A 115,022-nucleotide genomic window follows, 5' to 3' on the forward strand; every position below is an offset into this window, starting at 1 on the left:
CATCAACGGCCTGAGCAAGGTGGCGCCGAAGGCCTAGCCTCCGCGGGTGCTGCATCGGCGGCCCGGCGGGACGGACATTCGTCCCGCCGGGCCGCCGATGTGTGCGCGACGCCCCGTCAATGCCCTGCCCGCCGGGGACAATTCGGGCACTGAGTGCGATTCCGGCCGTGGGTGCGACGGAGGGCCGCTGCCCCCGAGCGGCAGCGGCCCTTTCCGTGTCGTGTTCTGTGTCCTGATGTGTCCCGGTGTCAGAGCACCCGCACCGCGCCGGTCGGCGGGTCGTAGGAGAGCGGCTTCTCCACGACGCCGGTCGAGGGGTTCTGCGCGCCGACGAACATGCCGTCACCGACGTACAGCGCCACGTGGTACGCGCTGCCCGCGCTGCCCCAGTACAGGATGTCGCCGGGCTGCAGGTTGCTCAGCGAGACCTGGGTGCCGGCCGTCGACTGGTCCTGCGAGACGCGCGGCAGGCTGATGCCGACCTGCTTGAACGCGGTCTGCATGAGGCCGGAGCAGTCCCACGAGTTGGGGCCGGTGCCGCCGGAGACGTAGGCGTCGCCGATCTGTGCCTTCACGAAGGCGATGACCGCCGCGGCCGAACCGGTGGCCGTGGAGGAGCTCGTGGAGGCGCTGGAGCCCACGGAGGCGGACAGGGTGGTCCGCTCGGAGCTGCGGGACGCGGCGCGCTCCGCGGCGGCCTTACGGGCCTCCTCGGCCTTCTTCTTCGCCTCGGCCTTCTTCTTCGCCTCGGCGAGGTCCGCCTTGGCCTGCTTCGCGGCCTTTGCGGCGGCCGCGTCACGCTCGGCCTGCAGCTCGTAGTTCGCGGCCGCCTGCTGAGTGGCGTCCGCGGACTGGGCGACCTGGGCGGCCAGGTCGGCCGTCAGGGTGGGCAGTTGCAGGGTCTGAGTGGTCTCGGCTGCGTTCGCCGAGGCCGCACCCGCCGCCGCCATGCTGAGTACGCCACCGGCAACTCCGGCACGCACGGCGAGGTTCGTCGTCGCGCTGCGGCGGGGTTTCCGGTGGCTGCGTATGTGAGCGGTGTGGGACATGAGAACAACCGGTATCAGGGGCTCCTCCATACCTTCAAGAAACGTGTGGTGCGCCACAGTTGCTCAATGGACCCCCCAAATTCCTCGCCAGGGTTTCCTTATTGACGCCGTAACGGACATTGCGGACGCGACCCATCAAGCCCGTGATCACGCTCTTTCGCCAGTACGCCCGAATTGCCCCCGACCTACCATCGGTTGGGACAGTTGGCCAAGCCCGGTTCTCAGACGCCTCTCATGGATGTGGCGGAGGTCACGCAACGGTCACGGCAATGCGTGCGTCACGCGCGTAGATCACGAAGGGATTGCGCCGGGATCGCGAGGCGGACTCGCTCGTGAACGGATGCACGCGTTCACATCGCGCCGCAGACCTCACTCCGAGGTGTGAACCGGCTCCACTATCAAGGCGGTGGGTCCAGCACCAATTTGCATGCAGCGGAACTCTCTTGATATGGAGACGCCCCCTCCGAGCTGCGCCGACGAGCGAAAATGTCACCTCTGGTGATCACTCTGGCGCTTCGCGTACGAAGATCACCGCTCATCCGACTTCATGATCCTTCGTCAGGTGGTGGAGATCACAAAGGTTGTGCAATACCCCGTGTCGCAGATCACAGAGCGGCAGGCATAAGATGCGAGGCAGTCGGGCTTGTGACCTGCTTCACATGTTCTCGATCTTCGTTGGGACGAACGGAGGTTGGAGGGGCGTGGGAGGCCGGTGTGAGTCCGGCACCAACGCCAGCAGTCAGTGCCGACTGAGAGGAGCGAGGAGCGGTGAACGCGTATGCGCCCATCCTCGTACTGGGAGCCCTCGGGGCAGGCTTTGCGATCTTCTCCGTGGTCATGGCCACGCTGATCGGTCCGAAGCGGTACAACCGGGCCAAGCTCGAGGCCTACGAGTGCGGTATCGAGCCCACCCCCACGCCGGCCGGCGGCGGGCGTTTCCCCATCAAGTACTACCTGACGGCGATGCTCTTCATCGTCTTCGACATCGAGATCGTCTTCCTCTACCCCTGGGCCGTCACCTTCGACGCCCTGGGGATCTTCGGGCTCGTGGAGATGCTGCTCTTCGTGCTCACCGTCTTCGTCGCCTACGCGTACGTATGGCGGCGGGGCGGCCTGGAATGGGACTGAGGGGCCTTTAACGACATGGGACTCGAAGAAAAGCTGCCGAGCGGCTTCCTGCTGACCACCGTCGAGCAGGCCGCGGGCTGGGTGCGCAAGGCGTCCGTCTTCCCGGCGACCTTCGGCCTGGCCTGCTGCGCCATCGAGATGATGACCACCGGCGCCGGCCGCTACGACCTGGCGCGCTTCGGCATGGAGGTCTTCCGCGGCTCACCCCGCCAGGCGGACCTGATGATCGTCGCCGGCCGGGTCAGCCAGAAGATGGCGCCGGTGCTCAGGCAGGTCTACGACCAGATGCCGAACCCCAAGTGGGTGATCTCCATGGGGGTCTGCGCCTCCTCGGGCGGCATGTTCAACAACTACGCGATCGTCCAGGGCGTCGACCACATCGTCCCGGTCGACATCTATCTCCCGGGCTGCCCGCCACGGCCCGAGATGCTGATGGACGCCATCCTCAAGCTCCACCACAAGATCCAGACCTCCAAGCTCGGCGTGAACGCCGAGGAGGCGGCTCGCGAGGCGGAGGAGGCGGCGCTCAAGGCCCTGCCCACGATCGAGATGAAGGGGCTGCTGCGGTGAGCGACGCGAACGGTGCGAACGGGGCGTCGAACGGCGTGAACCCCGAGAAGGACCTCGGCGCCTCCAACCTCCCCGGCCAGCGGGGCGAGGGCGGTGAGGAGATCCGCGTCCAGCGCGGCATGTTCGGCGCCAACAACGGCGGCGACACCTCCGGCTACGGCGGCCTCGTCCGCTCGGTCCGCCTTCCGGGGCCGGCCGCCCGCCCCTACGGCGGCTGGTTCGACGAGGTCGCAGACGAGCTGGAGGGCGCGCTGGAGGAGCAGGGCCTGCTCCCGGACAACGCCATCGAGAAGACGGTCGTCGACCGCGGCGAACTCACCTTCCACATCGAGCGTGAGCACCTGCTGCGCGTCGCCCGCACCCTGCGCGACGACCCGGCCCTGCGTTTCGAGCTGTGCACCGGCGTCAGCGGTGTCCACTACCCGCACGACAAGGGCCGCGAGCTGCACGCCGTCTACCACCTGCGCTCGATCACCCACAACAGGCTCATCCGCCTCGAGGTCAGCGCCCCCGACAGCGACCCGAAGATCCCCTCGCTGGTGTCGGTGTACCCGACCAACGACTGGCACGAGCGTGAGACCTACGACTTCTTCGGGATCGTCTTCGACGGTCACCCGGCGCTGACGCGGATCATGATGCCGGACGACTGGCAGGGCCATCCGCAGCGCAAGGACTACCCCCTCGGCGGCATCCCCGTCGAGTACAAGGGCGCCCAGATCCCGGCTCCGGACCAGCGGAGGTCGTACTCGTGAGCACGCAGTCAGCATCGGCCCGCGAGACCACCGAGGGCACCGTGTACACGGTCACCGGTGGCGACTGGGACGAGGTCGTCCAGTCCGCGGCCCGCGCCGACGACGAGCGCATCGTCGTCAACATGGGGCCCCAGCACCCGTCCACCCACGGAGTGCTGCGCCTGATCCTGGAGATCGACGGTGAGACGGTCACCGAGGCCCGCTGCGGCATCGGCTACCTCCACACCGGCATCGAGAAGAACCTCGAGTTCCGCACGTGGACGCAGGGCACCACGTTCGTGACGCGCATGGACTACCTGACGTCCTTCTTCAACGAGACCGCCTACTGTCTCGCCGTCGAGAAGCTCCTCGGCATCGAGGACCAGATCTCCGAGCGCACCAAGATCATCCGGGTGCTCCTGATGGAGCTGAACCGGCTCTCCTCCCACCTGGTGTGCATCGCCACCGGCGGCATGGAGCTCGGCGCCACCACGATCATGATCTACGGATTCCGTGATCGTGAAATGATTCTCGACATCTACGAGCTCATCACGGGCCTGCGCATGAACCACGCGTACATCCGGCCCGGCGGACTCGCCCAGGACCTGCCGCCCGGCGCGGTGGACCACATCCGCGAGTTCGTGAAGAAGATGAAGAAGAACCTCCCGGAGTACGACAAGCTCGCCACCGGGAACCCCATCTTCAAGGCCCGTATGCAGGACGTCGGCTATCTGGACCTGGCCGGCTGCATGGCCCTCGGCGCGACGGGACCGATCCTGCGCTCCACCGGCCTGCCGCACGACCTGCGCAAGGCGCAGCCCTACTGCGACTACGAGACCTACGACTTCGAGATCCCGACCGCCGACACCTGCGACTCCTACGGACGCTTCCTGATCCGCCTGGAGGAGATGCGCCAGTCGCTGGGCATCATCGAGCAGTGCCTGGACCGGCTGCAGCCCGGCCCGGTCATGGTCGCCGACAAGAAGATCGCCTGGCCCGCCCAGCTCGCCCTGGGACCGGACGGGCTCGGCAACTCCCTCGACCACATCAAGAAGATCATGGGCACCTCCATGGAGGCCCTGATCCACCACTTCAAGCTGGTCACCGAGGGCTTCCGCGTCCCGCCGGGACAGGCCTACGCGGCCGTCGAGTCGCCCAAGGGCGAACTCGGGGTGCACGCCGTGTCCGACGGCGGCACCCGCCCCTACCGGGTCCACTTCCGGGACCCGTCCTTCACCAACCTGCAGGCCATGGCGGCGATGTGCGAAGGCGGCCAGGTCGCCGACGTCATCGTGGCCGTCGCGTCCATCGACCCCGTGATGGGAGGCGTCGACCGGTGACCACCAGTCCTTCGGAGCACGGCGTCAGCCTGGGCATGCCCGAACTGCCCGCGCCCGCCTACCCGGCCGACGTCCGTGAACGGCTCGAGAGGGACGCGCGCGAGATCATCGCCCGCTACCCCGACTCCCGCTCGGCCCTGCTGCCACTGCTGCACCTCGTGCAGTCGGAGGAGGGCCATGTCACGCGCACCGGGATGCAGTTCTGCGCGGACGTGCTGGAGCTGACCACGGCCGAGGTCACCGCCGTCGCGACCTTCTACACCATGTACCGGCGCAAGCCGAGCGGCGACTACCAGGTCGGCGTCTGCACCAACACGCTGTGCGCGGTGATGGGCGGCGACGCGATCTTCGAGGAGCTCCAGGAGCACCTCGGCGTCGGCAACGGCGAGACCACCGGCGACGGCAAGGTCACCCTGGAGCACATCGAGTGCAACGCGGCCTGCGACTTCGCGCCGGTGGTGATGGTCAACTGGGAGTTCTTCGACAACCAGACCCCGGCCAGCGCCAAGCGCCTCGTCGACGACCTGCGCGCCGGACGCGACGTCGAGCCCACGCGCGGGGCACGCCTTTGCACCTTCAAGGAGACCGCGCGGATCCTGGCCGGCTTCCCCGACGAGCGGCCCGGGGCCGTCGAGGAGAGCGGCAGTGCGGGACCGGCGTCGCTCGTGGGCCTCCGCCTGGCAAGGGGAGAGACCGCACCCGCGCGCGTGGTCCATCCGCGGGACGGCGGCCCGCACGACGAGCCGCAGGACAGGGAAGTGCACGAGCCGTCGCCGACCGAGCACCTCAGCTCGCACGACGCGCCGCAGGAGACGTCGGCCTCCGACCCAGCCCACCCGGCAGGGCCCGCCGCCGAGGAGGGGGAGTGATGACCTTGGCACCCGAACTGAAGGACACCAGCCCGGAGAAGCTGCTCGCACCCGTGTTGTCGGCCTTCTGGGACGAGGACAGGTCCTGGTCGCTGGACGTCTACAAGAGGCACGAGGGGTACGAGGGCCTGCGCAAGGCGCTGGCGATGTCGCCGGACGACCTGATCGCGTACGTCAAGGACTCCGGTCTGCGCGGCCGCGGCGGCGCGGGATTCCCGACGGGAATGAAATGGCAGTTCATTCCGCAGGGTGATGGAAAACCGCACTATCTAGTTGTCAACGCCGACGAGTCGGAGCCGGGAACCTGCAAGGACATCCCGCTCCTCTTCGCGAACCCGCACAGCCTCATCGAGGGCATCGTCATCGCGTGTTACGCCATCAGGTCTTCGCATGCCTTCATCTATCTGCGGGGTGAAGTCGTCCCCGTTCTGCGGCGGTTGCACGAGGCCGTGCGCGAGGCCTACGCGGCGGGCTACCTCGGCGAGAACATCCTGGGCAGCGGGCTGAACCTGGAACTCACCGTGCACGCCGGCGCCGGCGCGTACATCTGCGGTGAGGAGACCGCACTGCTCGACTCGCTCGAAGGCCGCCGGGGTCAACCGCGGCTCCGTCCCCCTTTCCCCGCCGTGGCGGGCCTCTACGCGTGCCCGACTGTTGTGAACAACGTCGAGTCGATCGCGTCGGTTCCCGCGATCGTCCATCGGGGCAAGGAATGGTTCCGGTCGATGGGCAGCGAGAAGTCCCCCGGCTTCACGCTGTACTCGCTCAGCGGCCATGTCGCGAGCCCCGGCCAGTACGAGGCCCCGCTCGGCATCACGCTGCGCCAGCTGCTGGAGATGAGCGGCGGCATGCGGCCGGGCCACCGGCTGAAGTTCTGGACGCCGGGCGGCTCCTCGACGCCGATGTTCACCGACGAGCACCTCGACGTGCCCCTCGACTACGAGGGCGTCGGCGCCGCCGGTTCCATGCTCGGCACCAAGGCTCTGCAGTGCTTCGACGAGACGACCTGCGTCGTCCGCGCCGTCACCCGCTGGACCGAGTTCTACGCCCACGAGTCCTGCGGCAAGTGCACGCCGTGCCGAGAAGGCACCTACTGGCTCGTGCAGTTGCTGCGTGACATCGAGGCCGGCAAGGGCGCCATGGACGACCTCGACAAGCTGAACGACATCGCCGACAACATCAACGGCAAGGCGTTCTGCGCCCTCGGCGACGGCGCCGCCTCGCCGATCTTCTCCTCGCTGAAGTACTTCCGCGAGGAGTACGAGCAGCACATCACCGGCCGGGGCTGCCCCTTCGACCCGGCCAAGTCGACGGCCTGGGCGGACCGCCCGGAGGTGAACGCATGACCGTGACCACCAGTGCTCCCTCCGGAGGGGGAGAGGCGGCGGTCCCGCCGGAGGACCTCGTCACGCTGACCATCGACGGCGCCGAGATCAGCGTGCCCAAGGGCACCCTGGTCATCCGGGCCGCCGAGCAGCTCGGCATCGAGATCCCCCGCTTCTGCGACCACCCCCTCCTCGACCCGGTCGGCGCCTGCCGGCAGTGCATCGTCGAGGTCGAGGGCCAGCGCAAGCCGATGGCGTCCTGCACCATCACGTGCACGGACGGCATGGTCGTCAAGACGCAGCTCACCTCGCCGGTCGCCGAGAAGTCCCAGCACGGTGTGATGGAGTTCCTCCTCATCAACCACCCGCTGGACTGCCCGGTCTGCGACAAGGGCGGCGAGTGCCCGCTGCAGAACCAGGCCATGTCGCACGGCCAGGCCGACTCCCGCTTCGACGGCAAGAAGCGGACGTACGAGAAGCCGGTCGCGATCTCCACACAGGTCCTGCTCGACCGCGAGCGGTGCGTGCTGTGCGCGCGCTGCACCCGCTTCTCCAACCAGGTCGCGGGCGATCCGATGATCGAGCTGCTGGAGCGGGGCGCGCTGCAGCAGGTCGGCACCGGTGAGGGCGACCCCTTCGAGTCGTACTTCTCCGGCAACACCATCCAGATCTGCCCGGTGGGCGCGCTCACCTCGGCGGCGTACCGATTCCGCTCCCGTCCCTTCGACCTGGTCTCCTCGCCGAGCGTGTGCGAGCACTGCTCCGGCGGCTGCGCGACCCGCACCGACCACCGGCGCGGCAAGGTCATGCGGCGCCTGGCGGCCAACGACCCCGAGGTCAACGAGGAGTGGATCTGCGACAAGGGCCGCTTCGCGTTCCGCTACGCACAGCAGCGCGACCGGCTCACCAACCCCTGGTGCGCAACGCCGAGGGCGACCTCGAACCGGCCTCCTGGCCGGAGGCGCTGCAGATCGCCGCTCAGGGCCTGCTCGCCTCGCGCGGCCGCACCGGCGTCCTGACCGGCGGCCGGCTCACCGTCGAGGAACGCCTACGCGTACAGCAAGTTCGCGCGCGTGGCGCTCGATACGAACGACATCGACTTCCGCGCGCGCGTGCACAGCGGCGAGGAGGCCGACTTCCTGGCGGCGGGTCGCCGGCCGGGGACGGGACCTCGACGGTACGGGTGTCACGTACACCTCCCTGGAGAAGGCGCCCGCCGTCCTGCTGGTCGGCTTCGAGGCCGAGGAGGAGGCGCCCTGCGTCCTTCCTGAGCTGCGCAAGGCTGCGCAAGCACGGGCAGAAGGTGTTCGCGCTGGCCACGCACGCGACGCGCGGCCTGGAGAAGGCGGGCGGCACGCCTGCTGCCGGCCGCCCCCAGCACCGAGACCGAGTGGCTCGACGCGCTCGCGAGCGGGGTCGGCCTGGAGGACGACGGCGCGAAGGCCGCCGAGGCGCTGCGCGCCGAGGGCGCCGGATCGTCGTCGGCGAGCGGCTCGCCGCAGTGGCGGGAGGTCTGACCGCCGCCGTACGCGCCTCCTCCGCCACCGGGGCCCAGCTGGTCTGGATCCCGCGGCGGGCCGGAGAGCGCGCGGCCGTGGAGGCCGGCGCGCTGCCGTCCCTGCTGCCGGGCGGCCGTCCGGCGACCGACCCACGCGCGCGTGCAGAGGTGGCCGCGGTCTGGGGGGGTCGCCGAACTCCCGCACCGCTACGGCCGCGACACCAGCCAGATCGTGGAGGCCGCCGCGAGCGGCGAACTGCAGGCCCTGGTGGTCGCGGGCGTCGAGATCGCCGACCTGCCAGACCCGGCACGCGCGCGTGAAGCACTTCACGAGGCCGGGTTCGTGGTGTCGCTGGAGCTGCGGCCCAGTGAGGTCAGCGAACACGCCAGCGTCGTCCTGCCGGTCGCCGCGGTCGCCGAGAAGGCCGGAACCTCCTCAACTGGGAGGGCAGGGTGCGCTTCTTCGACGCCGCGCTCAAGCCCGAGCAGATGACCCGCCGCCTCGCGCCGACCGACGCGCGTGTGCTGCAGATGCTGGCCGACGCCATGGACGTGCACCTGGGTCTGCCGGACCTGCGCACCGTGCGCTCCGAGATCGACCGGCTCGGTCCCTGGGACGGGCCGCGCGCCTCCGAACCTCTGGAGACCGGGGGCCAGTTGCCCAGGCCCGCGGCCGGGGAGGCCGTACTCGCCGGGCACCCGCCTCCTGCTCGACCGGGGCGTCCTGCAGGAGGGCGACGAGGCGCTCGCCGGCACCCGGCACGCCGCCCACGCGCGCGTGTCGGCCGCGACGGCGGCCGAGGTGGGCGTCAAGGACGGCGATCTCCTCGCCGTGACCGGACCCCGCGGGAGCCGTCGAACTCCCCCTGCAGACCGCGAGATGCCCGACCGGGTGGTCTGGCTCCCGCTGAACTCCGTCGGCGGGGGAGTCGCCTCCGACACCGGGGCGCTGCCCGGCGCCTCGTCCGCATCGGCCCGGCGACGACCGTCGGCGAGGCCCCGAAGGAGGTGGAGGGATGAGCCCGTACTTCGCCGCTGAAGACCTCTCGATGTTCGGCACCGACCCCTGGTGGCTGGTCGTCGTCAAGGCCGTCTTCTGCTTCGCCTTCCTGATGTGGACCGTGCTGTTCTCCATCGTCTGGGAGCGCAAGGTCGTCGCCTGGATGCAGCTGCGCATCGGCCCCCAACCGGCACGGCCCCTGGGGCATGCTCCAGTCGCTCGCCGACGGTGTGAAGCTGATGCTCAAGGAAGACCTCATCGTCAAGCGCGCCGACAAGGTGGTGTACGTCCTCGCGCCGATCGTCGCGGCCATCCCGGCCTTCATGGCGATCGCGGTGATCCCTTCGGGCCGGCCGACAACGAGGTCTCGATCTTCGGCACGCGGACCGCGATGCAGCTCACCGACCTGCCGATCGCGATGCTCTTCATCCTCGCGGTCGCCTCGGTCGGCATCTACGGCATCGTCCTGGCCGGCTGGAGCTCCGGATCGACCTACCCGCTCCTGGGCGGTCTGCGCTCCTGCGCGCAGATGATCTCGTACGAGATCGCCATGGGCGCGGCGTTCGCCTCCGTGTTCCTCTACTCCGGGTCGATGTCGACGTCGACGATCGTCGAGCAGCAGCACGACCGCTGGTACATCCTGCTGCTGCCGGTCTCCTTCATCCTCTACATCGTCACCATGGTGGGCGAGACCAACCGCGCCCCCTTCGACATGCCGGAGTCCGAGGGCGACCTGGTCGGCGGCTTCAACACCGAGTACTCGTCGATCAAGTTCGCGATGTTCATGCTCGCCGAGTACGTCAACATGGTGACGGCTCTCGGCCGTGTCGACCACGCTCTTCCTCGGCGGTTGGCGCGCCCCCTGGCCGATCAGCACCTTCTGGGAGGGCGCCAACCACGGCTGGTGGCCGCTGCTGTGGTTCACGATCAAGGTCCAGCTGCTGCTGTTCTTCTTCATCTGGCTGCGCGGCACCCTCCCGCGGGTGCGCTACGACCAGCTGATGAAGCTCGGCTGGAAGGTCCTCATCCCCGTCTCCGTGGTCTGGCTGATGCTGGTCGCGACGGTGCGGGCGCTGAGGAACGAGAACTACGACTTCGCCGACATCGCCCTCTACATCGGCGGCGCCGTCCTCGCTCTGCTCCTGCTGTCCTTCGTCGCCGACATGTTCCGCGAGAAGGCCAAGGCGAGCGAGCAGGAGGCCGCGGAGCCCGCCGGATTCGACCCGATGGCGGGCGGATTCCCCGTGCCGCCGCTGCCCGGACAGGAGCTCCCGCCGGTGCCGAGGCGCAGCTCGCGCCGAGAGCGGGAGCTGATTGTCAGTGGTGGGCCGGATACTCCCAGTGACGGATCTTCGGATGGAAAGGAGGCGTCCGATGGCTGAGGAGCCCAAGGAGACCAAGCCCGGTTTCATGAACCCCGTCGCCGGCTTCGGCGTGACCTTCAAGGCCATGTTCAAGAAGCGGCTGACCGAGCAGTACCCGGAGCAGCAGAAGACCACCGCTCCCCGTTTCCACGGACGGCACCAGCTCAACCGCCATCCGGACGGCCTGGAGAAGTGCGTCGGCTGCGAGCTGTGCGCCTGGGCCTGCCCGCCGACGCCATCTATGTGGAGGGCGCCGACAACACGGACGAGGAGCGCTACTCGCCGGGCGAGCGGTACGGCCGCGTCTACCAGATCAACTACGCCCGCTGCATCCTGTGCGGCCTGTGCATCGAGGCGTGCCCACGCGCGCGCTGACGATGACCAACGAGTTCGAGCTGGCCGACTCCAGCCGCGCCAACCTCATCTACACCAAGGAGCAGCTGCTCGCCGGCCTCGAAGAGGGCATGGTCGACTCCCCGCACGCGATCTACCCGGGGACGGACGAGCAGGACTACTACCGGGGCCTGGTCACCGAGGCCGCCCCCGGCACAGTCCAACAGACCGCCGTCTCCAAGGGCGAGGTCGTCCAGGAGGCCGCGTCGACCTTCGGCGAGGAAGAGCCCGCGTCGGAGAAGGTGATCGGCCGATGAGCGCGCAACTCGCCGCCTACTCCACCTCCACCGGAGAGGCCTTCCAGTTCTGGGTCCTCGGCACCGTCGCCGTGATCGGCGCCCTGTCCACCGTCTTCATGAAGAAGGCCGTGCACAGCGCGCTGTCACTCGCCGGCACCATGATCGTCCTGGCGGTCTTCTACCTCGCCAACGGCGCCTACTTCCTGGGCATCGTGCAGATCGTCGTCTACACCGGCGCGATCATGATGCTGTTCCTCTTCGTGGTGATGCTCGTCGGCGTGACGGCCGCGGACTCGCTGAAGGAGACGATCAAGGGCCAGCGCTGGCTGGCACTTCTCTGCGGAGTCGGCTTCGGGGTCCTGCTGTTCGCCGGGATCGGCAACGCCTCCCTGAAGGAGTTCAACGGCACCGGCCAGGCGAACGCCAACGGCAATGTGGAAGGCCTCGCGGCCCTCATCTTCACCAAGTACGTCTTCGCCTTCGAAATCACCGGCGCGCTGCTGATCACGGCGGCCGTCGGCGCGATGGTGCTCACGCACCGCGAGCGCACCGAGCGCGCCAAGACGCAGCGCGAGCTGTCCGAACAGCGCGTCCGCGAGGGCAAGCACGTACCGCCGCTCCCGGCGCCCGGCGTGTACGCCCGGCACAACGCGGTCGACATCGCGGGCCTGCTGCCCGACGGCACCCCGTCGGAGCTCACGGTCAGCAAGACCCTGCGCGATCGCGGCCAGATCCGCGACGTGTCGGCCGAGGCGCTCAACGACCTCAAGGCGCTGGAGCAGCGCGCGGAGGAACGCCTTGAGCGCACCGCGATCGAACCGGCCACCTTCAAGCGGGAGGAGGCGTCGAAGTGAACCCCGTCAACTACCTGTATCTCTCGGCCCTGTTGTTCACGATCGGCGCCACCGGCGTGCTGATCAGGCGCAACGCGATCGTCGTCTTCATGTGCATCGAGCTGATGCTGAACGCGTGCAACCTCGCGTTCGTCACCTTCTCCCGGATGCACGGCAACCTCGACGGCCAGATCATCGCGTTCTTCACGATGGTCGTCGCCGCCGCGGAGGTCGTGGTCGGACTCGCGATCATCGTGTCCCTGTTCCGCACCCGCCACTCGGCCTCGGTCGACGACGCCAGCCTGATGAAGCTCTGAGGGGTCGGAAAGAATCGTGGATAACCTGATTGCGCTGCTGGTGGCGGCGCCACTGCTCGGAGCGGCCGTACTGCTGTGCGGCGGCCGGCGGCTCGATGCCGTCGGCCACTGGATCGGCGTCCTGATGTCGACGGCCTCCTTCGTGTTCGGTGTGATCCTCTTCGCCGACCTGCTCGGCAAGGACGCCGAACACCGCACCCTGACCCAGCACCTGTTCAGCTGGATCCCGGTCGCGGGCTTCCAGGCGGACGTCACCTTCCGCCTCGACCAGCTGTCGATGACGTTCGTCCTGCTGATCACCGGCGTCGGATCGCTGATCCACCTGTACTCGGTCGGGTACATGGAGCACGACGAGCGCCGCCGCCGCTTCTTCGGCTACCTGAACCTGTTCCTCGCGGCGATGCTGCTGCTGGTCCTCGCCGACAACTACCTGCTGCTGTACGTCGGCTGGGAAGGCGTCGGTCTGGCCTCGTACCTGCTGATCGGCTTCTGGCAGCACAAGCCCAGCGCGGCGACGGCGGCGAAGAAGGCCTTCCTGGTCAACCGCGTCGGCGACATGGGCCTGTCCATCGCGATCATGCTGATGTTCACGACGTTCGGCACCTTCGCCTTCGGACCGGTCCTCGGTCACGCGACCGACGCCTCCGAGGGCAAGCTCACCGCCATCGCCCTGATGCTCCTGCTCGCCGCCTGCGGCAAGTCCGCCCAGGTGCCGCTGCAGTCCTGGCTCGGGGACGCGATGGAGGGCCCGACCCCGGTCTCGGCCCTCATCCACGCCGCGACGATGGTGACCGCGGGCGTCTACCTGATCGTCCGCTCCGGGGCGATCTTCAACGCCGCGCCCGACGCACAGCTCGTGGTCACCGTGGTCGGTGCCGTCACGCTCCTGTTCGGTGCGATCGTCGGTTGCGCGAAGGACGACATCAAGAAGGCGCTGGCCGGCTCGACCATGTCGCAGATCGGCTACATGGTCCTCGCCGCCGGTCTCGGTCCCATCGGCTACGTCTTCGCGATCATGCACCTGGTGACGCACGGCTTCTTCAAGGCCGGCCTCTTCCTCGGCGCAGGTTCGGTCATGCACGGCATGAACGACGAGGTCGACATGCGCAAGTACGGCGGCCTGCGGAAGTACATGCCGGTCACCTTCATCACCTTCGGCCTCGGCTACCTCGCGATCATCGGCTTCCCGGGCCTGTCCGGCTTCTTCTCCAAGGACAAGATCATCGAGGCGGCCTTCGCGAAGGGCGGCACCGAGGGCTGGATCCTGGGCGCGTGCGCCCTGGTGGGCGCGGCCATCACCGCGTTCTACATGACGCGCGTGATGCTGATGACCTTCTTCGGAGAGGAGCGCTGGAAGAACCGGCCCACCCGCTCCCCGGAGGCCCCGAGCGCGGAGCCCGCCGCCGAGCACCGGGGCGAGCACGCCGAGCCGCACCCGCACGAGTCCCCGAAGGTCATGACGATCCCCATGATCGTGCTGGCGATCGGCTCGGTCTTCGGCGGCGCGTTCTTCAGCATCGGCGACCGCTTCCTGCACTGGCTGGAGCCGGTCACCGGGCACAGCGAGGGCGACTCCCCGCTGAGCGCGGCGACCGTCACCGGCGCGACAATGGTCTGCCTGATCATCGGCGTCGGCATCGCCTACGCCATGTACGGCCGCCGCCCGGTGCCGTCCGTCGCCCCGCGCGGTTCGCTGCTCACCCGGGCCGCCCGGCGCGACCTGCTGCAGGACGACTTCAACCACGTCGTCCTGGTCCGCGGCGGCGAACACCTCACGCGCTCCCTGGTGTACGTCGACCACACCCTGGTCGACGGTGTCGTCAACGGCACGGCCGCCTCGGTCGGGGGCCTGTCCGGACGCATGCGCAAGCTGCAGAACGGCTTCGCGCGCTCCTACGCGGTCTCGATGTTCGGCGGTGCGGCGGTCCTCGTCGCCGCGACCCTGCTGATGAGGGCGGTCTGATACCGATGTCCTTTCCTCTGCTGACAGCGACGGCGGTGCTCCCCGCGATCGGGGCCATCGCCACGGCCGCCGTGCCGGCCGCGCAGCGCACCGCCGCGAAATGGCTGGCACTGCTCGTCTCGCTCGCCACACTCGCCCTCGCGATCACCGTCCTGGTCCGCTTCGACCCGGACGGCGGCCGCTACCAACTGACCGAGTCGCACGCCTGGATCGCGGACTTCGGAGTCCGCTACGAACTGGGCGTGGACGGCATCGCGGTGGCGCTGGTCGCGCTGACCGCCCTGCTGATCCCGTTCATCATCCTCGCGGGCTGGCACGACGCGGACCCGCTGGAGACCGGAAGCCGCCGCTGGCGGCCGACGCAGGGCTTCTTCGCCCTGATCCTGGCCGTCGAGGCGATGGTGATCATCTCCTTCGAGGCGACCGACGTCTTCCTCTTCTACATCTTCTTCGAAGCGATGCTGATCCCGATGTACTTCCTCATCGGCGGCTTCGGGGACCGTGCCCACGAGCACGGCGAGGAGGCGGCGTCCACGCAGCGGTCGTACGCGGCCGTGAAGTTCCTGCTGTACAACCTGGTCGGCGGGCTGATCATGCTGGCCGCGGTGATCGGTCTGTACGTGGTCGCCGGGAACTTCAGCCTCCAGGAGATCGCCCAGGCCCGCGCCAACGGCTCGCTGCACATGGCGACGAGCACCGAGCGCTGGCTGTTCCTCGGCTTCTTCTTCGCCTTTGCCGTCAAGGCGCCGCTGTGGCCGCTGCACACCTGGCTGCCCAACGCCATGCAGGAGTCCACCGCGCCGGTCGCCGTGCTCATCACGGCGGTAGTCGACAAGGTGGGCACCTTCGCGATGCTCCGCTTCTGCCTCCAGCTGTTCCCGGAGGCCAGCAAGTGGGCGACGCCGGTGATCCTCGTACTGGCCCTCATCAGCATCGTCTACGGCGCGCTGCTCGCGGTGGGCCAGCGGGACATCAAGCGGCTGGTGGCGTACGCGTCGATCTCGCACTTCGGCTTCATCATCATGGGCATCTTCGCGATGACCAGCCAGGGCCAGTCCGGCGCGACGCTCTACATGGTCAACCACGGGATCTCCACGGCCGCGTGGATGCTGCTCGCCGGGTTCCTCATCTCGCGCCGCGGCTCGCGGCTCATCGCCGACTACGGCGGTGTGCAGAAGGTCGCCCCGGTGCTCGCCGGCACATTCCTGATCGGCACGCTGGCCACGCTGTCCCTGCCGGGACTGGCGCCGTTCGTGAGCGAGTTCCTGGTCCTGGTCGGCACGTTCACGCGCTACCCGGCGATCGGCATCATCGGCACCTTCGGCATCGTTCTCGCCGCGCTGTACGCCCTCGTCCTCTACCAGCGGACGATGACGGGCCCGGTGAAGCCGGAGGTCTCCGCGATGCCCGACCTCAGGGTGCGCGAGCTCCTGGTGGTCGCCCCGTTGATCGTTCTGTTGATCTTCCTGGGCGTCTACCCGAAGCCGGTGACGGACATCGTCAACCCGGCCGTGAAGTCGACCCTGTCCGACGTACACAAGACGGACCCCAAGCCTGAGGTGGAGGCGGTGGCCAAGTGAGCGCAGCAGCCGTCCACAGCCTGTGGACAACGGCGGCGACCGCAGCCGAACCGATTTCGAAGATCAACGCACCGAAGATCGAATACGCGCAGTTGTCGCCCACCCTGATCGTCGTGGGCGCGGCGATCGTCGGGGTGCTCGTCGAGGCGTTCGTCCCGCGCAAGTCCCGCTACTACGCCCAGGTGTTCGTGTCCCTCGTCGCGCTCGTCGCCGCCTTCGCCGCGGTCGTCGCGCTCGCGTCGGACGGATACGGCACCACCAAGGCGCACATCGCGGCGATGGGCGCCATCGCGGTCGACGGGCCGTCCCTGTTCCTGCAGGGCACGATCCTGCTGTCCGGACTGGTCGGCCTGTTCACCTTCGCCGAGCGGCGCCTGGACCCGGCGGCGCACGGCAACCGGGTCGACTCCTTCGCCGCGCAGGCCGCGTCCGTGCCGGGCAGCGACAGCGAGAAGGCGGCCGTGAAGGCCGGGTTCACCACCACCGAGGTGTTCCCGCTGCTGCTCTTCGCGATCTCCGGAATGCTGGTCTTCCCGTCGGCCAACGACCTGCTGACCCTGTTCGTGGCCCTGGAGGTCTTCTCCCTCCCGCTCTACCTGATGTGCGCGCTGGCCCGCCGCAAGCGGCTCATGTCGCAGGAGGCCGCGGTCAAGTACTTCCTGCTCGGCGCGTTCGCCTCGGCGTTCACCCTGTTCGGCATCGCCATGCTGTACGGCTACGCCGGGTCGGTGTCGTACGCGCGGATCGCGCAGGTCGTCGACGGCACCGTCACGAACGTCGACCCGGCGCTCGCGGACACCATGGGCAACGACGCGCTGCTGCTGATCGGCGGCGCGATGATCCTCATGGGCCTGCTGTTCAAGGTCGGAGCCGTCCCGTTCCACATGTGGACGCCGGACGTCTACCAGGGCGCGCCGACCCCGGTCACCGGGTTCATGGCGGCGGCGACGAAGGTGGCGGCGTTCGGTGCGCTGCTGCGCCTGCTGTACGTCGTCCTGCCGGGCATGCGCTGGGACTGGCGGCCGGTCATGTGGGCCGTCGCGATCGTCACCATGCTGGGCGGTGCGATCGTCGCGATCACCCAGACCGACATCAAGCGGCTGCTGGCGTACTCGTCGATCGCGCACGCCGGGTTCATCCTCGCGGGTGTCATCGCCACGTCGAAGGACGGCGTGTCGTCCGTCCTCTTCTACCTGGGCGCGTACTCCTTCGTGACGATCGGCGCGTTCGCGGTGGTCACGCTGGTGCGCGACGCGGGCGGCGAGGCGACACACCTGTCCAAGTGGGCGGGGCTCGGCCGTCGTTCGCCGCTGGTGGCGGCCGTGTTCGCGGTGTTCCTGCTGGCCTTCGCCGGTATCCCGCTGACCTCCGGCTTCGCCGGTAAGTTCGCCGTGTTCAAGGCGGCGGCGGAGGGCGGGGCGGCGCCGCTGGTCGTGATCGGTGTGATCTCGTCCGCGGTGGCGGCCTTCTTCTACATCCGCGTGATCGTGCTGATGTTCTTCAGCGAGCCCAGGCCGGAGGGCCCGACGGTCGCCGTGCCGTCGCCGCTGACGATGACCGCGATCGGGCTCGGTGTGGTGGTCACGCTGGTGCTCGGTGTGGCGCCGCAGTACTTCCTGGACCTCGCGAGTCAGGCGAGCGTCTTCGTGCGCTGATCCGCACACCGCGTCACGGCGGGCCCCGGTTCCCGGAGAGGGAGCCGGGGCCCGCCCATGTGCGGGGCAGGCGCCAGCAGGCCACCTCGGGGTTGTACGCGGCGAACAGCCCGTTGTCATTGGGCTCGTAGAGCCAGGCGCGCAGCGTGAAGTAGCCGGAGAGCCGGCCCTTCTGGAGGGTCTCGCCGAACAGCTTCGGCGCGGTCCGGCCGGTGTTCTGGACGATCCACTCCACCGCGACCAGCCTGCGGCCTGCGTCGGCGCCGTCCATGCCGGTGATCTCGTCGGTGAACCTGTCCGCGTAGATCAGAGCCGCCGGTTTCCCCGGATCGAGTGAACCGACATTCGACAGGTTGACGTAGCGGTAGTCGGCGCCGCCCTCGGCGGCGGCGTCGCACCCGCCGACGGGGACGTACCGGCCGTCCTTGGCGAAGCCCTCGTGGGCGTAGCGGGCCGTCGCGACGTAGGTGTCGGCCACGCCGGTCCACACGGAGGGGGCGGGGTCGGGCGCGGCCTGTGCGGGAACGGCGGCCAGCGAGAAGGCAGCGGCCACCGCCACGGTGAGGGCGGCCTTGAGGGGCCGACGGGACATCACGCGGCTCCTTGGTCGGGGGACGCGCGGGCCACCCGTCCGGGGAGACGCGGCCCGCCCCCGTCCCGCCCGAGCAGCATGTCCCGGCCGGTACGGCGGTGTCACGCGACGCGGGCCATTGGGCTGAGCGCCGATCGCCCGGCGCCGGCCTGTGGACAACTCCGGCGCTGTCAGTCCGGGCCCCTATCGTGGAGGCAGTGGTCGAGGGACGACGCACGGGGGACGAGCGATGCACGGGATGGGCGGGACGGTTGTGACGACCGAGGCACACACGCCTGTGGCACACGGCGACAGCGAGGCACTGGCCACGCTCCACCGCGTCTTCGGGTACGACAGCTTCCGCGGCGAGCAGGAAGCGGTCATCGAGCACGTGGTGGCGGGCGGCGACGCCGTCGTCCTCATGCCCACCGGCGGCGGCAAGTCGCTGTGCTACCAGATTCCGTCCCTGGTCAGACCCGGCACGGGAATCGTGGTCTCCCCGCTCATCGCGCTGATGCAGGACCAGGTCGACGCGCTCCGGGCGCTGGGCGTGCGCGCCGGGTTCATGAACTCCACGCAGGACTTCGACGAGCGGCGGGTGGTCGAGGCCGAATTCCTGGCCGGCGAACTCGATCTGCTCTACCTCGCCCCCGAGCGGCTGCGGCTGGACGCCACCCTGGACCTGCTCTCCCGCGGCAAGATCGCCCTCTTCGCGATCGACGAGGCCCACTGCGTCTCCCAGTGGGGCCACGACTTCCGCCCGGACTATCTCGCCCTGTCCCTGCTCGGCGAGCGCTGGCCGGACGTACCGCGCGTCGCGCTCACGGCGACGGCCACCCGCGCCACGCACGAGGAGCTCACCCAGCGGCTGCACATGCCGACCGCCCGGCACTTCGTGGCCAGCTTCGACCGGCCCAACATCCAGTACCGGATCGTGCCGAAGGCCGACCCGAAGAAGCAGCTGCTGGCGTTCCTGCGCGAGGAGCACGCCGGCGACGCGGGCATCGTGTACTGCCTCTCCCGCAAGTCGGTGGAGGCGACGGCGGAGTTCCTGACCCGCAACGGCATCGAGGCGGTGCCCTACCACGCGGGCCTGGACGCGGGCACCCGCGCGGCGCACCAGTCCAGGTTCCTGCGCGAGGAAGGCCTGGTCGTGGTCGCGACCATCGCCTTCGGAATGGGCATCGACAAGCCGGACGTCCGCTTCGTCGCCCACCTCGACCTGCCCAAGTCGGTCGAGGGCTACTACCAGGAGACGGGCCGCGCCGGACGCGACGGCCTGCCCTCCACGGCCTGGATGGCCTACGGCCTCAACGACGTCATACAGCAGCGCAAGATGATCCAGTCGTCCGAGGGCGACGAGGCGTTCCGCCGCCGGGCCGCCGCCCACCTGGACGCGATGCTGGCGCTGTGCGAGAGCGCCCGGTGCCGGCGCGGCCAGCTCCTCGCCTACTTCGGGCAGGACCCGGATGCGGCGGACTGCGGCAACTGCGACACCTGCCTCACACCGCCCGAGACCTGGGACGGCACGGTCGCCGCGCAGAAGGTGCTGTCCACGGTGGTGCGGCTGCAGCGGGAGCGGGGGCAGAAGTTCGGCGCCGTGCAGATCGTCGACATCCTGCTGGGCAGGCGCACGGCCAAGGTCATCCAGTTCGACCACGACCAGCTCTCCGTGTTCGGCATCGGCGAGGACCTCACCGAGGGCGAGTGGCGCGGTGTCGTAAGGCAGTTGCTCGCGCAGGGGCTGCTCGCGGTCGAGGGCGACTACGGCACGCTCGTGCTCACCGAGGCGAGCGGGTCGGTGCTGCGGCGCGAGCGGGAGGTACCGCTGCGCAAGGAGCCGAAGAAGCCGGTGACCTCACGCTCGGCGTCCTCCGCGAAGGGCTCCAAGGCCAAGGCTGCCGCGGCCGAGCTTCCCGAGGCCCTCCAGCCGGCCTTCGAGGCGCTGCGCGCCTGGCGGGCCGAGCAGGCCAGGGAGCAGGGCGTCCCGGCCTACGTCATCTTCCACGACGCCACGCTCCGGGAGATCGCCACGGCCTGGCCGACCTCCGTGCAACAGCTGGGCGGCATCAGCGGCGTCGGCGAGAAGAAGCTGGTGACGTACGGCGAGGGGGTGCTGGCGGTGCTGGCCTCGCTGGGCGGGGCGCCCGGCGCGGCGCCCGCGGCGGACACCGGTCCGAGCGCCGAGGACGACTGGCCCGAGATGGAGGAGGAGCCGGAGCCGGACGACTGGATGTAGGGGCGGACCGGGCACGCCCGGGGCTGGATCCCGTCGCGCCGCGGGACGGCGGAACTCCGGCGCGCCCGGGGCGGCGGCCGCGAATGCGTTCCTGCCAGCCGAGGTGTGGTCCGCGCTGGGCCTCGCCCTGGTGCGGGGGCTGGTCACAGGGTTCCTCGGCGCGAGACCGGTGCAGCGCCGGGGACCGGCGGAACGGCCCGCCCTGGTCGGCGCAACTCCGGCCCGCCAGGGCGACGGCAGCCCGACGCGGGTCAGGCCAGCGCCGTCAGCCCGGGGCCGAAGACGATCAGCAGCGGCAGCAACGGCACCAGCGCGGCGACGGTCGCCGTGAGCGCCCGGTGGCGGCGGCCCAGCCTGCGCGGCGGCTGCAGCAGCCGGTCCACGCGCTCGCCGAGCAGACGGTGGCTGGAGGAGCAGGACAGTACGCCCCGGTGCTGGTTCAGCTCGATCAGCGCCAGCGCGGTCGTCAGGTGCCCGCACCGCCGTGACGCCGTGTCGTCGGCGGCCAGCTCGACCAGCCGGTGCGTCTGGTCGCAGAAGTGGGCGAACAACGGCACCCGGGGGAAACCCGTGGCCAGCGCCGTCGACAGATGCAGCAGCCAGTCGTGGTGGGCCCGCGCGTGGTCCTGCTCGTGCGTCAGTACGGCGTCTAGTTGGTGGTCGGTCAGCCGGTGCAGGGCGCCCGTCGTGACGACCAGCTGTGCCGGGTTGCCCGGCATCCACCAGGCGTCCGGATACTCGTCCTCCAGCACCAGCAGCGGACCGCGCGCCACCGCCTCCAGTCCGGCGGGCAGCTCCGGCGCCCGCTCGCGCAGATGCGCCCGGGTCACGCCGCGCCGCCGCCGCGCCTCGACGAACTCGCGGGTGAGCATCGCGGTGCTCCAGGCGGCCCCGCAGGCCAGCAGCAGGGTGAGGGCGGCTGCCCAGACGGGCGCGGCGGACAGGTCGTACGCCGCGGTCACCGCCGGCGGCGCGGGCGCGAAGAGCTGGGCGCGCACCGTGCCGAAGACGGCGGCCGCGCCCAGCGTCAGCGCCGTCAGGCAGCACAGCAGGACCGTGGCGACCAGGCACTGCCACACCCACAGGGCGACGACGGGCTCCCGCTCGGGCCAGGCCGCCCGCACCAGGGCGCGCGGCACCGGCACGGCGGCCGTCAGGGCGACGACGGTCAGCAGGAGCAGGCAGTAGGTCATGCCGCGGGCTCCGGTTCCTGATCGAAGGAAAGGGGCGAGGGCGGGGCGGCCGGCGCAGGGCCCGTCTGTCCGGTGGGCCCGGCGCACGAGTCGCCCGCCGCCAGTATGACGGCGAAGGGGGCGGGAGTCAGGAGACGCGGAAGACCCACTACGTCACGTGCATCCCCGGTCACGCGGCAACGACCGCCGGCCGGCTCCCTGCCCTCAACTCCCGCTCACCCCGCGACGATCCGCCCAGAGACCTCGCCGAGCCCCACCCGGACCCCGCTCGGCCCCGGCGCCCACGCCGAGAGCGTCACCACGTCCCCGTCCTCCAGGAACGTCCGCTTGCCCTCCGGAAGTTCCAGCGGGTCCCGTCCGTTCCAGGTCAGTTCCAGCAGGGACCCGCGCTGCCCGGCCTCCGGGCCGCTGACCGTGCCCGAGCCGTACAGGTCGCCGGTGCGCAGCGAGGCGCCGTTGACCGTCATCTGGGCCAGCTGCTGGGCGGCCGTCCAGTACATGGTGGAGAAGGGCGGCTCGGAGACGACGTGCCCGTTGACGGCGACGGAGATCCGCAGGTCGTATCCGCTGGGCTCCACCGCCGTACCGGAGGAGCCGGTGTCGTCGAGGTACGGCAGCAGCGCGTGCGTGCGCTCCGGCGGTGCCACGCGCGCGTGGTCGAGCGCGTCAAGGGGCGTGACCCACGCCGACACCGACGTGGCGAACGACTTGCCGAGGAACGGGCCGAGGGGGACGTACTCCCAGGCCTGGATGTCCCGCGCCGACCAGTCGTTGAGCAGGCACAGCCCGAAGACGTGCTCGGGGAACTCCGTGAGTCCAACGGACGTTCCCATGGCGGAGGGCACGCCCACCACGAAGCCCACCTCCGCCTCGATGTCGAGGCGGACCGACGGCCCGAAGACCGGCTCGGCGTCCCCCGGAGCCTTCCGCTGGCCGGAGGGCCGCACGACATCGGTGCCCGAGACGACCACCGTCCCCGACCGTCCGTGGTACCCGATCGGCAGGTGCTTCCAGTTCGGCGTCAGTGAGTCCGCCGCGTCCGGGCGGAAGATCTGGCCGACGTTCCGCGCGTGGTGCTCCGAGGAGTAGAAGTCGACGTAGTCCGCGACCTCGAAGGGGAGGTGGAGCGTCACCGACGACAGCGGGTGGAAGTGCTCGGCGATCGTCTCCCGGTGCACCGTCACCCACGCCGTCAGCGCACGGCGTACGTCCGACCAGGTGGTGCGCCCGGCGGACAGGAGCGCGTTCAGGGTCGGTTGCGCGAGCAGGGGCGCGTACGGCGAGCCGAGCGCCCGGGCGGCCGCGCCCGCGTCCAGGACATGGTCGCCGAGCCGGACGCCGACGGTCCGCTCGCCGTCGGCCGCGAGCGAGAACACGCCGTAGGGGAGGTTGTGCGGGCCGAAGGGGTCGCCCTCGGGGACATCGAAGGGGGGCATGGGGTGCTGCCTCACTCTCACCTGTGTCACGAGCCAAGAACCGCACACCGACGTGCGGTCGCGCCACACGTTACGGCCGAGTCGCCCGCCCTGGGCAGTGTCTAAAGAGTTTGCAATGTCCGAATTGGCCTTGTCGGAGCCCCCAATTCCGGCTTAGCGTCCTTTGGGGGACACGGACGGGGTGGGTCCGGTCCGTAGGGGGGACACGTGGGGGGACCCGTGGCCAGGAGCACGAGCAGTGTGCCTTTCGAGGCCGACCGCGCCGTGCCGGGCCTGATCGTCAAGTTCGGCGACTACCCGCTGCACCACGGCGGAGTGGGCGCGATCCGCAGCCTGGGGCGCCTCGGCGTGCCCATGTACGCGATCACCGAGGACCCCTACACGCCCGCCGCCTCCTCACGCTATCTGAAGAAGTCCTTCGTCTGGCCGACCACCGGCACGGAGGACCCCGCCCACCTGGTCGAAGGCCTGCTGCGGATCGGGCGCCGCATCGGCCGCCCCGCCGTCCTCCTCCCCACCGACGAGGAGGCCGCCGTCCTGATCGCGGAACACCAGGACGTGCTCGCGGGCCGCTTCCTCTTCCCGCGCGTGGACCCGGCCCTGCCACGCCGTCTCGCCAGCAAACAGGGCCTGCACGAACTGTGCGTGGAACACGGCATCGCGAGCCCGACGACCGCGTTCCCGCAGTCCTACGACGACATCGTCGCCTTCGCCGAGAAGGCCCGCTTCCCGGTGGTGGCCAAGAACCGCGAGGCGTTCCTGCGGCGCACCCGGCCGGCGGTCAACGGCACGACGAGGATCGCCACCCGGGAGGGCCTGCTGCGCCTGGCCCGCGACTGGGGCCAGCGCCCCGGCGTGATCCTGCAGGAGTACCTGCCCAGGGAGGACGCCGAGGACTGGATCGTGCACGCCTACTTCGACCGGAACTCCACACCGCTCGCCATGTTCACGGGTGTGAAGGTCCGCTCCTGGCCCCCGCACGCGGGCATGACGGCGAACGCGTACGTCGTCGACAACCCGGAACTCGCCGACATCGCCGCGCGTTTCATCAAAGAGATCGGCTTCAGCGGCGTCATCGACCTCGACCTGCGCTTCGACCGGCGCGACGGACAGTACAAGCTCCTCGACTTCAACCCCCGCATGGGCGCCCAGTTCCGGCTCTTCGAGAACGAGTCGGCGGTGGACGTCGTACGCGCCATGCACCTCGATCTGACCGGACGCCCCGTCCCGGAGGGGGAACAGCGGGCCGGCCACCGGTACATCGTGGAGAACATCGACCTGCCCGCCCTGCTCGCCTACCGCCGCAGCGGCTACACGACGCCGCACGCACCGGCGCGCGCGAGCGGGACGGAGCTGGCCTGGCTCGCGGGTGACGACCCGCTGCCGTTCCTCACGATGCTCGCGCGCTTCGTGCGGCCGGGCGCGAAGCACCTGTATCAGCTGTGGCGGACCAACCGCCGCGGCGGCACCACCAGTTCGAGCAGCTAGCCAGCGCGCCGGCTGTCCGAACCGGACACGAAGTGACGAAAGTGAACGTCCTGGGGAGGGACTTCGTGACTCAACCGGTTGCAGTCATCGGCGCCGGGCCCTTCGGCCTGTCGACCGCCGCCCATCTGCGCGCCCGGGGCATCCCGGTGCGCGTGTTCGGCGAGCCCATGGTCAGCTGGCGCGACCACATGCCCGCCGGAATGCTCCTGAAGTCGACGCCGGCCGCCTCCAGCTTCGACGCCCCGCAGCAGGGCCACACCCTTGCCGACTACTGCGAGGCCGCCGGCATCAGGCGGCTGGTGACGGACGAGGACATCATCCCCGTCGAGACCTTCATCGCCTACGGCGAGTGGTTCCAGCAGAAGCTGGTGCCCGAGCTGGAGCGGGTGCGGGTGGTCTCGGTGGACCGGCGCGACGGAGGCGGCTTCGAACTGAAGCTGGACTCGGGCGAGTTGTTCACCGCCCGCGCGGTCGTCGTGGCGACCGGGCTGTCCGGCCTGTCCTACCTGCCTGCGGAACTCGCCACGGCCGCCGCGGACGGCCCGGCCCCCACCGGCCCGGTCTCCCACAGTTCACAGCACCACGACCTCACGCGCTACTCCGGCAAGGACCTGATCGTCGTCGGCGCGGGCCAGTCCGCGCTGGAGACGGCGGCGCTGGCGGCCGAGGCGGGCGCGCAGGTACGGGTGGTCTCCCGCGGGCGCGGCAAGGTCGACTTCGGCGCACCGCCCTGGAAGCAGCCGAGGCTGCGCCCCGAGTCGCCCTTCGGCCGCGCCTGGTCCCTGTGGGCGTTCAGCTACTACCCGCAGCCCTACCGCTATCTGCCCGCCCGGACCCGCCACTACCTGGTCCGCAGCGTCCTCGGCCCGCTCGGAGCCTGGTGGCTGCGCGACCGCTTCGAGGGCAAGGTGCAGGTCAGCGAGGTCGAGCAGATCGTGCGCACGGAGGCGGACGGTGGCGGCCCGGTGCTGACGGTCCGCACGCTCGACGGCCGGACGGACACGCTGGCCGCCGACCACGTCATCGCGGCGACCGGCTACCGGGTGGACATCGCGGCCATGGACTTCCTCGGCCACGAACTGCGCACCCGTCTCGCCGTCAGCCGCGGCGCGCCCAGGCTGGGCGCCGGATACGTGTCCTCGGTACCGGGCCTGTACTTCACCGGCCTGCCGGCCGCGGCCTCGTACGGGCCGGTGATGCGGTTCGTGTGCGGTACGGAGTTCGCCTCGCCGCGGCTCGCCAAGCACCTTGCGGCGGCGCACGGTTGAGAGCGTGACGGACACGGTCGAAGGGGTCCGGCGCTGGCCGGGCCCCATGGCCCACGGTCACGGGAGGTGATCAAAATCCGGGGCCGGTACGGGAGTTGACGGTGTGACGCCGGTGAACGGGGCGGTCGTCCGGTTCGAGATGAGTCGGCGGTGCGTCCTGTCCGTATTCTCTGATCATGGCCGCACCCACCGCATATGCACTCATCGCCACCGACCTGGACGGCACCCTTCTGCGAGGCGACGACACGCTCTCCGACCGGTCTCTCGCCGCCCTCGCGCGCGTGGCGGAGTCCGGCGCCCGGCACCTCGTGGTGACCGGCCGCCCCGCCCCCAGGGTGCGGCCGCTCCTGGACGACCTGGGCAGCACGGGGCTCGCGGTGTGCGGGCAGGGCGCGCAGGTGTACGACGTCGGCGCGGACCGTCTGCTGTGGTCCGTCACGCTGGACCGGGAGCTGGCCGAGACGGCCCTCGGCAAGATCGAGGCCGAGGTGGGCGAGGTGTACGCGGCCGTCGACCAGGACGGCGTCGACGGGCTCACGCTCATCGAGCCCGGGTACCTGATGCCGCACCCGACCCTGCCCGCCGTACGCGTCGGCCGGCGCGACGACCTGTGGTGCGAGCCGATCAGCAAGGTGCTGCTGCGCCATCCCGACCTGTCCGACGACGAGTTGGCGGCGACGGCGCGGTCGGTGGTCGGTTCCCTGGCCACCGTCACCATGTCGGGGCCCGGGACCGTCGAACTCCAGCCATGCGGCATCACCAAGGCGACGGGCCTGGCGCTGGCCGCCGAACACCTCGGCCTGGGACCGCGGCAGACCCTCGCGTTCGGGGACATGCCCAACGACATCCCGATGTTCGACTGGGCCGCCCGGGGCATCGCCATGGCCAACGCCCATCCCGAACTGAAGGCGGTGGCCGACGAGGTCACCCTGTCGAACGAGGACGACGGCATCGCCGTCGTCCTCGAGCGGTTGTTCGCGCAGGCCTAGGCCCTGACGGACCTTCGGCTGTGCCGGCCTAGTAGGCGCCGTAGACGTTGTCGATGGAGCCGTAGCGCTGGTACGCGTAGTTGCAGGCGGCGGTGATGTTGGCGACCGGGTCGTAGGGGTCGTACGACGTGCCCGCGACGTGGTAGGCGGCGAACGTCGGGTCGATCACCTGCAGCAGGCCCTTGGAGGGGGTGCCGGCCAGGGCGTTGGAGTCCCAGTTGTTGATGGCGTAGGGGTTGCCCGAGGACTCGCGGATGACGTTGCGGTAGATGCCGTCGTAGGTGCCGGGGATGCCGTGCTGGGCCATGACCTGCAGGGACGCCCGGATCCAGCCGTCGAGGTTGTTGCTGTAGCCGAGCGAGGACGCGGTGACGACGCTGTCGGTCGCCGCGGAGGCGCTGGTCGCGCCGATGACCGGAAGGGCGAGCACGGCGGCGCCCGTTCCGACGACGGCGAGCTTGCGGACCAGGCGGGAGCGCTTGGTGAGGCGGTGGCGAGCGGTTGCGGGCATGGCGGGTTTCCTCTCCGTCGCCTGCGAGGTGAGCTGTCGGGTTCGGGCGGGAGTTGCCCGGCCGCGCCGCCCTACGGCGGCACGACTTCACCCCAAGCCGGTGAGGGCGTCCTTGGACGCCCGTCCGGCGGCTTACCTGGTTCCCCCGCTCCTGCCGTGCGTGTGAGTTGGTCGATGGTGGAGAACGGGCGGCGGCAGGATTAGGCGTCCGCCCGGCACGGCGGGAACGTATGCGAGAGCACATGTCCGGAACAAGTGGCGGAGTCACACATCGGGCCGCTTGACCTCGGTGTGGGGGCTTTGGGGTGCTTGATCCTTTGCGCTTGCCAAGCTTCAACTGGCTTTTCCGGGAAGGCGGATCGGCCGAATTCGCCCGGAATGTGGATCTTGGCGTCGCGTGAGCCAAGTCACGGGTGTCGACAAGCGCGTCAAATCGGGCAATGAGCCCAACTCATAGTCAATGGGCGGCTGATGGGAAGCTGCTCGCTCCGGGTTCCCTCTCGCTCCGGATGGCTCCGGTGCGTGTGTCGCGCGGGTCGCGCACCGGCCCCGGGTGGCCGCCATGTCCATGCCGTCCGGCCGGGCGTGCCGGAAGGGCAGTGCACTCGCGGGGCAAGTCAGGAAAAATGCATTGTTATGAGGTGATCAGAAACATACCGGGCGTGATCCCATACCGCCCCTGCTGGACGGGCGGGCGGCATGGGTGATCGAAAGGCGACCGGATACGCTGACTTGAGTGATGGCAGCGACCTATCGACAAACCGCGTAACCAGCCAGTAGACACCAGCAGACAGGAGACCCCTCGTGACCGTCGTCGGGCCGTTCGGGCTGAGCGTGCGGGACCAGGCTCTGGAAGCCGATGTCCAGGCCGGATTGGTGGCCGTCGAGGAGGGCCTGCTCGAAGCCACCAAGAGTGAGGTCCCCTTCATCACGGAGGCCGCCCAGCACCTGGTGAGGGCTGGTGGAAAGCGCTTCCGTCCCCTGCTGGTGATGCTCGCCGCCCAGTTCGGCGACCCGTACGCGCCCGGCGTGGTGCCGTCGGCCGTGGTGGTGGAGCTGACCCACCTCGCGACCCTCTACCACGACGACGTCATGGACGAGGCGGCCGTGCGCCGCGGGGTCGACAGCGCGAACACCCGCTGGGGCAACTCGGTGGCGGTCCTGACCGGCGACTTCCTGTTCGCGCGCGCCTCCCACATCCTGGCCGACCTCGGTCCGGAGGCGGTGCGGGTGCAGGCCGAGGCGTTCGAGCGGCTGGTCACCGGGCAGATCCTGGAGACGGCGGGGCCGCAGGACGGCCGGGACCCGGTCGAGCACTACCTGGACGTGCTCAGCGGCAAGACGGGGTCGCTGGTGGCCGTGTCGTGCCGGTTCGGCGCGATGATGTCGGGTGCCGACGAGACGGTCGTCGACGTGCTGACCCAGTACGGGGAGCGGCTGGGCGTCGCCTTCCAGCTCGCCGACGACGTCCTGGACATCGCCTCCGACTCGCACGAGTCGGGCAAGACCCCCGGCACGGACCTGCGGGAGGGCATCCCGACGCTGCCTGTGCTGCGGCTGCGCGAGCGGGCGAAGCGGCTCGGGCTGGCCGAGGACCTCGCGCTGTGCGAGCTGCTGGACTCCGACCTGAGCGACGACGACCGGCACGCCCGGGCGCTGGCCGGGCTGCGGGCGCACCCCGCGCTGGAGCAGGCGCGCCGGGACACCGTGCGGTACGCGGAGGACGCCCGGTCGGCGCTGGCTCCGCTGAAGGAGTGCGACGCCAAGGTGGCGCTCATGGAGATGTGCGACGCCGTGGTGCACCGGGCGGGTTGATTCCCTCCCGGAGTGAGCTGATCTCCTCCCGCTGGCCCCGTCATCGGGGCCATTCGGTGTGACGTACGTCATATGGGTGGGCTGAGCCCCGCCTGCACTCCCGCCGTACGCATGGCCAGAAGGCCGGCGCAGGCGGTGCCGGCCGGTCTGCGGGGAGAAAACAGAATCATGCGCGTTCACGCGACGTTGTCGAAGCGCGGCAAGAGCCTGATCACGACCGCTGTCACGGTGGCCGCCCTCGGTGGCGTCGCCGCCGGGGCGACCCCCGCCTCCGCCGCCGGAGGCGACGACGGCACCGGCACGGGGGTGACCCTCCTCGCCACCAGTCTGCGCGGCGCCAACGAGGTGCCCGTACCGGGCGGCCCGGCCGTGGGGGACAAGGACGGCGCCGCTCTCGAGTTCATCGAGATCGACGGTGACCGGGTGTCCGTCGCCGTCACCTGGCGCGGCACCGGCAGGCCGACCGCGCTCCACATCCACCAGGGCGCCAAGGGCACCAACGGGGACGTGAAGATCGAATTCAGCGGGCTGCTGAAGCACAGCAGGCGGCACAGCGTCACCGGCACCGTGAAGGTGGAGGACCCGGCGCTGCTCGACGCGCTGAAGAACGACCCCGGTTCGTTCTACGCCAACCTGCACACCGCCGAGTTCCCCGGTGGAGCCGTCCGCGGCCGCCTCCACCGACTCACCGTCGCCGCCTTCGACTTCCGCGACGCCCTCGACAACTTCCGCGCCTCGGTGATCAAGGGCCGGCAGATCTACGAGTGCAAGCCCACCGACGCCGGCGGCCACGCCTACGCCCAACGCGACGTCAACGCCCTGCTCGAAAGCGGCATCCGCCACTCCTTCGTGGCACCCAACTCCGGTACGCCGCAGTGGGTCGCGCCCGACGGCAGCGCCGTCACCGGGGCCGTCCTGTCCAAGACACCGAACGGCGACGGCAACATCCCCGAACTCGACCTCAAGGCCACCGGGTCCGGCAGCCGGCACGGCCTGCTCGCCGGCACCACGGAGATCCTGCGGCTCAACACCGTCGGCGGCGTCGCCCCGTCCGGTTCCTGCGAACCCGGCACCGTCGTGGGCGTGCCGTACCGGGCCGACTACGTCTTCCTGCAGGGCTGACGCGGACGTTCCCGCAGAGCCGACACGAAGCCGACGCCGACCGCGTCCGGGCGGTGCCCTCCCGTGCCACGACCCCTACGGGTCGGGGGAGGCGCCGCCCGCTCGTGTCATACCCCAGGAGTACACACAGTTGCCTCCGCGGTCTGACGCTTCCTCCCGGCCGATTTGGTCAACTGGAAACCACGGAAAACACCACTCCTCACCGATTCGGGTGAGAATGGCGGCTACGGGGTGGATGCACGGGAGTTGGAAGCCGCCGCCGACGACGGAGGTAGCGCACAGATGGCACCGTACGAATCCGACGACAGCACGAGCGCCGACGAGGCCGACGACCTGCGCGCCGGACGGCGCAAGGCCGCCCGGTACGTCGTCCCGGTCGCGGTGGTGGGGGTGGCCGCTGCGACCATCGGGCTCGTCCCCGCGCTCGCGGACTCGGGCGACCCGAACCTGCCGAAGATCAGCGCACAGCAGCTCATCGAGAAGATCGCCAAGTCGGACGTGCAGCAGATGTCCGGCACGGTGAAGATCAGCACCGACCTCGGTCTGCCCGACCTCGGCGGGCTGGAGTCCAGCCTGACCTCCGGCGCGGCCGGCGGGTCCGGTGACGGTTCGTCCGCCGACCCCTCCGCCAAGCTCACCGAACTCGCCACGGGCACGCACACCGTGCGCGTCGCGGCCGACGGCCCGGACCGGCAGAAGCTGTCCCTGCTGGAGAACGCCGCGGAGTACAGCCTCATCCACAACGGCAAGGACGTCTGGGGCTACGACAGCCGGTCCAACTCGGTCTACCACTCCACCGCGCAGGACAGCGCCGGCGCGCGGAAGAAGCAGGAGCAGGCGCCCGCGACCCCGGATCAGCTCGCCAAGGACGCCCTCAAGGCGGTCGACGACACCACCTCCGTCTCCGTCCAGGGCACCGCGCAGGTCGCGGGCCGGGACGCGTACCGGCTGGTCATCAAGCCCAAGGACGCCGGTTCGACGGTCGGTCAGATCACCGTCGCCGTCGACTCCAAGACCGGTCTGCCGCTGAAGTTCACGCTGACCCCGGCGAGCGGCGGCGCCGCCGTGATCGACGCCGGCTTCACCCAGATCAGCTTCGCCAGGCCCGCCGCCTCGACCTTCGACTTCAAGACGCCCAAGGGCGCGAAGGTCACCGAGGACAAGAGCCACGACGACGGCGCCCCGAAGGGCGGCGGCAGGCACGGCACGCCCGGCAAGGACCTCGGCGAGGGCCCCGACGGGATGAACGTCATCGGCGAGGGCTGGGACTCCATCGCCACCTTCGACACCGGCGGCAAGGGCGTCCCGTCCGGCTCCGAGGTCGGCGGCCAGTTCGGCGGATTCCTCGACTCGCTCGGCGACAAGGTCAGCGGAAAGTTCGGCTCGGGCACGGTCTTCAAGACCCGCCTGATCAACGCCCTGATCACCGACGACGGCAAGGTCTACGTCGGCGCGGTCGACAAGGACGCGCTGGTGAAGGCCGCGAACGCGGGCTGATCGGGGAAAGACCGGTCCACGAGCACGAATCGAGGGAGCCGATGGACGAACCGTCCGCCCCGGAGCCGAAGCAGGGCGCGCCGGGTGACAGCGTCATCGCCACCCAGGCGCTCACCAAGCGCTACCGCGGCGGACAGCTCGCCGTGGACGGCCTCGACCTGACCGTCCCGGCGGGCAGCGTCTTCGGCTTCCTCGGTCCGAACGGCTCGGGCAAGACCACCACCATCCGCATGCTGATGGGCCTGATCGAGCCGACGTCGGGCACGGCACGCGTCCTCGGGCGTCCCATGCCCAGAGCCTCCCGTGCCGTGCTCCCGCACGTCGGTGCCCTCATCGAGGGCCCCGCCCTGTACGGCTTCCTCTCCGGCCGCGACAACCTCCTTCGCTACGACGCCGCCGACCCGACCGCCGACCCGCGCACCCGGCGGACCCGCGTCGCGGCGGCGCTGGACCGGGTGGGGCTGACGGCGGCGGCCGGCAAGAAGGCCAAGGCGTACTCGCTGGGCATGAAGCAGCGGCTGGGCCTCGCCGCGGCCCTGCTGCAACCGCGCAGGCTGCTCGTGCTGGACGAGCCGACCAACGGCCTCGACCCACAGGGGATGCGGGAAATCCGTTCCCTGATCAGGGAGTTGGCGTCGGACGGCACCACCGTCTTCCTCTCCTCCCACCTGCTGGACGAAATCGAGCAGGTGTGCACCCACGCGGCCGTGATGGCGCAGGGCCGGCTGATCACCCAGGGTGCGGTGGCCGATCTGGCGGCGGGAGCGCGCGGCCGGCTGACCGTCACCACACCGGACACCGGGGAGGCGGCGCGGGTGCTGAAGGAACAGGGCGCCGGCGATGTCGTGGCGGCAGACGACCGGGTGACGGCCGAGCCACCGGACAGGGATCTCGCCGAGGTGAACGCCGCGTTGGTGGAGGCGGGCGTGCGAGTCCGCGGCTTCGGGATCGAACGGGCCTCCCTGGAGGACGCGTTCGTGGCACTGACGGGGGAGGGGTTCGATGTCGCGGGCTGAGGTCACCTCGCCGGGCGAGGCAGTGCCGCGGGCCGAGGCGGTCCGCGGGGTGAGCCCGCTGTGGACCTTCGGGCTCCTGCGCAGCGAACTGCTCACCACCTTCCGCCGCTGGCGCACCCTCGCCCTGCTCGCCGTCCTCGCGGCCGTGCCGATCCTCGTCGGCATCGCGGTCAAGATCGAGACCGGTGACGGCTCCTCGGCCGGCCCCGGTGAGGGCGGCGGCCCGGCGTTCATCTCGCAGATCACCAACAACGGCCTGTTCCTGGTCTTCACCGCGCTGGCCGCGACGCTCCCGTTCTTCCTGCCGATGGCCATCGGCGTGGTCGCGGGCGACGCCATCGCCGGCGAGGCAAACTCCGGCACCCTGCGCTACCTCCTGGTGGCCCCGGCCGGCCGTACCCGCCTGCTGCTGACCAAGTACGCGACGGTCATGGTGTTCTGCCTCGTGGCCACCCTCGTGGTCGCCGTCTCGGCCCTCACCGTCGGCGCCATCCTCTTCCCCCTGGGCGATCTGACGACGATCTCCGGCACCCAGATCAGTTTCGCCGACGGCCTGGGCCGGGCCCTGATGATCGCCCTCGTCGTCGCCGCGTCCCTCATGGGCGTCGCGGCCCTGGGCCTGTTCGTCTCCACGCTCACCAGCAGCGGCATCGCGGCGATGGCGACCACCGTCGGCCTGCTGATCACCGTGCAGATCCTCGACCAGATTCCCCAGCTCCACGCCCTCCAGCCGTACTTCTTCTCCCACTACTGGCTGTCCTTCGCCGACCTGATGCGCGACCCGGTCTACTGGGACGACCTCACGAAGAACCTCGGCCTCCAGGCCCTGTACGCGGCGGTGTTCGGGTCGGCTGCCTGGGCGCGGTTCACGGCGAAGGACATCACGGCCTGACCCCCCGGCCGTCAGCCGTCGTAGGGGAAGCGGGCGAGCGGGGCCTCCTGGGCGAAGAAGGTCTTGGCCCGGGTGAGGGCGTCCGTGTCGTTCAGCACATCGCCGCGCCCGCTGCCGTTGCCGAGCAGGACTCCCCCGAAGCGCATCCCCATGTAGGCGGCCGAGTTGTTGAGGGTGCCGGCCAACGGGTCGGCGACCTCGGCCTGCTGGTGGGCGAGGGCGGTGACACCCCAGAGGGTGCGGCCCGCCATGGTCGCCTTGAAGTCGATGCCGGGAGTGCGCAGCCAGCCGGACCAGTGGTCCAGGTACCGCTTGGTGAGGCCGGACACCGAGTACCAGTACAGCGGTGAGGCGATCACGAGGTCGGTGGCCGCCAGCGTGGCGTCCAGGAGGAGTGCCGCAGAGCTGCCCGCGGGCGGGCGCACATGGTCGCTGTCGTGACGCTGGTCCACGAAGTCGGGCAGCGGGTGTTCGGCCAGGCTGATCCACTGCTGCTCGACGTCCGGGGACAGTTGTTCGGCGGCCTTCCGGGTGAGCAGTTCAGTGTTGCCGTCGGCGCGGCTGCTGCCGAGGACGAAGAGGAAACGGCGGCCGGACATGGGTCCCCCAGGAGTCGATGCGGTACAGAAGGCAGGCGTTGAGCAATTAGAAGCATCTGCATTATATGCACCTGCATCAATCTCGGGAAAGTGCCGCGGCCGGGCCACTGGAACGAGGCTGTGACGTCGTGGTGACATGAGACCCGTGGGTGGGCGGAGAGACTCCACCTGGAGCGTGTCGACCCGATCGTGACGCGCTGACCGCCGGTTCGCCGGCACGTTCGAGTGAGGGCACACATGTCTCGACCCAGCCGCGACACGAAGCGGGAACAGCAGGGCCCGGCGCCCTCGGCCCTGGCGGCTGCGCCGATCGACGTGCACATCCCCGCCGACACAACGGGCGCGGCAGCGGCGACGATCGGCGGTGTGCCGTTCACGGTGGCCGACGGCGAGGACGTCCAGCAGGCCGTCCTCGGCCATTTGCAGCGCGTCGCCCTCGCCACCGGCCACCCGGCCCGGGCCACGATCCACGACGAACGCCTCGGCTGCGTCGTCCCCCTCCAGGTGGACCCCGACGGCTCCAGTCACCTCACCGGCTCCCCGACCCCGGCTCCGGTACCGGCGACCTCGCCCCCGGCCGTTCCCGCCGTGCCGCCGGCCGCCCCCGGCGCCCCGTCCGCACCGCCGGTGCAGGCTCCGCGAGGTGCGCAGGAGGGCCCCGTCGGCCCTGCGCGACGGGAGGCGGAACCGGCGCGGGAGGGCGTGCCGACCTTCTCTCTGCGGGCGGTGCCCGAGCCGCAGCCGCTCGGGCAGCACGCGCCCACCTTTCGGCTGCGGGCCGTCGCGGAGTCCGCCCGCTCGGCACCGACGTTCGCTGTGCGTGGGGTTCCCGAGAGGGCGCCCGGCACGGTCGCGCCGCCGACGGGAGTGTTCGGACCGCCCCCGCTGATGGACGCGGTTCCGTCGCGCCCGGCGCCGGGCGCGGACACGGTCACCTGGCCGTCGCCGGCCGACAGCGACGAACCCGAGGACGGCGGCACGGACGCCCCCGCGCCGGCGTCCCTGTTCGCACCGGCGCCTGCCGCCGAACCCGCCCGGTCCTCCTCGCCGGAAGCCGGTCCCGCACCGACCCGGTCCTCCTTCTCGGAAGTCGGCCCCGCACCCACCTCCCACCACCCCGCGTCCAGCGCCTCACGCGCCGCCGCCACCCCCCGTTCGTCCGTGACGCCCCTCCTCCCTCGCCTCGATCCCGAGCCGGCACCCAAGCTCAACGTCACCCCCGCGCGAGGCTTCGACGCCATCGCCGAAGCCGTGCTCGGGGACGAGCCGCCCACCGCGCCCGGATTCCTCCTGGAGCCGATGGGCCGGGTCAACGAGGCCGTGCGGTCGGGCCGGATCGCGGAGGCGGACCAGTTGGCCACGAAGGTGGTGGGCGAGGCGTCGGCGGTGCTCGGACTGGAGCACCCCGAGGTGCTGAAGCTGCGCGAACTGGCCGCGTACATCGCCTACCTGGCGGGCGAGCCGGTCCGTGCCCTCCGGCTCTCGCTCGACCTGGCCCGCGTCCATCGCGGCCTTGGGGACGCGGAGGGGGCGTACGGGAACATCCAGAGCGCGGCGTCCGCCTGGCGTGCCGTGCGGGACCCGGAGCAGGGCCTCGTCCTGGGGCGCGACCTGATCGGCCTGTGGAGCGCGCTCGCCGCGGAGGGCGGCCCGGCCGCCGACGAGATCGCGCGCCTGGAGTCGGCACGCACGCGCATGGGCCGACTCGCGGAACGCGCCCGCAAGTCGGCCCGGTGACGAAGGAGTCGGGCCGTTACGCCGACAGCTTCCACACCGCGTACGCGATCGCGTCGCCGTTGCGGTCCAGCGCGGTGTCGTCGATGTTGGTGGTCTTGTCGCAGGAGGAGTGGTAGCAGGCGTCGAAGGCCCGTCCCGACGTGCCGCCCCACTTGGTCGCCTGGGCCGCGGTCTTGATGTAGTCAGCGCCGCTGAACAGGCCGCCGACCGGGACGCCGGCGTTCTTGAACGGCGCGTGGTCCGAGCGTCCGTCGCCCTCCGTCTCGGGCTCGGTGGAGACGCCGAGGCCGGTGAAGTAGTCCTGGAACGTCTTCTGGATCGTGGGATCGTCGTCGTAGACGAAGTAGCCGGGGTTCGGGGAGCCGATCATGTCGAAGTTCAGGTAACCGCTGATCTTCGAACGGTTGGCGCTGGACAGCCCGTTGACGTAGGAGCGGGAGCCGACCATGCCCAGTTCCTCGGCGCCCCACCAGGCGAACCGCAGGTGCTTGGCCGGCTGGTAGCCCGCCCGTGACACGGCGAGGGCGGTCTCCAGGATCGCGGCCGAACCGGAGCCGTTGTCGTTGATACCGGGCCCGGCGCCGACGCTGTCCAGGTGGGAGCCGGCCATCAGGACCCGGTTGGCGTCGCCGCCCGGCCAGTCGGCGACGAGGTTGTAGCCGGTACGGCCGGAGGACGTGAACTGCTGGACGGTGGTGGTGAATCCGGCCGCGTCCAGCTTGGCCTTCACATAGTCGAGCGAGGCCTTGTAGCCGGTGCTGCCGTGGGCGCGGTTGCCGCCGTTGGCGGTGGCTATGGACTGCAGCTGGGCGAGGTGGGCCTTGACGTTCGCCACGCTGATGTCGGGAGCGGCGGCCGCCGCCGAGGGAGCGCCGGCGGGGGCCGCACCGGCCATCGACCCATTGGTCAGGAGCATGACAGCCGAGAGGGTGGATGCGGCGCACGCGGCAGCCGCCCGCCCGGAAACGGAGAACTTCATGTGGGGGGCTCCGAATTCCTTGAAGGGAATGGGGTCCCCGGATGGTGAAGCTTTTACCAACTCCGCGTCAAGAGCGTTATCAGGACACCCAGTTCGCATACCGGAGCGGCCCGCACGGCTGCGACCGCGCCCCGCGGCTCAGGACACGCAGAACTCGTTCCCCTCCGGATCGGCCATCACCACCCACTCGCCGGACGGCTCCTTCACCCGCCGCAGCGCGCTCGCCCCCAGCGCCTCCAGCCGCTCCACCTCGCCCTCGCGCCGCCCCTCGCCGGGGTGCAGATCGAGATGCAGCCGGTTCTTCACGGTCTTCGCCTCCGGCACGCGCTGGAACAGCAGCCGCCGCCCGCGCCCGATGCCGGTGTCCTCGTCGTACGGGTCTTCCGGATGCCGTACGGCGATCAGATCCAGGAAGGCCGGGCGCCCGTGGGAGTCGACGGTCGCCTCGGCCGGCAGGGCCCCGGCCTGCAGCAGCCGCCGGACGAGCGGGCTGTTGTCCTCGACCTCGTAGCCGAGCGCGGCGGCCCAGAAGTCGGCCTGGGCGTGCGGATCGCCGGCGTCGACGACGAGCTTCCAGTGGACGGGGGCGGCAGGCGTCGGGTCGGGTGTCTGCGTCATGGGACCACTTATAGCGGCCGGGTCTGACAATCCAGGGTGACCTGCGGGACCCGCGAGGCGCGGGCCGGTGTCAGGCGTCCAAGCCGGGTTCCTGGGAGATGCCGGTCGCCGTCAGGCGCCACGCGCGGTTCCTCCGAGTCGCCGGTCGGCGTCAGGTGTCCAGCCGGGGTTCCTGCGAGGTGGCGGTCGGTGTCATGCGTCCAAGCCGGGTTCCTGGGAGATGCCGGTCGCCATCAGGCGCCACCCGCGGTTCCGGCCAGACCCCGGTCGGTGTCAGGCCTTCACCGAAGCCGACGGCGGCGCCGCCGCGATCGTCGCCGCCACGGCCGGCTCCTGCTCACGCTCCCGCCCGCCCCGGCGTGCGGCGCGCCACGCGTCGGCCGTCAGCAGGCACAGTGCCGCCCATACCAGCGCGAACCCGGCCCACCGCTCGGCGGGCATCTCCTCGTGGAAGTACAGGATGCCCAGCAGGAACTGGAACACCGGCGCCAGATACTGCAGCAGCCCCAGCGTCGACAGCGGCACCCGTATGGCCGCCGCCCCGAAGCAGACGAGCGGCAGCGCGGTCACCACACCCGTCGCCGCGAGCAGCGCACCGTGCCCAGGGCCCTCGGTCGCGAAGGTCGAGTCGCCGCGCGAGCCGAGCCACAGCAGGTAGGCGAGCGCCGGCAGGAACTGGATCGCGGTCTCCGCGGCCAGTGACTCGATGCCCCCGAGCCCGACCTTCTTCTTCACGAACCCGTACGTGGCGAACGAGAAGGCGAGCGTCAGGGAGATCCACGGCGGCTGCCCGTACCCCACCGTCAGGACCACCACCGCGGCGAACCCGATCCCGACCGCCGCCCACTGCACGGGCCGCAGTCGCTCCTTGAGGACGAGTACGCCCAGGGCGATGGTGACCAGCGGATTGATGAAGTACCCGAGCGAGGCCTCGACGACGTGCCCGCTGTTGACGGACCAGATGTAGACGCCCCAGTTGACGGTGATCACGGCCGCCGCCACCGTGATCAGACCCAGCCGCCGCGGCTGCCGCAGCAGCTCACCGGCCCAGGCCCAGCGTCGCATCACGACGAGCGCGACGACGACGAACCCCAGGGACCAGACCATGCGATGGGCGAGGATCTCGACAGATCCGGCGGGCTTCAGCAGCGGCCAGAAGAGGGGGACGAGGCCCCACATGCCGTACGCCGCGAAGCCGTTCAGCAGGCCTATCCGCTGCTCGCTCCTCGACTTCCCGGTCATGGGCACCTCCCGCTCACCTCGGCGCACACACGTGCAGCCACGAAGGTAACGCCGCGGACCCCCGCCTGTCATGCCCGTATCGCCATACGGTCATGACAGGTCGGGGGTGGGAGATCCCTGGGGCGCGGGCGGGGGAGTGTCAGCCCTTGAGCGCGGCCGTGATCGACTCGGCGATCGGCGTGGTCGGACGGCCGATCAGGCGGCCGAGGTCGCCGCTGTCGACGACCAGCTCGCCCTTCTCGACCGAGGCGTCCACACCGGCGATGACCGCGGCCACCGGCCCGGGCAGCCCGGCGCCGGCCAGGATGCCGGTGAACTCTTCGACGGAGACGGCGTTGTAGGCGATCTCCTTGCCGGTCTGCCTGCTCAGCTCGGCCGCGTACTCGGCGAAGCTCCAGGCCCGGTCGCCGCCCAGCTCGTACGTCTTGTTCTCGTGGCCCTCGCCGGTCAGTACGGCGACGGCGGCGGCCGCGTAGTCGGCGCGGGCGGCGGAGGAGACACGGCCCTCGCCGGCCGCCTGGGTGACGGCGTTGTACTGCAGGACGGGGGCCAGCTGCTCGGTGTAGTTCTCGTTGTACCAGCCGTTGCGCAGCAGCACGTAGGGCAGTCCGGACTCCAGCAGTGCCGCCTCGGTGCCGCGGTGGTCGTCGGCGAGCGCGGCCTTCAGGCTGCCGGGGGCGCTGGTGTAGGCGAGGAGGGCCACGCCGGCGGCCTTCGCGGCGTTGATGACGACCTTGTGCTGGCCCACGCGGTCGTTGCCGACCTCGCTGCCGGAGATCAGCAGCACCTTGTCGCCGGCCGAGAAGACGTGGTCGAAGGTCTCCGGGGCGTTGTAGTCGGCGACCGCGAGCTTCACGCCGCGCGCGGCGAGGCCGGCCGCCCTGGCCTCGTCGCGTACGACGGCGGTGATCTGCTCCGCCGGGACCTTCTCCAGCAGCTGCTCCACGACGTGCCGGCCGAGGTGTCCGGTTGCTCCGGTGACGACGATGCTCATGATTCGGGACTCCTTGTGGGGTGGGTATGCACTAACCCTAAAAGAAGCGCTAACTATTGGATAGTACCCACTTTGAAGTAAGGTACTGGCATGTCCGTAAGTGCCAGCAGCTCCCCGCTCGCCGTCTCCAAATACGACACCGGCGAGACGATGTGCCCCCATCGCCTCGTCCTGGAACACGTCACCAGCCGCTGGGGCGTCCTGGTCCTGATCGAACTCCTCGACCGCCCCTACCGCTTCAGCGAACTGCGCCGGGCCATCGGCCGGGTGGGCAAAGGAGTCAGCGAGAAGATGCTCACCCAGACCCTGCAGACCCTGGAACGCGACGGCCTGGTCCACCGCGACGCGCGACCGGTGATCCCGCCGAGGGTCGACTACTCGCTCACGGACCTGGGCCGCGAGGCCGCCGAACAGGTGCGCGCCCTGGCGGAGTGGACGCAGAGGCGGATGGGGGCGGTGCAGGAGGCGCGGGAGCGGTACGACGCGCGCAAGGCGTCCGCTGAGCAGGGGTGACCCACCCGGGCGGGGCCGTACGACGGCATGTGGACGGCGCCAGGGGGCACACATAGGTCAGGGCGCCGGGCGACATGGGTGCCACGTCCATCCGTGCGCCCCCTCTCCGCCTCCCGTGCCGACGTGACGCTCAGGGCAGGCTGGACGCGGAGTGGTATCGCACCCCCGGGGGGTTTCCCTGACATGGTGACACTGACTCCGGCCGCTAGGCGGATCGGTTCTGCAATGGTGGCGGGGTGGGGATTGCTCCGGTCGCCGCTGGCGCGAGGGGCCCGTCGTCGGCGCCAGGAGACGACGCTGCCGGATCTGGCGGACCAGATCGCCCGCCTCGGCGAGGAACTGCACGCCATCGGCCAGGAACTGCGCCGGGCGAACGAGATCCAGGTGCACCGCCTGCTCACGGAGCAGCTGGACCGGGCCATCGACGACCCCACGCTCGCGGCCGCGCTGAGCACGCTGAACGGCATCTCCGAGCACAAGCGACGGCAGATGCTGTTCGCCAACCGGGAGTACGCCACGATCCTGCTGTCCCACCGGACGGGCACCATCGACTGGAGCGAACTCCTCGGCAACCTGCGCGTGCTGTGCCGCAACGAGATCTTCGCGGAGTACTGGGAGCGCACGGTCGAGCACCGGCGCAGCCTCGCCGTCGGATCGCTGGAACGGCAGGTCGGCGAGGCGGTGGACACCCTCATGGAGGAGCTGGCCGACGACCCCGAGGAGTGGTGGATCGTCGGCCCCTCGCCGGAGCCACCGGAGCCGCCCGGTGACTGAGCCGGAACCGACCGGCGACCGAATCGGCCGGCGACCGGGGGGACGTCATCGGCGCGTGAGGGTGAAATGGCGCGGCGCGCGGGAGTGAAAGAGGTGTGAGAGCCGTCACAAGTGGCCAGAATCCCGCAGGGTCACCGTGACCTCCGAGGGTGGCAGTCGTTGAGCACTGCCGCCCTTGTTGATGCGAGGTCTCAGTGCCTCGAGAGGGAGCTGCTCAGTTGCACGATGAGCTCTCGTCCGTCCGCATCGCCCGCCGCATCGGCGCCTCCCCGCGGCAGCGGGGCAGCCACACCGGCGAGACCTGCCCGGACATCTTCGAGCTGTCCGACGGAAACTACGCCATCATCGGAACCGAAGCCACGGCCGTCCTCGACTCCCATCTCCCCCCGGACGCCGCAAGGGCCGACTACGAGCGCATCGTCGTGATCACCCGCGAGACCCTCATCCGAGCCAAGAAGGACATCCCCGACGCGTAGGACGAGGGCCCGGGTGCCGTAGGGCGGCACCGGGCCCTCCATGCCCGTGGGCGAGCGACCGTCAGCCCACCACCGTCCAGGTGTCCCCGCCCGCCAGCAGCGCGGCCAGATCGCCCTTGCCGTGCTGTTCGATCGCCGTGTCCAGCTGGTCGGCCATCTGGGTGTCGTACACCGGCCGGTCCACGGACCGCAGGACACCGATGGGGGTGTGGTGCAGGGTGTCGGGGTCGGCCAGGCGGGACAGGGCGAAGGCCGTGGTGGGCGACGCCGCGTGGGCGTCGTGGACCAGGACCTGGGCCTCGTTCTCCGGCGTCACGGTGACGACCTTCAAATCGCCCGTCGCCGCGTCCCGGACGACCCCCCGCGAACCGTCCGCACCGAAGCGGATCGGCTGCCCGTGCTCCAGCCGGATCACCGCCTCCTCCGCCCGCTGCTTGTCCTTCAGCGCGTCGAAGGCGCCGTCGTTGAAGATGTTGCAGTTCTGGTAGATCTCGATCAGCGCCGTGCCCGGGTGGGCCGCGGCCTGGCGCAGGACCTCGGTGAGGTGCTTGCGGTCGGAGTCGATGGTCCGGGCGACGAACGAGGCCTCCGCGCCCAGCGCCAGCGACACCGGGTTGAACGGCGCGTCCAGGGACCCCATCGGCGTCGACTTGGTGATCTTGCCGACCTCGGAGGTCGGGCTGTACTGGCCCTTGGTCAGACCGTAGATCCGGTTGTTGAACAGCAGGATCTTGAGGTTGACGTTGCGGCGCAGCGCGTGGATCAGGTGGTTGCCGCCGATGGACAGCGCGTCCCCGTCACCGGTGACCACCCACACGGACAGGTCCCGGCGCGAGGCCGCCAGGCCCGTCGCGATCGCCGGGGCGCGGCCGTGGATGGAGTGCATGCCGTAGGTGTTCATGTAGTACGGGAAGCGCGAGGAGCAGCCGATGCCCGAGACGAAGACGATGTTCTCCTTGGCCAGGCCCAGTTCCGGCATGAAGCCCTGGACGGCCGCCAGGATCGCGTAGTCACCGCAGCCGGGGCACCAGCGCACTTCCTGATCGGACTTGAAGTCCTTCATGGACTGGCGGGCCTCGGCCTTGGGAACGAGCGAAAGCGCCTCGATCGTGCCCGTGCCTTCCGTGGTCGTCTCAGCCATCGATGGCCTCCTTGAGAGCCGTGGCGAGCTGCTCAGCCTTGAACGGCATGCCGTTCACCTGGTTGTACGAGTGGGCGTCGACCAGGTACTTCGCCCGGATCAGCGTGGCGAGCTGCCCGAGGTTCATCTCGGGGATCACCACCTTGTCGTAGCGCTGCAACACCGCGCCGAGATTCCCCGGGAACGGGTTGAGGTGGCGCAGATGGGCCTGCGCGACAGCCTCGCCGGCCGCCCGCAGCCGGCGTACCGCCGCCGTGATGGGTCCGAAGGTCGAGCCCCACCCCAGTACCAGCGTGGACGCACCGTGCGGGTCGTCCACGACGACGTCCGGTACGGCGATGCCGTCGATCTTGGCCTGGCGGGTGCGGACCATGAAGTCGTGGTTGGCCGGGTCGTAGGAGATGTTGCCCGAGCCGTCCTGCTTCTCGATGCCGCCGATGCGGTGCTCCAGCCCCGGCGTGCCGGGGATGGCCCAGGGACGGGCGAGCGTGTGGGGGTCGCGCTTGTACGGCCAGAACACCTCGCTGCCGTCGTCCAGGGTGTGGTTCGGTCCCTGCGCGAACTGCACTCTCAGATCGGGGAGCTCGTCCAGCTCCGGGATGCGCCAGGGTTCGGAGCCGTTGGCCAGGTAGCCGTCGGAGAGCAGCATCACCGGGGTGCGGTAGGTCAGCGCGATCCGGGCCGCCTCCATGGCCGCCTCGAAGCAGTCCGCCGGCGTGCACGGCGCGACCACCGGGACCGGCGCCTCGCCGTTGCGGCCGAACATTGCCTGCAGCAGGTCCGCCTGCTCGGTCTTGGTCGGCAGACCGGTCGACGGCCCGCCCCGCTGGATGTCGATGATCAGTAGCGGCAGCTCCAGGGAGACCGCCAGCCCGATGGTCTCGCTCTTCAACGCCACGCCCGGACCGGACGTCGTCGTCACCCCCAGCGAACCGCCGAAGGCCGCGCCCAGCGCCGCGCCGATGCCAGCGATCTCGTCCTCGGCCTGGAAGGTGCGCACCCCGAAGTTCTTGTGCCGGCTCAGCTCGTGCAGGATGTCGGAGGCCGGGGTGATCGGATACGAGCCCAGGAACAGCGGCAGATCCGCCTGGCGGGAGGCCGCGATCAGACCGTAGGACAGGGCCAGGTTCCCGGAGATGTTGCGGTAGGTGCCGGTCGGGAAGGCCGTCGTCGCCGGCGCGATCTCGTAGGAGACCGCGAAGTCCTCCGTCGTCTCCCCGAAGTTCCAGCCCGCCCGGAACGCCGCGAGGTTGGCCTCGGCGATCTGGGGCTTCTTCGCGAACTTCGTCCGCAGGAACTTCTCCGTCCCCTCGGTGGGCCGGTGGTACATCCACGACAGCAGACCCAGCGCGAACATGTTCTTGCTGCGCTCGGCCTCCTTGCGGGACAGGTCGAAGTCCTTCAGGGCCTCCACCGTCAGCGTCGTCAGCGGCACCGGGTGCAGGCTGTAGCCGTCCAGCGAGCCGTCCTCCAGCGGGGAGGCGGTGTAGCCGACCTTCTGCATCGCCCGCTTGGTGAACTCGTCCGTGTTGACGATGATCTCCGCGCCCCGCGGCAGGTCGCCGATGTTCGCCTTCAAAGCGGCCGGGTTCATCGCCACCAGCACGTTCGGCGCGTCCCCGGGAGTGAGGATGTCGTGGTCGGCGAAGTGCAGCTGGAACGACGAGACGCCCGGGAGCGTCCCGGCGGGCGCCCGGATCTCGGCCGGGAAGTTGGGAAGGGTGGAGAGATCGTTTCCGAAGGACGCGGTCTCGGAGGTGAACCGGTCCCCGGTGAGCTGCATACCGTCACCGGAGTCTCCCGCGAACCGGATGATCACCCGGTCCAGCCTGCGTACGTCCTTCGCTCCGGCCGGCTTGCGCTGCTCTCCCAGTACGGATTCTTCGGCCTGCTCCGCTGTCCTGCTGACCTGGCTGGTCACTGAACTGGACCTCCCTCGAGGCGGCTGTCTGGGACCGGCCTTCCCGCAGGCCTTCCCTGGATCAACCCTACGTCCGTTAGGGTCGCCTTCCCTCGGTCATTCGCATGATGGACACGGATCTGAGACGGTGCGACGCCATGACTTGTCATGATTTCTCGCCCCCCGGTACTTCCCTTGAAGACGCTCCCCGCGAACGGTTCGGTTCTGGGCCCACGACGCCGTACGGGTGCCGGACGACGGACCACCGGCTCGACGGTCGAACGCGTGACCACCGACCTCAGTGTCGGCCCGTCACGAGTTCAAGTACGTGAGTACCGCTAGAACCCGCCGGTGATCCCCGTCACTCTGGGACAGCCCAAGCTTCAGGAAGATGTTGCTGACGTGCTTCTCGACGGCCCCGTCGCTGACCACCAGCTGCCGCGCGATCGCCGAATTGGTACGTCCCTCGGCCATGAGCCCCAGAACCTCCCGCTCCCGTGGCGTCAGCCCGGCCAGGACGTCCTGCTTCCTGCTCCGGCCGAGCAGCTGAGCGACCACCTCCGGGTCCAGCGCGGTTCCGCCCCGGGCCACCCGCACGACCGCGTCCACGAACTCACGGACCTCGGCGACCCTGTCCTTCAGCAGATAGCCGACGCCGTGGCTGGAACCGGCCAGCAGTTCGGTGGCGTAACGCTCTTCCACGTATTGCGACAGTACGAGTACCCCGAGACCGGGATGCGACTTCCGCAATTCCACGGCCGCTCGCACTCCCTCATCGGTGTGCGTCGGAGGCATGCGTACGTCGGCCACCACCACGTCCGGCAGCTCGCCCTGTCCGTCCAGCTCCGTGATCGTCTTGATCAACGCGTCCCCGTCGCCGACACCGGCGACGACCTCGTGCCCGCGGTCGGTCAGCAGCCGGGTCAGCCCCTCCCTGAGCAGCACTGAATCCTCGGCGATGACCACCCGCACCCTGTCCTCCACGATCTCCGGCCCCCCAGCCCGACTGCGTATGCCAGTAGTCCAGCATTCCAGCATTCGGACCCGGGTGCGCCCGGCCGACGTGATTCAACGCGAAAACGCGCACGGTACGGCGGGTTCCGGGGTGGTATCAGCCCGTCCGGCATGTGGGGGAGGGGCGCACGACGACCAGGCGGTCAGCCCAGCGCCCGCTCTCCCCGCCACGGCAGCTCCGCGGTCACCCGCGTCGGCCCGCCGGCCGGCGAGTCCACGACCAGAATCCCGTCCACGGCGTCCAACCGCTCCGCGAGCCCTCCCAGCCCCGACCCGCCGGAGGCGTCCGCGCCCCCCACACCGTTGTCCACGACCTGGACCATCAGCCGGTCCTCCACCCGCCACACGTCCACCGCCGCCCAGGTGGCCCGCGAGTGCTTGCTGATGTTCTGCAGCAGCTCCGACACCGTGAAGTAGGCGATGCCCTCGATGGCGGGCGCCGGCCGCTCAGTGAGATCCACCTCCACCTGCACCGGCACGGTGCACCGCGAGGCCACCGCCGACAGCGCCGCGTCCAGCCCCCGGTCCGTCAGCACCGCCGGATGAATCCCCCGCGCCAGGTCCCGCAGCTCCTGCAGCGCCGTCTTCACCTCGCCGTGCGCCTCGTCCACCATGCGCGCCGCCGCCTGCGGGTCCTCGGTCAGCTTCTCCTTCGCCAGCCCCAGATCCATGGCCAGCGCCACCAGCCGGGCCTGGGCGCCGTCATGCAGGTCGCGTTCGATGCGCCGCAGATCCGCGGCCGCCGTATCGACCACGACACCCCGGTCGGACTCCAGCTCCACCACCCGCGCCGACAACCGCGACGGCCCGAGCAGCCCGTGCACCAGCAGCCGGTCCACCGTCGTCAGCGCCCGCACGATCCACGGCGTCGCCAGCGTGAACAACAGCCCCACCAACGCCGTGACGGTGATCTCGAAGGGGTTGTCGAGATAGACCGAGTGGTGTGCGTCGCCGTACAGCTGGAGGCCGCCCTGGCCGACGTACACGGGGAAGACCCAGAACCACAGCGGATACGTCAGCAACGCCCACCCGTACGCCCAGAAGTTGAGGGCGACCACGAACGAGAACACCCGCCAGGGGAACTGCAGCACCGCGTACAGCAACGTCCGCCACGACGTGCCGCTCTTCAGCACCGCCCCCATCCAGGCCATCACCCCGGACTTCCTCATCCGCAGCGGCTCGGGGTCGGCCACCTCCAGCCCCAGCATCCCGCGGGCCCGTGCCCGCTCCAGCGCCGCGAACCCCCTGCACCCGGCGAGCCCCGCCGCCAGCACCGGAATCCCCAGGAAGGTGACCAGGAGCCCCGCCCCCAGCGACAGCAGGGTGACCGCGAAGACGAAGAGCAGGATGCCGATCGGCAGGCCGAGCAGCACATACCCGAACTCGCGCCAGCTGCGCGCCTCGAACGGCGCCCGCAGTCCGGCCGGCAGCCGATGCCGCCGCTCACCGGAGTACCCGGAGTACCCGAACCCGGATCCGTGACCCGATCCGTAGTCCTGCCCGTAGTCGTAGTCCGTGGCCATCGACGTCGTCCGTTTCTGCTCGTCCACTCGTCCACTCGACCTGCTCGGCCGCGGCTGTCCCGCCGTACCTCCACACTCCTGCGCCGCAGCTCCGCGGACCATGGAGTCCGTCGGCCTGTTGGAAGGGGGGTTTTCCCTACCTCCCGTGCGAGTCTCCGGCTACTTCTCGCCCGCGGGCCGGTCCCGCCACGGCAGCTCGGCCGTCACCACGGTCGGTCCGCCCTGCGGCGAGTCGATGACGAACAGGCCGTCCACCGCGTCCAGCCGGTCGGCGAGCCCCCGCAGGCCGCTGCCGCCGTCCAGGCGGGCCCCACCGCGGCCGTCGTCCTCGACCTGGATGAGCAGCCGGCTGTCCGCCCGCCACACCTCCACGGACGCGGTCTTCGCCCCGCTGTGCTTGCTGATGTTCTGCAGCAGCTCGGAGACGGTGAAGTAGGCGATGCCCTCGATCGCCGCGGCCGGCCGGGAGCCGAGATCGACCGTCACCTTCACGGGGACCGTGCAGCGCGAGGCGACCGACGAGAGCGCGGCATCGAGCCCCCGGTCCGTCAGTACGGCGGGATGGATGCCGCGGGCCAGGTCCCGCAGCTCCTGCAGCGCGAGCTTCACCTCGCCGTGTGCCTCGGCGACCATCTCCGCCGCCGCGTCGGGATCCTCCAGCAGCTTCTCCTTGGCCAGCCCCAGCCCCATCGCCAGATTGACCAGCCGGGCCTGCGCCCCGTCGTGCAGATCGCGCTCGATGCGCCGCAGGTCCGCGTTCGCCGTGTCGACCACGACCCCCCGGTCCGACTCCAGTTCCGCGATCCGCCGCTCGAGCTCGTCGGAGGGCGACAGCAAGCCGCGCACCATCGCCCGGTCGGCGTTCGCCAGCCCCCGCGCGATGAACGGCAGCACCGGCCACAGCACGAACAACGAGGTCAGCGTGACGGTGAAGGTGAGGATGCCCCACGGCAGCCGGATGACGTCGTACAGCACCGTGCGCCAGGCGACCGGATCCTTCACCACCATCCACAGCTTGGGGAGGAGGCCGCCCGCCGCCTCCCGCCCGGGCAACGGGCTCGGCTCGTCGATGTGCACCCCGAGCAGCGCCCTGGCCCGCCGCCGCTCCAGCCGCGCCCACAGTCGCGCGCCCATCAGCCCCGCCGCGAGCAATGGGAACCCGATCACCGTCACGGTCAGCCAGAACCCGGTGAACAGCACCGTCACGACGTACACGAACCCGAACAGCGCCAGCGGAAGGTTCGCCAGCAGATGCGCGATCTCCTTCCAGGTGTGCGGGTCGTAGGCGAAGCGGGCGGGCGGCAGACGGTCGTCGGCGCCTTCCGGGGCCCGGTCCGGGCGCGAGAATCCTTCGGTCATATGGGCTAGCGTGCCGCGCGGCGGGCAGCCGCGCCATGAGGTCGGCCGCCGCTGTCCGCTGGGGAAAACCCCACCCCCGCGCACCGGCGCCCGCCTCCGGCGGATCTCGAGGGGATCTCGAGGCGTGACGGGCTGCTTACCGTCCCTTTATCAGGGCCTAGACTCCGGTGCGTACAGATCGTCGAACAGCAACGAGTGACACGAGTGAGGGGACGGACGTGCGGGAACCGACCGTCGCGGTCGCGGCGGACTACTTCCAGTCGTACTCGGTCGTCGGGCTGCTCGCCGTCGTCGGCGTGCTGTTCGTCGCCGTGGCCTTCGGCGCCGGCCGGCTGCTGCGACCGGTGGTCCCCACCCCCGAGAAGCTCCTGACGTACGAGTGCGGAGTCGACCCCGTCGGCGAGGGCTGGGCCCACACCCAGGTCCGCTACTACGTCTACGCCTTCCTCTACGTCATCTTCGCCGTCGACTCGATCTTCCTGTTCCCCTGGGCGACGGTCTTCGCCGCCCCCGGTTACGGCGCGACGACCCTGGTCGAGATGTTCGTCTTCCTCGGCTTCCTGACCGTCGGCCTGCTCTACGCGTACAAGAAGGGCGTTCTGGCATGGACGTGACGCCAGACACCGACACCACCGACGGGCAGCCGGTCCTGCTGCCGGAGCCGAAGAGGCTCGGCGCCCTCGCCCGCCTCGCCCCGGAGCCGATGAAGGTGGTCCTGAACTGGGGCCGCCGCTACTCCCTCTGGGTCTTCAACTTCGGCCTGGCCTGCTGCGCGATCGAGTTCATCGCCGCCTCGATGGCCCGCCACGACTTCATCCGCCTCGGCGTCATCCCCTTCGCCCCGGGGCCGCGCCAGGCCGACCTGATGGTCGTCTCCGGCACGGTGACGGACAAGATGGCGCCTGCCGTGAAGCGCCTGTACGAGCAGATGCCGGAACCGAAGTACGTCATCTCCTTCGGCGCCTGCTCCAACTGCGGCGGCCCCTACTGGGACTCCTACTCCGTCACCAAGGGCGTCGACCAGATCATCCCGGTCGACGTCTACGTCCCCGGCTGCCCGCCCCGCCCCGAAGCCCTCCTCCAGGGCATCCTCAAGCTCCAGGAGAAGATCGCCCGCGAGTCCCTGGGGGAGCGGTACGGCAACGGCACGACGCGCCCGACGGCGGCCGCCCTGCAGAGCGGCCTGGTGAGGCCGCCGGCTCCTGCGACGGACGGCGGTGACGCGGCCGGCGCCGGCGAGGCCGGCCCGGCCGGCAGGGGCATCGAGAGTGGCGAGGCCGGCGAGGAGGGCGGGCGATGACCACGGTCGGCTGGCTCCCGGCCCCCGTCGAGGAGCTGTTCGGTACGGACGCCACGGCCGAGGAGTCCTACGAGGTCCTGACGGTCGACGTGCCGCCCTCCTCCTGGCTCACCGCGCTGGAAACGGCCCGTGACCGCCTCACCTGCACCTACTTCGACTGGCTGAGCGCCGTCGACGAACCGGGCACGGGTTTCCGCGTCGCGGCACACGTCGTCGCCCTCTCCCCGGTCCGCCGCCTGCTCCTGCGCACGACCGTTCCGCACGAGGCCCCGGCCCTGCCCTCCGCCGTCGGCGTGTACGCGGGCGCGGCCTGGCACGAGCGCGAGACCCACGAGATGTTCGGCGTCGACTTCGAGGGCCACCCCGCCCTTGACCACCTCCTCCTCCCGGAGACCTTCGAAGGCCACCCCCTGCGCAAGGACTTCGTCCTCGCCGCCCGCGTCGCCAAGGCCTGGCCCGGCGCCAAGGAACCCGGCGAGTCCGAGCACGGCGGCCCCAAGCGCCGCCAGATGCTCCCCCCGGGAGTCCCGGACCCCAACGAATGGGGCCCCCTGAAGGGCCAACTCCCCCCTGCCCCCGCCCGCCCGACGAGGGCCCCGGCCCGCGCGGCGGGTGAGCGTCCGGCCCGCGCGGCGGGTGAGCGTCCGGTCCGTGCGGCGGGTGAGCGTCCGGTCCGTGCGGCGGGTGAGCGTCCGGCTCGGCGCATGCGGTCGGCTGCGGAGGGGTCGGCGAGCCAGGCCGGAGGGGACCCGGAGGCCGGTGCGGTCGCGGACACCGGTGCGGCTTCGGCCGCGGCCGGCGGCGGCGCGCCCGGGGCACGGCCGCGGCGTGCGCGCTCTGCCGCACAGGGGTCCGTGAGCCAGACGGCGGCGGGCGCGGAGAACGCGGGCGGTCGTGCGGCGTCCACGGGTGAGGGGTCGGCGACCACGGCTGACGAGGCCCGTGCTCCGGCGGACGCTGCACAGGCCGCGGCTGACGTGGCCCGCACTGCGGCCGACGCGTCCGACGTCGCGGCCGATGCGCCCCGGACCACGCCGTCGCCGAAGCCCGCTACCACCCCTCGCAGCCCGGACGCCCCCTGGCATCACGCTCGCCCGGCCTTCGAGGAGCCCGACTCCACGCAACCCCCGAGCCCCGAGCCCGCCGCGCAACGCGACACGGACTCCGCCTTGAACCCGGACCCGGACTCCGTCCCGCAACCGGGCCCGGACTCCGTCCCGCCGTCCGAATCCGCCCCGGACCCCGAGGACCGCACCCCCGACACCCGAAGCCCGGAAGACCCCGAAGGAGGCAAGCAGTGACGGACGCTGTCGACGTCGCCCTGCGACTCCTGATCGTCTTCGTCGTCTTCCTCACCTTCCCCCTGATCGTGGGTCAGACCGAGCACAAGGTCATGGCCCACATGCAGGGCCGCCTCGGTCCGATGTACGCCGGCGGCTTCCACGGCTGGGCCCAACTCGTCGCCGACGGCGTGAAGTTCGCGCAGAAGGAAGACGTCGTGCCCGCGGGCGCGGACCGCCGCATCTTCCAGCTCGCTCCGGCCGTCGCCCTCCTGCCGTACCTCCTCGTCCTCGTCGCCATCCCCATCGGCCCGGACGAGGGCGCCGTCGGCCAGGTCCTGGACGCCGGCATCTTCTTCGTCCTCGCCGTGATGGGCGTCGGCGTCCTCGGTTCGCTCATGGCCGGCTGGGCCTCCGCCAACAAGTTCTCCCTCCTCGGCGGCCTGCGCACCGCCGCCCAGCTCCTCGCCTACGAACTCCCGATGCTGCTGGCCGCCGCCTCCGTCGCGATGGCCGCCGGCACCGTCTCCCTGCCGGGCATCCTCGACGCCTTCGAGTGGTGGTGGCTGCCGTGGCAGATCGTCGGCGCGGTCGTCTTCTTCGTCGCCGGGCTCGCCGAACTCCAGCGGCCGCCCTTCGACATGCCCGTCGCCGACTCGGAGATCATCTTCGGCGCCTACACCGAGTACACCGGTCTGCGTTTCGCCCTGTTCCTCCTCGCCGAGTACGCCGGAATCATCGTCCTGTGCGGCCTGACCACCGTCCTGTTCCTGGGCGGCTGGCACGGCCTCTGGGGCGCCGACGGCCTCGGCTGGGTCTGGACCCTGCTCAAGACGGCCGTCCTCGCCTTCCTCGTGATCTGGCTCCGCGTCACCTACCCCCGCCTGCGCGAGGACCAGCTGCAGAAGCTCTCCTGGACCCTCCTCGTCCCCCTCTCCCTCGCCCAGATCGCCCTCACCGGCATCGTCAAGGTGGTGATCCAGTAACCATGTCCCCCATTCCCGGCTCCGGCCTGGCCAAGGGCCTGGCCGTCACCCTCCGCACCATGACGAAGAAGTCGGTCACCGAGCAGTACCCGGACGCCCAGCCCGACCTCCCGCCCCGCACCCGCGGTGTCATCGGTCTGTTCGAGGAGAACTGCACGGTCTGCATGCTGTGCGCCCGGGAGTGCCCGGACTGGTGCATCTACATCGACTCCCACAAGGAGACGGTCCCGGCGGCGGCCCCCGGCGGCCGTGAGCGCAGCCGCAACGTCCTCGACCGCTTCGCCATCGACTTCTCCCTGTGCATGTACTGCGGTATCTGCATCGAGGTCTGTCCTTTCGACGCCCTGTTCTGGTCCCCGGAGTTCGAGTACGCCGAGACCGACATCCGCGAACTCACCCACGAGCGCGACAAGCTCCGCGAGTGGATGTGGACGGTGCCGGCCCCGCCCGCCCTCGACCCCGGCGCGGAGGAACCGAAGGAGATCGCCGCCGCCCGCAAGACCGCCGAGAAGCTCGCGGCGGCACGGACGGAGCCGACCGAGCCGCAGGGAGGACAGCCGTGACCCACCCGGCCGTCATGACCCATCCGGTCGCCGTGCCTCTCGCCGCCGCGCAGCACGGCTTCCTCTCGCCGACCGGCGTCGAGATCGCGTTCCTCCTCGTCGGCCTGGCCACCTTCGGCGCCGCGCTGGTCACCGTCACCACCCGACAACTGGTGCACGCCGCCCTGTGGCTGGTGGTCGCCCTCGGTGGCCTCGCCGTGGAGTACCTCCTGCTCACCGCCGAGTTCATCGCATGGGTGCAGGTCCTCATCTACGTCGGTTCCGTCGTGGTCCTCCTCCTGTTCGGTCTGATGCTCACCAGGGCCCCCATCGGGCGCTCCCCGGACGCCGACTCCGGCAATCGCTGGGCCGCCCTCACCGTCGCCGTCGCCGCCGCGGCCGCCCTGATCTGGGTCGTCGTCGATGCCTTCCGCACCACCTGGGTCGATCTGGACGGGCCGGCCGCCGGTTCCACCGCCGTCACCGGGGCGAGCCTCTTCCAGAACTGGGTCCTCCCCTTCGAGGCCCTCTCCGTCCTCCTCCTCGCCGCTCTGGTCGGCGCGATCGTCCTGTCCCGAAAGGCGAAGGCCGAGTCGAGCCTTCCCCCTGTGAACTCCCGAGCGGCGACCGGTGGTTCCCCATCTGTCCCGGATTCCCGTAATCACCCGATCGAGGGAAACCCCGGGAGCCGAGCGGCAAAGTCGGCCACGGGGACTCACCGCGTCGCGGGTCCGGACCCGGCCGCGGACTCCCACCCGGCCGACCAGGAAGGCGCCCGCTGATGCACCTCGCCTATCCCGCGGTCCTGGCCGCCCTCCTCTTCTGCACGGGCCTGTACGGAGTCCTCGCCCGTCGCAACGCCATCCTTGTCCTGATGTCGGTCGAGCTGATGCTCAACGCCGTCAACCTGAACCTGGTCGCCTTCGACGTATGGCTCAGCAAGGCCGCCCGCGAGACGCTGCACTCCGGTCAGGCCCTGACCCTGTTCACCATCGCCATCGCCGCCGCCGAGATCGGCATCGGCCTGGCGATCGTCCTCGCCGTCCACCGCAACCGCGGCACCTCCGACATCGACAAGCTCCGCGACACCGCCGAGGGCCACGAGACGGTCGGCCCCGACAGCGACGTCCTCACGGCCGGGCCGGCCGACGGGGCCGGGAAGGCCGAGGCCACCGCGTGACCACCACCACCCTCGCCGTCCTCGTCCCGCTCCTGCCGTTCCTGGGAGCCGCAGCGGGCCTGCTGCTGGGTCGCACGGCCCCCGGCTTCGTCCGTCCGCTCGCCGTCCTGCCGGCTCTCACCTCCTTGGTGCTGGCGGTGCTCGTCGCCGTGCGCCAGGGCGGCGACCAAGCCGTGAACGCCCACACCGAACTGACGCCCACCGGCTCGGTCCCCATCGAACTCGCCCTGCACATCGACGGCTTCGCCGCCCTCGTCGCCATCCTGGTCGCTGTCGTCGCGTCCTGCGTGCAGATCTACTCGACGGGCTACCTGCGCGACGACCCGCGCTACCCCTCCTACGCCGCGCTCGTCTCGCTGTTCACCTCCGCGATGCTGCTCGTCGTCTACTCCGGCGACCTGATCGTGCTGCTGGTCGGCTGGGAAGTCATGGGCATCTGCTCCTACTTCCTGGTCGGCCACTACTGGGAGACCCCGGAAGCCCGCGCCGCCTCCATCAAGGCCTTCCTCGTCACCAAGCTCGGTGACGTCCCCTTCCTCATCGGCCTGTTCGCCCTCGCCACCGAGGCCGGCTCCTTCCGGATCACGACGATCCTCGGCACCGTCGCGCACGGCGGCCTCGACCACCCGACCCTGATCGCCCTGCTGCTCCTTGCGGGCGTGGCGGGCAAGTCGGCGCAGTTCCCGCTGCACTCCTGGCTCCCCGACGCCATGGCCGGCCCGACACCCGTCTCCGCGCTGATCCACGCCGCGACGATGGTGGCCGCCGGTGTCTACTTCATCGCCCGTCTCCTCCCGGTGTTCGAGGCCTCCCGGGCCGCCATGGTCGTCCTCGCCGTCATGGCCGCCGTCACGATGGTCGGTTCGGGCCTCGCCGCGCTCGCCCAGGACGACATCAAGCGCGTCCTCGCGTACTCGACGATCGGCCAGCTCGGCTACATGACCGGCGCCCTCTCCGTCGGTGACCGCTCGGCCGCCGTCTTCCACCTCCTCACGCACGGCGCCTTCAAGGCGCTGCTCTTCCTCGCGGCCGGCGTGATCATCCACGCCGCCGGCACCAACTCGCTGGCCGCCATGTCCCGCCTGAGCGGGCTGCGCGACCGCGTCCCCGACGCCTTCTGGACGATGACCGTGGCGCTGCTCGCGCTCGCCGCGATCCCGCCCTTCAGCGGCTTCTTCTCCAAGGAGTCCGTCCTGGGCGCCGCCGAGCACGTCGCCACCGGCCACACCGAGCACGCGCCCGGCGTCGCGGGCTGGATCACCCTCGTCGCCGGAATGGTCGCGGCCCTGCTCACCGCCGCGTACGCGACGCGCCTGTGGCTGCTGGCCTTCCACGGCCGGGGCGCCGAGGCCCCCGACCACGGAAGGCAGCCCCTCACCATGACCGTGGTGCTGTGGGTGCTCGCCGTCCCGTCCCTCGCCCTCGGCGCCTTCTCCTACCGACCGCTGCCCGACTGGTTCGACGGCCGCGACCTCACGCCGACGCTGACCACCTCCGTCGTCGGCACGGGCGTCGCCCTGGTCGGCGGCATCGTCACCTACGCGGCCTGGCGCCACACCACCAGCCTCGCGGCCCGCGTGCCGCTCGGGGCGGTCGCGGCCCATCCGGAAGGCGACGCCGGGCAGGTCGAGGCCGAGGCCATCGCCAGCCACGCGCCCGCCTACGGGGGAGTGGCCTACGCGCCCGACCCCGCCGACCCCGGTCGTCTGCTGCTCGGTCCGCTGCACCGGCACGCGGCCGTCGGCTTCCACCTCGACGCCGTGTACGCGGCCCTCTTCGTCCGCCCGGTCCAGGCCGGTGCGAGCCTCGTCCGGTTCCTGGACCGCGAGGTCGTCGAAACCTACGTACGCGGCGCGGGCGCCCTACCCCGACTGCTGGGTGCCGCCGTACGGCGGGCCCAGACAGGCAATGTGCAGACCTATGTGAGCGCGCTGCTCGCAGGCACCGTCGTCCTGGCGGTCGCCGCCCTCCTCGTCGCCACGGGAGCGTGAGCAGGCGTGATCGATATCAGCGAGTCCGTGATGCAGTTCCTTCTGGCGTTCGTCGTCGTCGTACCGCTCCTCGGCGCGGTCGCCGCCCTCCTGCCCGCCCCGCCCGGACTGAAAGGGAAGTCGCCGGAGCAGGCCGTCCTGCGCCACGGCGTGACCGTCACCGGCGTGGTGCTCATCGCCGCGATCGCCCTCGCGCTCGGCTTCGACCACGACCACCCGTCGAAGATGCAGGCCACGACCGACATCAGCTGGATCCCCGCACTCGACGTGCGCATCCACCTCGGCATCGACGGCATCTCCCTCCCCCTTGTGGTCCTGACCGCGCTGCTGACCTTCCTCTGCGCGCTCTACTCGTACTTCAAGATGCCCGCGGGCCCGACCCCGAAGGCCTTCGTCGCGCTGCTGCTCGTCCTGGAGTCCGGCACCCTCGCGACCTTCGCCGTCCTCGACCTGCTGCTGTTCTTCCTGGCGTTCGAGACGGTGCTCATCCCGATGTACTTCCTCATCGCCCGCTGGGGCGGCGAGGGCCGTACCCGGGCCGCCTGGCGGTTCATCCTCTACACACTGCTCGGTTCGGTCGTCATGCTGCTCGGCCTGCTCCTGATCGGGATCAAGGCCGGCACTTTCGACATGGTGGCACTCGCCACTGACAACGGCCGGTCACTGACCACATCCGTGCAGGTCATCGCCGTTCTGGCGATCGGTGTCGGGCTCGCGGTCAAGACGCCGATGTGGCCGCTGCACAGCTGGCTGCCGGACGCCCACACCTCCGCCCCGACCGTCGGCTCGGTCCTCCTCGCCGGCGTCCTGCTGAAGATGGGCACGTACGGTTTCGTCCGCATCCTCCTGCCCATCGCGCCGGACGGCTTCCGCACCTTCGCGCCCTACCTCGCGGCCCTCGCGGTCGTCGGCATCATCTACGGGTCCCTCGCCTGCCTCGCCCTCGCCAAACAGGGCGCCAAGGGCGACCTCAAGCGGCTCGTCGCCTACTCCTCCGTCGGCCACATGGGCTTCGTCCTGCTCGGCATCGCCACCATGACCCCGACCGGCGTCAACGGCGCCCTCTTCGCCAACATCGCCCACGGCCTCATCACCGGCCTGCTCTTCTTCATCGTCGGCGCCCTCAAGGACCGCACCGGCACCACCGACCTGGACGCACTCGCCGAGGAGTCCGGTGCCGCCCTGTACGGCAAGGCCCCGCGCCTCGGCGGGCTCCTCGCCTTCGGCGCCGTGGCCTCCCTGGGCCTGCCGGGCCTGGCCGGCTTCTGGGGCGAAATGCTCGCTCTGTTCGGCGCGTTCAAACCCGCCGCCGACCTCAGCCGCCCCGCCTTCCTCACCTTCATGTCCATCGCGGCCTTCGGCACCCTGCTCACCGCCGCGTACATGCTCGTCGTCGTCCGGCGCGTGTGCATGGGCGCCGCACCGCAGGAAGCCCCGCAGCTGATGGACGTCCGCTCGTACGAGTTCGCGGCCTGGACGCCCCTCGTCGCCCTCACCGTCGTCGCCGGGCTGTGGCCCAAGGCGCTCCTCGGCCTGACCGACCCGGCCGTGCAGCAGCTCCTCGCAGGAGGCACCCGATGAGCTCCGTGGCCCAGCCGCTGGCCGAGAACCTCGTCCAGTCCGTCGACTGGCTCGCCATCGCGCCACCCACCCTCACGGCCCTCGTCGGACTCGTCGTCCTCGTCGCCGACCTGTTCGTCGGCGAGACAAGGAAGCCCCTGCTCGGCTGGGTGTCGGTCGCCGGCCTCGCCGCCTCCGCGCTCCTGCTGCTGCCCCTCCTCGGAGACGACCGCAGCACCTTCTGCGTCGACGGCACGCACGCGTGCAGCTACACAGCCGACAACTTCACCCTCGTCATCCAGTTCCTGGTCCTCGGCGGAGCCCTCCTCGCGGCCCTGCTGTCGGTGACGACCCTGAAGGACGCCGAACGACAACTCCCCGAAGGCGAGTACTGGTTCCTGCTGCTGTCCTCCGCCGCCGGCGCAGCCCTCCTGCCCGCCTCCCGCGACCTCGCGACCCTGATCGTCGCCCTGGAGGTCGCCTCCCTGCCCGCCTTCGCCCTCGTCGGCATCCGGCACGGCGACAGGAAGTCCTCCGAGGCGGCGCTGAAGTTCTTCCTGTCGTCGGTCACCGCGACCGCCGTCAGCCTCATGGGCATCAGCTTCGTGTACGCCTCGACCGGCACCCTCTACCTCATCCAGGTCGCCGACCGCATCCAGCACGTCGACGGCCAACTCCACACCCTCGCCCAGACCGGAGTCGTCCTCACCCTCGTCGGTTTCGCCTTCAAGACGGCAGCCGTTCCCTTCCACTTCTGGGTCCCCGACACCTACGTCGGCGCGCCCCTGCCGATCGCCGCCTATCTGTCGGTCGTCGGCAAGGCGGTCGGCTTCACCGGCCTCATCCTCGTCACCGTGCTCGCCTTCCCGTCGTACGCCGACGTCTGGGGCCCCGCACTCGCCGCCCTGGCCGCGCTCACCATGACCGTCGGCAACGTCGGTGCCCTGCGCCAGCAGGCCACGCGCGCGTACAGCGCGGTACGCCTCCTCGCCTGGTCGTCGGTCGGTCAGGCGGGCTACCTCCTCGTACCGATCGCCGCGGCCGCCTACTCCGGCCATCCGCAGCAGTCCGTCGGCTCCACCGTCGCCTACGCCCTCATGTACGCGGCCGTGAACCTCGGCGCGTTCGCCGTCGCCGCACTGGTGGGCCGCACGAAGACCGCCAACCGCCTCACCGACTACCGCGGCCTGTACGCCAGGAACCCGCTCGCAGCCCTGCTCCTGGCGTTCTTCCTGCTCTGCCTGGCCGGGCTGCCACCGGGCATCATCGGCCTGTTCGCCAAGGTCACCGTGTTCTCGGCGGCCGTCGACGCGGGACTCGGCTGGCTCGCCGTGATCATGGCCGTCAACGTCGTCGTCGCGCTCTTCTACTACCTTCAGTGGACGGCGCTGCTGTTCCGAGCTCCGGAGGGCGAACCCGTCGAGCACCGCATCCCGGCACCCCTGACAGCGGCGATCGCCCTCACCGGGGTCCTGGGCATCGCCCTCTCCGGGGCTCCCCAGTTGGTCCTGCGCTTCGCCGACACCGGCCTCTTCTGAGCACCTGCCCGGAGCCGCTCACCCGGACGGCGGAGGCATGCCGCCGTACGCACAAGGGAACTAGTGACCCTCGCCTGGCGTTGACCTGGAAGAAGGGTCCACTGGACGTGACACCACGGCACCAGCGGCACCGGAGAAAGCAAGCAAGATCCGCAAGCAAAGGGTTCCCCCTGCTGCATCACTTGGAGGGCGTACCGTGCACCGCCGGCACAACGGGCTAAGGACCGCAGTGCTCCTCGGAGGACTGTCCGCCCTCATCATCGTCATCGGCAGCTTTTTCGGCCGCATGGGGCTCGTCGTCGCGGTTCTCGTCGCCCTCGGGACGAACGCGTACGCGTACTGGAACAGCGACAAACTGGCGCTACGCGCGATGCGCGCGCGTCCGGTGAGCGAGTTCGAGGCCCCGGGCCTCTACCGCATGGTCCGCGAACTCTCCACCCAGGCGCGCCAGCCCATGCCCCGCCTCTACATCTCCCCTACGGAGGCGCCGAACGCCTTCGCGACGGGCCGCAACCCGCGCAACGCCGCGGTGTGCTGCACGGAAGGCATCCTGCGCCTCCTCGACGAGCGCGAACTGCGCGGCGTCATCGGCCACGAGCTCAGCCACGTCTACAACCGCGACATCCTCATCTCGTCGGTCGCCGGCGCCCTCGCCTCGGTGATCATGTTCCTGGTCAACTTCGCCTGGCTCATCCCGATCGGCCGCTCCGACGACGATGACGGCCCCGGCCTCATCGGCATGCTGTTCATCATGATCCTGGGCCCCCTCGCGGCCTCCCTCATCCAACTGGCCATCAGCCGGTCGAGGGAGTACGAGGCCGACGCGTCCGGCGCCCAACTGACCGGCGACCCGCTCGCCCTGGCCGGCGCCCTGCGCAAGCTGGAGACGGGCACCAAGCAACTGCCGCTGCCGCCCGAGCCGCGCATCGAGACGGCGAGCCACATGATGATCGCGAACCCCTTCCGCCCCGGTCAGGGACTGTCCAAGATGTTCTCGACGCATCCGCCGATGGCGGATCGCATCGCCCGGCTCGAGAAGATGGCAGGTCGCCCCCAGTGAAAACCATCCTGAACGTCATCTGGCTGGTCCTGAGCGGCTTCTGGCTGTTCCTCGGATACCTGGCAGCCGGAGTCCTGCTGTGCATCACGATCATCGGCATCCCGTTCGGCATTGCCGCGTTCCGTATCGGCGTCTATGCCCTGTGGCCCTTCGGGTACACGACGGTCGAGCGCCGTGACGCCGGTGCGCCCTCGTGCCTCGGCAACGTCCTGTGGCTGGTCCTCGCCGGCTGGTGGCTGGCGCTCGCGCACATCGCCACCGGCATCGCCCTGTGCATCACGATCATCGGGATCCCGTTCGGAGTCGCCAACTTCAAGCTGATCCCGGTCTCGCTGCTGCCGCTCGGCCGCGAAATCGTGCGGACGGACGAGCCGTTCGCCGCACGCTGACCTCGCCGCCGCCACGGCCCACCCCTGCCCGCCCCGGCCCAGAGGTTTTCCACAACCCCGCGGTTGTCCACAGGCCGGCTCGATTGTCAGTGCCGCCTTGCATCATGAACCCATGACCGACAACGAGCAGTTGCTGGCACGGGTGGCGGCCAAGGCGCGCACCACCCGCCCCTACGGCTGGACTTCCCTCCCCGCGCCCGTCGCCGCGGACACGCTGTCCCGCGCCGAGGCCGCCCTGGGCTTCACCCTGCCGCCACTGCTCGCCGACCTGTACCTGCGGATAGGAGACGGCGGATTCGGCCCGGAATACGGCCTGCTGCCCCTGCTCGACGGCCCGCCCGCGGGCGAGCCCGCCGCCGTCGTGCAGTACCTGGCCAACCGTGAGAGCGGCCGCAAGGACCCGGACTGGCTCTGGCCGGAAGGCGTCCTGCCGATATCCCACTGGGGCTGTGCCATGTACGCCTGCGTGGACTGCCGTTCCCCGGAGGCGACGGTCCTGCTCTTCGAGCCCAACCCGGGCGATCCCGACCACGCCTGGTTCGTGGACACGCCCACCCTCGCCGACTGGCTGCATGCCTGGGTCGAGGGCACCGGCTGGTGGGACGTGATGGAGGACGACTTCCAGATGGCCCCCTGGCCCGACTTCCGCATACGCACAGCGCAGGCGCCGACGGGCTGACAGCCCACCGCCGCAGCTACGTACGCCCGCGCCCCTCCACCCACCGCCGCACGCCGTACGCCACCACGCCCACCACCAGCACTCCCGCGCCCGCCACCACGGAAACCGCCGGCAACGAGAAAGCCAGCACGACGCACCCGACCAGTCCCAGAGTCGGCAGCAGCCGCGCCGTCGGGGCGGGACTCAGTGTCCAGGCCGAGGCGTTGGCCACGGCGTAGTACGCGAGCACACCGAAGGAGGAGAAGCCGATCGCACCCCGCACGTCCACCGTGGCGGCGAGGACGGCGACGACCGCGCCCACGGCCAGTTCGGCCCGGTGCGGCACCTGGAAACGCGGGTGCACGGCCGAGAGCGCGCCGGGCAGATGCCGGTCACGGGCCATGGCCAGCGTCGTCCGGGAGACGCCCAGGATGAGGGCGAGCAGCGAACCCAGCGCGGCCACGGCAGCCCCCACCCGCACGACCGGCACCAGCCACCGGACGCCGGCCGCCCGCACCGCGTCGGCCAGCGGAGCAGCCGCAGCCCCGAGACCATCGGCTCCCAGCACGGAGAGGACGGCCACCGCCACACACACGTACACGGCCAGGGCGATGCCCAACGCCACTGGGATCGCCCGGGGGATGGTGCGCGCGGGATCGCGTACCTCCTCGCCGAGGGTCGCGATGCGGGCGTACCCGGCGAAGGCGAAGAACAGCAGGCCGGCCGCCTGCAGCACGCCCCCCGCGCCCTCGGAGGCCCCGATGTTCAAGCGCGCGGCCTCGGACGCCCCCGACCCCAGACACACGACCACGACGGAAGCGAGGACAGCCAGCACCACCGCGACGATCACCCGGGTCAGCCAGGCGGACTTCTGAATGCCGCCGTAGTTCACCGCGGTCAGCGCCACCACCGCCGCGACCGCCACGGCATGGGCCTGCCCGGGCCAGACGTAGGCCCCCACGGTGAGCGCCATCGCCGCACAGGAGGCCGTCTTCCCGACGACGAACGACCAGCCCGCGAGATACCCCCAGAACGCGCCGAGCCGCTCGCGCCCGTACACGTAGGTGCCGCCGGAGGCCGGGTACAGAGCGGCCAGCCGCGCCGACGACGTGGCGTTGCAGTAGGCGACCACGGCGGCGACCGCCAGGCCGAGCAGCAGCCCGGAGCCGGCCGCACGGGCCGCGGGTCCCAGGGCGGCGAAGATCCCGGCGCCGATCATCGAGCCGAGCCCGATGACCACGGCGTCGCCGACGCCCAGGGTGCGTCGCAGTTCGGAGGCGGAGCCGGACCGTGTCATGGCTCGCACCCTACTGATCGCTGCAACCGGGGAGCACCGCGGAGGCGTCCTCCCCAGCAACGGAACACGAACAAGCGCGCCGAGAACGGATCGTGCGAGCCGGCCGACAGGCGGCCCGCGCGGTGGACGCGTGGCACACGGAGCACAGGCTGTCCGCACCGAAATCACACCGTTCGGACAGCGGATGCACAGAGCGGGAGGGCAGGTTCACGGCATGACGATCATCAGCTGGATCATCCTGGGGTTGTTGGCCGGAGCCATCGCCAAGTTCCTGCTGCCGGGCCGCGACCCGGGCGGCTTCGTCGGCACGACGCTCATCGGCATCGCGGGCGCGTTCATCGGCGGCTGGATCTCGTCCCGCTTCCTGGACCACCCGATCACCAAGCACTTCTACGACGGTGCGACCTGGGCGGCGGCGATCGGCGGCTCGCTGGTCCTCCTGATCGCTTACCGCATCCTGTTCGGCAACTCCCGCGACTGACCGGGAAGAACGGCCCGGTACGGCCGGGCACCCCTTGGACCGCAGCCAGCAGGCGAGAAAGGGTGGGCACCGACGGGTGCCCACCCTTTCCCGTACGCCGTGAGTCAGCGGCTCGTCGCGCCCACCAGGTGCATCCGGCTCACCGGTAGTTCACGAACTGGACCGCGAAGTCGAAGTCCTTGCCCTTCAGCAGGGCGATCACGGCCTGCAGGTCGTCACGGCTCTTGGAGCTGACGCGCAGCTCGTCACCCTGCACCTGAGCCTTGACCCCCTTGGGACCCTCGTCACGGATGATCTTCGCCACCTTCTTGGCGTTCTCCTGGGAGATGCCCTCCTCGATGGACGCGAAGATCTTGTACTCCTTGCCCGAGAGCTGGGGCTCGCCCGCGTCCAGGGCCTTCAGCGAGATGCCGCGCTTGATCAGCTTGGACTGGAAGACGTCGAGGACGGCCTTGACGCGGTCCTCGGAGTTCGCCTCCATCAGGATCTTTTCACCGGACCACGAGATCGAGGCTCCCACGCCCTTGAAGTCGTAGCGCTGCGAGATCTCCTTGGCGGCCTGGTTGAGGGCGTTGTCGACCTCCTGCCGCTCGACCTTCGAGACGATGTCGAAACTGGAGTCGGCCATGTCCTGTGGCTCCTTGTATCGGGGTGCTTGTGGGGTGCGGTTCGGCGGGCGTGGGGGTGGCCGCCGAGCCCGGCGTGGTGCGCGGGCCGCATCCGGACAAGCCTAGCCACCCGTGCTCGCTCGAGCGCAGATCAATCGGGTGGCGAAGCACCCCTCCGCATCGGGTATTGTTTACGTCGTTGCCAGCGAGCACCGCCGAAAAGCGGTTCGAACGGCAGCAGCCCCGGCGGTGTGCCCGAGCGGCCAAAGGGAGCAGACTGTAAATCTGCCGGCTCAGCCTTCCCAGGTTCGAATCCTGGCGCCGCCACAGGGAAAACAAGGGGCCCGTGACCAGCCATTTCGGCTGGTCACGGGCCCCTTGTCGTGTCTCCTGGCGATCGACACGCTGTCTCGCTCTGTCTCGCGTTCGAACGCCCTGTCTCGAACCGCGTGGCCCAGACGTGGACGGGATTTCTGCCCTGCTAGGAGCGCCCCTCCAGGCGAGCGGAGATCTTGGCGTTTGCCGCTTCGTCTCCGTCGCTGAGGAACTTCGCGTAGACGCGGAACAGGACGGCCACACTGTGGCCGGCGCGCTTCGCTACGAGCTGAGGTTCGACGCCAGAACTGAGCCAGGTGGAGACAGCCGCGTGACGGAGATCATAGGGACGCTTGGCCAAGGCTGACCCCCGCTGAGCGGGGGTCAGGGCCCGCGTTCGAGCTTCAGCCCAGACTTCCCCGTATCCGGTGTCTTGGATCAGTCCGCCCCGTTGCGTCCGGAACAGCCGGCCGTCCGGTGCCGTGCCGTATGCCATCACGTGCCATCGGAGCAAGGCGACCAGCTCTGGCGGGATAGGTACCTCCCGAACGGCCTTCCGAGGGCGGTGCTTCAGGCCCCGTTTGTCGTGGGCCTCGCCACTGTCCGTCCACGCCGAACCGGACCGCGGTCGTGTCTCTCTGAGGCGCAACTTCCCCCATCCGCGCCGCGGAAGGTCGCAGTCCTGGAGACGCAGGCCGATGACTTCGGCTGGCCGGGCCGCGGCGTAGTACATGCAGCCGAAGAACGGCATCAGGCGGCGGCCGCGTGGGCTCTGGGCCCGCACAGCGGCCAAGAGCTTCGCGGCCTGAGCAGGGTCCGGCACGCACGCCGGGTCCACCTCCTCTTCAACCTGTTCGGGAGCCTTCCACTGGACGCGCGGCAGGGGGTTCTCCGTCAAGAGTTCGGCGTCCACGGCGTACCCGAGGGCGTTGTGGAAGATGGCTCGCTTCCTGCGGATCACGCTTGCCGCTGCCGTCTTGCCGTCGAGCTTCTTGGTCAGGGCTTCCAGCGCGGCACGTACTTGCATGCGGTCTGCCAGAGCGGATGTGGGCAGGGACTTCGCTTCGAACCAGGCGAGCACCTTGACGACCTCGTCCGGGGGATCCTCCTTCCAGCGGTTCTTGTTGAACGCCCAGCTGTAGAGGGCGGTGCGTACGACTCGCGGTTCCGGCATGCCCTTGGTGTTCTTCACCAGAGCGGGCGTGACGGTTGCCATGGCTTCGGCGAGCGTGCGGCGTGTCGACGCAGGGGAGTGGTCCCACTTCATGGCGATGTAGTTGCGGGCATGCTCGTACCACGAAATGTCCCGCTCCTTGGTGAGCAAGGACTGGGGCAGTCCGCTCTCCACGTCGAACGGCTCGCCCTTGCGAGCGGCCGTCATGAGCTGGGCCCGGCGGCTCTCCGCCAGGCCCGATGTCTTGAAGGACTCCGAGTGCGGGCGGGTGCCGGTACCCCAGCGAACTTGGTAGGGCTTCCGCGTCGAATCACGCTTGCGGATAGCCCAGATCTTGACGTCGTAGGTCCACTCAGTCACGCGGCATCCAGTTCTTCTTTGAAGGCATCCAGGACACTTCGACGCACGCAGATGCGACCGGAAGGCGTGCGCCGCGCCTCCGGCGTGTAACCGCGGTCGCGCCACCGGTACCAGGTGGCGCGGGTGATGCCGATCTCGTCCAACACGTCGCTGAGCGGCACCAGTTCATCCTTCGGCTCGCGACGACGACGGGTAGGGGTGGCCATGTCGGAGTCTCCTTGAGACGGCAGGAGGGGAAGACGAACGAGAGGGGCCGTCGCAACCTTCGCGCGGCCCCTCTGGGAATCCGCTACAGCCGCTACATCCGCTACAGCGCAGGTCAGGGGGCTGTTGCGTGTAGCGGATGGGCGGGATGTAGCGGATAGGTGGTGCTACGCGGGGCGGTCGCCGGTAGCGGCTTGCGGGGTGATGTAGCGGATGCCGGGAAGCTCTTCCGCTACAGATTCACCCCCGTTGACCTGCGGTGTAGCGGATGTAGCGGATGTAGCGGAATTCTCGGGGAGTGGGGGGCAGTAGCGCAGCCAGGCGTCCGCGAGATCTTCGGCGTAGTAGCCCTTGGGGACGCCCTGGGTGGTGCGGATGGATCGGGGCCCGATCGGCTCGTTCTTCGCCGTGACGTACTCCCCGAGCATCTTGGACAGCGACCGGGCGTTGAGGGGCTTGCCGTTGCCATCCATGTCCGCCCACGGGGCGTCATCGATCCGGTGAAGGAGTTCGAGGATCGCGGCCGTGGGCATGCGCTCGGCTCCGCAGAACACCTTGTCCCGCAGGTCGGTCAACAGCCGGATGCCGATGGAGGAACCGCTTCCCTCGCCCGCCGCGCGGACCAGTTCCAGGCAGGCCGCGCGGGCTCGCTCGGGCCAGTGCCCGCCCGCCGCGTCGGCGACCGCCAACAGCGGCTCCCACACGTCGGCGGGCCGGTCCGAGACTCCCTCGGGCATCTCCGGCCAGGCCGCGGCGATGTCGTCCCTGACGGTGTCGGCCCACTTGGCGAGGCGGTCACGCAGGGCGTGGCCCTGCTTCTCGTGGACGCGTCGGCGATAGGGTTCGGCCTTCTCGTTGGGGGCCTTCTTGCGCATGCGGATGATGACGGAGCGGGTCAGGATCGTGTCCGGTAGCGAGCCGAGTCCGGCCATGGCGACCGCGCAGAACGAGGAGAACCACTCGGTGCTCTGGTTGGAGCCGTCGCCGACGCAGCGCAGGGACTTGGCGCCGCGCCGATAGCCGGAGTTGAGGAACCCGCGGACCTCTTCGTTGCCGCCGGCCTTGGGACCGAAAACGGTGTCGATCTCGTCGAAGAGCAGCGTCGGGGTTCCTCCGTCGGCCTCCACCAGCCGGAACAGGGCGTTGGCCGATGCGTTGACGGTGGTGGCCGCGCGTGGCGTGAGGGTTTCCACGATCTCCAGGGCGCGGGACTTGCCCGATCCGGGCTCGGGGGAGAGGAACGCGAGGCGGGCGGTGCCGTCGAACGCATCGATCAGGTGGGCGTGTGCGTCCCACAGGGTGACGGCGACGTAGGCGGCCTCGCGGGGGAAGACGTTGAAGCGGCGGTGGAACGCTTCGACCTCATCGAGCAGCGCGGCGCCGTCGATGGGGGCCTTGGGGCTGGTCATGCGGCGTTTCCCCTTTCGGAGTTACGTGCCGGGCACGGGGTGCGGTGGATCGGGGGGAAAGGCTGAAAGGACGCCCTTCGGGCGGCCTTCCGTCGGCCGCCCCCGCCTGCTCCGGTAGGGGCGGGCGGGGCGTCTGGCGGCCCGTCGGGGGCGGGGATGAGGCAATCCAGGCGGGGGGAACGGTTGGTGGTCACGCGACCTCCCGCGGTGTCGCGTGCGCCACGATCCACTCCATGGCGCTGTGGATGGTGGTGCGGCACTCGGCGGCCGGCAGTCCCGTCGACTCCCCCGCCGCCTGGATTGCCTCTTCGACCGTGCGCCGGTCGATGTGTCCCCAGGCGACGAACCGGGCCACCTTGCACGCACTGCGGTGCAGGGTGGCGTTGCGCCCGTTCGGCCCTCCCTCGCGGGCGGCCCGGATGACCGCACACTCCCGCTCGAGTGCCGTGCGCGCGGCCTTGCTGCCGTCCAACACCCGAGCGAGCGTCGGCGGTTCGGCCGGTTTCGCCGACTCAGTCAGCAGCTCTGCCAGCCACGCCGGCAGCGCGGCAACCGGGGCAGCCTCGGCTACCTCGTAGGCGCCCTGCGGGGTGGTACAGCCCGCGGCGACGACGTAGCCGCCCCAGGCGCGGGTGTCGATGTTGGGGGCGATCCGCTTGACGCTGCACTTCAACCGCACCCCGCGTGGGGCCGTGAAGTACAGGTGGCGGCCCCCGCTGGGAGTCCGCACCTGGTAGGTGTCCGGAAAGGGCTGACCGTGGCGCTCGCAGAGCGCCTCGAAAGAAGTGGCGCCGTCAGGCGCTCCTTCCTGCTCTTCCTCTTTCGGCACGTCCAGATCGACGACCAGTAGGCCAGCCGGTCCGGTCGCGATCCCGACGTTGTAGGGGTGGTGGGCCCACGCGGTCTGGATCAGGTCGGGCTCGGTGGTGGCGCGCTGTTCGGGGGTGCGGTGCCCGCCGGAGCAGCGTCCGGTGCGGGGGCAGGAGCGTTCGGGGTGTCCGGTAGGCCGCTTGGCCCCCGGAATCAGGGGAATGACAGGCCAGCCCCGCTCACCGCAGAGCAGGGCGGCGGCGAGCAGGTGCAGGGTGTCCAGGGACACGGTCCGGGGCTCGTTCACGGCGCAGCTCCCTCACTGCGCACTCGCCGGATGTCCGTGGGGTGGGTCATGCTGGAGACCTCCACAGGTCTGGTGACTGGTGGGTGGACAAGGGCGGCCCCGCGACTTTGCCGAGACGAGGGGGCCGCCCTTGGCGTAGCTAGAACGGGGGTTCGGCGTCGGCCGCGCCTGCGGCAGAGTTGTTGCCGGTGGCCCACACGTCATCGCCCGCCGAGCCGTTCTGACCAGTGCGCTTGGCGTTGATGGTCACGGTGGTGAAGCGGACCGAGGCGCCGATGTCGTCGATCTCGACGGCGAGCATGGAACGCTTCTCGCCCTGCTCGTTGGTCCAGTCGTGCTGCCGCATCCGCCCGTTGGCGACGACGCGCGAGCCCTTCTTGAGGCTGTCGGCGACATGTTCGGCGAGGGTGCGCCAGGCGGCGCAGCGGTAGAACGCGGTGGTGCCGTCCTTCCACGCGTTGGAGGTGCGGTCGAAGGTGCGCGGGGTGACAGCAATGGTGAACTTCGCCAGCGCGGCGCCGCCCTCGGTGAACTTCAGCTCCGGGTCGTCGGTCAGGTTGCCGACAAGGGTGATCGGGGTTTCTCCGAACGACATGGTCACTCGCTCTCGAGGTCGGTGGGCTGGTGGTCGGCGGTGAAGTACAGGCGGACGCGCTTGCGGTCGCGGGTGGGGTACTGGCGGGCGGGTCCGGTGTCGAACGCGGCGGCCAGGACTCGGCTGACGCGGTCGGTGTCGGTGGGCTCGCAGATGACGCGGATCTCGAACACGGATGCCTTCGGGGTCACTTGGAGCGGGCGAGTTTGAGGGTGATGCCGCCGACGCCGACGGGTCCGGCGGCGCCGGCGATGACGGTGGCGGTGTGGGCGGCGATGTCGAGCAGCCAGGCGAGCGCGGCGACCAGTCCCCAGCCGCCGATGACAACCGCGCCGGCAATGGCGAACGGGTACGCGAGGCGCCGCCAGGGGAAGGCAGCGGTGTTGTCCTGGACGACGAACACGACGGGCTGGCCGGTGGCCTGGGCGCGGTGGTAGGCGTCGGCGGGGATGTGCGGGGCTAAGACGCCGGGCGGTTCACGGTGCTCCATCAGGTGTGTCCTTCCGGTGTGCCGGGACACGCGGGCGCCCGCCGGAGGTGTTCCGGCGGGCGCCCACGTGATGACGGTGTGTGGTTGTAGTGGTCACTGGCTAGTGGCTACTGGCAAGCCGAAAGAGCCTGTTGAGGGCCCCTGGTGGCCAGTAGCGGGGTGTTCTACCGGCTAGTGGCAAGTTGGCGGTAGCCAGTAGCCGGTAGCTTTCTGTGAGCGTTCAGGCGTGGTCGGGGTGGACGTAGACCGAGTGCGGTCCGTTGTCCCGGTAGACCAGCTCGCCTCGTTCGGCCGCCGCTTTGAGTGCCTCGCGGACGGCTTGCCGGCTGCGGCCCACGCGGTCGGCGACGGCGGACGGTTTCATGCCCACCGGACCAGCGTCGGCGATCGCCGCGAGCGCGTCCGCCAGCCATTCCGGCCCCGCCGTCCCGCCCTGCGGCGCGGGCGCCTGGTCGTCGTCGTCCCGCAGCGCGGACAGGTTCAGCCCGCGCCGCTCCGGACGCTCCCGCTCCGGGTGCGGTGCCGGGGCGGACGGGTCGGGCTCGTCGGTGGTGCCGAACTGTGCGTCGATCTCGCGCATGAACGCATCCGCGAGCCGATCCACCTCCGACCCCGACCCTGAATCCGCCTGAGTCGGCGGGGTGTTGTTCGGTGCGTCGCGCAGGGCGGACAGATTGAGCCCGTACCGGCCACCCGCACCGCCGCCTTGGCCGGTGGGGATGGGGGTGGTGTCGGGGTTGCCCATCCAGGCGATGCGGTCGGCATCCCAGCGGCGCGCGTATGCCTCACCGGCGGCCTTGGCGGACACCGTGTCGAGGGCGGGGTGGCGTTCGCTGGTGGCGGCGACGATCTCGCGGATCTGGTGGGGCAGGACCCGCCACGTCTTGAACAGGGCGGCCGGCGATTCGGGTGTGCTCATGAACCCGGCGCCCTTGTAGGGGGCTTGCTCGGTGCGCAGGCCGCGGCTGCCGGGGAACATCTTCGAGAGGTCCATGCCCTCGGTTTCGCCGCCGGTCAGGGCGACGCGCACCTTGGCCTCGCGGCGGATCATCAGGTTGCCCAGCACACTGCCGGTCGCCCCCAGCGCGGTGAGCACGGTGCGGACGCCCATGGAGCGGGCGATGCGGATGACTTCCAGGATCTTTTCTGCGAGCTTGCGCATCCGCCGGTCGGTGCTGACCAGGATCTCCGCACCCTCGTCGATCAACAGCATGATCTGCGGGATCGCCGAACTAACCGGCAACAGGTCGGTGTTGTTGCGGTGCATGAGGTCCTGGTAGGCAGTCTTGCGATACCGGGCGACCGCCAAAGCGGTGTCCAGCATCAACAGCGCCTCCTCGTAGGTCGAGGCGAGCCAGTCGATCCCGGGCCGCCAGCGCCGCTCGCCCTCTGCCGGTTGGTGGTTGAGGGCGGGCAGGACCCAGGGCAGGCCGGCCGATCCTGCATTCAGGTCGATCACCCACGGCAGGATGTCCGTGGCGCGGGCGAAGCCGGCGAGGATGGCGTGGACCATGTTGGTCTTGCCCGACCCGGTGGGCCCGACCACGAGCGCGCACTGTTCGCGCAGGTAGGCGAGGATCTCGTCGGCGTTGGTGCGGTATCCCCAGGGGATGCCGGTCAGGACCGAGAGAGGGCCGTAGTCGGTGGGGTAGGTGCGTTCGTCCATGAGGACGTTGACGGTGGCCACGTCGATCAGGGCACGGCCCTGGTGGACGCCGGGAGAGGCGGTCGCGGTGCAGCCATGCGGCAGATGCGCATCCGACGACAACACTGCCGACCGCTTGCTGATCAGGTCATACGTGGCGCCGCCCGGCAGTTCGGCGTCGATGGTGAACCCGGTGCCCGCGGCCCACTTCTCGACGGCGAGCACCTTCAGGCGGATGCCGCAGATCCTTTCGATCCGCTCCGCCCACTCCTCAGCGATCGCCCGCCGCTCCGCAGACAACGCCGCGGCCACCGCCCGCTGTTCGGCAGCCAGCGCCTCGGTCTCGCGGGCTTCCTCGTAGAGGTTGGTGGACCGGGTGGCGGTGCCCATGCCGACGCCGATGACGGCCAGCGAGCCGAGCGCCTGCCAGGTCAGCGGCCCGTTGGTGACTGCCCAGGTGGTCCAGCCGGCGCCGATGAGCCAGGAGGAGGCGCGGGAGGCGATGGTCTGGCCGGCGTTGCGCAGCCGGATGCCGGCGGCGGTGTGGCCGATCGCTCCGGCCGCACCCACCGCCAGCGCCCACCCGGGCGGCATGCCCGTGGCGGCGCCGGTGGTGGCCACGGCGAACATGCCAGTAGTGGCGGACAGGGCGCCGGTCACAGGCCCGTGGCCGGCTGCCCAGTCCCACGCCGGGCCACCCTGAGCCGTATCGGTCTGCTTGCTGTTCTGTTTGGTCATGGTGGCCTCGGTAGTCATCTCAGACGTTCCAGCCCTTCTCGGCCTCGGTGCCGTTGCGGGGTTCCTCGTGGCGGGCGATGTCCTGCTCGTGGGCCTGCCGGAACAGCGGCACGAGGGTTTCGGCGGAGTCGACCGCGTTGAGCAGGGTGCGGTGGATGTCGTCGAACCCGGCGGCCACGTCCTTCTCGAAGGCGAACTCCTCGTCGGAGCGTTCGGCCAGAATGCGGAAGGTGTTGGCAATCGACAGCATGGCCGTGGGCAGGTTGTCGATCATCGCGAGAACTTCCATGTTCCCGTCGGGGTCGTAGGTGCGCGCCGCGTTCTCCATCTCCGCCGCGGCCTCTTCGAACTTGAAACCAGACACGCTGATGGCCTCCTGAACAGCCGAAAGAAACGTCGGAATGAGCGAGGCAGGACGCTGCACGCGGTCGCCGATCTCCTGCGGATTGCTGTCCGCGGCGGCCTCTTCCGCCGCCCGGGTGGCGCGGATCTGCTCGTCACGAGCGGCTCGCTTGGCGCGGGCTGCCGCAACCAGCCGCGCGTACAGGCGCCGTCCGGGGTGTATCAGGGCCCGCCAGCCGAGCTTTTTGCCCAGCGGGGTGGTCAGGCAGCCCAGCACTCCGGCGGCGCCGCCGGCCAGGGCGGCGAGCAGGCGCCGTCCCTGGAAGCGGGAAGCCGACTTCAGCAGCCCCCAGCGCGCCTTACGGCGGGCAGGCGCCTTGCGTACCTGATCGCGCTTGGCGGCGACCTGCGCCCCGGTAGCACGGTCACGAGCGGCGCGGGCCTTGTTGACCAGGGCTCGGCTGCCGGCGGCGGCCTTACCTGCTGCCCAGCCGCCTGCACGCCCCAACAGGCCACGCGAGGCCGCCTTGTTGGCGCGGTTGGTGGCGCGGGCGTTGCGGCGGGCATCGGCGACCTGCCGGCGGGCCGCGGTGGTCTGCTGCCGGGCCGCGGTCCGGGTCGGCGACTGCTTCCGGTTGGCGTTGCGCAGCGCCCGCACCTGCCCCAAACGCCCGGAACCGCCGCCAGCACCGGAGCGGGACGCCCCACTGCGGGAAGCACTCGGACGGGACGTGGGACGCCCGCTCCCACCGTGACGGCCGGCGCCGCCACGGCCACCGGAGCGCAGGCCCAAGCCTCCCGTGCCGCTGCCGGTGCGGGACTTGCCACCGGAGCCGCGCCCACGGCCGCGCCCGCCGGAGAACAGGCCGGAGCCACCGCCGGAGCGGGAAGCGGACGGGCGCGAGGCGTTGCGCCGCTGGTCGGAGCCGGCCGAACCACGACCACCGTTGGCGGTGGTGGTGCGGCGGCGGGCACGGATCGCGGCGGTGGTGCCCACGACGGCGGCGCCGCCCGCGGCCACCGCGAGCGCGATCGGCCCGCCGCCGACCAGGGCGACGGTGCTGACCGCGCCCACCGCGCCGTTCGTACCGGCCAAGGCCAGCGGCAGCACCGGGATACCGCCCGAGGTGTGCGCCAACTCCCTTTCAGAGGAAGCGATTTGAGCCTGGTCCGGTGGGGTGGTGGGTGGGGGTGGGGGTGGGGTGGTAGCCGGGTGGGCTACCGGTTCGGTGGTGGTCTCGGTCATGCTGAGAGCACTCCTTTATGGAGAGAGCAGGGCCCGGACGCGTGCTTTCCAGGGCTTGGCGTCCGGGCCCTGCGCAGGGGGAAAGGGGCTGGTCAGAGCCGGTTGGGCTCCAGGGAGAAGAACAGGACCGTGGCGCCCCGCAGCGCGGGGTGGCTGGCCGTGGCCGTGACCTCCTCGTAGATCTCCTGGTAGGCGTCCTCGCGGGTAGCACCCGGGCGCGGGGTGTAGGTGCCGCTGCGGGTCGTGGAGACCAGACCGGGCTTGTCCACGGACAGCACCCAGAACAGCGGGCCCGGCGCGCCGGCGCCGTCGGGGTGGACGGTGCTCATGGCGGCCTCCTGGCTCACGTGGTGCGGTGGTCGGGGTGACGGGTGGCGATCTCCTGCCAGCGGCGGCTTTCCGCAGGACCGGCGTGCGTCAGCCGCACCTGGAAGTCTCAGCCCGCCTGCGTGCAGCGGTGGGTGGTCGTCGACCGCGCGTCCACCAGGCGGAACAGCAGGCTGGAGAAGGTGGCCACGCAGGACAGGCAGCAGGCCAGCAACAGCGCAAGCGGCACGCCGTAGCCGGCAAGCCGCACGCCGATCGCGACGGACAGGGCCGTACTGACAGCGACGGCCGCCGACACCGCGAGGCGCCGGCGGCGGATGGATGAGGTGTTCACCAGGGAAGTTCCCTTCCAGACAGCGGGGGTGGGGGTGGTGTGCTGGGCTCAGCTCGCCGGGTCTGTACCGGGTCTGCGAACGTGCCGCTCGCCGACGCTCACCGGGTCTGCTTCACTGGTGCTCGACTGCTTCCGGCAGTCGCAACGAGGGCCAGCCCACTAGACCTGGGCTGGTCCTCATTGATGTGTGCCGGACGCTCGTTTACGGCTGTGCGTCCTCCGCGTCGATCAGGGCGGCGTACGCTTTGCGCACCCGCTCTTCCTTCGCGACGAACCCCGCCGCGCGGTAGGAGGCCAGCGCCTTGCGATACGACAGGGGCGGGTTGTCCGAGTGGCGCAGCCACCGCAGGACCACGGTGAGCTGTTCCTCGCTCAGCGGTTCGCCCGGCTCGGGGGTCTCGACCCCGGCCACGGACGCCACCTGCACGAGAGCCGACCAGTCGAGCGGGGTGTGTCCCTCGCCCTGCGAGGCGGTCAGTTCGGGCGTCGGGGACACGGGGCGGACCTGGGGGGACACAGGGGACACACCCGGGGACACGGCAGGGGACACGCCCCCGTCCGACCACTGGCCCAGCACGCGGGCGAGATCCTCGTCGGTGAACAGCGCCGGCACCGCCTGGGGGACGTCGGCTGCCGGGTGGTCGGCGGTGAGCTTGGTCAGCTTGTCTGCTGCCTCGTGGCGAACCTTCTGTGCCTTGCCGCGGGCCTTGTGCTCCTCGCGCTCCAGGACAGCCGCGGTGGTCTGTCGGTCGGTCTTGGCGCGGGTGACCGCACGGCCGATCGCGACTTGGTCCCGCGTCGCGCTGCGTACCGCGTCGATCTGCGCCTGTGCCGCGGGCGAGATCCGGGTGGCCTCCCGTTCCACCGCCATGATCAGCGTGGCCTTGGCGGCGGCGGGGACCACGGCGCCGATGACGGCGACGACCGCGGTGGCGTAGAGCAGGCCGTGGGTGAATAGCACTCCGACCGAGGTGACCAGGAACAGCCAGCCGAGCGTGGTGGGCAGTGTGGCCTTGGAGCCCTGGCGGCGGTGCGCGGTCTCCATGGCCAGCGCGTACAGCCACACCGCGTCGTAGATCCCGGCCACCGTGTAGGCGAGCGGTTCCGGTGCCTGGTGGGCGAGGATCTCGCCCACCGCGTAGACCGTCCAGCCCAGCGAGAGGCCGGTGAGACCGGCCGGCAGACTCCAGTGCACCGCCTTGCGGGCGGCCTTCTTCCAGTCCATGTTCACTCCTTGTTCTGGTCGTCGGGGTAGGCGCAGGGGACGCAGACCCCGAGGGATGAGGGGATGACGTATCCGGCATCTCTGCGGCACTGCGGGCACGTCCGGCGAGCGCGCATCGCGCAAGCCAAGGCCCGCCGCTTGGCCGGGGTCATGGGCCGCACGGGCAGTGCCTTGTCGAGGCGGTAGAGGTAAGCGACCAGCGGCCCGCGCCGGTAGCGGGGTCGGAGTATCTGGCCAGCGATCGGCTGACCGCCGGGACGCAGGCCGCGGGCCCGTAACTGGCGTCTGGTCGCCAGCCCGTCGGGGGCGTACCGCCACGGCCAGGTGGGGATGCCGTGCTGGGCGCCGTTCGGGTCGAAGCACTTGCCCCAGGTGACCGACATCAGGCCGCCATTCCCACCGCGGCCGGCGCGGGGATGCGGCCGTAGCCGACCAACGCCAGCCGGGCGCCCGCGTACTCGGTGTGGGCGTGCAGCACGCGGGTGCGGCCCGCGCTCTGGGTGGTGTGGGTGACCGCGTCCGGGGCGATGCCTAACGCGTCCCGCCACGCCTCAAACCCGGCCAGGTCGTCGTGGAACTCCAGCTCCAGCCGGTCCGGCCACACCGTGGTCACCCGCACCGCGGGCGCCGGCAGATGCCCGAAGTCCCCGGTCAGCAGGCGCAGCACCCGCAGCGGCACGGCCAGGTCATCCAGCGTCAGTGCCTCGCTCATGCCGCCACCCCCCGACGCGCGATACGGCGGCGGGCGGGGCGAACGAGCGGGACCACGTCGAACAGGCCGGGGTTCTCGTCGATCACGCGGGCGGCCAGGCGGATCAGGTCGTCGGGCAGGCTGCCGTACTCGGGGTCGGCGAGGATGTCGCGGGCCGCGTCCAGGCGGGCCGCGCCCTCCATCTCGCTCTCGCCGTCGACTCCGAGCCAGAGTTCGGTAGGGGTACCGAGGGCCAGCTCTGCGAACTCGGCGTCGGAGACGGCCTGATGACCGACAACGATGTACTTCATGGAGGTCTCTCCTCAGGGGAGCGGTCGCATGTGCCTGGAGTTGCCTCAACAGGCGTGCGCCGCGCGAAAGGGGGACTGCACCGGATGCGGTGCGGGTGGATCCTTCGAGGTACTCATCAAGCGGGCAGGGCACCGACGTGAGGCTGGCGCCCTGCCCGCATGACGAGTGACGGGAAAGCCCGTCACTGTCTTCTCACGGCTCCCGTATGCGCCTCGCTCCGCCTCCTTTTGGTCGGCGCGCGGTCACCGCGTCACTCAGTCGTCACTCGCTGAGTCGATCTCCCTGGAATGGCTACCTGTCATGGACCGGGTGCAGCCCAATCACCGGGATTCCCGCCGATCCGGTCCCTGGGTCTACGCCCGAGGGTCAGACCAACGGCTTAGCCGATGACACCGATCACTCCGTGAAGACGACGGACTTCTACGTCTCCCCTGCCGCTCGGACCGCGTGTAAGCGGGGCCGGCGGGGTCCTGCTGCGCGCACGGATGGATCCGCGCACGCCGGATCAGCTCCGTCCGGAGCCGCCCGTCTTGCAGTACCTGTTTTACAGGTACTGCATAATGGTCCGTCAAGTACGAGCACGGATCCGCTTGGGTTTGGCGCCGGGACTTCTTGGCGCACATTCAGAATCGCCCCAGGTCAGGGGAGTTGGTCACCCCGTACGTAGACAGCTCGAAATCATCTGGCTACGGTCAAGAAGTCCCTAGAAGTCCACGCGGGGGTAAGGTGTCCAACGAACGATTGAGGTCTGCCCTGTTGGCGCGCGGCATGACGATTCAGGACCTGGCTGCCGAGATTGGGGTGATCCCCAAGACCATCGAGCGCTGGGTAACGCAGGGCAAGGTGCCGTACCGGCGTCACCAGTACGCGACGGCGACAGCGCTTCAGGTCGACGTGACGATGCTGTGGGATGACTCCCGGACTCAGGAGTCTGCAGCCGACCTGAGCAAGGCGGAGATCGTCACGGTCTACCCGCATCGCCACGTCGTACCGACGGACTTGTGGCGGGAGATGTGCGAGTGCGCCAAGGAGCGCATCGACATCCTGGTCTACGCGGGCATCGGCCTTGCAGAAGACCCGCGCTTCCTCGCGGTCCTCAAGGCGAAGTCGAAGAGCGTCGTGATTCGCGTCCTGATGGGTGACCCTGCGTGCGAGGCCGTTATCCGGCGCGGCATCGACGAAGGTCACCGCATCATGGACGGCAAGATCCGCAACGCTCTGGTCAACTACAGCCCTCTGTTCACCAGCCACCCTGAGATCACGTTCCGCCTCCACGACACGGTGCTCTACAACTCGATCTACCGTGCGGATGACGAGATGCTCGTCAATACGCATGTGTACGGCATCGGCGCCTACCTGGCTCCGGTTCTGCACCTACGGCGGCTCCCTGGTGCCGGGCTCTTCGACACCTTCGCCAATAGCGTGCAACAGACCTGGGAAGGCGCAAGGCCAGTGACCGAACACGACATCACAGGAGCATGAGCCCATGGGACGCATCGACTACCTTCACGACCCCGACGCCCCGCCGGCCAACTCGGTGGTGCCCTCCGTCGTGGCATTCGTGCAGAACGATGCGGGACAGGTGCTGATGATCCAGCGGTCGGACAACGGCCGTTGGGCCCTGCCCGGAGGCGGGCACGACGTCGGCGAGTCCATCAGCGACACCGTGGTGCGCGAGGTCTGCGAAGAGACGGGCGTCAAGGCCGAAGTCGTCGACATGTCCGGGATCTACACCGACCCTGGTCACGTGATGCAGTACGACGACGGCGAGGTGCGCCAGCAGTTCAGCATCTGCTTCCGCGCGCGGCCGGTCGGCGGTGAACTCCGTACGAGCAACGAGACGACTCAGGTCCGTTGGGTCGACCCAGCGGACCTGACGACGTTGGACGTGCACCCCACGATGCGGCTCCGAATCGAGCACGCCATGGATCGGACGCGCCCGACTCCCTACATCGGCTGACGCTTGGCGGCGCTGACGCGTTCGAGCACCCGCGATGTGCACGCCAGGATCTCGGGTTCGGCCCTGCGGATGAACTGCCCGATCAAGCTCTCCGGTCCGTACCGTCCGGCGATCTCGTTGATCCGGTCGATCGGGTTCGTGGGCGTCCCATCCGGCGTGGTGTTCATGTCGCAGTAGCAGAGCGCATCGTTCAGCTGCGCGCTATCACGGGGGAACTCGCCCTCCAACTCCTCGCGCATACCGCGGGCTTCCGCCTCCAACCAGGCGCAGGAGTGGTGAGCAACCAGGTTGGTGACCCGTTCGTCGGCGCCGGCCACGTCCCGGAGGTATCGAGCCCCGTCCAGCGGGTGGAAGCCCGTCTTGGCCAGGTCCGGGGCATAGCCGATGTCGTGCAGTACCGCCGCGGCCTCCAACAGATCAGCGTCCTGGTCAAGAACGAGCGCGATCGTACGCGCCCTCTCGGCCACTCCGAGGCAGTGCTTCCAGCGCCGGGGAAGTGGCTCGGCGAGCAGGGACTCAGCCAGTGGATAGGCCCATTCCGTCAACCTCGGCAAGCTACGAACGCTCCTCTCGCATCGGCACGGCGCGGACCGTCCGCGCCCTGCCCTGTCCGCCTCCCGCCAGCACACCGGCGGCCTCCAACTTCTCCAGTGCTTTGGTCACTGTCGGACGCGAGACCCCAAACCGATCGGCCAGCGTAGAAGCGCTGGGGAAGGCTTCCCCTACTTCAAGCGCCTCAGCCGTGATGATGTCGGCAATTCGCTCATGGAGCGGGCGCCGGTCGACGCGCGCTCCCGCGCGTACGACGCGCCACCGCTCGCCGGGCACTGGTTCGGCCACGCCTTCCTGCCGCAGCACGCCAAACGCGCGGAGGGCGACCCCCCGCGATACCTCGTGATCACGCATGACCTCAGCCAGGGACGGGAGCTCTGTCATGTCTGGGTCGGTCGCGATCCGGGCCTTCACCGCGTCTGCCACCTTGAGGAAGGTCCCCCGAGGACTGGATTGCTGCGACATCGCTCTCCTCTCTGTTCGCCGGTTCCAAGCTTCCCATGGCGTCACGGAAGTTTGATGGCCCCAACAACCCTCCACCGCACGGGGCGCTCGACCCTCTACGCACGCAGATCCTTCGCTGTACTCGTGGATTTGAAATGGCAAGCGATCTTGAGAGTTGGCGATCTACTCTTGTTTCACAGGCGTGAGACAGGATCCGGTATGAGCGATCGACATGTGGCAGTCCAGGTTGACCGGCTTCGCCGACTCCTATGCGGTGATTCGGCGGGAGACTCAGAGTCCCCCTACTTGGTGGAGATCGAAAACGGAAAGACTTTCGTCTCCGGCACCGCTGTGAGGATGCTGTCGACCTCTTACGTCCAACGCTCCTCCGGAATACTTGTTCCCGAGAGATTTGGCGCGCCGATAGCTCCGATCGACCTGATTAAGACGTATGTAACGTACGAAGAATTGGTAGGGGGGAAGTCTGAACTTTCAGCTGTAATCGAAACCTTGAAAAGGATCAGCGTTTTTCAAGTGCTCGGCTTTACTTCGCATTGGCTTGCGCGATATTACGACCCTAGGGTCGATCATGCAAAGCTGGATCGCGAATATGCCGAGTTGCACTTTCAGGGGCCGGTGCGCATAAAGGCGATCTCTCTTGTGGGCGAGAGCCGTGCGCTTGTTGTTCCGCAGTTGCTGCATGCGCTGGCTAAGATTGCCATCATCTACTGTTCTGCAGAGACCCAGGACGTTGTGGATGTCGGTGTGCTCGGCTGGATGCCTTTGACTCTCGGTGATCACCTAGATCAAATTGGTGAAATTCCGGATGGTGAGAACGTGGCAGTGAACGCCGATGGAACCCCGGGTGTCCTGGCTCGTCATATGATCAGCAATCAGCATCTAAATCGTCCGCTCGATGCTGCTTCCCTGATGGCTAGCTTCTCGCGCCGCTGGAGAGAGATTCCCAGATGTAATCCCCATGAGAGTCTAGGGTCATTTGAGGACTTGTATCGGGCAGAAGTGGGGATCGACCTGGATGAGTTGGAGTCCGTGGTCTTGGCTGCCTGGTCCCATGTTTCACTGCATCACAAGACCTTTATTCCAGCGTCCTACTTCCAGTCCTGTGGCCTGCCGCTGGAGCGGACAGTGGAGGTGCTGAAGAAACTGGCAACCACTGTGGATGGGTTGCGCTATTACATCGCTAACGACATGACAGAGTTGGAAGGCGGTTTGGAGTGGTCCATCGCCCCGTTCGAAAGATTCCCCATCCTTGCTGTAGATGGAGGAATCCTCGTCCTGGATCCGCGGCTACTTATGCGCAGGTCTTTCGGGTGGCTTCCTTACTTCGACGTTCTTGATGAGTTGAAGGGCGACAAGAAGAGAGCTGGGCAACTGCGAGATTACGCCGGACGAGTGAGTGAGATCTATGCGCTAGAGATCCTCGATTCGATAGCCCCGCGTCTGCGTAAGTCCATCTTCTATGAAGGTGACCTGCGTCGGGCGTACGGAGCGAAACGGAAAGTGGTCGACGCCGCGATCGATTACGGGGACCGCTGGGTGATCGTCGACATCTCAACTCGCCAATTGATGCGGGAATCTGTGGCAGGTGTATCTGGGGACACTGTGAAGAAGGACCTGGATGCCCTGGTTAAGGCCAAGGCTGCGCAGATTCAGTCAACGATCGATGCTATAAGGGATGACGAAAAACCTCTAACTGGGCTGCCTGGTGAGGCGCGAATTTTCTATCCGGTGGTTGTTGCTAGCGAGGGGTTTCCTGTCAACCCGATAACTAGCTCCATGATTGAAGAAATGTTGCGTCGTGAAAACCTTCTTCAGGGTCCAGGGGTGGCTCCTGTTCAGGTTGTCGATATTGCAGAGCTAGAAATCGTGGAGGGTGTTCAAGAGCAGGGAGGCCCATCATTTGTGGATCTTCTAGAAAGGAAGGGGAAATCGGGCCTCTGGCGGGCTTCGTTGCGCGATTACATTCTTGTGGAGTTGAGGCTAGCGCCCAAGCGTCCAGAGCGGCTGGATAGGTTGTGGCAAGGTCTGTTTAATCGCGTCATCGATAAGGTCAAGCCTCGCTAAGCGAGCAGCGGCTGCATCGCCGATCCGCGTTCCGCTTTCTTAGGGCTGTTCCTGTGACGTGCCGGCGCTTACGCCACGAGGAGACGCCGGCACGCGCAAATCAATCGAGCATCGCTTCATGAAGGCGTCGTGCCGTAGCAGCGAGCAGACGCCGGAGCCTCTCCTTGTTTTCGCCGTACGTCTTGAGGGCGTGGCAGTTGGGACACAAGGCGATCATGTTCCAAGGGACATCGGGTCCCTGTTTGGCGAGGTCTTTGACGTGGTCGACCTGCAAGATTGGCAGGCCGGCTGTGGTCAGCTCGGTGGGGTGGCCTGCACATTCAGGGCTTTCGCACCTGCCGCGGCAGCGCTTGATGACGGCAGCTCGCGCGCTGGGGTCGCGGACGTACTTGTCGGCCAGTGTCGGTTTCTTCATCCCGCGGCGCCGCTCGGCGTTCGCCTCGGCCTTCTGCGCCAGGCGCCGATAGGCATCCTGGTCGCTCTCCCCGGTGGTGGGGGCTTCGAGGTCGAGGTCGCTGGGACGGTAGTCGCCGGTGTCGTCGTGGAGCTCCCCTGTATCGGCGTCCAGCGCTTCGAGCACTTCGGCAGGCCAGGTCTCCCGCTCTGGGGAGGGAACAGGCGCCAGCACCCAGAGGAACTCGCGGCGGGGCAGCTTGTCTTCTCCAACGCCCCACCGCAGTCGGCGTTGCACGATCACGGCCCAGGTTTCGAAGCCGAACTGTCCTTGGAACGGCTTGTGCCAGTAGCGCAGCGGGCGGCCGGCCGTCTGATGTTCGGCCATGAGCTCGTTGCCGTCAGTGAGCTTTTGGTCGCCAGACAGACCGTCGCCCACGTAGGCGATCCAGTTGGTGTCCGGGATGCGCCCATCGGCGTAAGGCCCCTTGTCGTCCGAGAAGACGCTCAGGATGCCATCGGCGAGGCAGCCGATCCCTGCCATCTTCTGACCGCCATAGGCCCGCCAAATGGTGTCCCGATCCTTGAACGTTTCCCCAAGCACCGGGCGCAGAGCATCCGGCCACCTGCCGGCGAGCAGCTCGTGGAGGCCGAAGTCTTCGAGCAAGCCCGCTGGAAGGGGATGGAAGTAGCGCAGGATCAGTCCGGCAGCCGCGGATGCAGCGGCATCCGGGTGCGAGCGGAGCAGGTTGTAGTCATCCTCGCGCAGACCGCCAAGGGGATTGACCTCATTCAAAGACTCCAGTGTCGGGCGCCGCCCACGGCTGGTCAGGTTGAGGTCCTGCCCCTGCTCGATGGTCCACAGCTCATCGCGAACAAGGGCCCAGAACGGGTAACGGGCCCCGTCCACGCCGTCTTCCACCTGGCCGTACTTCACCAGCAGAGGTGCCACAGCATCACGTGTGGCTGCCCATGGCTGCATGCGGGGTGCGCCGGCCAGAGCCTGGCCGATAGCCCAGAGCAGCAGAACGGGACGGTGCAGAGCGGGCCCCGTCGCACGTCGAGCCGGCCGGACGTCTCCCACGCGCCTGTGAAAGGTCTTCGGGGGCGCCACCACGGTGAAGCCCTCCCTACGGAGCCACGCCACTGCATGCTTGAGACCCCCGCTGAGCCCCGGAGAGGAGGGCTTGAGCGCTACGCCGAAGTCATACAGGTGGGCGACTCCGGCTATGGCCTTCGAGTCGTACAGGTTGCCTTCGTGTTCCAGGAAATACGCCGCCGCGGCGTGGAAGCCGTACGTTGCCCTAAACGCTTCCGGGCCGAGCCGGTCGTGCTCCGCAATCGCCTGCAGGATGCCTGCACGAGTGATCTCCGAAGGTGCCATGGGCGACACCGTAGAGCAGGGCACTGACAGCGGAGGTGGCGCTGCCATGCGCTGGGGTCAGTTGGTGTGGGGGAGTTCGCCAGCATTCGCCACCCTTGAACCAGCACTTGCGCCACTGGCGCGCCAGTTAACTTCTTGTGGGTTCGATGCCTGTCTCCTCGAGCGCCCGCCTGAACGCAGGCGGGCCCAACTCTGTTGGGATCACTGAGAGATGGGAGATCGAATCAGATGGAGCGATCGACACGGCGAGCACGGTGCCGCAGGCGCAGTCAGTTACCGGACTGGGTCCAGCTGGTGGCCTTGTTCCTGACTGCGGTCACTGCCATCGCGGGGTGCATCGAGCACTTTGTGTGAGGCATCAGAGGCGTTCCGGACGGTTGGTTGGGCGGCAGGCGAGCCCGACCGGTGCATAGTCGGCCGGACCCGCCCGTAACCCGCATGTGAGCCTGGCTCCGGGGAGCTGCCCGGAGCCAGGCATCCATGCGTCGTAGGTGCCTTTCGGCTCCATGACGAGGAAACCGCAAGTCACCAATACCTTCAAGCATCGGAACCAGCTTCATGATCCAAAACCGTGGCGAAGACCCGTAGTGAAGGCATGGCGCGAAGGGTGGCGTTCACCTTCAGTGCCTGGTCAGAGCCCTGCGGGGGTGGCGAAAGCTGGCGAATCGTGTCGGCCGACAGAACGGGTTGGAGGGCCGCGTGGTGCATGATCCCCCGGGTGCCCCCCCAGGAACGCGGCGTTGCTCTTCTTGCCAGGTGAGGCAGGCTGGGAGCGGTCCTCAGTAAGTCTGCCGATGCACTTCGACAGAACGTCTTGCTGAGAGTGGGGGCGTCACTGATCGCGGCTAACAAACCCGGGCCGTCTGGTGCAGGTCCACCGGGCGCATGTTGATTTACGCCGGGCGATTGGGCAGTGGCCGAGCAGCTCGGAGAACACGGCTGGTTGTGCCGGGATTGGGATACCCACTGATGGCCGTCTGCAGCCAGGACAGACCTCGCGGGGACTGCTTCGGGGCCGCCTGAGGTGTCTCGGGACGAGCCGCGGCCAGCCTCCGGCGGATGGCGACGGCTCCTCGATGGCGGTCAGTGCCTCCAAGCGCCGCCCCAGATCTCCCAGTCGGACGGAGAGGCGGCTGCATGGGCGCTGCTCGCGCTGCACCGCGAGCAGCACGAGTCTGGCGGTGAGCCAGTAAGGCATCCGGGTGCACGTTTCTCGGAACTTGACGTGGCGGACCGAAGCATCTGCTAGAGGAGTGAGCATGAAGGAAACTAGCGTGGGTTTGGCGGACGCAGTCGCCGCTCTGCGGCGGGAACTATTGAACGCAATGCAGGAGGGCGATAGAGCCCCGATGCGATTTCGGCTAGCGCCAATTGAGCTGTCGATGCAGGTAGCGATCTCCAAGGAAGCCAACGGAAATATCGGCTGGCATGTGCTTGGCTTGGGCGGGAAGTATAGCTCGGCGACGACACAGACACTGACGCTGCGGTTAGAGCCACTCTGGCAGGCAAAGGACGGCTCATACATCGGCGACTTCGCGATTGCAGATCAAGGAACAGAGAAACCTCGAGTGGGACCAGGCGCCGAATAGCCGTATAATATATATGTGCACCCTTTCCTTCGTATCGGCTAGGTGGTGTAGATGGCGACTAAGGCTTGGAGTGGCATCCCGTCTCATCAGGTAGTGGCTGTCGTCTGCGATCTCGATACAGGGCTGGTGCAGGTCGGTTCCGGCTACATGATCACGGGCCACCACGTGCTGACCGCGCTGCACTGCACGTTGGACAAGAAGACTGGCCGGGAACCCCGATCAATCAGTGTGATCCGCCGAACTGATGGCGCACGAGTAACAGCTACACGAATCGCTACAGAAATGGATGTGGCTGTCCTTAATATTTCCGAAAGTGCCGAGTGGGTGACAGATAAAGCGACGGAACCTCCCACGTTCGGGGTAGTAAGCCGTGCTTACGCTGGTGAGTTGCATAATTGCGCAGCCGTGGGGTTCCCCCTGTGGCAAATGGATCCGCAGGATCAGCAGCGGAACGCGGCGGAGATGCACGGCACGATCCGGGTAACCGAGGACGTCGAATCGGGTCTCCTAGTGATGAGGGATCCGCTGCTCAGCGACGTCAGTGTCCCCGATGCTGTACCCGAAGGACACGGATCGCCCTGGGGCGGACTGTCAGGTGCGCTGGTGTTTCACGATGGCATCGCCCTCGGAGTGGTCATTGAGCATCATCCGCGCCAGGGCCGATCAGCGGTCCGGATCATGCCGATCGAACGGCTCGTAGCCGTTCGGGACAGAATTGGCGAGCGGCAAAACTCCATCGCGTCCGTATTGGGAATAGGTTCTATAGATGAGTTGCGGCGAGTCGAAGTTGGTCTCCCGCGTAAAGGTGTCATTCAGCGCAAAATCTGGAGGGTTCCTTTTCCCGTGGATCCGGACTTTGTCGGCCGCGACGAAGAATTGGCCAAGCTCGCGGCTTCCCTCGTCCCCGGGGCTCGAACTGTAGTCACCCAGACTGTGTCTGGCCTCGGTGGGATTGGCAAAACCCAGTTGGCTGCCCACGTGGCCCATTCTGTCGTGAACAGGTTCCACATCATCTGGTGGGTAGAGGCACAGCAGCGCTTGACGATTGATGCCTCTCTTCGTGCACTGGGAAAGGCACTGGGCCTTCGGGAAGATTCGACAAGCGCGGATGTCTTGTCGGAGCTTTCCACCCTTGAGTCGTCAGTCAATTGGATGCTGATATACGACAACGCTGAGTCGCCGGCATCCCTCCACGGCATGCTGCCCACTCGTGGTTCCGGAGCCGTCCTCATCACCACCCGTTGCCAGGATTGGCCAACTTGGGCGTCAGTCACTGACCTCGGCCCTCTCGATGAAGAAGCGGCGGCGATACTGCTGTCTAAAGCATCCGGGAACGAGAGAGACGTTGCCCGAAGAATTGCAAATAAATTCGGCCGTCTCCCCTTGGCTCTAGCGCAAGCAGCAGCACAGATTCGCGCAGGGATCTCCTTGACCGAATATGAAGAGATACTGGGGTCGCGATTCCTTGATGCGGTCAGAGCCAAGGCATCTCTTCCTGGCTACGATCGTCCTGTACTCGATGTCGTCGTTATGGCGCGCGATGCTGCCGCTGCCGCTGCCGGAAGTGCTCAACGGCTTCTAGTGCTGTTTGCGTTACTGGATCCCGATAGAGTTGAAGACTGGCTATTGCAGAGCATCCCGGCAGATGATCCTCTCTCCGATCCGTTTGACCGTGGTGCCGCTCTCGCAGCACTCAGACGTTTTTCCCTGGTAACTGAGATTGAAGGCGAGTCGAGAGCGTACGCTAACCACAGACTCGTACAGGAGATTGTGCGGCAGACCTGCGAGGGTGATCTGGAAGATCTGTCGAAACTGGCTCTGCGTACACTCTGTAATTCAATTACAAGTGGTGACTGGAGATATCGCGAACAACGCACGTGGAGAGCCTCCAATCATCTGCAACACTTCTTGGATATTGCTGAGCTTTTTCATCCCCGCGAAACCGTGGCGGCTCTCATACGTCTCGCCGATCGATCAAATAGCGGCGTAGCCATGCGCGGCAATTCTGTGTGGGCTGCGCGAGCGGCACTCCAGATCGTAGAACGAAATTCTGGATTCTCGGACGATGACGTCGTAATTGCACTCCTCACTGTCCACAAAGCCGAACAGGGTGACAATGGACGCCGGCGCAACAGGCCAGATACTACCGCGATCCGCCGCGCCTTGGCCGTGCAGCGGAAAAAGGATCCAAATGGTTCCCAAGCTGTTGCGGCAATCGAGTTGGAACTGGCACGTACGTTGGCACGCAAATACTTTTGGTGGGTCGATTTTGATTTCATCGAGGCCGATCTTCTCGAGGCTGCGAATCTCGCTGGGTCGTCCTTGACGATACTGCAACGCGACAACAATCGTTTGGCAACTGCATCGGCTCAAGCACTTCACGCAGGCACGGTTGGACATCTGCGTTGCGTTGATGAGGCGGTGGCAGAATATGGTGACGCGGTCGCTCTGGCAGAAGAAGACGATTCCGTGTGGTGGGGACGGGTGGAGGCCGGGTATGCGCTCTCAAAGTTTGGGAGAATTGCTGACGCTCGCAGGATGGTAACCCCGCTCCTTGATCGCATCGAAGACGATTCCGAGGATTTTATCGAGCGCTCTCGGTATGGTGAATCATTGGACCGGATCTATTCATGCTGCCTCTGGGAACAGCGTGACTGGCGAGAATACTTGACCTACAAGGAAGCGAGATACGACCGTGCTGAGCAGAGAAACCGGACAAGAGGGATTGGCGATTCTTCGATAAGCCGCTACTATGCGTTGACTTCGTTGCGTAGCGCATACGATGCTCTGGGGTACTTGACAAGGGTTGACGAGTGCGACCAGGAAATTGCGTCTACTGCGATCGCCAACATGGTGAATGGACTTAGGCGCTATGAGATAGAGGTTGCTGGGGGCCAGCCAACTGCTGATGAGATAGTAGAAATGCTGGAGCGAGTGCCCAGAGGTAAAGATCTGCCGGTGGGGGATGATTGGCTGTATAGCTTGCAGGCGTTTAGAGATAGACCTGATCTCAGAGTGCGGATTGCTCGCGTTAAGCGAATCAATAAAGAGTACGCGACCCGCCAACCTTCATCTTCACAGGTTTCCCAGGATCTCCTATTTTATGCTCTCGCGCAAGAGGCGCGTGAACTTGCGGAGATTGACGAGGATGCAGCCGTATCAGTTATTGGACGAGCGCGATCAATGGTAGATCGCGGGGACGTCAAAATTCCCGTGTCGGAACTTGCAAAAGCGTATCTCGATATGGCTTCGGTGCCACGACCAAGTTCGATTGCCTTCATGGAAGAGGCGGTTTCGCTGCTGACGTCGGGCAATTGGTACGATAGTACCCATTATGTTCACTTCGGTTGCACTGGTCCGGGCCTACTCAGTCGTGCAGCTGACAGAATTGCTGTGCTCAAGCATGGGTTCACGAAGGCCAAGAACCTTGAGCTTGAGGCGGTGGCTCTTGAAGAGAATGTGCATGGTCGAATCTCTCCGGGGGTTTCTATGCATCTGTTCAACGCTGGCCAGTATGCCGTAAGCGCTGGCGAGATCATGGGCCAAATCGGGGCGATTTCCTTGCTGGAGGAATCCCTTGACATAGCTTCCATCTGTTTCGGCCGAGAGGTTCCTCGCTGGGCCAGCCATGCTGTTGAATTGGCGGCAGTGCTGCCTGATATCGAGCAGGCGTGGGCTAAAGCGCTACTGCAGCGTTCTCTGGCGATCTTCTCTGGATTCTATGGGGCAGATCATCATTTGGTCAGGGACTGTAAAATCAAGCTGACCGGCCTCACTGTCGGCCACGCATAGGAGTCCCTGATTCCCCCAGGCGTTCCCCGGGAGGGTTAGGCGCCGGAAGAACCGCAGGCCAAGAGCGGTGGGCGGAGCTCGATGTAAATCCGCCAGCTAAGTCATCTTTGACAGGAGGCCAGCATGTCAATGTGGTCCGGGCCTGGCGTCGGTCTCACGCGAGAAGGGTGACGGTCAACGAATCGTCCAGGGCGTCCAGGCCCCGCACACGGTCTTGGGCGATCGTGATGATGACGTCCCGCAGGGAGGTCAGGCCGGCCAGCGGCGTGAGGTCGATGTCCCCTTCCGCCGTCATGTCCCCGCTCAACTGACAGATCGCCAGTCCGGGGAAGGCGTACGGTAGCCGTCGCACCGCCGCCTGGACGACTCGGTCACCGCCTCCTCCGGACAGCGCCAGATGAGAGACACTGCCGAGGACCGCGTCCGACGGCAGTGCCTCCAAGGACACGGCGGTCGTGCTGAGCTCAGTGAGACAGGACAGGGAGCGGATCTCGGCCCATTCCTCGGCGGAGGTCGGGCACGACGGGCTGTTGAGGGTGAGGCTCTTCATTTCTGGGAAGTTGCCAATGCCCCGCATGCCTCCCTCGGGGCGCATGCTGCTCTCCACCTTCAGTACGTTGAGTGGGGCCGACCTCGGCAGGTCCGTCAGGGACCAGCGCAGATCCGCAGGGCCGGTGAGCGTGAGCGTCGTCAGTTCCGGCAGCTGGGACAACGGGCTCAGGTCCAGGTCGGACCGGGTGGCGGAGATGTCTAGATAGCGGATCGGGAGTCTGGTTAGGGCCGAAAGATCGGTCAGATGAGGGCAGTCGTCGATGATGAGGGTACGCAGCCGCGTCTGCCCGGTGAGGAAGTTGAGATCGGTGATCTCGTCGCTGGACACGGACAGAGACGCGAACGGTTGCTCGGCGGAGTACATGGCCAGGGCTTCCAGGGAGACCCCGGTCCTGACGTCCAGGTCGTCCGGCCGCACCTTGAGACGGATCAGCTGACGCAACTGCTCGTCCGACTGGATCGTGCAGTTCAGCTGGGTCATGTTCAGTCGTGCGACGACCTCCTCGGCGTACCGCGCCGTGTCGAAGCGTGACCAGGCCCACAGGAGCTGAAGGCGGACCAGCACGGAAGAGTGGTCGGCAAAACGAGAGAGGAAGGCGATGGCGGCGTCGGACTTGATGTGTGAGGCGGCGATGACCACGTTGAAGGCGGCCACATCGTCGGTCAGTTCATCGGGACCGGGCAGGAGGTGCAGGATCAGCGGGCCGACTTCGGCGAGGGCTTGGGCCTCCGCTTCGCTTCCCGGCGGGATTAGGGTTGCGGTGCGCTGTTCCACGGCCTCACGAACGGCGGGGTCGAGGGCTGTGGCGTGCTCCAGACAGGCGGCGGCGAGTAGGTAGAACCTGGCCTGCACCCGCTGCTCCACGGCCCGGTCCCCCTGAGCCATCAGCTCTTCGAAGATCGTCACGCGTTCACGGGCGCGGGCGAGGGCGACTGCCATACGGATGACGTCCTCCCACTGGTCGTCATCCGCGTGCTCGCTGAGTAGACCGAAGTCACCCTCTTCGAGGGCCGCCCGGGCTCCGAGGAAATCCTGGAAGGTGCGGTGGATGAAGTCCACGGAGTCGAGAGAAGGCTCGCGGAGCAGGCCGCTGCGCTGCAGGAAGTGATCGAACACGGCTGACGCGTCACCCAGCGCGGCCACTTCGGGCACCGCGGGAAGGGCCCGGTCGATGATGGACTCGGCACGCGCCCGGTCCATCTCTGTGCGGCCGTTTTTGATCAGCCAGTACGCGAGCCGCTGGAGGACGTCGAGCTGGGGGTCGTCGGCCAGTTCTGGACCCTCCATGTCCCGCTCCCGGTCGCGGCGGCTGAGAAGCATCGAGAGCGCGGCCTCGTAGAGGTCCTTGCGGCCGTGGGGGAGGTAACCCCGGCGGTCACGATGTAGAGCACAGGTCAGTCCGCACATCAGAGGATTGGTGGCCAGCCGGGCCAGCCCCGGTTCAGTGCGGACAGCGGTGAGCAGCTGCGCCTCGTACCTCTCCAGGTCGGTGTCGTCCTCGCCGCCGACGCGCGCCGCGCGGTGCCATCGCCGGATGAACGTGGCGATGCTGGCGGAGTCCATCGCGGCAAGACTCAGCTCGGTGAAATCCTCTTCGGCGAGCCAATCCCGGTCCACGGCCGCAGGACGGGATGTGATCAGCCAGCGGTTGTCACCGTCGTAGGTGTCGACGAGGTCCCGCAGCCACCTCCGGGCCCGCTCGCGCTCGCGGGCCGGTATCTCGTCGACGCCGTCGACGAGGAGGAGACCGCGCCCGGCGAGCAGCACCCTGTGCTCCCAGCCGTCGGGCTGGGAGCCGTCGAGGGGGCAGCTGGTGGCGGCCAGGAACCGCTTGGGGGAGGGGAGATCCCTGCCGTTGCGTGTCAAGGTACGCAGAGGGAGGACGAAGGGGACGCGGTCGTACAAGTAGTCAGCGCCGTCGGGTAGCTCCTGGCGGGCGGCAGTGACCGCGAGCCACTGGACCAGCGTCGTCTTGCCCGACCCGGCCTCGCCGCGCAGCAGCACACGGTGGCTGGTGGCGAGGGCGCGGTCTGCGGGCTGAGGCGTGAACAGGCCCGAGGGCTGGCTATTCAGTCCACGGAGGAGCGTCGGAAGGAGAGGGCTGCTCTCCCAACTGCGGCCGACTAGCTCGTGCGCCTGGCGGTTTCTCGTCTTCTCCCGCAATGACCACAGCTCCTCCGAGGCGGAGGTCACCAGCGCGTTCCTTCCCCCGTCGTCCGTCGCGGACCGGACGGACGACGTACGCAGCAGGATGGCTACACGGTCCTCGGAGGTCGCGGCCGTGTCGGCGAGGAGCTGATCGAGGATCAGCTGGTGGTTCCACGACGGTGACGCCTGGAGGCTGAGATAGGCCACGTCTAGCGGCCACCGCCGTGGCGAGTTGTTGAGGTCGATGCCGTAGATGGTCAGCTTGCCGTGCTTCTTCGCCACGTGGGCGAGATACCGCTGCTCGAAGGCGGCGTCCTCACCGCCGGGGAGCGGGTTGCGGCGGATCAGTTCGTCAATCTTGACAACGAGTTCGCCGAGGCTGTGGGCCTGCTCGACCAGAGCGTGGGCGACGAACGTTGAGCGTTGCGTGAAGAAGTGCAGGATGTGCAGGCAGGCCGTGTCAAGCAGACTCTCGTAGAAGTACGTGCCGTCGGCCGACAGATGGCGTTCGGGGGAGCCGCTCGCACGCCGCAGGGAACGGGCGAACTCCCGGTGACCGAGGCGGACCGCTTCGAGGTCGGTGAGCGTGATGTCGCCGAGGGCGCGCAGTGTAACGGCGAGGGCGTCGGTAACGGCCTGCCGTTCGTCAGCCGCGACGGGCCGTTCGCCGGCCTGCAGGGCCTTTCGGACGAGCCGGTCGGCCAGACGGCCGACATCGGCCTCGGTGAGGGTACGCTTCTCGCCCCTGAAGGACACGTACGCCGAAATGCGGACGGGCTTGGCGACCAGTCCCGCCCCGGGGCCCTCGTTGACGAAGAGCTTTTTGATGAGCGGGCCGATGGCGGCCGAAGCCAGCCGCGCGCCGATGGCCGTAGGTTCCAATTCTGCCCCCTGGAACTGTGATGACCCGTGTGCTGCGATCTTACGGTGCCCGGGCGGTCCGCACCGGCCCTGCGCTGATGATCTGCGGCTCTCAGTGGAGCCGGGGATCTCGATGGCCGGGCAGCGTTCCATGGCTATGTCCGGCCCTTTCGGAGCGGCACTCAGCTTCGCGTCTGAGTAGCAGCGCATGGGCTTTCCGCGGTCGGCACGGCCGCCCACTGCGGCCGTCGCATGACTCGATCGTCTCGGGGACTCCAGGGGGCAGATCCAAGTGAAGCGGCCGGGAACTTCAAGATCAGGACGAGACGTGGACGAGATTCGGCTGTCCGCCTTGGAGGCTATGCAAAGTGCCAGGTCAGAATGGCTATAGCTGAGGGATCTTGAGGGGACTGTAAATCTGCCGGCTCAGCCTTCCCAGGTTCGAATCCTGGCGCCGCCACGCTGAGAGAGGCCCCCTCCGAACTGCGGAAACGCAGCGCGGAGGGGGTTTCTTCGTGTTCGGCTCAGACCACCGGGCGGCGGTTCACGAGACCCGTTCGTCCTGCTCCCGCAGGGCCGACTGCATATGGCGGCAGCGGTCCAAGGTGCGGCGGCGCATCCAGAGGGTCCAGCAGCAGATGCCGATCAGGAGGACGGTGAACACGGGGAGGGAGAGCGAGCCGGTTACGGCACCGACCACGAGCAGTCCGACCGCGAGGAGCCCCATCAGGCCCAGCGAGTACGGCAGCCACCTGCCTCCGCGTTCCATCCGTCGCAGGTGCTCGGCGACCAGTCGGCGCATGACCGCCCGCTCCTCGGGATCGCTGGGCACCTCGCGGTGCCGGATCTTGCGGTTGAGGTCGGCGAGCCTGCGCGGGTCGGCACCGGTCGCACGGCCGATCCTGCGGCGCTGTACGACTATGAACACGACGCCGATACCCGTATAGAGCGCGCTTCGCAGAAGCCAGGAGGCCGGATGCTCGTCCGGGCGGGCGAAGAGGGCGGTGATGGCCAGAGCCATCAGGAAGGCCAGGACGGCCTGGGCGGTCAGGCTGCTGTCGAGCCGGCGCTTCAGGGCGCTCACGGCGCGTATCTCCTCGTAACCGAAGGGGTGTTGCCGCTGACGTATCCCGAATACCCCGTTACAGCATGCGTATTGGCCGAGACCCCGTAACAGCACGCCTATTGGCCGCGACAGGAGGCAACACATGGGACGCATCGACTACCTGCACGACCCCGACGCCCCACCGGCGACCTCGGTGGTGCCCGCCGCCGTGGCGCTCGTCCAAGACGACACGGGACGCGTCCTCATGGTCCGTCGCTCCGACAACGGCCGCTGGGCCCTGCCCGGGGGCGGCCACGACGTGGGGGAGTCCATCAGCGACACCGTGGTCCGCGAGGTCCGGGAGGAGACCGGCATCGAGGTGGAGGTCGTCGGACTGACGGGGATCTACACCGACCCGGGGCACGTGATGCGCTACGACGACGGCGAGGTCCGCCAGCAGTTCAGCATCTGCTTCCGGGCGCGCCCGACGGCGGGCCAACTCCGTACGAGCCCCGAAACCCCCCGCGTCCGCTGGGTCCCGCCGGCCGAACTCCCCGAACTCGACATCCATCCGAGCATGCGCCTGCGGATCGGGCACGCACTGGACCCCGCGCGCACCTCCCCCCACATCGGCTGACGCCCACCGACGGCACGAACCGGCGGCGATGAGCACGATCCCCTTACCCCCAAGGCAAACTGACTCCATGTCGACCCGCCGCAGACGCTGCCCCGAATGCCGTCGCGAAATCGCCGTCGTCGCCGGCCGCTTCGCACGGCACGACCCGCCCGGCGCCCGCGAGCACGGCGCCCTCGTGTCCTGCCCCGGCTCCCGCCGCCAGGCCCAGGCCGACGCCGCCCAACCCGCGTTGGACGGCTACGTCGTCCCCGAGATGCCGGGCCAACTACCCCTCTTCTGACCAGCGGCACGCCTGCCCACCACCGCTCTGCCTCAGCGGCGCGGACCGCCCCCGGCGGCCGCCCTCAGTTGCCCGCCACCGACTTCACCGCGACCGACACCGGCGTCGACCCGCCGACCAGTTCGAGGGTCAGGCCGGCGGTAGCGGCGGAATCCACCAACTCCGCGAGCACGGCGGCCACATCGTCGCGGGGAATCGCGGCGCGACCGGTGCGCGCCTCCAGCCGTACGAGTCCCGTACCGGCGTCGTTCGTCAGCATTCCGGGGCGCAGGATCGTCCAGTCCAGTGCGTCCAGATTCTGGATGTACCGGTCGGCCTCGCCCTTCGCCCGCAGGTACACGTCGAACACCTCGTCGCCCTCGTGCGCGGGGTCGGCACCCATCGACGAAACGACGACGTATCGGCGTACGCCCGCACGGACCGCCGCGTCCGCGAACAGGATCGCCGCCGCCTTGTCCACCGAGTCCTTGCGCGCGGTCCCGCTGCCCGCGCCGGCGCCCGCCGCGAACACGGCCGCGTCCGCGCCCCGCAGCCGCTCCGCGACCTCCTCGACCGAGGCCGACTCCAGATCCAGCACGATCGGTTCGGCCCCTGCCTCCCGCAGGTCGTCGCCCTGTTCGGCGCGGCGGATGATCCCCGCGACGTCGTCCCCGCGCGCGGCGAGCAGCCGTTCCAGCCGCAACGCGATCTGACCATGACCACCAGCGATGACAATGCGCATGCTTCCGACCGTACGCCCGGCCGGCCCCGTCCGCCGCACGACTCGGGCCATGCCCCAACGCCGCGCCACGCCGCCTTACGACACCTCGCCCGCCCCGGGAGACAGCCGCTCTACGCCACTTCCCCCGCCCCGTGCACGCCGCCCTACGCCACTTCCCCCGCCCCGTGCACGCCGCCCTACGACACTTCCCCACGCCCCTGCCGAGGCAGTCCCCACTCGGCCGCGGCGGCGGAGTTGCAGTACTCCCGTACCGCACTCGTCCGGGCCACAACCCGCCCCCGGTGCACGACGATCCGGCTGTACGCCAGTGACAGCGCCCCCGGCAGCCCGTCCCCGCGCACCGCGAGCAACTCGGCCGGGAAGCCCGCCTCGACCCGTACCTCGGGCAGCCCCAGGACCGCCCGCGCCGACGCGCTCACGGCGTCGTAGGCCTCCTCGGGGCGCAGCCCGTAGCGGGAGGCGAGCAGATAGGCCGCCTCCAACGGGTCGCCGCGCCCCACCGGGTTCGACAGGTCCCGCAGCGCACCGCTGCCCGCGGCGACCCGCACACCGGCCGCGCGCAGCAGCCGTACCGGAGCCGTGCCGCGCCGGTCGGTGCCGGAGCAGCCGCCCTGGGGCACGCACACCACGGTCACGCCGGCGGCCGCGAGCTGGTCGGCGGTGCGCCGGGCCGCCTCGGCGGGCATCCGGTCCAGCCCCCCGCACGGGCCGAGGGTCACGCCGGGGCGCAGCCCGCCGGCCATCGCGGCGAGGCGGGCGAGGCGGGCCGGATCGTCGGCGTCCGTGTGCAGGTCGACGGGGCAGCCGTACTCGGAGGCGATCTCCAGGACCGCCTCCACATATCCGGTCGGATCCGGGTCCAGGTCCGGGCACCCGCCCACCACCGTGGCGCCCATCTTGACCGCGTCGCGCAGTACGGCGAGCCCGTCCGCCCCGGCGACCCCGGTCAGCACCCTGGGCATCGCCACGGCCGTCAGCTCGGTCAGTCCGCGCAGCGAACGCCGTGCCCGCAGTACGGCGGCCAGCGCGCCGAGCCCCTGTACGTCGCCCACGCGCACGTGTGCCCGCAACGCGGTGGCCCCGTGCCCGAGTTGCAGCAGTGCCGCCTCCGTGGCGCGGCGCTGGACGTCGTGGGGGTCGTAGGAGGCGGGGCCGTCCCCGTCGGCCGACAGCGCGGTGTCGCCGTGGGCGTGCGGTTCGGCCGGCGCCGACAGGAGGAGATACCCGCCCAGGTCCACGCGTGCCCCGCACGCGCGCGTGCCGCCCACCGCCAGGCTCCCCGCCGTGCCGACCGCCTCGATGCGCCCGCCGCCCAGCCGTACGTCCACGGTCCGGCCGTCGGTCAGCCGCGCCCCGCACAGCAGCAGAGCGGCGGGGGCGCCGGGCCCGGAGGAGCCCGAAGAGCCCGAGGGAGACGAGTGGGGCGGCTGCGGCTGGCTGTCGGGCATCGCGCTCCTGGGACAAGAGGACACAAGATCACGCAGAGTGAGTCGAGCCTAGGGTGGTGATCCGTCCTCGGCGGGGAGGAGCGCAATAGTCGTACCGGTGTGGTCATCCGTGCGCGGGGCGACCTCAGTGGCTGGTGGGGAGGCCGCGAGAAGGCCGCGCGCGGCCCGCCGCGGAGACCGGGACGGGGGCCGCGAAACGGATTTGGGCGAACGGCGGCGGACCGTGTAATGTCTTCATCGCTCGCCCCAATAGCTCAGTCGGCAGAGCGTCTCCATGGTAAGGAGAAGGTCTACGGTTCGATTCCGTATTGGGGCTCTGGTGCGAGAGGTTCCCGTCGCAAGGCGGGAACGGATCGCATCACAGCGGTGTAGCTCAGTCGGTAGAGCAAGCGGCTCATAATCGCTGTGTCACCGGTTCAAGTCCGGTCACCGCTACTGACAGTAGCCGATTGCGGGGTCGGTCCTTCGATCGGCTACTCTTCTATGCGTTAAACCATCCCATCCGTTCGTCAAGGAGCACTCACGTGGCTGCCACCGACGTCCGCCCGAAGATCACGCTGGCCTGCGTGGAGTGCAAGGAGCGGAACTACATCACCAAGAAGAACCGGCGTAACAACCCGGACCGTCTTGAGATGAAGAAGCACTGCCCGCGTTGCAACGCGCACACCGCGCACCGCGAAACGCGATAAATCAGGCTCGTACACGAGGCCGCCCCCACCACAAGGGGGCGGCCTCGCGTCGTTTGCCCGCGCAGTGAACGTAAGTCATCGACACCAGGAGGTGCCGAGCCATGGCGCTCGACCAGTCCTTCGTGGGGCGGACGTACCCGCCCACCGCCCCCTACGAGGTGGGCCGCGAGAAGATCCGTGAGTTCGCGGAAGCGGTGGGGGACACCAATCCCGCGTACACGGACCCGGAGGCCGCCAAGGCGCTCGGTCACCCCGACGTCGTCGCCCCGCCGACCTTTGTGTTCGCCATCACCTTCAAGGCGGCGGCTCAGGTCGTCCAGGACTCCCAGCTCGGCCTGGACTACAGCCGGGTCGTGCACGGCGACCAGAAGTTCTCGTACGTCCGCCCGGTACGGGCCGGTGACCGCCTCACCGTCATCTCCACGATCGAGGCGATCAAGTCCCTGGCGGGCAACGACATCCTGGACATCCGCGGTGAGGTCCACGACGAGGCGGGCGAGCACGTCGTGACCGCCTGGACGAAGCTGGTCGCGCGCGCGGCAGAGGAGGCGTGAGAGCGGGATGACGGCAAAGATCGCATACGACGACGTCGAGGTCGGCACCGAACTGCCCGCCCGGACCTTTCCCGTGACTCGCGCCACACTCGTCCAGTACGCGGGCGCCTCCGGGGACTTCAACCCCATCCACTGGAACGAGAAGTTCGCCAAGGAGGTGGGCCTCCCCGACGTCATCGCGCACGGCATGTTCACCATGGCCGAGGCGATTCGGGTGGTCACCGACTGGGCCGGCGACCCGGGCGCGGTCGTCGAGTACGGCGTCCGCTTCACCAAGCCGGTCGTCGTCCCGAACGACGACAAGGGCGCCGTGATCGAGGTCAGCGCCAAGGTCGCCGCCAAGCTCGACGACAACACCGTCCGCGTGGACCTCACGGCGACCAGCGCCGGCCAGAAGGTGCTGGGCATGTCGAGGGCGGTCGTCCGCCTGGCGTGAGCCACGCGCGCGCGTGGCGAGCGGTAAGGGGCTCCCTCAGTGGCGGGCGCCCCTTACCCCCGCCTCTTGCGAACGCACTCCCCGCCCTCCCCTTGACGTAGTTAGTGATTGAGCACTAACTTGCTCGCATGGTCAGGATGAGCGCAGAAGAGAGGCGCGAGAGTGTCATCCGCGCGGCGACGGCCGAGTTCGCCCGCGGCGGCTACTACGGCACGTCCACCGAGGCGATCGCCAAGCGCGTGGGTGTCTCGCAGCCGTATCTCTTCCGCCTCTTCCCGGGCAAGAAGGCGATCTTCCTCGCAGCGTCCCAGCGGTGCCTGGAGGACACGATCCGCACCTTCGAGGAGGCCGCCGAGGGTCTGGAGGGCGAGGAGGCCCTGCGCGCCATGGCGAACGCCTACACCAAGGTCATCGCCGAGGAGCCCGAGCGGCTGCTGATGCAGATGCAGATGTACGTGGCCGTGGCCGCCGCCGAACAGGCCGGCGAGCCCGAACTCGGCGAGCAGGTGCGGGCGGGCTGGATGCGCCTGTGGGACACGGTCCACCTGTCGCTGGGCGCCGACACCGATGAGACGACGACCTTCATGGCGTACGGGATGCTCATCAACTGCCTGGTGTCCATGGGCTTCCCGCCCGGGCACAGGATCTGGGAAGGGCTCTACCCCGAGGCGCGCCTCAGGGGCCGGCTGGAGAAGTAGAAGCAAGAGGTGGACGGAAGGGCGAGAACCCGACCGTCACGGCGGACATCCGTGCCCGCGAAAGTTAGTCATCAATAACTAATTAATCGATGACCTTCATCTGATGACCCTCTGGGGGAGCGATGTCAGAGCAGACCGCACGTCGCGGGGGAACCGTCTGGGCCCTCGTCATCACCAGCGTCGCCGGATTCATGGCGGCGCTCGACAACCTCGTAGTCACCACCGCCCTGCCCTCCATCCGCAAGGACCTCGGGGGAGCCCTGGACGACCTGGAATGGACGGTCAGTGCCTACACCCTGACCTTCGCCGTCCTCCTGATGTTCGGCGCGGCACTGGGCGACCGCTTCGGCCGGCGCCGCCTCTTCCTCACCGGCCTCACGATATTCACCGGCGCCTCCGCCGCCGCGGCCATGTCGACCGGCATCGACGCCCTCATCGCCGCCCGGGCGATCCAGGGCGTGGGCGCGGCGATCATGATGCCGCTGACCCTCACCCTCCTCACCGCGGCTGTCCCCGCCGCCAAGCGCGGGATGGCGTACGGCATCTGGGGCGCGGTCAACGGCCTGGCGGTGGCCTCCGGCCCGCTGATCGGCGGCAGCCTCACCGAGCACGTCTCCTGGCACTGGATCTTCTGGCTGAACGTGCCGCTGGGCATCGCCCTGCTGCCGCTCGCCCGCCTCCGCCTGGCCGAGTCGCACGGCACCGGAGCGCCCCTCGACATCCCCGGCACCCTGCTGGCCAGCGGTGGTCTGTTCGGGATCGTCTACGGCCTGGTCCGCGGCCCCGCCGACGGCTGGACGGCACCTCTCGTCCTCACCGGCCTGTTCGCGGGCGCCGCGCTGCTGACCGCCTTCGTCCTCTACAGCCTGCGCGCCAAGAACCCCATGCTGCCGATGCGCCTGTTCCGCTCGCGGGCCTTCTCCGGCATCAACGCGGCGAGCCTGCTCATGTTCCTCGGGATGTTCGGCTCGATCTTCCTGCTCAGCCAGTTCATGCAGGGCGTCCTCGGCTACTCGCCCACCGAGGCGGGCCTGCGGATGCTCCCCTGGACCGGCATGCCGATGCTCGTCGCCCCGGTCGCCGGCATCCTGTCCGACCGCATCGGAGGCCGGCCCGTGGTTGCCGCGGGCCTCTTCTTCCAGGCGGCGGGGCTCGGCTGGATGGCTTCCGTGGTCGACCCCGAGGTGTCCTACGCCGCCCAGCTCCCGGCCCTGATCATCAGCGGCGTCGGCATGGGTCTGTTCTTCGCTCCGGCCGCCAACCTGGTCATGTCCAGCGTCCGCGCCACTGAGCAGGGCATCGCCTCCGGTGCGAACAACGCGCTGCGTGAGGTGGGGGGCGCACTGGGCATCGCGATCATGTCGTCGATCTTCTCGTCCCAGGGTGGGTACGAATCCGCCCAGACCTTCGTCGACGGTCTGCAGCCGGCGCTGGTCACCGGGGCGGCGGTGGTCGCGGTCGCGGGAGCCGCGGCGCTGCTGATCCCGAGGCGTCGCGCGCCCCACCCGACGGCCACCTCCCCGGCAGAGGAACCGACCCCGACCCTCGACCCCGTCGCAGGATGACCCAACCCCCCGAAACGGCCCCGCTTCCCAAAGTCGGGGCCGTTTCCCCGTACCCCGGCAGGTGGGCTTCGGCCCGGCCAAGAGGTACCGCTGCGCCCACCCGTGCCGCCCAAGCGGCACGACTGCCCGCAGCTGAGCGAGTGCAGCCGCCGAACGTCCGCTGCGACGGCCGGAGCTGAGTGGCACAGCCGCCGAGGCCCCCGCTGCCATGGCCCAGCGAGCGACCACAGCCGCCGGACCCGCAGCCGAGTGGCCACAGGCGCCGCCCGCCGCGACGACGGCCCGCGGCCGATTGCCGGGGCTGTCGGCCTCGTAAGGCATCCGCTGTGGCGGCCCGCAGGGGGCTACGGCGGGGAGGGGGCGGGGTGGGGGGTGTCCGCCCGCAGTGGCGGGCGTCAGGCTGGGAGTGCGTCTTGGCCGACGGCACCGCCCGTCCGAGGACGGACACCCCCCACCCCGCCCCCGCACCCACACCCACCCCGCCCCCGCCTCGCACCCACACCCCCGGCGCCCGCGCCCCCGCACCCACACCGACCGCGGCCCCGAAGCCGGAGGCCCTACCCTTGTGCCCGTGCAGGAACGACACGACGCCCCCCTCGCCCCGCTGACCACCTTCCGCCTGGGCGGCCCAGCCTCCCGCCTGATCACCGCCACCACCGACGCGGAGGTCATCGCGGCGGTCCGCGAGGCCGACGACACCGGCACCCCGCTCCTGCTGATCGGCGGCGGCTCGAACCTGGTCATCGGCGACAAGGGCTTCCCCGGCACCGCCCTGGTCATCGCCACCAAGGGTTTCACCCTCGACGGCACCCGCCTCGAACTCGCCGCGGGCGAGGTGTGGACCGACGTCGTCGCCCGCACGGTCGAGGCCGGCCTCGCCGGCATCGAGTGCCTGGCCGGCATCCCCGGCTCCGCCGGCGCGACCCCCATCCAGAACGTGGGCGCGTACGGCCAGGAGGTCTCCTCGACGATCACCGAGGTCGTCGCCTACGACCGCACGACCCGCGAGACGGTCACCCTCCCGAACGCCGACTGCGCCTTCTCCTACCGCCACAGCCGCTTCAAGGCCGACCCCGACCGCTACGTCGTCCTGCGCGTCCGCTACGACCTCGAGGACGCGGCCGGCCTCTCCGGCCCCATCAAGTACGCCGAGACGGCCCGCGCCCTCGGCGTGGACCCCGGCGACCGCGTCCCCCTGCCCGCCGCCCGCGAGACGGTCCTCAAGCTCCGCTCGGGCAAGGGCATGGTCCTGGACCCCGAGGACCACGACACCTGGTCGGCGGGCTCCTTCTTCACCAACCCGATCCTCACGAACGCCGACTTCGCCGCCTTCCACGCACGCGTGAGGGAACACCTCGGCCCCGACGCCGAACCCCCCGCCTACCCGGCGGGCGAGGGCCGCACCAAGACCTCGGCGGCCTGGCTGATCGACAAGGCGGGCTTCACCAAGGGCTACGGCACCGGCCCAGCCCGCATCTCCACCAAGCACACCCTCGCCCTCACCAACAGGGGCGAAGCCACCACGGAGGACCTCCTCGCCCTCGCCCGCGAGGTCGTGGCAGGCGTCCGCGACACCTTCGGCATCACGCTCGTCAACGAACCGGTGACGGTCGGCGTGAGCCTGTAACGGGCCAGGCCCTAAGACGCCAGCCAGTCGTCGATCCCCGCCAGCAGCTTCCGCCGCACATCCTCCGGCGCCGCCGACCCCCGCACCGACTGCCGAGCCAGCTCGGCCAACTCCTCGTCGCCGAAACCATGGTGGCGCCGAGCGATCTCGTACTGCGCGGCGAGCCGGGACCCGAACAGCAGCGGATCGTCGGCGCCCAGGGCCAGCGGCACACCGGCGTCGTACAGGGTCCGCAGCGGGACGTCCTCGGGCTTCTCGTAGACACCCAGCGCGACGTTCGACGCCGGGCACACCTCGCACGTGACGCCCCTGTCCGCGAGCCGCTTCAGCAGCCGCGGATCCTCGGCGGCCCGCACCCCGTGCCCCAGCCGGTCGGCGTGCAGGTCGTCGAGGCAGTCCCGTACCGACGACGGCCCGGTCAGCTCCCCGCCGTGCGGGGCGGACAGCAGGCCGCCCTCGCGGGCGATGTGGAAGGCACGGTCGAAGTCGCGGGCCATGCCCCGCCGCTCGTCGTTGGACAGCCCGAAGCCCACGACGCCCCGCTCCGCGTACCGCACGGCGAGCCGGGCCAGCGTGCGGGCGTCCAGCGGATGCTTCATCCGGTTCGCGGCGACGAGCACCCGCATCCCGAGCCCCGTCTCCCTGGACGTGGTCTCGACGGCGTCGAGGATGATCTCCAGCGCGGGGATCAATCCGCCCAGCCGAGGGGCGTACGAGGTCGGATCGACCTGGATCTCCAACCACCCCGAGCCGTCCCGGACGTCCTCCTCGGCGGCCTCGCGCACCAGCCGCTGGATGTCCCCGGGCTCGCGCAGACACGACCGGGCGGCGTCGTACAGCCGCTGGAAGCGGAACCAGCCCCGCTCGTCCGTGGCCCGCAGCTTCGGCGGCTCCCCGCTGGTCAGCGCCTCGGTCAGGGCGTCGGGCAGCCGCACGCCGTACTTGTCGGCCAGTTCCAGGACGGTCCCCGGCCGCATGGACCCGGTGAAGTGCAGGTGCAGATGGGCCTTCGGCAGCTCAGAGACATCACGTACACGCTCCATCCCAGGATCCTGCCGTACGTCCCCGCCGTCCCGGTAGCGGAATCCACGTTAGTGGTCTTGCTCGCACGAAAGAGCGGACCCCCTCACGCGAGGGGGTCCGCTCAGCCGTTGCCAGAAGCCGGGTTCTCAGTCCCGGGCCTCCGCCAGCAGCTTCTGGATCCGCGAGACGCCCTCGACGAGATCCTCGTCACCGAGGGCGTACGACAGACGAAGATATCCCGGGGTGCCGAAGGCCTCACCCGGGACGACCGCGACCTCGGCCTCCTCCAGGATCAGCGCGGCGAGCTCGACGGTGTCCTGCGGCCGCTTGCCGCGGATCTCCTTGCCGAGCAGGGCCTTCACGGACGGGTAGGCGTAGAACGCGCCCTCGGGCTCGGGGCAGACGACGCCGTCGATCTCGTTGAGCATCCGCACGATGGTCTTGCGGCGCCGGTCGAAGGCCTCGCGCATCTTCGCGACGGCCTCCAGGTCACCGGAGACGGCGGCGAGCGCCGCCACCTGCGCGACGTTGGACACGTTCGACGTGGCGTGCGACTGCAGGTTGGTGGCCGCCTTGACGACGTCCTTCGGGCCGATGACCCAGCCGACACGCCAGCCGGTCATGGCGTACGTCTTGGCTACGCCGTTGACGACGATGCACTTGTCGCGCAGCTCGGGCAGCAGCGCCGGCAGGGACACGGAGACCGCGTCGCCGTAGACGAGGTGCTCGTAGATCTCGTCGGTCAGCACCCACAGGCCGTGCTCGACGGCCCAGCGGCCGATCGCCTCGGTCTCGGCCTCGGAGTACACCGCGCCGGTCGGGTTGGACGGCGAGACGAAGAGGACGACCTTCGTCTTCTCCGTACGGGCCGCCTCCAGCTGCTCCACGCTCACGCGGTAGCCGGTCGTCTCGTCCGCGACGACCTCCACGGGCACACCGCCGGCGAGACGGATCGACTCCGGGTACGTCGTCCAGTACGGCGCGGGCACGATGACCTCGTCGCCCGGGTCGAGGATCGCGGCGAAGGCCTCGTAGATGGCCTGCTTGCCACCGTTGGTGACGAGGATCTGCGAGACGTCGGGCTCCCAGCCGGAGTCGCGCAGCGTCTTCGCGGCGATCGCGGACTTCAGCTCGGGCAGGCCGCCGGCCGGCGTGTACCGGTGGTACTTGGGGTTCTTGCAGGCCTCGACGGCCGCCTCGACGATGTAGTCCGGGGTCGGGAAGTCGGGCTCACCGGCGCCGAAGCCGATCACCGGACGCCCGGCTGCCTTGAGGGCCTTGGCCTTGGCGTCCACGGCGAGGGTGGCGGACTCGGAGATCGCGCCGACTCGGGCGGAGACCCGGCGCTCGGTGGGAGGGGTTGCAGGGCTCATGGAGCCCATCGTTCCAGACCGGAAACATGCCGGGCACGCGGGTTTCACAGACTGAACATCCAGGGGTCGGTCGCTGAACACCCGTCCGGAACGGGGCCATGGCCTGGGTGATCTTCCACGGGTTTCGTGACGATCCTCCTCCGCCAAGCCCCGTACGCGGGCTTTCTGTTCGACGGAGGGCTCCGGAACACGTACACTCTCACCTCGTTGGCCTTCAGCAGCCGCGCCGCAGCCGGTGCACACCGAGCACCCGGTCGGATGCGGTACGTTGGGGGACACACCAAAGGGTCGTAGCTCAATTGGTAGAGCACCGGTCTCCAAAACCGGCGGTTGGGGGTTCAAGTCCCTCCGGCCCTGCTACACACACCTTCGCCAGGTGTGCGCATGTACGTACAGCAACGCACCGCCGTGCGGCTCAGACCGGGCGCGGCACGGCCACGACCCGGGAACAGGTGAGGACGAATGGCGGACGCCGTGGGCTCCATCGATACGCCTGATGCCCAGGACGAGGCTCAGGAGACCAAGAAGAAGGCCCGGAAGGGCGGCAAGCGGGCCAAGAAGGGTCCGCTCAAGCGGCTTGCCCTTTTCTACCGCCAGGTCATCGCCGAGCTCCGCAAGGTCGTCTGGCCGACGCGCAACCAGCTGACGTCGTACACCACCGTGGTGATCTTCTTCGTCGCCATCATGATCGCCCTGGTGACCGTGATTGACTATGGGCTCAACCACGCGGCCAAGTACGTCTTCGGCTGAGTCGAAAGCGAAGGGCGCCGTGGTTACCGGCGCCCCTTTTCGCATGTTCCACCCCTATGTATCCAGGAAGAAGCAGCCACCGTGTCTGACACGAACCTGAACGACGACGCCATCGAGCCGGACGAGTCCGTGGACGACGAGCTCGACATCGTCGAGGGCGCGGACGACGACCTGGACGAGTTCGAGGCTGCGGACGCAGAGGCCGGCGAGGCCGCCGAGGAGGACGCCGTCCACGTCGTGGACGAGGACGCCGAGGATGCCGACGACGCCGAGGAAGAGGCCGTCGCCGAGGAGGAGACGGAGCCCGCGGAGCCCGTCGACCCCGTCGCCGCCCTGCGCGAGGAGCTGCGCACCCTGCCCGGCGAGTGGTACGTCATCCACACCTACGCCGGTTACGAGAACCGCGTGAAGACCAACCTGGAGCAGCGCGCCGTCTCGCTGAACGTCGAGGACTACATCTTCCAGGCCGAGGTGCCGCAGGAAGAGGTCGTCCAGATCAAGAACGGCGACCGCAAGACGATCAAGCAGAACAAGCTGCCGGGTTACGTCCTGGTCCGCATGGACCTGACGAACGAGTCCTGGGGCGTCGTCCGCAACACCCCGGGTGTCACCGGGTTCGTGGGCAACGCCTACGACCCGTACCCGCTGACGCTGGACGAGATCGTCAAGATGCTCGCCCCGGAGGCCGAGGAGAAGGCCGCCCGTGAGGCCGCCGAGGCCGAGGGCAAGCCGGCTCCGCAGCGCAAGGTCGAGGTCCAGGTGCTGGACTTCGAGGTGGGCGACTCGGTCACCGTCACCGACGGCCCGTTCGCCACGCTGCAGGCGACGATCAACGAGATCAACCCGGACTCCAAGAAGGTCAAGGGTCTGGTGGAGATCTTCGGCCGCGAGACCCCGGTCGAGCTGAGCTTCGACCAGATCCAGAAGAACTAGCTTCTTCCGAAAAAGAGCTTCCGAGCAGGTCAGGCGGGCTGTCCTCAGCCTTCCTGACCTGCTCGGTTTTTGGCCGCGCATCTATACCCGTTATCGTTGTGCGGTATGCCTGCGTTCGGGTGGTCCCCGCGTGCAGGCAGGACCCGAACCGAAAGGACGCGGAGAGCTATGCCTCCCAAGAAGAAGAAGGTCACGGGGCTCATCAAGCTCCAGATCAACGCCGGTGCGGCGAACCCGGCTCCGCCGGTCGGCCCCGCGCTGGGCCAGCACGGCGTCAACATCATGGAGTTCTGCAAGGCGTACAACGCCGCGACCGAGTCGCAGCGTGGCTGGGTGATCCCGGTGGAGATCACGGTCTACGAGGACCGCTCCTTCACCTTCATCACCAAGACGCCGCCGGCCGCCAAGATGATCCTCAAGGCCGCGGGTGTCGAGAAGGGCTCCGGCGAGCCGCACAAGACCAAGGTCGCCAAGATCACCGAGGCGCAGGTCCGCGAGATCGCCCAGACCAAGCTTCCCGACCTGAACGCCAACGACCTGGACGCCGCGTCGAAGATCATCGCCGGCACCGCCCGTTCCATGGGCATCACGGTCGAGGGCTGAGCCCCACCTCCCCCGTACATCAAGCAGAAGTGGCAGGGCCTGCTCGGCCCGTACCACGACTCCTAAAAACCTCAGGAGAAGTAGTGAGCAAGCGCAGCAAGGCCCTTCGCGCTGCGGACGAGAAGATCGACCGGGAGAAGCTGTACGCCCCGCTCGAGGCCGTCCGTCTCGCCAAGGAGACCTCCACGTCCAAGTTCGACGGCACCGTCGAGGTCGCCTTCCGTCTGGGTGTCGACCCGCGCAAGGCCGACCAGATGGTCCGTGGCACCGTGAACCTGCCGCACGGCACCGGCAAGACTGCCCGGGTCCTGGTCTTCGCGACCGGTGACCGTGCTGCGGCCGCGGAGGCCGCGGGCGCCGACATCGTCGGCTCCGACGAGCTGATCGACGAGGTTTCGAAGGGCCGCCTGGACTTCGACGCCGTCGTCGCCACCCCGGACCTCATGGGCAAGGTCGGCCGCCTCGGCCGCGTGCTCGGTCCCCGTGGTCTCATGCCGAACCCGAAGACCGGCACCGTGACCCCGGACGTGGCGAAGGCCGTCACCGACATCAAGGGCGGCAAGATCGAGTTCCGCGTCGACAAGCACTCGAACCTGCACTTCATCATCGGCAAGACGTCCTTCGAGGACGACAAGCTGGTGGAGAACTACGCCGCGGCGCTGGACGAGATCACCCGTCTGAAGCCGTCCGCCGCCAAGGGTCGCTACATCAAGAAGGCCGCCATCAGCACCACGATGGGCCCCGGCATCCCGGTCGACCCGAACCGCACCCGCAACCTCCTCGTCGAGGAGGACCCGGCCGCCGTCTGATCCGACGGCGGCCGCGCGCAGGCGCAAGCAGTGGCGGGCCCCGCAACCTTCCGAGGTTGCGGGGCCCCCGCCTTTTCCGGCGCGTCCGTCAGTGCCCTGGGTCAGCGTGCGAGCACGGCAATCTCATGGGGGTGGGGACGTATGAGGGGCACGACCGTGTGCCGTGGGACCGTCGCGATCGCGGTGGTGGCCGCGCTCGCGGGCGCCGCCGGCTGCACCTCCTCCGACGCCTTCGGTGACACGGACCGCGGCGGCAGGGCGTCCGGCAAGGTCACCGCCCACCCCGCCGTCGTCACGGCCCTGCGCGCGGCCGAGAGTTCCACCGACCGCGCGGACTCCGCCCGGGTCCGCTCCACGACCACCATGGGCTCCGACCTTGGACGCGCTCACATGGACATGTGGGTCGACGGCCAGGACCACACCAAGCAGGTCCGGATGCGCGGAGACGCCGACAAGGGGCCCCTCGACCTGACGTTCACCTTCCTCGACTTCGACAAGCCGGTGAAGGTCACGGCCCCGCCGGCCAAGGACACCGCCGATCTCGCCGAGATGATGAAGGGCCTCCAGGGCTGAGCCGTACGGGCGGATTTGCCTGACGGCGACCGGGTCCCGTACTCTCCTACAGAAGCCAAAGACCGCTGGTCGTTGCCGTGCGCTCGTGAGAGGGCCCGGTGGCCGAAGGATCCGCTGAACTGCGGACGACCCGCGCAGGTGACTGTGGAAGTGCTCCCGGGTACGCCCCTGTCCAAGGGGATCTCCGGTCGAGCTACGCCCCGTGCGCCTGCGCCGGGGCGTTTCGTTTTCCCCAGCCCCTTCCGAGCGGTCGTCATCACCCGGAAGGAGGCCGACGCTCTATGGCAAGGCCCGACAAGGCTGCCGCGGTAGCCGAGCTGACGGAGCAGTTCCGCAGCTCGAGCGCCGCCGTGCTGACCGAGTACCGGGGTCTCACCGTGGCGCAGCTCAAGACGCTGCGCCGCTCGCTCGGTGAGAACGCCCAGTACGCCGTGGTGAAGAACACGCTGACCAAGATTGCGGCCAACGAGGCCGGGATCACGACGCTCGACGACCTGTTCAACGGTCCGACGGCGGTCGCCTTCGTCACCGGTGACCCGGTGGAGTCGGCGAAGGGTCTTCGTGACTTCGCCAAGGACAACCCGAACCTCGTCATCAAGGGCGGTGTCCTTGACGGCAAGGCTCTGTCCGCCGACGAGATCAAGAAGCTTGCGGACCTCGAGTCCCGCGAGGTTCTGCTCTCCAAGCTGGCCGGTGCCATGAAGGGCAAGCAGTCCCAGGCTGCCTCCCTCTTCCAGGCGCTGCCGTCGAAGCTCGTCCGCACCGTGGACGCGCTCCGTGCCAAGCAGGACGAGCAGGGCGGTGCCGAGTAACTCGGCTCGCATCATGACCGCCGCCGGAGGCAGCCGCCGAAGGCAACGGTCGTAGCGGGCCGAACGTACGCCCGCCAGACATGTACATCACGGCACCAGCCGAAATTAGTGGAAGGAAAGCCATCGTGGCTCTCACCCAGGACGAACTGCTCGCCGAGTTCGAGGGCATGACCCTCATCCAGCTCTCCGAGTTCGTGAAGGCGTTCGAGGAGAAGTTCGACGTCACCGCTGCCGCCGCCGCCCCGGTCGTCGTGGCCGGCGGTGCCGCTGGTGGCGCTGCCGCCGAGGCCGTCGAGGAGAAGGACGAGTTCGACGTCATCCTCACGGGTGCCGGCGACAAGAAGATCCAGGTCATCAAGGTCGTGCGTGAGCTGACCTCCCTCGGCCTGAAGGAGGCCAAGGACCTCGTGGACGGCGCCCCGAAGCCCGTTCTCGAGAAGGTCGCCAAGGACGCCGCCGAGAAGGCCGCCGAGTCCCTCAAGGGCGCCGGCGCCTCCGTCGAGGTCAAGTAAGACCTCTTACAGCCCTAAGGGCTGTAACGCGTAAGCACTGAGGAGCGATCATCCATCCGGGTGGTCGCTCTTCGGCGTTCCTGGAGGCGTGGCCACGGTTGCCTTGCGGCCTCGTACACGAGGGGTATGGTGATCTTCGTCGTGTCTCCGGGCGGCCCCGGTTCGGGCTACGGGGCCTTGACGAACCGCACGCAGCGCGCAATTCTCAGGACGCGTCGCCAGAACGGTCCGAATCCGAGGCATGGATCGGCGACGAAGAGGGCAGTATCAACGTGCGTTGAGGGCGACCATGCCGAGGGCGTTGAGGACAACGAGGGTCTCAGAAAATCGGGGCTGGACATCAGTGCGCCAAGTGGCTACACTGACCCTTTGCGCTGCCTGTTAGCTGTCCCCTGCCCGTCACCAGGGGTCTGCCCTCGCCTCGGCACCTTCGATCGGATCTCCCTGACCTGGGATTTCTGTCGCTTGTGTGGGGTGAGGGGCCGGGGAGCGCGTAGTGAGTCCGAGCCCTCGGAAGGACCCCCTCTTGGCCGCCTCGCGCACTGCCTCGAACGCGAATATGAACAACGGCGCCAGCACCGCCCCGCTGCGCATCTCCTTTGCAAAGATCAAGGAGCCTCTCGAGGTTCCCAACCTGCTCGCGCTTCAGACCGAGAGCTTTGACTGGCTGCTCGGCAACACCGCTTGGCAGAGTCGGGTCGAGGAGGCTCTGGAGTCCGGTCAGGACGTCCCCACCAAGTCCGGTCTGGAGGAGATCTTCGAGGAGATCTCCCCGATCGAGGACTTCTCCGGGTCCATGTCGCTGACGTTCCGCGACCACCGCTTCGAGCCGCCGAAGAACAGCATCGACGAGTGCAAGGAGCGCGACTTCACGTACGCCGCCCCGCTCTTCGTGACGGCGGAGTTCACCAACAACGAGACCGGCGAGATCAAGTCCCAGACGGTCTTCATGGGCGACTTCCCGCTCATGACCAACAAGGGCACCTTCGTCATCAACGGCACCGAGCGTGTCGTGGTGTCGCAGCTGGTCCGCTCGCCCGGCGTCTACTTCGACTCCTCCATCGACAAGACGTCCGACAAGGACATCTTCTCGGCCAAGATCATCCCGTCCCGGGGTGCCTGGCTGGAGATGGAGATCGACAAGCGCGACATGGTCGGTGTCCGTATCGACCGCAAGCGCAAGCAGTCCGTCACCGTCCTTCTGAAGGCGCTCGGCTGGACGACCGAGCAGATCCTGGAGGAGTTCGGCGAGTACGAGTCGATGCGCGCCACCCTGGAGAAGGACCACACCCAGGGCCAGGACGACGCGCTGCTCGACATCTACCGCAAGCTGCGTCCGGGCGAGCCCCCCACGCGTGAGGCCGCGCAGACGCTTCTTGAGAACCTCTACTTCAACCCCAAGCGCTACGACCTCGCCAAGGTCGGCCGCTACAAGGTCAACAAGAAGCTGGCCGCGGACGCTCCGCTGGACGCCGGCATCCTGACCGTCGAGGACATCATCTCGACGATCAAGTACCTGGTGAAGCTGCACGCCGGCGAGACCGAGACGGTCGGGGACAACGGTCAGACGATCGTCGTCGAGACCGATGACATCGACCACTTCGGCAACCGTCGTCTGCGCAGCGTCGGCGAGCTCATCCAGAACCAGGTCCGCACGGGTCTGGCCCGTATGGAGCGCGTCGTGCGTGAGCGCATGACGACCCAGGACGTCGAGGCGATCACGCCGCAGACCCTGATCAACATCCGGCCGGTCGTCGCCTCCATCAAGGAGTTCTTCGGCACCAGCCAGCTGTCGCAGTTCATGGACCAGAACAACCCGCTGTCGGGTCTCACCCACAAGCGCCGTCTGTCGGCCCTTGGCCCGGGTGGTCTCTCCCGTGAGCGGGCCGGCTTCGAGGTCCGTGACGTGCACCCCTCGCACTACGGCCGCATGTGCCCGATCGAGACCCCCGAAGGCCCGAACATCGGTCTGATCGGCTCGCTCGCCTCCTACGGCCGGGTCAACGCGTTCGGCTTCGTCGAGACCCCGTACCGCAAGGTCATCGACGGCCAGGTCACCGACGAGGTGGACTACCTGACCGCCGACGAGGAGGACCGCTTCGTCATCGCGCAGGCCAACGCCACGCTCAACGACGACATGCGGTTCGAGGAGTCCCGGGTCCTGGTCCGCCGTCGTGGCGGAGAGGTCGACTACGTCCCCGGCGACGACGTCGACTACATGGACGTCTCGCCGCGCCAGATGGTGTCGGTCGCGACCGCCATGATCCCGTTCCTCGAGCACGACGACGCCAACCGTGCCCTCATGGGCGCGAACATGATGCGTCAGGCCGTGCCGCTGATCAAGAGCGAGGCGCCGCTCGTCGGCACCGGCATGGAGTACCGCTCCGCGGTCGACGCCGGCGACGTGGTCAAGGCCGAGAAGGACGGTGTGGTCCAGGAGGTCTCCGCGGACTACATCACCACCGCCAACGACGACGGCACGTACATCACGTACCGCCTGGCCAAGTTCTCCCGGTCCAACCAGGGCACCTCGGTCAACCAGAAGGTCATCGTCAACGAGGGCGACCGGATCATCACGGGCCAGGTGCTCGCCGACGGTCCCGCCACCCAGAACGGCGAGATGGCGCTCGGCAAGAACCTGCTGGTCGCGTTCATGCCGTGGGAGGGTCACAACTACGAGGACGCGATCATCCTGTCGCAGCGCCTCGTGCAGGACGACGTCCTCTCCTCGATCCACATCGAGGAGCACGAGGTCGACGCCCGTGACACCAAGCTCGGCCCCGAGGAGATCACCCGGGACATCCCGAACGTCTCCGAGGAGGTCCTCGCCGACCTCGACGAGCGCGGCATCATCCGCATCGGCGCCGAGGTCATCGCCGGTGACATCCTCGTCGGCAAGGTCACGCCCAAGGGTGAGACCGAGCTGACGCCGGAGGAGCGCCTGCTGCGCGCGATCTTCGGTGAGAAGGCCCGTGAGGTCCGTGACACCTCGCTGAAGGTGCCGCACGGCGAGACCGGCAAGGTCATCGGCGTCCGCGTCTTCGACCGCGAGGAGGGCGACGAGCTTCCCCCCGGTGTGAACCAGCTGGTGCGCGTCTACGTCGCGCAGAAGCGCAAGATCACCGACGGTGACAAGCTCGCCGGCCGTCACGGCAACAAGGGCGTCATCTCCAAGATCCTGCCGATCGAGGACATGCCGTTCCTGGAGGACGGCACCCCGGTCGACATCATCCTCAACCCGCTGGGTGTCCCGTCCCGAATGAACCCGGGACAGGTCCTGGAGATCCACCTCGGCTGGCTCGCCAGCCGCGGCTGGGACGTCTCCGGCCTCGGCGAGGAGTGGGCGCAGCGCCTCCAGGCGATCGGCGCCGACCAGGTCGACCCGGGCACGAACGTCGCGACCCCCGTCTTCGACGGTGCGCGCGAGGACGAGCTCGCGGGTCTGCTGCAGCACACCATCCCGAACCGCGACGGCGAGCGCATGGTGCAGCCGACCGGTAAGGCGAGGCTGTTCGACGGCCGCTCCGGTGAGCCGTTCCCGGACCCGATCTCGATCGGGTACATGTACATCCTCAAGCTGCACCACCTGGTCGACGACAAGCTGCACGCCCGCTCGACCGGCCCGTACTCGATGATCACCCAGCAGCCGCTGGGTGGTAAGGCGCAGTTCGGTGGCCAGCGCTTCGGTGAGATGGAGGTGTGGGCCCTCGAGGCCTACGGCGCCGCGTACGCCCTCCAGGAGCTGCTGACCATCAAGTCCGACGACGTCACCGGCCGCGTGAAGGTCTACGAGGCCATCGTCAAGGGCGAGAACATCCCCGAGCCCGGCATCCCCGAGTCCTTCAAGGTGCTCATCAAGGAGATGCAGTCGCTCTGCCTGAACGTGGAGGTGCTGTCCAGCGACGGTATGTCCATCGAGATGCGTGACACCGACGAGGACGTCTTCCGCGCTGCGGAGGAGCTCGGCATCGACCTGTCCCGGCGCGAGCCGAGCAGCGTCGAAGAGGTCTGACGGGAGTCCGGCCGGAGGATCTGGTGAGGAATCTCCGGCCGGCCCCTGGACCCCCGTTTCAGACCCCAAGACTTTCAACCCTGAGAGGGATTGACGCATAGTGCTCGACGTCAACTTCTTCGATGAGCTCCGGATCGGCCTGGCCACCGCCGACGACATCCGTCAGTGGAGCCACGGCGAGGTCAAGAAGCCCGAGACGATCAACTACCGCACGCTCAAGCCGGAAAAGGACGGACTCTTCTGCGAGAAGATCTTCGGTCCGACCCGGGACTGGGAGTGCTACTGCGGCAAGTACAAGCGTGTCCGGTTCAAGGGCATCATCTGTGAGCGCTGCGGCGTCGAGGTGACTCGCGCCAAGGTGCGCCGTGAGCGGATGGGCCACATCGAACTGGCCGCCCCCGTCACGCACATCTGGTACTTCAAGGGCGTCCCGTCGCGCCTGGGCTACCTGCTCGACCTGGCCCCGAAGGACCTGGAGAAGGTCATCTACTTCGCGGCGTACATGATCACGTACGTCGACGAGGAGCGCCGTACCCGCGACCTGCCCTCCCTGGAGGCGCACGTCTCGGTCGAGCGGCAGCAGATCGAGAACCGCCGGGACGCCGACCTGGAGGCCCGCGCCAAGAAGCTCGAGTCCGACCTGGCCGAGCTCGAGGCCGAGGGTGCCAAGGCCGACGTGCGCCGCAAGGTGCGCGAGGGCGCCGAGCGTGAGATGAAGCAGCTGCGCGACCGTTCGCAGCGCGAGATCGACCGCCTCGACGAGGTGTGGACCCGGTTCAAGAACCTCAAGGTCCAGGACCTCGAGGGCGACGAACTCCTCTACCGCGAGCTGCGTGACCGCTTCGGCACGTACTTCGACGGTTCGATGGGTGCCGCGGCGCTGCAGAAGCGCCTGGAGTCCTTCGACCTCGACGAGGAGGCCGAGCGCCTCCGCGAGATCATCCGTACCGGCAAGGGCCAGAAGAAGACCCGTGCGCTCAAGCGCCTGAAGGTCGTCTCCGCGTTCCTGCAGACCAGCAACAGCCCCAAGGGCATGGTGCTGGACTGCGTGCCGGTCATCCCGCCGGACCTCCGCCCGATGGTGCAGCTGGACGGTGGCCGCTTCGCGACCTCCGACCTGAACGACCTGTACCGCCGTGTGATCAACCGCAACAACCGTCTGAAGAGGCTCCTCGACCTCGGCGCGCCCGAGATCATCGTCAACAACGAGAAGCGCATGCTTCAGGAGGCCGTTGACGCCCTCTTCGACAACGGTCGTCGCGGCCGTCCGGTGACCGGTCCCGGTAACCGCCCGCTGAAGTCCCTCAGCGACATGCTGAAGGGCAAGCAGGGTCGATTCCGTCAGAACCTGCTCGGCAAGCGTGTCGACTACTCGGCGCGTTCCGTGATCGTCGTCGGTCCGCAGCTGAAGCTGCACCAGTGCGGTCTGCCGAAGGCGATGGCGCTGGAGCTGTTCAAGCCGTTCGTGATGAAGCGCCTGGTCGACCTGAACCACGCGCAGAACATCAAGAGCGCCAAGCGCATGGTGGAGCGCGGCCGCACGGTCGTGTACGACGTCCTCGAAGAGGTCATCGCCGAGCACCCGGTTCTGCTGAACCGTGCTCCCACCCTGCACCGCCTCGGCATCCAGGCCTTCGAGCCGCAGCTGGTCGAGGGCAAGGCCATCCAGATCCACCCGCTCGTGTGCACCGCGTTCAACGCGGACTTCGACGGTGACCAGATGGCCGTGCACCTGCCGCTGTCCGCGGAGGCGCAGGCCGAGGCCCGCATCCTCATGCTGTCCTCGAACAACATCCTCAAGCCGGCCGACGGCCGTCCGGTGACGATGCCGACCCAGGACATGGTCCTCGGTCTGTTCTTCCTGACCACCGACGGCGAGATGCGCAACGTCAAGGGCGAGGACCGCTCCTTCGCGTCCGTGGCCGAGGCGATCATGGCGTTCGACGCCGGCGAGCTCTCGCTGCAGTCGCGCGTGGACATCCGCTTCCCGGTGGGCACCATCCCGCC

Annotated in this window: 100 protein-coding genes, 4 tRNA genes, 4 pseudogenes and 1 riboswitch (1 of these 109 running past the window's edge); of the genes and pseudogenes, 67 read left to right on the plus strand and 41 right to left on the minus strand. The window is 69.0% G+C overall.

The window, feature by feature from the left end; translation table 11 throughout:
• Positions 1-248 precede the first annotated feature (248 nt).
• The gene (locus FBY22_RS00005) at positions 249-1,049 is read right to left on the minus strand and encodes a C40 family peptidase (protein WP_142141846.1); all 801 of its coding nucleotides are present in this window, start codon (positions 1,047-1,049) and stop codon (positions 249-251) included.
• Between the two features lie 768 nt (positions 1,050-1,817).
• Here FBY22_RS00005 and FBY22_RS00010 point away from each other — a divergent pair.
• The 14 genes and pseudogenes from FBY22_RS00010 (at position 1,818) to nuoN (ending at position 17,854) form a co-directional block, all read left to right on the plus strand.
• Complete coding sequence (locus FBY22_RS00010; protein ID WP_003992243.1) at positions 1,818-2,177, plus strand: NADH-quinone oxidoreductase subunit A; 360 nt, start codon at positions 1,818-1,820, stop codon at positions 2,175-2,177.
• Between the two features lie 15 nt (positions 2,178-2,192).
• Positions 2,193-2,747: an NADH-quinone oxidoreductase subunit B family protein gene (locus FBY22_RS00015; protein WP_023547484.1), complete on the plus strand. Its 555-nt coding sequence runs from the start codon at positions 2,193-2,195 to the stop codon at positions 2,745-2,747.
• Positions 2,744-3,499 carry an NADH-quinone oxidoreductase subunit C gene (locus tag FBY22_RS00020; RefSeq protein ID WP_142141847.1) on the plus strand — a complete coding sequence of 252 codons (756 nt, stop codon included), beginning with the start codon at positions 2,744-2,746 and terminating at the stop codon, positions 3,497-3,499. The genes FBY22_RS00015 and FBY22_RS00020 overlap by 4 nt, the downstream gene beginning before the upstream one ends.
• On the plus strand, positions 3,496-4,818 hold the full coding sequence (locus FBY22_RS00025) for an NADH-quinone oxidoreductase subunit D (protein ID WP_142141848.1): 1,323 nt from the start codon (positions 3,496-3,498) through the stop codon (positions 4,816-4,818). Before FBY22_RS00020 ends, FBY22_RS00025 begins: the two co-directional genes overlap by 4 nt.
• Positions 4,815-5,687 carry an NADH-quinone oxidoreductase subunit NuoE gene (gene nuoE / locus FBY22_RS00030; protein WP_142141849.1) on the plus strand — a complete coding sequence of 291 codons (873 nt, stop codon included), beginning with the start codon at positions 4,815-4,817 and terminating at the stop codon, positions 5,685-5,687. Before FBY22_RS00025 ends, nuoE begins: the two co-directional genes overlap by 4 nt.
• Complete coding sequence (gene nuoF / locus FBY22_RS00035) at positions 5,687-7,033, plus strand: NADH-quinone oxidoreductase subunit NuoF (protein WP_142141850.1); 1,347 nt, start codon at positions 5,687-5,689, stop codon at positions 7,031-7,033. Before nuoE ends, nuoF begins: the two co-directional genes overlap by 1 nt.
• Positions 7,030-9,530, plus strand: a pseudogene (locus FBY22_RS00040) (NADH-quinone oxidoreductase subunit G). Before nuoF ends, FBY22_RS00040 begins: the two are co-directional and overlap by 4 nt.
• Positions 9,527-10,892: pseudogene (gene nuoH, locus FBY22_RS00045) on the plus strand (NADH-quinone oxidoreductase subunit NuoH). Before FBY22_RS00040 ends, nuoH begins: the two co-directional pseudogenes overlap by 4 nt.
• Positions 10,885-11,524, plus strand: a pseudogene (nuoI, locus tag FBY22_RS00050) (NADH-quinone oxidoreductase subunit NuoI). The pseudogenes nuoH and nuoI overlap by 8 nt, the downstream one beginning before the upstream one ends.
• The gene (locus tag FBY22_RS00055) at positions 11,521-12,360 is read left to right on the plus strand and encodes an NADH-quinone oxidoreductase subunit J (protein WP_142141851.1); all 840 of its coding nucleotides are present in this window, start codon (positions 11,521-11,523) and stop codon (positions 12,358-12,360) included. The pseudogene nuoI and the gene FBY22_RS00055 overlap by 4 nt, the downstream one beginning before the upstream one ends.
• Positions 12,357-12,656 carry an NADH-quinone oxidoreductase subunit NuoK gene (nuoK, locus tag FBY22_RS00060; protein WP_071384283.1) on the plus strand — a complete coding sequence of 100 codons (300 nt, stop codon included), beginning with the start codon at positions 12,357-12,359 and terminating at the stop codon, positions 12,654-12,656. The genes FBY22_RS00055 and nuoK (FBY22_RS00060) overlap by 4 nt, the downstream gene beginning before the upstream one ends.
• 16 nt (positions 12,657-12,672) lie before the next feature.
• A complete protein-coding gene (gene nuoL / locus FBY22_RS00065; protein ID WP_142141852.1) occupies positions 12,673-14,619 on the plus strand; it encodes an NADH-quinone oxidoreductase subunit L in 1,947 nt (648 codons plus the stop codon).
• Positions 14,620-14,624: 5 nt separating this feature from the next.
• A complete protein-coding gene (locus FBY22_RS00070) occupies positions 14,625-16,199 on the plus strand; it encodes an NADH-quinone oxidoreductase subunit M (RefSeq protein WP_142141853.1) in 1,575 nt (524 codons plus the stop codon).
• Positions 16,196-17,854 (plus strand): NADH-quinone oxidoreductase subunit NuoN, encoded by a 1,659-nt coding sequence (gene nuoN, locus FBY22_RS00075; RefSeq protein ID WP_142141854.1) that lies wholly within the window; start codon positions 16,196-16,198, stop codon positions 17,852-17,854. The genes FBY22_RS00070 and nuoN overlap by 4 nt, the downstream gene beginning before the upstream one ends.
• Before the next feature lie 13 nt (positions 17,855-17,867).
• On the opposite strand, the gene FBY22_RS00080 is transcribed toward nuoN, so the two are convergent.
• Positions 17,868-18,446: a hypothetical protein gene (locus tag FBY22_RS00080; RefSeq protein WP_142141855.1), complete on the minus strand. Its 579-nt coding sequence runs from the start codon at positions 18,444-18,446 to the stop codon at positions 17,868-17,870.
• A gap of 238 nt (positions 18,447-18,684) precedes the next feature.
• Between FBY22_RS00080 and recQ the strand changes: the two genes are divergently transcribed.
• A complete protein-coding gene (gene recQ / locus FBY22_RS00085; RefSeq protein ID WP_142141856.1) occupies positions 18,685-20,664 on the plus strand; it encodes a DNA helicase RecQ in 1,980 nt (659 codons plus the stop codon).
• Positions 20,665-20,915: 251 nt separating this feature from the next.
• On the opposite strand, the gene FBY22_RS00095 is transcribed toward recQ, so the two are convergent.
• Positions 20,916-21,857, minus strand: a complete 942-nt coding sequence (locus FBY22_RS00095) for a M56 family metallopeptidase (protein ID WP_142141858.1) — start codon at positions 21,855-21,857, stop codon at positions 20,916-20,918.
• A gap of 215 nt (positions 21,858-22,072) precedes the next feature.
• Complete coding sequence (fahA, locus tag FBY22_RS00100) at positions 22,073-23,293, minus strand: fumarylacetoacetase (protein ID WP_142141859.1); 1,221 nt, start codon at positions 23,291-23,293, stop codon at positions 22,073-22,075.
• A gap of 240 nt (positions 23,294-23,533) precedes the next feature.
• On the opposite strand from fahA, the gene FBY22_RS00105 reads away from it, so the two are divergent.
• The 3 genes from FBY22_RS00105 (at position 23,534) to FBY22_RS00115 (ending at position 27,038) form a co-directional block, all read left to right on the plus strand.
• Entirely contained in the window at positions 23,534-24,781 is a 1,248-nt protein-coding gene (locus FBY22_RS00105) for an ATP-grasp domain-containing protein (protein ID WP_142141860.1), read from the plus strand.
• 65 nt (positions 24,782-24,846) lie between these two features.
• A complete protein-coding gene (locus FBY22_RS00110; RefSeq protein ID WP_142141861.1) occupies positions 24,847-26,049 on the plus strand; it encodes an FAD-dependent oxidoreductase in 1,203 nt (400 codons plus the stop codon).
• A gap of 176 nt (positions 26,050-26,225) precedes the next feature.
• Positions 26,226-27,038 (plus strand): HAD family hydrolase, encoded by an 813-nt coding sequence (locus tag FBY22_RS00115; protein WP_142141862.1) that lies wholly within the window; start codon positions 26,226-26,228, stop codon positions 27,036-27,038.
• Between the two features lie 28 nt (positions 27,039-27,066).
• On the opposite strand, the gene FBY22_RS00120 is transcribed toward FBY22_RS00115, so the two are convergent.
• Entirely contained in the window at positions 27,067-27,549 is a 483-nt protein-coding gene (locus tag FBY22_RS00120; RefSeq protein WP_142141863.1) for a transglycosylase SLT domain-containing protein, read from the minus strand.
• Positions 27,550-27,554: 5 nt separating this feature from the next.
• Positions 27,555-27,733: riboswitch (cyclic di-AMP (ydaO/yuaA leader) on the minus strand.
• 620 nt (positions 27,734-28,353) lie between these two features.
• Here FBY22_RS00120 and FBY22_RS00125 point away from each other — a divergent pair.
• The 5 genes from FBY22_RS00125 (at position 28,354) to FBY22_RS00145 (ending at position 33,891) form a co-directional block, all read left to right on the plus strand.
• Positions 28,354-29,364 carry a polyprenyl synthetase family protein gene (locus FBY22_RS00125; protein WP_142141864.1) on the plus strand — a complete coding sequence of 337 codons (1,011 nt, stop codon included), beginning with the start codon at positions 28,354-28,356 and terminating at the stop codon, positions 29,362-29,364.
• A 168-nt stretch (positions 29,365-29,532) separates the two neighbouring features.
• Positions 29,533-30,486, plus strand: coding sequence for a CHRD domain-containing protein (locus FBY22_RS00130; RefSeq protein WP_142141865.1), 954 nt, complete (start codon positions 29,533-29,535; stop codon positions 30,484-30,486).
• Positions 30,487-30,768: 282 nt separating this feature from the next.
• The gene (locus FBY22_RS00135) at positions 30,769-31,983 is read left to right on the plus strand and encodes a sigma-E factor regulatory protein RseB domain-containing protein (protein ID WP_142141866.1); all 1,215 of its coding nucleotides are present in this window, start codon (positions 30,769-30,771) and stop codon (positions 31,981-31,983) included.
• Positions 31,984-32,024: 41 nt separating this feature from the next.
• The gene (locus tag FBY22_RS00140) at positions 32,025-32,999 is read left to right on the plus strand and encodes an ABC transporter ATP-binding protein (protein ID WP_142141867.1); all 975 of its coding nucleotides are present in this window, start codon (positions 32,025-32,027) and stop codon (positions 32,997-32,999) included.
• Positions 32,986-33,891 (plus strand): ABC transporter permease, encoded by a 906-nt coding sequence (locus tag FBY22_RS00145; protein WP_260844672.1) that lies wholly within the window; start codon positions 32,986-32,988, stop codon positions 33,889-33,891. The genes FBY22_RS00140 and FBY22_RS00145 overlap by 14 nt, the downstream gene beginning before the upstream one ends.
• An 11-nt stretch (positions 33,892-33,902) precedes the next feature.
• On the opposite strand, the gene FBY22_RS00150 is transcribed toward FBY22_RS00145, so the two are convergent.
• Positions 33,903-34,490, minus strand: coding sequence for a flavodoxin family protein (locus tag FBY22_RS00150; protein ID WP_142141868.1), 588 nt, complete (start codon positions 34,488-34,490; stop codon positions 33,903-33,905).
• A gap of 237 nt (positions 34,491-34,727) precedes the next feature.
• On the opposite strand from FBY22_RS00150, the gene FBY22_RS00155 reads away from it, so the two are divergent.
• Entirely contained in the window at positions 34,728-36,227 is a 1,500-nt protein-coding gene (locus tag FBY22_RS00155) for a tetratricopeptide repeat protein (RefSeq protein WP_142141869.1), read from the plus strand.
• Positions 36,228-36,243: 16 nt separating this feature from the next.
• On the opposite strand, the gene FBY22_RS00160 is transcribed toward FBY22_RS00155, so the two are convergent.
• The 4 genes from FBY22_RS00160 to FBY22_RS00175 form a co-directional block, all read right to left on the minus strand.
• Positions 36,244-37,206: a M28 family metallopeptidase gene (locus FBY22_RS00160; RefSeq protein WP_142141870.1), complete on the minus strand. Its 963-nt coding sequence runs from the start codon at positions 37,204-37,206 to the stop codon at positions 36,244-36,246.
• Between the two features lie 138 nt (positions 37,207-37,344).
• Positions 37,345-37,824, minus strand: a complete 480-nt coding sequence (locus FBY22_RS00165) for a VOC family protein (RefSeq protein ID WP_142141871.1) — start codon at positions 37,822-37,824, stop codon at positions 37,345-37,347.
• 273 nt (positions 37,825-38,097) lie between these two features.
• Entirely contained in the window at positions 38,098-39,066 is a 969-nt protein-coding gene (gene rarD / locus FBY22_RS00170) for an EamA family transporter RarD (protein ID WP_142141872.1), read from the minus strand.
• 139 nt (positions 39,067-39,205) lie between these two features.
• A complete protein-coding gene (locus FBY22_RS00175) occupies positions 39,206-40,060 on the minus strand; it encodes an SDR family oxidoreductase (protein ID WP_142141873.1) in 855 nt (284 codons plus the stop codon).
• Positions 40,061-40,150: 90 nt separating this feature from the next.
• Between FBY22_RS00175 and FBY22_RS00180 the strand changes: the two genes are divergently transcribed.
• From FBY22_RS00180 to FBY22_RS00190, 3 genes are all read left to right on the plus strand, one after another.
• A complete protein-coding gene (locus FBY22_RS00180) occupies positions 40,151-40,573 on the plus strand; it encodes a helix-turn-helix domain-containing protein (RefSeq protein WP_142141874.1) in 423 nt (140 codons plus the stop codon).
• Positions 40,574-40,816: 243 nt separating this feature from the next.
• Positions 40,817-41,347, plus strand: coding sequence for a DUF6082 family protein (locus FBY22_RS00185; RefSeq protein ID WP_399210224.1), 531 nt, complete (start codon positions 40,817-40,819; stop codon positions 41,345-41,347).
• 218 nt (positions 41,348-41,565) lie between these two features.
• Positions 41,566-41,823, plus strand: coding sequence for a hypothetical protein (locus FBY22_RS00190; protein WP_142141876.1), 258 nt, complete (start codon positions 41,566-41,568; stop codon positions 41,821-41,823).
• 61 nt (positions 41,824-41,884) lie between these two features.
• On the opposite strand, the gene FBY22_RS00195 is transcribed toward FBY22_RS00190, so the two are convergent.
• From FBY22_RS00195 to FBY22_RS00215, 5 genes are all read right to left on the minus strand, one after another.
• Complete coding sequence (locus FBY22_RS00195; protein ID WP_142141877.1) at positions 41,885-42,964, minus strand: 2-oxoacid:ferredoxin oxidoreductase subunit beta; 1,080 nt, start codon at positions 42,962-42,964, stop codon at positions 41,885-41,887.
• Positions 42,957-44,885: a 2-oxoacid:acceptor oxidoreductase subunit alpha gene (locus tag FBY22_RS00200; protein ID WP_142141878.1), complete on the minus strand. Its 1,929-nt coding sequence runs from the start codon at positions 44,883-44,885 to the stop codon at positions 42,957-42,959. The genes FBY22_RS00195 and FBY22_RS00200 overlap by 8 nt, the downstream gene beginning before the upstream one ends.
• Before the next feature lie 291 nt (positions 44,886-45,176).
• Entirely contained in the window at positions 45,177-45,836 is a 660-nt protein-coding gene (locus FBY22_RS00205; RefSeq protein WP_313905428.1) for a response regulator transcription factor, read from the minus strand.
• A 185-nt stretch (positions 45,837-46,021) separates the two neighbouring features.
• Positions 46,022-47,401, minus strand: a complete 1,380-nt coding sequence (locus tag FBY22_RS00210) for a sensor histidine kinase (protein ID WP_142147242.1) — start codon at positions 47,399-47,401, stop codon at positions 46,022-46,024.
• A 159-nt stretch (positions 47,402-47,560) separates the two neighbouring features.
• Entirely contained in the window at positions 47,561-48,760 is a 1,200-nt protein-coding gene (locus FBY22_RS00215; protein WP_142141880.1) for a sensor domain-containing protein, read from the minus strand.
• A 218-nt stretch (positions 48,761-48,978) separates the two neighbouring features.
• Between FBY22_RS00215 and FBY22_RS00220 the strand changes: the two genes are divergently transcribed.
• The 13 genes from FBY22_RS00220 to FBY22_RS00280 all read left to right on the plus strand — a co-directional run bounded on the left by FBY22_RS00220 (position 48,979) and on the right by FBY22_RS00280 (position 61,265).
• A complete protein-coding gene (locus FBY22_RS00220; protein WP_142141881.1) occupies positions 48,979-49,374 on the plus strand; it encodes an NADH-quinone oxidoreductase subunit A in 396 nt (131 codons plus the stop codon).
• Complete coding sequence (locus FBY22_RS00225) at positions 49,365-50,060, plus strand: NADH-quinone oxidoreductase subunit B (RefSeq protein WP_142141882.1); 696 nt, start codon at positions 49,365-49,367, stop codon at positions 50,058-50,060. The genes FBY22_RS00220 and FBY22_RS00225 overlap by 10 nt, the downstream gene beginning before the upstream one ends.
• On the plus strand, positions 50,057-51,361 hold the full coding sequence (locus tag FBY22_RS00230) for an NADH-quinone oxidoreductase subunit C (protein WP_142141883.1): 1,305 nt from the start codon (positions 50,057-50,059) through the stop codon (positions 51,359-51,361). Before FBY22_RS00225 ends, FBY22_RS00230 begins: the two co-directional genes overlap by 4 nt.
• On the plus strand, positions 51,358-52,326 hold the full coding sequence (locus tag FBY22_RS00235) for a complex I subunit 1 family protein (protein WP_142141884.1): 969 nt from the start codon (positions 51,358-51,360) through the stop codon (positions 52,324-52,326). Before FBY22_RS00230 ends, FBY22_RS00235 begins: the two co-directional genes overlap by 4 nt.
• A gap of 2 nt (positions 52,327-52,328) precedes the next feature.
• Entirely contained in the window at positions 52,329-52,889 is a 561-nt protein-coding gene (locus tag FBY22_RS00240) for an NADH-quinone oxidoreductase subunit I (protein WP_142141885.1), read from the plus strand.
• 14 nt (positions 52,890-52,903) lie between these two features.
• A complete protein-coding gene (locus FBY22_RS00245) occupies positions 52,904-53,650 on the plus strand; it encodes an NADH-quinone oxidoreductase subunit J (protein ID WP_142147244.1) in 747 nt (248 codons plus the stop codon).
• A complete protein-coding gene (gene nuoK / locus FBY22_RS00250) occupies positions 53,650-54,048 on the plus strand; it encodes an NADH-quinone oxidoreductase subunit NuoK (protein ID WP_142141886.1) in 399 nt (132 codons plus the stop codon). Before FBY22_RS00245 ends, nuoK (FBY22_RS00250) begins: the two co-directional genes overlap by 1 nt.
• Entirely contained in the window at positions 54,045-56,039 is a 1,995-nt protein-coding gene (locus tag FBY22_RS00255; protein WP_142141887.1) for an NADH-quinone oxidoreductase subunit L, read from the plus strand. Before nuoK (FBY22_RS00250) ends, FBY22_RS00255 begins: the two co-directional genes overlap by 4 nt.
• Before the next feature lie 6 nt (positions 56,040-56,045).
• Positions 56,046-57,620 carry a NuoM family protein gene (locus FBY22_RS00260; protein ID WP_142141888.1) on the plus strand — a complete coding sequence of 525 codons (1,575 nt, stop codon included), beginning with the start codon at positions 56,046-56,048 and terminating at the stop codon, positions 57,618-57,620.
• Complete coding sequence (locus tag FBY22_RS00265) at positions 57,617-59,137, plus strand: NADH-quinone oxidoreductase subunit N (RefSeq protein ID WP_142141889.1); 1,521 nt, start codon at positions 57,617-57,619, stop codon at positions 59,135-59,137. Before FBY22_RS00260 ends, FBY22_RS00265 begins: the two co-directional genes overlap by 4 nt.
• 196 nt (positions 59,138-59,333) lie before the next feature.
• Complete coding sequence (gene htpX, locus FBY22_RS00270; RefSeq protein WP_142141890.1) at positions 59,334-60,197, plus strand: zinc metalloprotease HtpX; 864 nt, start codon at positions 59,334-59,336, stop codon at positions 60,195-60,197.
• Entirely contained in the window at positions 60,194-60,586 is a 393-nt protein-coding gene (locus tag FBY22_RS00275; protein WP_142141891.1) for a YccF domain-containing protein, read from the plus strand. Before htpX ends, FBY22_RS00275 begins: the two co-directional genes overlap by 4 nt.
• Positions 60,587-60,698: 112 nt before the next feature.
• Positions 60,699-61,265: an SMI1/KNR4 family protein gene (locus FBY22_RS00280; protein ID WP_142141892.1), complete on the plus strand. Its 567-nt coding sequence runs from the start codon at positions 60,699-60,701 to the stop codon at positions 61,263-61,265.
• Between the two features lie 16 nt (positions 61,266-61,281).
• Here FBY22_RS00280 and FBY22_RS00285 read toward each other — a convergent pair whose 3' ends face one another.
• Entirely contained in the window at positions 61,282-62,541 is a 1,260-nt protein-coding gene (locus FBY22_RS00285) for an APC family permease (RefSeq protein WP_142141893.1), read from the minus strand.
• Between the two features lie 214 nt (positions 62,542-62,755).
• On the opposite strand from FBY22_RS00285, the gene FBY22_RS00290 reads away from it, so the two are divergent.
• Positions 62,756-63,022: a GlsB/YeaQ/YmgE family stress response membrane protein gene (locus tag FBY22_RS00290; protein WP_142141894.1), complete on the plus strand. Its 267-nt coding sequence runs from the start codon at positions 62,756-62,758 to the stop codon at positions 63,020-63,022.
• Positions 63,023-63,161: 139 nt separating this feature from the next.
• Here the strand turns inward: FBY22_RS00290 and FBY22_RS00295 are convergent, their stop codons facing one another.
• Positions 63,162-63,650, minus strand: a complete 489-nt coding sequence (locus tag FBY22_RS00295; protein ID WP_142141895.1) for a YajQ family cyclic di-GMP-binding protein — start codon at positions 63,648-63,650, stop codon at positions 63,162-63,164.
• A gap of 225 nt (positions 63,651-63,875) precedes the next feature.
• Between FBY22_RS00295 and FBY22_RS00300 the strand changes: the two genes are divergently transcribed.
• A tRNA-Tyr gene (locus FBY22_RS00300) sits at positions 63,876-63,957 on the plus strand.
• A 154-nt stretch (positions 63,958-64,111) separates the two neighbouring features.
• Here FBY22_RS00300 and FBY22_RS00305 read toward each other — a convergent pair.
• The 15 genes from FBY22_RS00305 to FBY22_RS00375 form a co-directional block, all read right to left on the minus strand.
• The gene (locus FBY22_RS00305; protein ID WP_142141896.1) at positions 64,112-65,479 is read right to left on the minus strand and encodes a tyrosine-type recombinase/integrase; all 1,368 of its coding nucleotides are present in this window, start codon (positions 65,477-65,479) and stop codon (positions 64,112-64,114) included.
• Positions 65,476-65,685 (minus strand): AlpA family transcriptional regulator, encoded by a 210-nt coding sequence (locus FBY22_RS00310; RefSeq protein ID WP_260844673.1) that lies wholly within the window; start codon positions 65,683-65,685, stop codon positions 65,476-65,478. Before FBY22_RS00310 ends, FBY22_RS00305 begins: the two co-directional genes overlap by 4 nt.
• 165 nt (positions 65,686-65,850) lie before the next feature.
• Positions 65,851-67,092 carry a DUF3631 domain-containing protein gene (locus FBY22_RS00315; protein WP_142141897.1) on the minus strand — a complete coding sequence of 414 codons (1,242 nt, stop codon included), beginning with the start codon at positions 67,090-67,092 and terminating at the stop codon, positions 65,851-65,853.
• A 190-nt stretch (positions 67,093-67,282) separates the two neighbouring features.
• Complete coding sequence (locus FBY22_RS00320; protein WP_142141898.1) at positions 67,283-68,209, minus strand: bifunctional DNA primase/polymerase; 927 nt, start codon at positions 68,207-68,209, stop codon at positions 67,283-67,285.
• A 139-nt stretch (positions 68,210-68,348) separates the two neighbouring features.
• Positions 68,349-68,804 (minus strand): single-stranded DNA-binding protein, encoded by a 456-nt coding sequence (gene ssb, locus FBY22_RS00325; RefSeq protein ID WP_142141899.1) that lies wholly within the window; start codon positions 68,802-68,804, stop codon positions 68,349-68,351.
• Between the two features lie 2 nt (positions 68,805-68,806).
• Positions 68,807-68,995, minus strand: a complete 189-nt coding sequence (locus FBY22_RS00330) for a hypothetical protein (RefSeq protein ID WP_142141900.1) — start codon at positions 68,993-68,995, stop codon at positions 68,807-68,809.
• Entirely contained in the window at positions 68,992-69,294 is a 303-nt protein-coding gene (locus FBY22_RS00335) for a hypothetical protein (protein ID WP_142141901.1), read from the minus strand. Before FBY22_RS00335 ends, FBY22_RS00330 begins: the two co-directional genes overlap by 4 nt.
• Positions 69,295-69,514: 220 nt before the next feature.
• On the minus strand, positions 69,515-71,677 hold the full coding sequence (locus FBY22_RS00340; RefSeq protein WP_260844674.1) for a hypothetical protein: 2,163 nt from the start codon (positions 71,675-71,677) through the stop codon (positions 69,515-69,517).
• A gap of 19 nt (positions 71,678-71,696) precedes the next feature.
• Positions 71,697-73,265, minus strand: coding sequence for a hypothetical protein (locus tag FBY22_RS00345; RefSeq protein ID WP_142141903.1), 1,569 nt, complete (start codon positions 73,263-73,265; stop codon positions 71,697-71,699).
• Between the two features lie 92 nt (positions 73,266-73,357).
• Positions 73,358-73,594: a hypothetical protein gene (locus FBY22_RS00350; RefSeq protein ID WP_142141904.1), complete on the minus strand. Its 237-nt coding sequence runs from the start codon at positions 73,592-73,594 to the stop codon at positions 73,358-73,360.
• Positions 73,595-73,701: 107 nt separating this feature from the next.
• On the minus strand, positions 73,702-73,926 hold the full coding sequence (locus FBY22_RS00355) for a hypothetical protein (RefSeq protein WP_142141905.1): 225 nt from the start codon (positions 73,924-73,926) through the stop codon (positions 73,702-73,704).
• 202 nt (positions 73,927-74,128) lie between these two features.
• Positions 74,129-75,151, minus strand: a complete 1,023-nt coding sequence (locus tag FBY22_RS00360) for a hypothetical protein (RefSeq protein WP_142141906.1) — start codon at positions 75,149-75,151, stop codon at positions 74,129-74,131.
• A gap of 2 nt (positions 75,152-75,153) precedes the next feature.
• Complete coding sequence (locus FBY22_RS00365; RefSeq protein WP_142141907.1) at positions 75,154-75,534, minus strand: RRQRL motif-containing zinc-binding protein; 381 nt, start codon at positions 75,532-75,534, stop codon at positions 75,154-75,156.
• Positions 75,534-75,863 carry a hypothetical protein gene (locus FBY22_RS00370; RefSeq protein ID WP_142141908.1) on the minus strand — a complete coding sequence of 110 codons (330 nt, stop codon included), beginning with the start codon at positions 75,861-75,863 and terminating at the stop codon, positions 75,534-75,536. Before FBY22_RS00370 ends, FBY22_RS00365 begins: the two co-directional genes overlap by 1 nt.
• Positions 75,860-76,153: a hypothetical protein gene (locus FBY22_RS00375; RefSeq protein ID WP_142141909.1), complete on the minus strand. Its 294-nt coding sequence runs from the start codon at positions 76,151-76,153 to the stop codon at positions 75,860-75,862. Before FBY22_RS00375 ends, FBY22_RS00370 begins: the two co-directional genes overlap by 4 nt.
• A gap of 769 nt (positions 76,154-76,922) precedes the next feature.
• Here FBY22_RS00375 and FBY22_RS00380 point away from each other — a divergent pair.
• On the plus strand, positions 76,923-77,636 hold the full coding sequence (locus FBY22_RS00380; RefSeq protein WP_142141910.1) for an XRE family transcriptional regulator: 714 nt from the start codon (positions 76,923-76,925) through the stop codon (positions 77,634-77,636).
• Positions 77,637-77,640: 4 nt separating this feature from the next.
• Positions 77,641-78,114, plus strand: coding sequence for an NUDIX domain-containing protein (locus FBY22_RS00385; RefSeq protein WP_142141911.1), 474 nt, complete (start codon positions 77,641-77,643; stop codon positions 78,112-78,114).
• Here the strand turns inward: FBY22_RS00385 and FBY22_RS00390 are convergent.
• Both FBY22_RS00390 and FBY22_RS00395 read right to left on the minus strand, forming a co-directional pair.
• On the minus strand, positions 78,102-78,668 hold the full coding sequence (locus FBY22_RS00390; RefSeq protein ID WP_142141912.1) for an HD domain-containing protein: 567 nt from the start codon (positions 78,666-78,668) through the stop codon (positions 78,102-78,104). The genes FBY22_RS00385 and FBY22_RS00390 overlap by 13 nt on opposite strands.
• A gap of 1 nt (position 78,669) precedes the next feature.
• Positions 78,670-79,131: a GntR family transcriptional regulator gene (locus tag FBY22_RS00395; protein WP_142141913.1), complete on the minus strand. Its 462-nt coding sequence runs from the start codon at positions 79,129-79,131 to the stop codon at positions 78,670-78,672.
• Positions 79,132-79,416: 285 nt separating this feature from the next.
• On the opposite strand from FBY22_RS00395, the gene FBY22_RS00400 reads away from it, so the two are divergent.
• Positions 79,417-81,195 (plus strand): hypothetical protein, encoded by a 1,779-nt coding sequence (locus tag FBY22_RS00400; protein ID WP_142141914.1) that lies wholly within the window; start codon positions 79,417-79,419, stop codon positions 81,193-81,195.
• Positions 81,196-81,295: 100 nt separating this feature from the next.
• Here the strand turns inward: FBY22_RS00400 and FBY22_RS00405 are convergent, their stop codons facing one another.
• Positions 81,296-82,972: an HNH endonuclease signature motif containing protein gene (locus FBY22_RS00405; protein ID WP_142141915.1), complete on the minus strand. Its 1,677-nt coding sequence runs from the start codon at positions 82,970-82,972 to the stop codon at positions 81,296-81,298.
• Positions 82,973-84,231: 1,259 nt separating this feature from the next.
• On the opposite strand from FBY22_RS00405, the gene FBY22_RS45860 reads away from it, so the two are divergent.
• Together FBY22_RS45860 and FBY22_RS00410 are read left to right on the plus strand one after the other, a co-directional pair.
• Positions 84,232-84,561 carry a trypco2 family protein gene (locus tag FBY22_RS45860; protein WP_222127745.1) on the plus strand — a complete coding sequence of 110 codons (330 nt, stop codon included), beginning with the start codon at positions 84,232-84,234 and terminating at the stop codon, positions 84,559-84,561.
• Between the two features lie 51 nt (positions 84,562-84,612).
• Positions 84,613-88,353 carry an NB-ARC domain-containing protein gene (locus tag FBY22_RS00410; RefSeq protein ID WP_142141916.1) on the plus strand — a complete coding sequence of 1,247 codons (3,741 nt, stop codon included), beginning with the start codon at positions 84,613-84,615 and terminating at the stop codon, positions 88,351-88,353.
• Positions 88,354-88,507: 154 nt separating this feature from the next.
• On the opposite strand, the gene FBY22_RS00415 is transcribed toward FBY22_RS00410, so the two are convergent.
• Together FBY22_RS00415 and FBY22_RS00420 are read right to left on the minus strand one after the other, a co-directional pair.
• Positions 88,508-91,936, minus strand: coding sequence for an NACHT domain-containing NTPase (locus FBY22_RS00415; protein WP_142141917.1), 3,429 nt, complete (start codon positions 91,934-91,936; stop codon positions 88,508-88,510).
• Positions 91,937-92,459: 523 nt separating this feature from the next.
• Entirely contained in the window at positions 92,460-92,999 is a 540-nt protein-coding gene (locus FBY22_RS00420) for a hypothetical protein (RefSeq protein ID WP_142141918.1), read from the minus strand.
• A 124-nt stretch (positions 93,000-93,123) separates the two neighbouring features.
• Between FBY22_RS00420 and FBY22_RS00425 the strand changes: the two genes are divergently transcribed.
• On the plus strand, positions 93,124-93,597 hold the full coding sequence (locus FBY22_RS00425; RefSeq protein ID WP_142141919.1) for an NUDIX hydrolase: 474 nt from the start codon (positions 93,124-93,126) through the stop codon (positions 93,595-93,597).
• A 67-nt stretch (positions 93,598-93,664) separates the two neighbouring features.
• Entirely contained in the window at positions 93,665-93,877 is a 213-nt protein-coding gene (locus FBY22_RS00430; RefSeq protein WP_142141920.1) for a hypothetical protein, read from the plus strand.
• A gap of 64 nt (positions 93,878-93,941) precedes the next feature.
• Here FBY22_RS00430 and FBY22_RS00435 read toward each other — a convergent pair whose 3' ends face one another.
• Both FBY22_RS00435 and FBY22_RS00440 read right to left on the minus strand, forming a co-directional pair.
• Positions 93,942-94,598 (minus strand): NAD(P)H-binding protein, encoded by a 657-nt coding sequence (locus FBY22_RS00435; RefSeq protein WP_142141921.1) that lies wholly within the window; start codon positions 94,596-94,598, stop codon positions 93,942-93,944.
• 176 nt (positions 94,599-94,774) lie between these two features.
• The gene (locus FBY22_RS00440) at positions 94,775-96,046 is read right to left on the minus strand and encodes an amidohydrolase family protein (RefSeq protein ID WP_142141922.1); all 1,272 of its coding nucleotides are present in this window, start codon (positions 96,044-96,046) and stop codon (positions 94,775-94,777) included.
• 243 nt (positions 96,047-96,289) lie between these two features.
• Between FBY22_RS00440 and FBY22_RS00445 the strand changes: the two genes are divergently transcribed.
• From FBY22_RS00445 to FBY22_RS00480, 8 genes are all read left to right on the plus strand, one after another.
• Positions 96,290-96,362, plus strand: a tRNA-Thr gene (locus FBY22_RS00445).
• Positions 96,363-96,408: 46 nt separating this feature from the next.
• A tRNA-Met gene (locus tag FBY22_RS00450) sits at positions 96,409-96,481 on the plus strand.
• A gap of 89 nt (positions 96,482-96,570) precedes the next feature.
• Positions 96,571-96,735, plus strand: coding sequence for a 50S ribosomal protein L33 (rpmG, locus tag FBY22_RS00455; RefSeq protein WP_003948671.1), 165 nt, complete (start codon positions 96,571-96,573; stop codon positions 96,733-96,735).
• Between the two features lie 101 nt (positions 96,736-96,836).
• Positions 96,837-97,289, plus strand: a complete 453-nt coding sequence (locus FBY22_RS00460; protein WP_142141923.1) for a MaoC family dehydratase N-terminal domain-containing protein — start codon at positions 96,837-96,839, stop codon at positions 97,287-97,289.
• A gap of 7 nt (positions 97,290-97,296) precedes the next feature.
• The gene (locus FBY22_RS00465) at positions 97,297-97,725 is read left to right on the plus strand and encodes a MaoC family dehydratase (RefSeq protein WP_142141924.1); all 429 of its coding nucleotides are present in this window, start codon (positions 97,297-97,299) and stop codon (positions 97,723-97,725) included.
• Positions 97,726-97,853: 128 nt separating this feature from the next.
• On the plus strand, positions 97,854-98,423 hold the full coding sequence (locus FBY22_RS00470) for a TetR/AcrR family transcriptional regulator (RefSeq protein WP_174267057.1): 570 nt from the start codon (positions 97,854-97,856) through the stop codon (positions 98,421-98,423).
• A 122-nt stretch (positions 98,424-98,545) separates the two neighbouring features.
• The gene (locus FBY22_RS00475; protein WP_260844675.1) at positions 98,546-99,988 is read left to right on the plus strand and encodes a DHA2 family efflux MFS transporter permease subunit; all 1,443 of its coding nucleotides are present in this window, start codon (positions 98,546-98,548) and stop codon (positions 99,986-99,988) included.
• 571 nt (positions 99,989-100,559) lie between these two features.
• Complete coding sequence (locus tag FBY22_RS00480) at positions 100,560-101,615, plus strand: UDP-N-acetylmuramate dehydrogenase (protein WP_142141926.1); 1,056 nt, start codon at positions 100,560-100,562, stop codon at positions 101,613-101,615.
• A gap of 11 nt (positions 101,616-101,626) precedes the next feature.
• On the opposite strand, the gene FBY22_RS00485 is transcribed toward FBY22_RS00480, so the two are convergent.
• Both FBY22_RS00485 and FBY22_RS00490 read right to left on the minus strand, forming a co-directional pair.
• Complete coding sequence (locus FBY22_RS00485) at positions 101,627-102,658, minus strand: adenosine deaminase (protein WP_142141927.1); 1,032 nt, start codon at positions 102,656-102,658, stop codon at positions 101,627-101,629.
• Positions 102,659-102,784: 126 nt separating this feature from the next.
• Entirely contained in the window at positions 102,785-104,011 is a 1,227-nt protein-coding gene (locus tag FBY22_RS00490) for a pyridoxal phosphate-dependent aminotransferase (RefSeq protein ID WP_160159850.1), read from the minus strand.
• A 284-nt stretch (positions 104,012-104,295) separates the two neighbouring features.
• Here FBY22_RS00490 and FBY22_RS00495 point away from each other — a divergent pair.
• From FBY22_RS00495 to FBY22_RS00545, 10 genes and pseudogenes are all read left to right on the plus strand, one after another.
• A tRNA-Trp gene (locus FBY22_RS00495) sits at positions 104,296-104,368 on the plus strand.
• Between the two features lie 105 nt (positions 104,369-104,473).
• Positions 104,474-104,761 carry a preprotein translocase subunit SecE gene (gene secE / locus FBY22_RS00500; RefSeq protein WP_058923780.1) on the plus strand — a complete coding sequence of 96 codons (288 nt, stop codon included), beginning with the start codon at positions 104,474-104,476 and terminating at the stop codon, positions 104,759-104,761.
• An 81-nt stretch (positions 104,762-104,842) separates the two neighbouring features.
• Entirely contained in the window at positions 104,843-105,694 is an 852-nt protein-coding gene (gene nusG / locus FBY22_RS00505; RefSeq protein WP_142141929.1) for a transcription termination/antitermination protein NusG, read from the plus strand.
• A 168-nt stretch (positions 105,695-105,862) separates the two neighbouring features.
• Positions 105,863-106,297, plus strand: coding sequence for a 50S ribosomal protein L11 (gene rplK / locus FBY22_RS00510; RefSeq protein ID WP_055515278.1), 435 nt, complete (start codon positions 105,863-105,865; stop codon positions 106,295-106,297).
• A gap of 83 nt (positions 106,298-106,380) precedes the next feature.
• Positions 106,381-107,106 (plus strand): 50S ribosomal protein L1, encoded by a 726-nt coding sequence (gene rplA / locus FBY22_RS00515; protein ID WP_142141930.1) that lies wholly within the window; start codon positions 106,381-106,383, stop codon positions 107,104-107,106.
• A gap of 387 nt (positions 107,107-107,493) precedes the next feature.
• A pseudogene (locus tag FBY22_RS00520) lies at positions 107,494-107,679 on the plus strand (DUF1396 domain-containing protein); the annotation flags it as partial.
• Positions 107,680-107,960: 281 nt separating this feature from the next.
• Entirely contained in the window at positions 107,961-108,491 is a 531-nt protein-coding gene (gene rplJ, locus FBY22_RS00525) for a 50S ribosomal protein L10 (protein WP_142141931.1), read from the plus strand.
• A 122-nt stretch (positions 108,492-108,613) separates the two neighbouring features.
• Positions 108,614-109,003 carry a 50S ribosomal protein L7/L12 gene (rplL, locus tag FBY22_RS00530; protein WP_142147248.1) on the plus strand — a complete coding sequence of 130 codons (390 nt, stop codon included), beginning with the start codon at positions 108,614-108,616 and terminating at the stop codon, positions 109,001-109,003.
• 526 nt (positions 109,004-109,529) lie between these two features.
• On the plus strand, positions 109,530-113,015 hold the full coding sequence (gene rpoB, locus FBY22_RS00540; protein ID WP_142141932.1) for a DNA-directed RNA polymerase subunit beta: 3,486 nt from the start codon (positions 109,530-109,532) through the stop codon (positions 113,013-113,015).
• A 100-nt stretch (positions 113,016-113,115) separates the two neighbouring features.
• A protein-coding gene (locus tag FBY22_RS00545) for a DNA-directed RNA polymerase subunit beta' (RefSeq protein WP_142141933.1) crosses the window boundary here: on the plus strand, positions 113,116-115,022 show its start. Its footprint extends 1,993 nt past the window's final position; the window shows 1,907 of its 3,900 coding nt (coding positions 1-1,907); it begins with the start codon at positions 113,116-113,118; its stop codon lies beyond the right edge, outside the window.

It is taken from the genome of Streptomyces sp. SLBN-31, from assembly GCF_006715395.1.
Taxonomy (GTDB): domain Bacteria; phylum Actinomycetota; class Actinomycetes; order Streptomycetales; family Streptomycetaceae; genus Streptomyces.

What these genes read in the sequence shown, in the direction of transcription:
- FBY22_RS00005 (WP_142141846.1), bottom strand. Translation starts at nt 1,049, where the DNA reads ATGTCCCACACCGCTCACATACGCAGCCACCGGAAACCCCGCCGCAGC.
- FBY22_RS00015 (WP_023547484.1), top strand. Translation starts at nt 2,193, where the DNA reads ATGGGACTCGAAGAAAAGCTGCCGAGCGGCTTCCTGCTGACCACCGTC.
- nuoF (WP_142141850.1), top strand. Translation starts at nt 5,687, where the DNA reads ATGACCTTGGCACCCGAACTGAAGGACACCAGCCCGGAGAAGCTGCTC.
- FBY22_RS00055 (WP_142141851.1), top strand. Translation starts at nt 11,521, where the DNA reads ATGAGCGCGCAACTCGCCGCCTACTCCACCTCCACCGGAGAGGCCTTC.
- FBY22_RS00070 (WP_142141853.1), top strand. Translation starts at nt 14,625, where the DNA reads ATGTCCTTTCCTCTGCTGACAGCGACGGCGGTGCTCCCCGCGATCGGG.
- FBY22_RS00080 (WP_142141855.1), bottom strand. Translation starts at nt 18,446, where the DNA reads ATGTCCCGTCGGCCCCTCAAGGCCGCCCTCACCGTGGCGGTGGCCGCT.
- recQ (WP_142141856.1), top strand. Translation starts at nt 18,685, where the DNA reads ATGGGCGGGACGGTTGTGACGACCGAGGCACACACGCCTGTGGCACAC.
- FBY22_RS00095 (WP_142141858.1), bottom strand. Translation starts at nt 21,857, where the DNA reads ATGACCTACTGCCTGCTCCTGCTGACCGTCGTCGCCCTGACGGCCGCC.
- fahA (WP_142141859.1), bottom strand. Translation starts at nt 23,293, where the DNA reads ATGCCCCCCTTCGATGTCCCCGAGGGCGACCCCTTCGGCCCGCACAAC.
- FBY22_RS00115 (WP_142141862.1), top strand. Translation starts at nt 26,226, where the DNA reads ATGGCCGCACCCACCGCATATGCACTCATCGCCACCGACCTGGACGGC.
- FBY22_RS00120 (WP_142141863.1), bottom strand. Translation starts at nt 27,549, where the DNA reads ATGCCCGCAACCGCTCGCCACCGCCTCACCAAGCGCTCCCGCCTGGTC.
- FBY22_RS00130 (WP_142141865.1), top strand. Translation starts at nt 29,533, where the DNA reads ATGCGCGTTCACGCGACGTTGTCGAAGCGCGGCAAGAGCCTGATCACG.
- FBY22_RS00135 (WP_142141866.1), top strand. Translation starts at nt 30,769, where the DNA reads ATGGCACCGTACGAATCCGACGACAGCACGAGCGCCGACGAGGCCGAC.
- FBY22_RS00140 (WP_142141867.1), top strand. Translation starts at nt 32,025, where the DNA reads ATGGACGAACCGTCCGCCCCGGAGCCGAAGCAGGGCGCGCCGGGTGAC.
- FBY22_RS00145 (WP_260844672.1), top strand. Translation starts at nt 32,986, where the DNA reads ATGTCGCGGGCTGAGGTCACCTCGCCGGGCGAGGCAGTGCCGCGGGCC.
- FBY22_RS00150 (WP_142141868.1), bottom strand. Translation starts at nt 34,490, where the DNA reads ATGTCCGGCCGCCGTTTCCTCTTCGTCCTCGGCAGCAGCCGCGCCGAC.
- FBY22_RS00155 (WP_142141869.1), top strand. Translation starts at nt 34,728, where the DNA reads ATGTCTCGACCCAGCCGCGACACGAAGCGGGAACAGCAGGGCCCGGCG.
- FBY22_RS00160 (WP_142141870.1), bottom strand. Translation starts at nt 37,206, where the DNA reads ATGAAGTTCTCCGTTTCCGGGCGGGCGGCTGCCGCGTGCGCCGCATCC.
- FBY22_RS00165 (WP_142141871.1), bottom strand. Translation starts at nt 37,824, where the DNA reads ATGACGCAGACACCCGACCCGACGCCTGCCGCCCCCGTCCACTGGAAG.
- rarD (WP_142141872.1), bottom strand. Translation starts at nt 39,066, where the DNA reads ATGACCGGGAAGTCGAGGAGCGAGCAGCGGATAGGCCTGCTGAACGGC.
- FBY22_RS00175 (WP_142141873.1), bottom strand. Translation starts at nt 40,060, where the DNA reads ATGAGCATCGTCGTCACCGGAGCAACCGGACACCTCGGCCGGCACGTC.
- FBY22_RS00180 (WP_142141874.1), top strand. Translation starts at nt 40,151, where the DNA reads ATGTCCGTAAGTGCCAGCAGCTCCCCGCTCGCCGTCTCCAAATACGAC.
- FBY22_RS00195 (WP_142141877.1), bottom strand. Translation starts at nt 42,964, where the DNA reads ATGGCTGAGACGACCACGGAAGGCACGGGCACGATCGAGGCGCTTTCG.
- FBY22_RS00210 (WP_142147242.1), bottom strand. Translation starts at nt 47,401, where the DNA reads ATGGCCACGGACTACGACTACGGGCAGGACTACGGATCGGGTCACGGA.
- FBY22_RS00215 (WP_142141880.1), bottom strand. Translation starts at nt 48,760, where the DNA reads ATGACCGAAGGATTCTCGCGCCCGGACCGGGCCCCGGAAGGCGCCGAC.
- FBY22_RS00225 (WP_142141882.1), top strand. Translation starts at nt 49,365, where the DNA reads ATGGACGTGACGCCAGACACCGACACCACCGACGGGCAGCCGGTCCTG.
- FBY22_RS00230 (WP_142141883.1), top strand. Translation starts at nt 50,057, where the DNA reads ATGACCACGGTCGGCTGGCTCCCGGCCCCCGTCGAGGAGCTGTTCGGT.
- FBY22_RS00240 (WP_142141885.1), top strand. Translation starts at nt 52,329, where the DNA reads ATGTCCCCCATTCCCGGCTCCGGCCTGGCCAAGGGCCTGGCCGTCACC.
- FBY22_RS00245 (WP_142147244.1), top strand. Translation starts at nt 52,904, where the DNA reads ATGACCCATCCGGTCGCCGTGCCTCTCGCCGCCGCGCAGCACGGCTTC.
- nuoK (WP_142141886.1), top strand. Translation starts at nt 53,650, where the DNA reads ATGCACCTCGCCTATCCCGCGGTCCTGGCCGCCCTCCTCTTCTGCACG.
- FBY22_RS00265 (WP_142141889.1), top strand. Translation starts at nt 57,617, where the DNA reads ATGAGCTCCGTGGCCCAGCCGCTGGCCGAGAACCTCGTCCAGTCCGTC.
- FBY22_RS00280 (WP_142141892.1), top strand. Translation starts at nt 60,699, where the DNA reads ATGACCGACAACGAGCAGTTGCTGGCACGGGTGGCGGCCAAGGCGCGC.
- FBY22_RS00285 (WP_142141893.1), bottom strand. Translation starts at nt 62,541, where the DNA reads ATGACACGGTCCGGCTCCGCCTCCGAACTGCGACGCACCCTGGGCGTC.
- FBY22_RS00290 (WP_142141894.1), top strand. Translation starts at nt 62,756, where the DNA reads ATGACGATCATCAGCTGGATCATCCTGGGGTTGTTGGCCGGAGCCATC.
- FBY22_RS00295 (WP_142141895.1), bottom strand. Translation starts at nt 63,650, where the DNA reads ATGGCCGACTCCAGTTTCGACATCGTCTCGAAGGTCGAGCGGCAGGAG.
- FBY22_RS00310 (WP_260844673.1), bottom strand. Translation starts at nt 65,685, where the DNA reads ATGGCCACCCCTACCCGTCGTCGTCGCGAGCCGAAGGATGAACTGGTG.
- FBY22_RS00315 (WP_142141897.1), bottom strand. Translation starts at nt 67,092, where the DNA reads ATGACCAGCCCCAAGGCCCCCATCGACGGCGCCGCGCTGCTCGATGAG.
- ssb (WP_142141899.1), bottom strand. Translation starts at nt 68,804, where the DNA reads ATGTCGTTCGGAGAAACCCCGATCACCCTTGTCGGCAACCTGACCGAC.
- FBY22_RS00335 (WP_142141901.1), bottom strand. Translation starts at nt 69,294, where the DNA reads ATGGAGCACCGTGAACCGCCCGGCGTCTTAGCCCCGCACATCCCCGCC.
- FBY22_RS00340 (WP_260844674.1), bottom strand. Translation starts at nt 71,677, where the DNA reads ATGACCAAACAGAACAGCAAGCAGACCGATACGGCTCAGGGTGGCCCG.
- FBY22_RS00345 (WP_142141903.1), bottom strand. Translation starts at nt 73,265, where the DNA reads ATGACCGAGACCACCACCGAACCGGTAGCCCACCCGGCTACCACCCCA.
- FBY22_RS00350 (WP_142141904.1), bottom strand. Translation starts at nt 73,594, where the DNA reads ATGAGCACCGTCCACCCCGACGGCGCCGGCGCGCCGGGCCCGCTGTTC.
- FBY22_RS00360 (WP_142141906.1), bottom strand. Translation starts at nt 75,151, where the DNA reads ATGGACTGGAAGAAGGCCGCCCGCAAGGCGGTGCACTGGAGTCTGCCG.
- FBY22_RS00365 (WP_142141907.1), bottom strand. Translation starts at nt 75,534, where the DNA reads ATGTCGGTCACCTGGGGCAAGTGCTTCGACCCGAACGGCGCCCAGCAC.
- FBY22_RS00370 (WP_142141908.1), bottom strand. Translation starts at nt 75,863, where the DNA reads ATGAGCGAGGCACTGACGCTGGATGACCTGGCCGTGCCGCTGCGGGTG.
- FBY22_RS00375 (WP_142141909.1), bottom strand. Translation starts at nt 76,153, where the DNA reads ATGAAGTACATCGTTGTCGGTCATCAGGCCGTCTCCGACGCCGAGTTC.
- FBY22_RS00380 (WP_142141910.1), top strand. Translation starts at nt 76,923, where the DNA reads ATGACGATTCAGGACCTGGCTGCCGAGATTGGGGTGATCCCCAAGACC.
- FBY22_RS00385 (WP_142141911.1), top strand. Translation starts at nt 77,641, where the DNA reads ATGGGACGCATCGACTACCTTCACGACCCCGACGCCCCGCCGGCCAAC.
- FBY22_RS00395 (WP_142141913.1), bottom strand. Translation starts at nt 79,131, where the DNA reads ATGTCGCAGCAATCCAGTCCTCGGGGGACCTTCCTCAAGGTGGCAGAC.
- FBY22_RS00405 (WP_142141915.1), bottom strand. Translation starts at nt 82,972, where the DNA reads ATGGCACCTTCGGAGATCACTCGTGCAGGCATCCTGCAGGCGATTGCG.
- FBY22_RS45860 (WP_222127745.1), top strand. Translation starts at nt 84,232, where the DNA reads ATGAAGGAAACTAGCGTGGGTTTGGCGGACGCAGTCGCCGCTCTGCGG.
- FBY22_RS00410 (WP_142141916.1), top strand. Translation starts at nt 84,613, where the DNA reads ATGGCGACTAAGGCTTGGAGTGGCATCCCGTCTCATCAGGTAGTGGCT.
- FBY22_RS00425 (WP_142141919.1), top strand. Translation starts at nt 93,124, where the DNA reads ATGGGACGCATCGACTACCTGCACGACCCCGACGCCCCACCGGCGACC.
- FBY22_RS00430 (WP_142141920.1), top strand. Translation starts at nt 93,665, where the DNA reads ATGTCGACCCGCCGCAGACGCTGCCCCGAATGCCGTCGCGAAATCGCC.
- FBY22_RS00435 (WP_142141921.1), bottom strand. Translation starts at nt 94,598, where the DNA reads ATGCGCATTGTCATCGCTGGTGGTCATGGTCAGATCGCGTTGCGGCTG.
- FBY22_RS00440 (WP_142141922.1), bottom strand. Translation starts at nt 96,046, where the DNA reads ATGCCCGACAGCCAGCCGCAGCCGCCCCACTCGTCTCCCTCGGGCTCT.
- FBY22_RS00460 (WP_142141923.1), top strand. Translation starts at nt 96,837, where the DNA reads ATGGCGCTCGACCAGTCCTTCGTGGGGCGGACGTACCCGCCCACCGCC.
- FBY22_RS00465 (WP_142141924.1), top strand. Translation starts at nt 97,297, where the DNA reads ATGACGGCAAAGATCGCATACGACGACGTCGAGGTCGGCACCGAACTG.
- FBY22_RS00470 (WP_174267057.1), top strand. Translation starts at nt 97,854, where the DNA reads ATGGTCAGGATGAGCGCAGAAGAGAGGCGCGAGAGTGTCATCCGCGCG.
- FBY22_RS00475 (WP_260844675.1), top strand. Translation starts at nt 98,546, where the DNA reads ATGTCAGAGCAGACCGCACGTCGCGGGGGAACCGTCTGGGCCCTCGTC.
- FBY22_RS00485 (WP_142141927.1), bottom strand. Translation starts at nt 102,658, where the DNA reads ATGGAGCGTGTACGTGATGTCTCTGAGCTGCCGAAGGCCCATCTGCAC.
- FBY22_RS00490 (WP_160159850.1), bottom strand. Translation starts at nt 104,011, where the DNA reads ATGAGCCCTGCAACCCCTCCCACCGAGCGCCGGGTCTCCGCCCGAGTC.
- secE (WP_058923780.1), top strand. Translation starts at nt 104,474, where the DNA reads ATGGCGGACGCCGTGGGCTCCATCGATACGCCTGATGCCCAGGACGAG.
- rplK (WP_055515278.1), top strand. Translation starts at nt 105,863, where the DNA reads ATGCCTCCCAAGAAGAAGAAGGTCACGGGGCTCATCAAGCTCCAGATC.
- rplJ (WP_142141931.1), top strand. Translation starts at nt 107,961, where the DNA reads ATGGCAAGGCCCGACAAGGCTGCCGCGGTAGCCGAGCTGACGGAGCAG.